Here is a 108,975-nt window from a genome sequence, read left to right on the forward strand (position 1 = left end):
TGAGCGCGGCCATGCGGTACCACAGGCCAAGATCGGACACCCCGTCTGCGAGGCAGACCTCTGTCGTCTCGCCCGGCTCTTCGCCCGCCGCCCTGTCGGCGACGCTCAGGCCTTCGGCGCGGAAGGCGCGGGCGAAGGCGGGGGCATCGCCCGGGTCTGCGGGCACGATGGCCAGCAGCAGCCGGTGGGTGGCGCGGGTGGCGCGGCGCTGCGCCTGCACCAGCGCCTGCAATTCGCCGAGCGGCGCCTCGGCGGCCAGCCAGGCGGGGCGGGGGCCGATGGCCTCTGACACTTCCTCCAGCTCGGCGCGGCTGCAGGGCAGGATGGGCGGGCTGGGCACCAGGGCGCCAACGGGATGCGCTTCTCTGGCGCCGGCGCGCAGCAGATCGGCAACCTGCCCGCGCTCTTCAGTGAGCACCATGTCGAACAGCGACAGGATGGCGCGTGACAGGCCCGGCAGCCAGCGCCGCCGCCCGCCGGCAAGCCTGGCCCCGGCAGGTACCAGCAGCGCCGGCACACCCGCCTGAGACACGGCGGACAAAAGGGCAGGGCGGCCGGGCGGGCCGAACCAGACCAGCGCGCCCGGGCGCCAGCTTTCCACCAGGGCTCGGCCCGCAGCGGCATTATCGGCGGGAGCGGGCCGCGAGATCCCGGCGGCGCTCGACGTCTCGCCCGTGATCAGCAGTGCCGGCGCGCCGGGCCGCTGCGCCAGATGCGCGGCAAAGGCGCCGAGCGCCTCGCCGGCCTCTGCCCCTTCGGCATGCAGCCAGACCAGAGGGCCCTCGGGCCGCTCCGCCGGCTCGGCGGCTGCTTCACCCGCCCGGTCGGGCCGGGCAGGGCGCAGGGCCAGATAGGCCCGCAGCGACAGAGGGGGTTTGGCCGGCAGGGCGGTCAGCCCAGCTCCTCGGTGGGCGAGACGGCGTTCTCTTCGTCGCGCAGGCGGTGGATATGGGCGATGTAGTAGCGCATGTGGGCGTTATCGACCGTGCGCTGAGCCTCGCCCTTCCAGGCGTTGTAGGCGCTGGCGTAGTCGGGGAACATGCCGACGAGATGGATGTTCTCGACATCGCGGAAGACGTTTTTCTGCGGGTCGACAAGCTCGCCGCCGAAAACCAGGTGAAGACGCTGGGTGGGCATGTGGGCTCCTGTTGTTGACGCGGCATTCCTAGGCGCGGGCGGGCGGGCCGGCAAGCGCCGGTGGGCCGCCCGGCCCTATGGCTCAGGCCCCGGCGATCGATAGCCGGTCGATCAGCAGCGAGGGGATCACCCGGCTCGTATGCTCGCGCCCGTCATTTGCGGGCACGATGCGGCGCAGCATCTCGGGCAGGCTGCCCGCGATGGTGCATTCCGAGACCGGATAGGCGATCTCGCCATTCTCCACCCAGAAGCCGCTGGCGCCGCGCGAGTAATCGCCGGTGTTCGGGTTGATCGTCGAGCCGATGAGCGAGGTCACGAGCAGGCCCGTGCCCATCTGCGCGATCAGTTCGTCGCGGCTGGCATTGCCCGGCGTCAGCCGCAGGTTGCCGGCGCTGGGCGAGGGGCCCGAGCGGGCGCCGCGCACGGCGCTGGCGGTGCTCTCCAGCCCCAGCTTGCGGGCATTGGCGAGGTCGAGCAGCCAGCCCTGCAGCACGCCCTTCTCCACCAGCGCACGCTCGGCCGTGGGCAGGCCCTCGGCATCGAAGCGGCGCGACGAGGCGATGCGGGGGCGGTGCGGCTCTTCCACGAGGTCGAGGCCATCGGGCAGCACAGCCTGCCCCATCAGCCCGCGCGCCCACGAGGCGCCGCGCGCAACGGCAGAGCCATTGATGGCCTGCAGCAGGTGGCCGATCAGACTTCCCGCGATGCGCTCATCGAACAGCACCGGTGCATGGCCGGTCGGCGGCTTGCGGGGTTTCAGCCGCTTCAGCGCACGGGCGGCGGCGCGGGCGCCGATCTCTTCCGGCCCGCGCAGATCGCCGGCATGGGTGCGGGCGTCGTAATCGTAGTCGCGCTCCATCCCCAGCCCTTCGCCGGCAATGGCGGTGCAGGAGATGGCCGACATGGTATTGGCCCAGCCGCCAGAAAATCCGTTGCTCGCCGCCAGATGCAGCGTGCTGCGGCCCCAATTGGCCGAAGCCTCGGCCTGCGAGATGCCGTTCGCGGCCATGGCCGCGCCCTCCATGGCGCGGGCCGCCTCTTCCAGCGCCGCCGGGTCCGGCTCTGCCGCCGGATCGAGAAGGTCGAGCCCCGCGGCATCGCGCGCCTCGGCCAGCTGGCCGGGGTCGGCGAGGCCGGCATAGGGGTCTTCCGGCGCCTCACGGGCCATGGCGACGGCGCGCTCGGCGAGGCCGGCAAAGCCATCGGGCCGCGAGTCGGAGGCCGAGGCGATGGCGCTGCGGCGCCCCATGAAGACGCGCAGCCCCAGCTGCATGCTCTCCGACCGGCCAGCCTCTTCCAGCTTGCCGGCCCGCACGTCGATGCCGGACGAGCGCTCTTCGATCACCAGCGCATCGGCGCTCTCGGCGCCGGCCTTACGGGCGGCGTCGAGCAGCGCTTCGGCGATTTCGCCCGGCGTCGGGACGGCGCCGCTCATCGGATTTGCTGACCGTTGGCCAGGATCGTGCCGTCAGGCTTCACCTCGATATGCGAGGTCAGCGCATCTTCGCCCGCAGCCTCGGCGAACATGCCGACGCTCATGCGCACGCCCATGATCGCCTCTGCCGGGATCATGCCCGAGGAGGAGAGCGTGTTCAGCGCCGCGTTCAGCCCCGTCAGGTTGAAATCGGCCGACCCTTCCAGCGAGGGCTCGCCGAAACCAGCGATCATCTGGCTGAGGTCCACCAGGAAGCTGCCAGAGCCGGTGAGCTGGGCGCCGAGCGCCTGCACGTCGAGATTGTCGAAGGCGACCGAATTGACGTCGACCGGTAGCTCGCCCGACTCGCTGTCTTCCATCAGCCCGTTGAAATCGAGCAGGTCCTGCTTGACCGTCAGCTCCGCCGTCGCCCCCATGCCGAACGAGATCGGCTCATGCGGCAGGCTGCCGGCCGGGTCGATCATCGCCCACAGGTCTTCGCTGCCGTTCAGCTCTTCGACGCGGAAGGCGTAGCGCGCGAGCTGCGGCTCCTCAGAGGCGTTGACCGGGATGGTCAGGCCCAGGGTGCCACCGGCGAACGACACGTCGACCGGGAAGCCAAGCTCGGGCGCGCTCATGCTGAAGCTGACATCCTCGGCCTCGACATCGGCGACCAGCCCGGCGGAATCGAAGGTGAGCGTGCTCGTCTGCTGGCCGACATTCTGCGACTGGCTGACCTCGCTGCCCGAGTATTCTTCGGTCGTGATGGTTTGCGATTGCGTGCCCGTCGCCCGCGAGGTCACCTCGATGGAGAGGCCGCGGCGCAGCGCGTCGGAAAGGTTCATAAGGTCGGGCGCGCCGCCCGGCAGCGCCATGGTCACCTGCGCCCCCGCCTCTTCGACAGTGCCGACGGAGTGAATGCTGACCTCACCCGGCACGCCGAAGCTCATATCCTGAACGAGGCCGGTCATCGTGGTGTCCGATGTCACATCGACGGCGCCGCCGGTGGACGAGATCGTCGAAGTGCCGACCAGCTCGTCGTAATCGAGATACATCTCGAAGGTCGGCATCACGTCCCCCGGCATGGTGGGGTAGCCGTCTTCCTCGGCCGAAAATTCGGTGAGCACCAGCGACAGGCCAGAGCCGGTCGTCGCATAGGTCACCTCATCGGGCGTACCGCTGGCCAGGGCGCTCTGCTTGAGCGTGACATCCAGCGCGGCATGAAGGCTCAGAGTGTTGTCACCCTCGGAATAGGGGTCAGCCATGGTGGCGACGCCATCGAGGATCATGGCGAAGCTTTCCGGATAGGTCACGGTCACCGTGCCGTCGCCTTCTTCCGTCAGCTCCGGACCCGCGCTGGTGATCTCCAGCTGGCCGGCGTCTTCGGGGAACGCGTAGGAATAGGTGACCTGCCCAACACTCAGCACGTCGCCGTCACGCTGCGGGGTGGCGCTGACCTCGATCCCCAAGGCCGTGACCGAGCGCGTCATGTTCAGCCAGACATCCTCTGCCGTGACATCGGCAAAGGCCGGCAGGGCAAGGATCGAGGCCAGGGCGGTGGCTGGAGCAAGGATGGAACGGGTCATGGCAGACCTCCCGAATGTGTAGCGTGTTCAAGCATATGGCGGGCGCTGACCGCTTGGCCGCGCCCGCGCCGGTCTGGCCGCCTTCTAGCGGAGCTGCTGCCCGTTCGCCAGAACCGAGCCGTCGCCGGTGACCGTGATCGTCGATTGCAGCGAATCGTCGCCGACGGATTCCGCGAACAGCCCCAGCATCATCCGCGCGCCCATCAGCTGGTCCTGCGGGACAAGCCCCATGTCGGCCAGCTTGCCCAGCAGCGCGTTGGCGCCGTCGATGCGGAAGGTCGCCTCGCCCTCGGGCCGCGGCATCCCGTCGAAGGTGGTCAGGTCGTTGTTGTCGAAGGTGAAGTTACCGCTGCCCGAGATGGCCGCGCCGATCAGGTTCAGTGTCAGCTCGTCGAGGTTCAGCTCGTAAAGCTCGCCCGGCAGGCCGTCCTGCCCCATGCCGCCCATCTGCTCGGCCAGATCTTGGTCTAGCATGCCCGAACCCGAGAGCTTGACGATCAGCGTCGCCGGCTCATGCGGCAGCGCGCCCGAGGGATCGGCCATCGACCACAGCTCTTCGTTGAGCGTCAGCTGGTCGATGGTCAGGCCGGCGCCGAGGTCGACAGGCTCTTCGGTGGCGGCGAGCGGCATGTCGATGTTCAGCCCCAGCTCTGCCAGCGTGACGTTGATGGGGAAGGGGAATTGCGCAGTCTGCACCTGCAGTGCGATGTCGGTGCCGCTTTCGCTCAGCACGAATTCGTCGGAATTCACCGTCAGGCCGAACGAAGAGCCTCCGGCGGAATAGGCGCCGCTCGCGCTGTCGGAGCCATCGTCATAGGCGAAGACCACGGCCGACTCGCCGGCCTCGACCGACATGTCGATGCTGCCGCCCGCGGTGAGGAACATCTCCGGGTCGTCGCTCTCCATGTCCATATCCGCCGGCGTGGTGGCGGTCTGCGTCATCGCGAGATCCTGGATCTTGCCGGAGAAATTGCTGACCATCTCGCCGGGCGCGTTGATGTCGAGCATGAAGTCGATGGCATCTGCGTTGATCTCGGCGGAGCTGGTGCGCAGCTCTTCGGCGCCGCTCATGCCGGCCGTGCCGGACAGGCCCTGGATTTCCACCATTGCCTCGGCGGGCTGCACCTCGCCCTCGTCCTGCAGCTCGGTCAGCTCGATGCCGTAGCTGTCGGCGCTGAAGGTGTAGGTGATGTCCTCGGGGCTGCCCGAGGCCTGCAGGTCGAGCCCGGAATTGCTGACCTGCAGCGTCGCCCTATTGGCGGCCTCGCTGTCCATCTGCGAGAAGACCACCTCGTAGCTCTCGGGCATGGTGATGCTGACGGTGCCGTCACCGTTCTCGGCGAAGGAGATCTCGCCAATGTCCGACGACATCGCCATCTCGTCATTCTCGACCGAGACGCTGACGTTCGAGACCACCAGCGTATCGCCGTCGCGGCTGGCATCGCCCGTCATGGTCATGCCCTCGCCGTAGCTCGAAGCGGCGTCCTGCCACTGGGCCCAGACGTCCTCGCCGGTCACATCGGCAAATGCGGCGCCGCCGGCAATCATGGCGGTGAGCGAGGCGGCGGTGAAAATAAAGCGGTTAGCGGGCATGACGGATCCCCTCCCTGATTAATTCAATGGCATCACCATGACGGCCCCCTCAGGTCAGTCAAGGTCGGGAAATCTGGACCATTCCCCCTTGCCGTGCCAGCATCCTGCCGGCGTTCAGGAAAGGATATGAGGCGATGGAGCTGACGGGCAAATGCGTTGTCATCACAGGTGCGAGCCGAGGCATCGGGGCCGAGGCGGCCCGGGTTTTCGCCGCGGCCGGCGCCCGCGTCGCCCTGCTGGCGCGCAGCGATACCGAAATCGCCGAGCTCGCCGGCGAGATCGGCAGCGACAATGCTCTGGCCGTGCCCTGCGACGTCTCTCGCTCGTGGGAGGTCGACTTCGCCGTGAAAGCGGCGATCGAGGCCTTCGGGCCGCCGGCGGTGGTCATCGGCAACGCCGCCGTCGTCAGCCCGATTGCCCCCATCGCCGAGGCCGATCCCGAAGCCTGGGGCCAGGCCATCGACATCAACGTCAAGGGCCTGTTCCACACCGCCCGGGCCGTGCTGCCGGCGATGCTGGGCGCCGGCGGCGGCACCTTCCTGACGCTCTCCTCCGGCGCCGCGCACCGGGCGCTCGACCATTGGTCGGCCTATTGCACCTCGAAGGCTGCCGCCGCGATGCTGAGCGAGGCGCTGCACGTCGAATACGGCGAGCGCGGCATCCGGGCGCTGGCCCTCTCGCCGGGGACGGTCGCGACCGACATGCAGCGTCAGATCAAGGACAGCGGCATCGGCCCCGTCGCTGCGCTCGACTGGTCCGAGCACATCCCCGCCGACTGGCCGGCCCGGGCGCTGCTTTGGATGTGCAGCTCCGAGGCAGACGCCCATCTCGGCGGCGAAGTGAGCCTGCGCGACGAGAGCATCCGCTCAGCTATCGGGCTGGTCTAAGTCCGGCATCGCGGCGCAAGCTGCAGAGTGCGGGACCGGGGGCCAGCCCCCGGACCCCCGGGATTTTCGGGAGCAAAGACAGGCTCAAGAGCAAATACTGCCGCCGTTCACCGCCCCGCCTGCCCTTCATCTGGCCCAAAATACCTCGGGGGTTCGGGGGCTGGCCCCCGGCCCGCCCCCCCACGCTCGTGACGCCGCGTTGAACGTGACGCCCTCCCCGCCACGCGCCACTCTACTGCCCGGAGGAGCCCCATGACCTATCCCCATCTCTTCGCCCCGCTCGACCTCGGCCATGTCACCCTGCCGAACCGGGTGCTCATGGGCTCGATGCACACAAATCTCGAGGAAACGGGCGACTGGTCCCGCATCGCCGCCTTCTACGCGGCCCGCGCCAAGGGCGGCGCCGGGCTCATCGTCACCGGCGGCATGGCGCCCAACGACGAGGGCGGCGTCTTCAAGGGCGCCGCCGGCCTCTACAGGCCCGAGGACATCGCCAACCACCGCATCGTCACCGACGCCGTCCACGCCGAGGGCGGGCGCATCGCCATGCAGATCCTCCATGCCGGCCGCTACGCCTACAACCCGGCCTGCGTTGCCCCCTCCGCCATCAAGTCGCCGATCTCTCCCTTCCCGCCGGCCGAGCTCAACGAGGCCGGCATCGAGAAGCAGATTGCCGATATCGCCACCGCCGCCGCCCGCGCCCGCGAGGCCGGCTATGACGGCGTCGAGGTGATGGGGTCGGAGGGCTACTTCCTCAACCAGTTCCTCGCCGAGCGCACCAACCAGCGCACCGATCGCTGGGGCGGGCCCTACGAGAACCGCATGCGCCTGCCGGTCGAGGTGGTGCGCCGGGTTCGCGAGGCCGTCGGCCCCGATTTCATCCTCATCTACCGCATCTCCCTCCTCGATCTCGTCCCGGGCGGGCAGAGCTGGGAGGAGGTGCTGCGCCTCGCGAAGGCCATCGAGGCCGCCGGCGCCAGCATCCTCAACACCGGCATCGGCTGGCACGAGGCGCGGGTGCCCACCATCGCCACCTCCGTCCCCCGGGCCGCCTTCGCCTGGGTGACGAAGAAGCTGATGGGCGAGGTGGCAATTCCCCTGATCACCTCGAACCGGATCAACACGCCCGAGGTGGCGGAGCAGGTGCTGGCCGAGGGCTGCGCCGACATGGTCTCCATGGCGCGCCCCTTCCTCGCCGACGAGAACTTCGTCGCCAAGGCCAGGTCCGGCGCACCCATCGCGCCCTGCATCGCCTGCAACCAGGCCTGTCTCGACCATACCTTCATGGGCAAGACCTCCACCTGCCTCGTGAACCCCCGCGCCTGCCACGAGACCGAGCTGGTCATCGCGCCCACGAGCGCCCCCAAGACGATCGCCGTCGTCGGCGCTGGCCCTGCCGGCCTCGCCGCGGCGATCACCGCCGCCGAGCGGGGTCACCGCGTCACCCTCTGGGACAAGGCCGCCCAGATCGGCGGCCAGCTCAACCTCGCCCGTCGCATCCCCGGCAAGGAGGAGTTCCACGGCCTCGTCCACTATTACGAGGCGCGGCTCAAAGAGCTGCCCATCACTCTCCGCCTGAACGCCGCGCCCTCCGAGGCGGACCTGCGAGGGTCCGACGAGGTGATCCTCGCCACCGGCGTCCGCCCCCGCGACCCCGCCATCCCGGGCCAGGACGCGCCCCATGTCCTCTCCTACATCGACGTCCTTCACGGCGCCCCCGTCGGCCCGCGGGTGGTGGTCATCGGCGCCGGCGGCATCGGCTTCGACGTCTCCGAGTTCCTCGTGACCTCCGAGAGCCCCACCCTGCACCCTCAGGACTGGCTCGCCGAATGGGGCATCACCGACCCGGCGCTCCACCCCGGCGGCCTCTCTCCCGCCGGCCCTCAGCCGCCCAAGCCCGCGCACCAGGTCACCCTGCTCCAGCGGAAGGCCGAAAAGCCCGGCAAGCGGCTCGGCAAGACCACCGGCTGGATCCATCGCGCCGGCCTCGCCATGCGCGGCGTCACCATGCTCGGCGGCGTCACCTACGAGCGCATCACGCCCGAGGGCCTGCACATCACCACCTCCGACGGCCCCCGCCTCATCGAGGCCGACACCATCGTCCTCTGCGCCGGGCAGGAGCCCGAACGCTCTCTCGCCGAGGCCCACCCCCGCGCCCACCTCATCGGCGGCGCCGATGTGGCGGCGGAGCTCGATGCCAAGCGCGCCATCGACCAGGGCACCCGGCTCGCCGCGCGGCTGTAACCAAGCCACACCGTTGCCCTCAATCCACGGCGCCGGGAACAACTTTCCCGCCGCCGGCGTCGTTTCTGCACATGGGCCGATCCCGGACATTCCCCGATATTGTCCGGCATCCGCCGCGTTTGTGCCGTGATTGCCCCTGATGACCGGTCAGACGAGAAGGGAAGGATCGTTATGGACCGGCTGACAGAGATGGAGGCCTTCGCCACCGTGGTGGATCAGGGTGGCTTCACGGATGCGGCGAAAAAGCTCGGCATCTCGAAGTCGGCTGTCTCCAAGCACGTCTCGGCCCTCGAGGCGCGCCTCGGCGCGCGGCTTCTCAACCGCACGACCCGCCGTGTCTCGCCCACCGAGATCGGCCTGGCCTATTACGACCGTGCCCGCCGCGTGCTCAACGATGCCGGCGAGGCCGATGCGCTCGTCTCGGCCATGCAATCGGCGCCCTCGGGCCTCCTGCGCATTTCCGTGGCCACCGATTTCGGCGTAAACCACCTCTCGCCCATCCTCGGCGAGTTCCTGGCTGAGTTCCCCGACATCACCGTCAACATGGTGCTCAACAACCGCTTCGTTGAGCTGATCTCGGAAGGCTTCGACCTCGCCATTCGCATCGGCGAGCTGGAGGATTCGACCCTCCGCGCCCGCAAGCTCACCGAGACGACGAAGCGCATGATCGCCAGCCCCAGCTACTTCCAGCAATACGGTCGACCGCAGCGCATCGACGATCTCAACGAGCACAAGCTCTTGCATTATTCCAACCAATCCAACGGTGCGGTGTGGAAGATCACCGCCCCCTCCGGCGAGAAGCGCCAGGTGCGCACCGCTGGCTGGCTGACGGTGAATGACGGCCAGTCGTTGCTGAACGCCTGCGTCAGCGGCCTCGGCATCGCCTATCTGCCGAGCTTCCTCTACGCCGAGGCGATGGAGCAGGGGCTGGTGGAAGAGGCGATCCCCGATCTGCCGGTCGAGGTGCAGGGCATCTATGCCGTCTACCCGCCGGGGCGCTTCACGCAGCCCAAGGTGCGGGCCTTCATCGACTTCCTCGTCAACGCCTTCGCCGAGAAGGGCCCCGACATCTGGTGACGGGGAGCGGAAACCATATGGATTCCGCCTTCGATTTCCATATGGAAATCGACGCCGCTCAGAGCGCCAGCACCATCACCAGAACTTCTCCATAGCCGAACAGCCGCCCACCGATGCCCGGGCGCTGCCGATGGATCACGCGAAAGCCGCAGCGCTCGTAGAGAGCCTGTGCACGCGTGTTGCTGGCGATGACATCCAGCCGCAGCTCGCGATAGCCGCGCCGCCCGGCCTCTGCCGCGAGCCCCTCGATCAGCATCGTACCCGCCCCGGCGCCGCGGGCGCGGGCATCCACGAAGATGCCGTCCACCAGGAAGCGCTCGTTGTCCTGATCGCGCTCCATCAGCGCCAGAAGCGCCAGCCGCCGCAGGCCGCCGAGCCAGCCATAGGCGCGGGCCATGTCGCGCAGCCCCCCCTCGGCCAGCGCGCCCTGCGGTGTCTTGAAGCCGGCGACGCCGATCACCCGGCCCGCCAGCGGCCCTGTCGCCGCCCGCACCACGAGCGCATGATCGGGGCGCAGCACCGCGCCGATGAAGGCGAGCGCCTGCGCTTCAGGGTTGAGCGCGCGGCCGAGCTTGTCGCCGAAGGCCTGCCAGTAGAGCCGGGCGACATCGGCGCGCTCGCCCTCGCGAAAGCCATATTCCAGCCTCACCGCCCGCCCCTCATGCCGCCAGCCGTGCCTCGGCCCCGGCCAGATCCTCGGGCGTGTTGATGTTGAAGAATGGGTCTGCCTCGCCGCCCGGCCAGACGGCCTCGCCGGGGCTCAGCGCGGCCGCAAACGCCATCACCCGCCGCTCGCCCCGCGCCAGCGCCGCCTCCAGCGCCGGACCGGCGCTGACCGGCCAGATCCCGCAGGCACCGTGCTGGCGCCCGCCCGAGCTGGCGATAGCGGCGCCCGTCGCCTCGGCGGCGAGGTAGAGCTGGGGGACGAAATCACCGGGCAGGAAGGGCAGGTCGACGGGGCAGGTGATCACATGGCTGCCCCCCCGCTCCTCCGCCCAGCGCATCCCCGCGAGGATGCCGGCAAGCGGGCCCTGACCGGGCGCACCTGCATCGGGCAGCACGGCGCCGCCGAAGCCGGCAAAGCGGTCGCCCCCGCCGCCTGCAGCGATGGCAAGCGAGGCGACCTGCGGGGCCAGCCGCGCCTCGACATGGCGCCAGAGCGGGCCGCCGGCCAGCGGCAGCAGCGCCTTGTCGGCGCCGCACATGCGGCGGCCTGCCCCGCCGGCGAGGATCAGCCCCAGCGGGATCATGCGGCGGCTCGTGTCGTGACAGCACTCATCGGCATGAGACATCGCATGCAGACCTGAAGCGGGCCAGAGATTCCTTGGCCCGCTACCGCGACGGTTCAGCTCGCCGGCGCGCCCAGCCGGGCGAGGTAGTCGTTCAGCAGCGGCACGCGGCGGGGGCGAAAGCTCTCGCCCGTGCGCGCGGCGGCCTGGATCTGGCTGAGATTGAACCGGCGGAAGTCGGTGCGCAGGCAGCACCAGGCGAGCAGCTGGTGCCGGTCCTCCGTGAACACGAGCCCGAGCGGATAGACATCGCGCGCGCTCGCCGCGCCAGAGCGGTCGACATAGTCGAGCCGCACGGCGGCCTCGTCCCAGGCGGCCTCGCGCAGCAGGCCCATCCAGGGCGGCGCCTCGGGCCGGGTGAAGTAGCGGTAGGCGTGGAGCACGTTGTGCATCGCCTGGCGTTGCACCCTCTCCGGCAGCGTGGCGACGATTTTGGCCATAGCGCGCTCTGCCGCCTCGGCCAGATCGGCATCGCCCCAGGCGCGGATCTCGGCGAGGCCCAGCCCGAGCGCCTCTACCTCCAGCCGGTCGAACATCTGCGGCGGCAGGGCCGGGTCTTCCGTCAGCGTATAGCCATAGCCCGCCGCGCCCTCGATGCGTGCCCCGGCGGCCCGCAAGGCGGCGATATCGCGGTAAATCGAGCGCTCGGACAGGCCCAGCTCCTCCGCCAGTCGCGCGGCGGTGATGGGCGGGCGCAGGCGGCGCATCAGATCGAGCAGGCGGAGCAGGCGGTCGGCGCGGGGCATCTCTCACTCCTGTCAGGTTCTGTCAGGGTGGCGGGAGCATAGTCGCCGCAGTTCATCCCGCAACGGAGATTGCCATGCTCACCCTCTACCATTCCCCCCAATCCCGCGCGACGCGCGTGGTGGCCCTCGTTCATGCCCTCGGCGCGGCCGACAAGATCGAGCTGAAACATGTCGAGATCCGCCGGCAGGACGGCTCGGGCCGGCATGACCCGGCCAATCCGCATCCCGACGGCAAGGTGCCGCTGCTCGTCGAGGATGGCATTGCCTGCTGGGAGAGTGGCGCCATCATGCTGCGGCTGACCGAGCTCTTCCCCGAGGCTGGCCTTGGCGTCGAGAGCGGGCCGCTTCGGGGCCGCTTTCTGAGCTGGATGCACTGGTACGGCTCGGTCTTCGAGCCGGTCTACCTGGCTCAGGTCGATGGTGTGAAGGGCGACGGCGCCGTGCATGCCGCCATCCGCGGTGTACCCGAGGCGGTCGAGCGGCTTCGCGCGGCACTGGCCAAGGGCCCCTGGCTGATGGGCGCGCAGATGACGGCCGCCGATTTCCTCGTCGCCTCGACCTATCACTGGTTCCCGCAGGCCACGCCCGACTTCGCGCAGGACTGGGTGGATCGAGTCGGCGCCCACCCCTCGTGGCGCTGGGCGATCGAGCGGGATGCTGCGATGATGGCCGCGGCCTAGGAGGCGCCCGCCGCCGCCAGGGCGGTGTCGAGCAGCGCCCTGATCTCGGATTCGGCCGTGCCGGCGACGATGCGGCCGAGTTCGTCATTCCCCTTCAGCACCACCAAAGTGGAGCGCCGCGGGATCGACAGGCCGCGGGCCAGATCGCTGCGACCGTAGGTGTCCCAATCGACCTGCACGAAGGTGATGGCCTGCTCATAGGCCGGGTTCTCGGCCGTCAGCTTGTCGAGCACCCGGTGCTGCGCGGCACAGGTGACGCACCAATCGGCGTAGAAATCCACGAATAGCGTCTCGCCGGCGGCCAGGCGCTCCTGCACCACGCCGGGTTCGTAGATGACCGGCTCGGCCCGGGCGGCGAGGGGGAGTAGCGTGGCGGCGGCAGAGAGGGCGAGGAAGGTGCGGCGGAGCATGGGGCGATCCTTTCAGAAGCGGACGGAGAGATCCTGCAGCCAGATTGGCATATGCGAGAGCAGCCAGCCCTCGGCATAGAGATGCAGGTTGAAGAACAGCGCGAGGCCGAGGGCGAGGAAGATCGCCCCCATGATCGGCCGGGCGCGGGTGGCGATGGCCTGCAGCCGCGCCTTGCGGGCCCGGATGGCGCTTTGGGCGCCATAGGCCAGCAGCACGATGATGGTGGAGACGCCGAGCGCGAAGAAGGCCATCGTCACGCCCGCCTGCCAGAGGCTGCCGCCGGTGGAGGCCAGAGCGATGGCGGCGCCGAGCGTCGGCCCGATGCAGGGCACCCAGACGGCGCCGAGCAGCGCGCCGCCGAGGGCCTGGCCGAGCGGCCCGGCAGGGCGAGCGTCATAGGCGGCGTCGGCGCGGGTGGCGAGCCCGGCGGTGGCGGTGGCAAACCCGGCGGAGAGGCGGGGGATCAGCAGCATCGCCCCGAAGGCCGCCATCACCAGCGCTGCGGCGCGGGCTACCAGCTCTGGCGTGATCCCCAGCGCCGGCCCGAAGCGCGATAGCACCAGCCCCAGCGCGACGAAGGAAACGGACATGCCCGCCGCCAGCCAGACGGGGCCCAGCCGCGTGGGCGCCTCCCCCTGCTGCGCCGCGCTGGCCAGCACGATGGGCAGCACCGGCAGGATGCAGGGATTGATCAGCGTCAGCAGGCCGGCGAGATAGGCGAGGATCGGGTCCATACGCTCAGTTGACGCAAGGGGAGGGCCGCTGTCAGCCCCGCCCGGCCCTACGCCCGGTCACGTGTGCGTGCCACGGGCGCGCCGGTGGCGGCCTCTGCCGCCGCAATCGCCGGGGGCGCCTTGGCGAGCTGCACGGCGAGGATGCCGGCGGCGATGATGGCGACGCCGAGCGCGTCGAGCCAGGTTAGCCGCTCGCCCAGCAGCACGGCGGCGACGGCGACGCCGATGAACGGGTTGAGGAAGTGGAAGGCCGCGGCCTTCACCGTGCCGATGCGCCGCACCAGCAGGAACCAGATCCACGTTGCCACGAGGCCGGGGAACACGGTGGTGTAGGCAAAGCTCAGCACCAGCGGCCAGCTCCACGCCACGCTCGCGCCCCGCTCCAGTGCCAGGGCCGGCAGGGCGACGGTGGCGGCCCCCACCAGCATCTGCAGGCCGACGACCATCAGCAGGTTGCCCCGGCCAGATGCGCTCTTCACCGAGAGCGTGGCGATGGCCAGCGCCAGCGCCCCGATGACGCAAAGCAGGATGCCCCAGCCTACGGCGCCGCCCGTCACCCGTGTCGCCATGATCACGGCCACACCGGCCATGCCGGCGATGAGCCCCGCCAGCGCCATCGGGGCCGGCCGGTCGCGCAGCACCACCCAGCCGAGCAGGGCAACGATGAGCGGCATCGACGAGGCGATGATGGCGGCGACGGAGGCCTCGACCCATTGCATGGCGACGAAGTTGAGCCCGAGATAGAGCCCGTTCTGGCAGACGCCGAACACGAGGATGCCCCGCCAGGCCGGCCAGCCGCGCGGCATCTGCTGCTTCAGCGCCTTCGCGATGGCGAGGGCGAGCAGCCCCGCGATGATGTAGCGGAAGGTCAGCGCCGTCAGCGGCGGCGCGGCCATCACGATGATCCGCGCCGAGGTGAAGGCCGAAGACCAGAGGAAGGCGAAGGCCAGCCCCATGCCGAGCGCGCGAATATCCATGGGGCCTCCTTTCGTCGGGCGGACAACACCTGCTCAGGCCGTGAATGTCCATGCCTCCTTCGGCGGCAGTTTGCGGCCGGACCCCCGGGAAATTGCCGCAGAGACCGGGGCGGCAGTTTCGCTGCGCCCGCATCCGCGCTACCGGGGCGCGGGAACCGGGCAAAGGGGCAAAAGGTGGCGCAACCTTCCACGCGGCAGCGGCGGCGCGCTCGCCCATGGGTCGCCGTGCCCCTGATCTTCGTGGCGGCGCTGGCGGTGCTGATCGGCCTCTTCGCCCAGCTCGTGCCCGATGCCACGCCCCTGATTGGCCGCCTCTCCCGCATCGTCGACAGCCTGCGCCTGCATCTGCTGCTGCTGACCCTGATCCTCGCCGCCTTCGCCTGGCTGCTGCGCTGGCGCCGGGCCGGCGGGGCGGTCGCGGTGGCGGCGCTTGTCGGGCTGGCGATCCTCGGCGGCGATTATGCCCGCCGGGTGGCGCCGGTGGGCGCGCAGACCGATCTGACGGTGCTTTGGTTCAACGTGCTGGGGGGCAACCACATCGCCCCCGAGACCCTTGCCGCAGCCGTCATGGAAAGCGGGGCCGATATCGTGGCCTTCGCAGAGGCTGCGCCGGCGCGCGATCTGCCGGAGATCCTGTCCGAGACCTATCCCTACAGCCTCGGCTGCACGCCAGACATGCGGGGCGCCTGCGGCCTGCTCATCCTGTCTCGGCTGCCGTTGGAGGATGCCGACCTCGCCGACATCTCTCCCTACAGCCGCAAGCGCCGGGCGGCGTTCACGGTGACGCTGCCGGACCGTAGCCAGATCGCCGTGATGCCCGTGCACATGATCAAGCCCTGGTTCTTCCGCTACACCGCAGACGAGGAGGCTGCAGTGAGCGACCTTCTGTCTGACTGGCCGGGGGACCTTCCCCTCGTCGTTATGGGTGACTTCAACGCAGCCCCGTGGAGCCGGCGGATGCTGGGCTTCGAGCGGCGCAACGGCCTGTTGCACGCCCGCCTGCCCGTTGCCAGCTGGCCTGTGCCCGCCGGCCGGGCGGGCATCCCCATCGACCATATCATGGTCAGCGAGGGGCTGGCCTTCACCTCGCTGGAGGAATGGGGCGCCGGCCTCGGCTCGAACCACATCGGGCTGCTGGCGCAGATCGACGTTCTGGGGGAGTGAGCCTCACGCCACCCGGTAGCGCGACTGCACGATGCCCGAGGGGAAGGTCTCTGTGCCCAGATGCGTCATCGCGACGTCGTCGACGAGCGCACCAAACAGGGGCCGTCCGCCGCCGAGCAGGAGGGGCAGGCGGCTGATCGTCAGCTCTTTGATGAACCCGGCGCGCATGAAGCTCTGGATGAGTTGCCCGCCATCGACATAGGCGCGCGCCCAGCCCTCTTCGGTCAGCCGCTCCATCGCCTCGTCGGGCGCCGAGGACCACAGGCGCACCTTGTCCTTAAGCTCCGGCGGAATCTCGTCGTCGGACATGGAGCGCGAGAGCACCACGACCGGCTTGCTGTATGGCCAGGGGATGCCGAAGCCGAGGACGGTCTTGAAGGTGAGCCGGCCCATCACCAGCCCGTCCATACGGGCCATGAAGGCGTCGTAGCCGTGGTCTTCGCCAGCTGCATCCGGCCGGTCGAGCCAGTCTATGCCGCCATCCACACGGGCAATGTAGCCGTCTAAGCTGGTGGCGATGAAAACATGGCCTTCCGTCATGGCGGCGCTCCTTCCTGGGCAAAACACAAAAAGGGGCCGCCCGGAGGCAGCCCCTTTTGGTCACGGGTCAGTCGCCTCAGGCGTTGACGCTGTCTTTCAGAGCCTTGGCGATGGTGACTTTCACCGCCTTGTCGGCCTCTTTCTTCATCTGCTCGCCGGTCGCCGGGTTGCGAACCATGCGCTCAGGGCGCTCGCGGCAGTAGATCTTGCCGATGCCGGGGATCGTGACGGCGCCACCGGCCGAAACTTCCTTGGTGATGATGTCGGCCAGAGCGTCGAGCGCGGTGCCGGCGGACTTCTTGTCGAGTTCGGTCGCCTCGGACAGAGCGGTCACGAGTTGCGCCTTGGTCATGGGTTTTGCTGCCATTGGTAGGTCTCCTTCCATCGGGCCCGAGGACTTGTGGATAACTGCCACAAGTCGCTGGTCATGCGGCTATCCACACAATGATTTGTGTGACGTTGCAAGCCCTTTCCACCCTTATATGCCTTCTTTTATTGGTTTTCCGAGGCCCTGTGCGGCCTTTGGCACAAACCCGCCTACAGGAACGCAGTCTCTTCGAAGCTGCGCAGCTTGCGCGAATGCAGCCGTTCGAGCGGCATGTCGCGCAGCTTCTCCATCGCGCGGATGCCGATCATCAGGTGGCGGGCGACCTGCGTCTTGTAAAAGTCGCTCGCCATGCCGGGCAGCTTCAGCTCGCCATGCAGCGGCTTGTCAGAGACGCAGAGCAGCGTGCCGTAGGGAACGCGAAAGCGGAAGCCGTTGGCCGCGATAGTGGCGCTTTCCATATCCAGCGCGACGGCACGGCTCTGGCTGAGGCGCCGCACCGGGCCTTCATGCTCGCGCAGCTCCCAGTTGCGGTTGTCTAGGCTGGCGACGGTGCCGGTGCGCATGATGCGCTTCAGCTCGTAGCCTTCGAGCTCGGTCACCTCTTCCACCGCGGTCTCCAGTGCGGTCTGGATTTCCGCCAGCGGCGGGATGGGCACCCAGACGGGGAGGTCGTCATCCAGCACCTTGTCTTCGCGCAGATAGGCATGGGCGAGCACGAAATCGCCCAGGCGCTGCGAATTGCGCAGGCCGGCGCAATGGCCGACCATCAGCCAGGCGTGGGGCCGGAGCACGGCGATATGGTCCGTCGCCGTCTTGGCGTTGGAGGGGCCGACGCCGATGTTGACCAGCGTGATGCCCTGCCCGTCGGCCCGGGTGAGGTGATAGCTCGGCATCTGCGGCAGCTTTGCCGGCATCCGCATCGGCGCCTCGGCGTCGGTGATCTCCTGATAGCCGGGGCCGACGAAGCTCTCGTAGCCGCTGTCGGGGTCGGCCAGGGCGGCGCGGGCGAAGGCTTCGAACTCTTCCACGTAGAATTGGTAGTTCGTGAAGAGCACGTGGTTCTGGAAATGCTCAGGGCTGGTCGCGGTGTAATGCGACAGGCGGGCGAGGGAGTAATCGATGCGCTGGGCCGTGAAAGGCGCGAGCGGATGCGCGCCGTCGGGGTACAGAAAGCCCTCGCCGTTGACGATGTCGTCGTGGGTCGTCGTCAGGTCCGGCACATCGAAGAAATCGCGCAGCGTGAACTGGGCGGCGCCCTCCTGCGGCACGGTGACGGCGCTATCCATGGCGAAATGCACGGGGATCGGCGTTTCGGACGGCCCGATGGAGACGGGCAATCCGTGGTTCTGGATGAGCAGGCCGATCTGCTGGCGCAGGTAATTGGCGAAGAGCTCGGGCCGCGTCACCGTGGTGGCATAGGTGCCGGGCTGGGCGACATGGCCGAAGGAGAGGCGGCTGTCCGTCTGCTCGAAGCTGGCGCAGGTGAAGCGGATCTCCGGGTAGAAGGCGCGGGCGCGGGCCTGCGGCCGGCCAGAGGTAAGCGCGTCCTTGAAGCGGTCCTGCAGGAAGCCCGTGGCCTCCTCGTAGAGCGCGATCAGCCGCGCGACGGCAGCGCCGGCATCATCGAACGATTCATGCGAAGCCGGCGGCGGGGTGAGAATGGGCAGTGTGCTGCCGGTGTGGGTATTCATGTCTGGTCCTCGAAAAGCGGAACGAGCTCGAATGTGCGAACATCGACGAGCCCGAGATCTGAAATGCGCAGCTCGGGGATGACCACGAGCGCGAGCAGCGAATGCTGCATGTAGGCGTTGTTGAGCGTGCAGCCGGCCTCGGCCATCGCCCGGCCGAGCGCCTGCGCCTGTTCGGCGACCTCGGCGGCGGGGCTGTCGGACATGAGGCCCGCGATGGGGAGCGGCACGGTGGCTTGCTCGGCCCCGTCGCGCCAAAGCGTGACGCCGCCGCCGATCTCACCCAGATGGTTCGCGGCCGCGGCCATGATGGCGCGGTCGGTGCCCACCACGATCATATGGTGGCTGTCATGCGCAACGGTAGAGGCCATGGCCATGGGGCCCTTGTAGCCGAAGCCGGAGACGAAGGCGTTGGTGACGCCGCCGGTGCCCCGGTGCCTCTCGACAAGGGCGATCTGCGCCACCTCGCCCTCGGCCTCGACCAGCCCGTCGACAACGGGGAGGTCGGCGGTGAGCGCCTTCGTCGGCGCCTGGTTTTCGACTACGCCGATCACCTTGGCGCGCACGGCGTTGCGGCCTTCGGGGGCGGCAATCTCGAAGTTGGTCTCGGTGAGCGGGGCGCCGAGCTTGACGGTGGCGCGGGCACTTTCCGGCCAGTCCAGATGCGGGCACTCGGCGAGCAGCGTGCCGCCCTCGGCGACCTTGACGCCCCGCGCCCAGATCGCCTCGATCGGCAGCTCCTCCAGCGAGGAGGTCAGGATCATGTCCGCCCGCCGCCCCGGCGCAATGGAGCCGAGCTCCCGCTCCAGCCCGAAATGGGTGGCGGTGTTCACCGTGGCCATCTGCAGCGCGATTAGCGGGTCGCAGCCGCAGGCGATGGCGTGGCGCACGACACGGTCCATGTGGCCTTCGTTCACCAGCGTGCCGGAATGGCTGTCATCGGTGCAGAGGATGAAGTTGCGGGGGTCGAGCCCCTTCTCGGTGATCGCGGTGATCTGGCTTTCGACGTCGTACCACGCCGAGCCGAGCCGCAGCATCGAGCGCATCCCCTGCCGGGCGCGGGCGACGGCATCGCTCTCCGCCGTGCCCTCGTGATCGTCCGCCGCGCCGCCGGCGGCATAGGCGTGGAAGGGGATGCCCCGGTCGGGGGAGGCATAGTGCCCGCCGACGACCTTGCCGGCGCGCATGGTTGCGGCCATCTCCTCCAGCATCTGGGGGTCGCCGTTCACCACGCCGGGGAAGTTCATCATCTCCCCCAGCCCGACGATGCCGGGCCAGGCCATCGCCTCGGCGACATCCTCGGCGGTGATCTCGTAGCCGGTGGTTTCGAGGCCGGGGGCGGAGGGCGCGCAGGAGGGCATCTGCGTGAAGATGTTGAGAGGCTGCATCAGCGCCTCGTCATGCATCAGCCGCACGCCGGCGAGGCCGAGGACGTTGGCGATCTCATGCGGGTCGGTGAACATCGTCGTCGTGCCATGTGGCGCGACGGCGGCGGCGAATTCGGCGGGGATGAGCATCCCGCTCTCGATATGCATGTGCCCGTCGATGAGCCCCGGGATCAGGTAGCGCCCGCCGCCCTCGACAACCTCCGTCCCCTCGCCGATGCAATGGCTGGCGTCCGGGCCGACATAGGCGAAGCGTCCCTCGGCCACTGCGACCTGCCAGCCGGGCAGCACCTCGCGGGACTGGACGTTGACGAGGGTGATGTCGCGGATAACCAGATCGGCGGGCGCACGGCCCGAGGCGACCTCGACAAGGCGGGGGGCGGCGTCGGCCCAGGATTTGACGGTATGCTCCATTTCCAAATCTGACACCATCAGGGCGACAGGGGCAAGACACCCGAGGTGTGTCTACGTGGCGTTTCCGGGACGGCGCGGTGTGGTGGGCTGAAAACCCACCTTCGAAACGCCCCCCCGCTCCTTCCCCCGCCCGGCTCAGGTTGGCGCGAGTCCAACCGCCCCAAGCCCCCCGCCCCTCCCTTCGACTTACAAATATCCTCGGGGGGAGCCGCCCACGGGCGGCGGGGGGCAGACAGCCCCCCCGGCTCCGCTCGCCAAGCCGCGCGCCGCTTCTAACTCCGGTGCTGGTCGATCAGGATGGAATTGCCGTCGGGATCCACCAGCGCCACATGGCCCGGCCCGGTCCCCTCGGGGTCGGTCTGCGTCGTCAGCTCCAGCCCCGCGTCCTTCAGCCTCGCCTGGATGTCGCGGATATCGGTGAAGGGGTCGACCTCTTCGCCATCAGCCGTCCACCCTGGGTTGAAGGTCAGGATGTTGCCCTCGAACATTCCCTGGAACAGCCCGATCGTTGCCGCCCCGCTCCGCAGGATGAGGAAATGCTCCCCATCGCCATGCGCGGCGCGAAAGCCGAGCGCCTCGTAGAAGGCCCGGCTCTTCGCCAGGTCTTTCACTGCGAGGCTCACCGAAAATGCACCCAGCTCCATCTCGCTCTCCCTGATTGACCCAGCGGCAAGCATCGCACGCACCTATGCTCGCGGTCCATCACGGATTGGTTGCCCCCGCTTGCGACGCGGCCTTGCCGCTGTAGTCTCGCGCCATCGCTTCCAAAGGAGGATCGGATGCGGCCCAAGGTCATCGCCATGCTCACCTGTCTTGCCCTGCCCTCGATGGCGCTGGCGCAGACCGACGACGTGACAACCTACACGCTCGACAATGGCATGGATGTCGTGGTGATCGAGGATCACCGTGCCCCCGTCGTGGTGCATATGGTCTGGTATCGCGCCGGCTCGGCGGACGAGCCGATCGGTTATTCCGGCGTCGCGCATTTCCTTGAGCATCTGATGTTCAAGGCGACCGACACGATGGAATCCGGCGAGTTCTCCTCCGTCGTCGCCGCCAATGGCGGGTCAGACAACGCCTTCACCTCCTACGACTACACCGCCTATTTCCAGCGCGTCGCGGCCGACCGTCTGCCCCTGATGATGCAGATGGAAAGCGACCGCATGAACAACCTCCGCCTGACAGAGGACGAGATTGAGACCGAGCGGAACGTCATCCTCGAAGAGCGAAGCACGCGGGTCGACAACAATGCCAGTGCGCTGGCACGCGAGCAGATCATGGCCAGCCAGTATCTCAACCACCGCTACGGCGTGCCGGTCATCGGCTGGCGGCACGAGATGGAAGAGCTCACCCGGCAGGACGCGCTCGACTGGTACAACCTCTATTACTCGCCCAACAACGCCATCCTCGTGGTGGCGGGCGATGTGGTGCCCGAGGATGTGCTGGCCCTTGCCGAGCAATATTACGGCCCCATCCCTGCCGAGCCCGACCTGCCCGAGCGCCTGCGCACCGAAGAGCCGCCGCAACTGGCCGAGCGGCGCCTGATCTACGCCGACCCGCGCGTGGGGCAGGATTACCTCAACCGCAGCTACATCGCGCCCGAGCGCGATGCCGGCGCGCAAGAAGAGGCAGCGGCGCTCGTCTATCTCGCCGAGATCCTCGGCGGGTCGAGTTTCACCTCCGTCCTCGCCCGGGCGCTGACCTTCGACGACAACATCGCCCTCTATTCCGGCGCGGGCTACGGCGCGATGTCGCTGGACGACACCACCTTCTCGCTCACCGTCGCGCCCGCCGAGGGTGTGACGCTCTCTGAGGCCGAGGCGGCGATGGACGAAGTGCTCGCAGATTTCCTGGAAGAGGGCGTCGACCCCGAGCAGTTCGCCCGCATCAAGACAGAGCTGCAGGCCGGCGAGATCTACGCTCGCGACGATGTGCAGGGCCTAGCCCGCACTTATGGCGCCGGGCTGACCTCTGGCCTGACCGTCGAAGATATCGAGGCCTGGCCCGATATCCTGCAGGCCGTCACGCCCGAGGATGTGATGGCCGCCGCCGAGCGGCTGTTCGATATCCGCAAATCCGTCACCGCCTATGTCGTCGCCGATCGCCAGGAGGCGCTGCAATGATCCGTTCCCTGTTCACCGCTGCCATCCTTGCCCTCTCGGCCCCCGCCGCCTGGGCCGAGGTGGATATCCAGACGCTCACCACACCCGGCGGTATCGACTTGTGGCTGGTCGAAGAGCACGCGCTGCCCTTCGTCGCGCTGGAAATTCGCGCCCGTGGCGGCGCCTCGCTCGATCCCGAGGGCAAGCGCGGGGCGGCCAATCTGATGACCGGCCTCATCGAGGAAGGCTCAGGCGACATGGACGCCGCAGCCTTTCAGGAAGCGCGCGAAGGGCTGGCGGCGGATTTCCGGTTCAGCGTCTACGACGATTCGCTCTCGATCTCGGCCAAGATGCTCACAGAGAACCGCGATGAGGCGGTCGCCCTGCTGCATCAGGCGCTGACAGAGCCGCGCTTCGATGAGGATGCCATCGAGCGGGTGCGGGCCCAGGTGCTCGCCGGTATCGATTCCGGCTTGCGCCGCCCCGGCACGCTCGCCTCGCAGCGCTTCTTCGCCAATGCCTTCCCCGATGCCGCCTATGGCAGCGATTCCGACGGGACGGTCGAGAGCGTTTCGGCCCTCACCCGCGACGATCTGGTGCAGAGCTTCAACGATCTGCTGGTGACCGACCGCATCTATGTGGGCGCCGTCGGCGACATCACCGCCGAAGAGGCCACCGCGCTGGTCGACAGCCTGCTCGAGGGCGTGCCGGCAAGCGGCCCCGAGCTGGCGGATCACGTGGAGTTTGCCGCGCCCGGCGGGGTCGATCTCGTCGATTTCGCCACGCCGCAGAGCATCGCCATCTTCGGGCATCAGGGCATCAACTGGGACGACCCCGATTACTTCGCTGCCGCCGTGCTCAACCAGATTATCGGCGGCGACGGCTTCGACACCCGCCTGATGCAGGAGCTGCGCGAGAAGCGCGGGCTGACCTATGGCGTCGGCACGAGCCTCTATGTCTTCGACAATGCCGAGGCCATCGTGGGCTTCTTCTCGTCCGACAACGCCACGATGGGCGAGGCCGTGCAGGTGGTGAAGGATGTCTGGGCCGATGTGGCCGAGAACGGTGTGACGGCCGAAGAGCTGGAAGCCGCGAAGACCTACATGACCGGCGAGTACCCCCTGCGCTTCGACGGCAATGACGAGATCGCGCGCATCATGGTGGGCATGCAGATGATCGACCTGCCGCCCGATTACGTGGTGAACCGCAATACCTACATCGACGCCGTGACGCTGGAAGACATCAACCGCGTCGCCGCCCGGCTGCTGCAGCCTGACGACCTCTACTTCGTCGTCGCCGGCCAGCCGGAAGGGCTTGAGGATACTGTCACCGGCCCGGCGGAAACCGATGAGGAAGAAGAGCCGGCCGAGGTGGAATAGCCCCAGAATCGGGGTGCAGAACGGGCCCCGGCCATGCTAGATATGGAGGCATGGCCGAGCCCTCACGCAAGATAGACGAAAATCGCCCGCGAATCCGCCAGCTTGGCGAGACGGCGATCAACCGCATCGCCGCGGGCGAGGTGGTCGAACGCCCGGCCTCCGCCGTCAAGGAGCTGGTGGAGAACGCCCTCGATGCCGGCGCCACCCGCATCGAGGTGACCATCGCGGGCGGCGGTGCGGGGCTGATCCGGGTGACCGACGATGGCTCGGGCATCGCGGCGGAGGATCTGCCGCTGGCGCTGGCCCGGCATGCGACGTCGAAGATCGACGGCAGCAACCTCACCGACATCCACTCCTTCGGCTTCCGCGGCGAGGCGCTGGCCTCGCTTGCCGCCGTCGGCCGGCTGACCATCACCACCCGCAGCGAAGGCGAAGAGGCGGTGTGCATCGCCGCCGAGGGCGGGCGCGTCGGCCCGGTGAAGCCGGCGGCCCTGCGGCGTGGCACCATCGTTGAGCTACGCGACCTGTTCTACGCCACGCCGGCGCGGCTGAAGTTCCTGCGTTCCGAGCGGGCCGAGAGCCAGGCCGTCGGCGATGTGATCCGCCGGCTGGCCATGGCCGAGCCGAACGTCGGCTTTCGCCTCTGCGATGCCAGCGGTGGCGACGAGCGCGTCATCTTCCGCGTCGAGCCGGAGCAGGGCGATCTCTTCGATGCGATGCATGCCCGGCTCGCCGTCGTGATGGGCCGCGAGTTCGCCGAGAACGCGGTGCCGATCGAGGCCGAGCGCGACGGGCTGCGGCTGACTGGCCTCGCCGGCCTGCCCACCTATTCGCGCGGCTCGGCGGCGCAACAGCACCTCTTCGTCAACCACCGCCCGGTGCGTGACAAGCTGCTGCTTGGCGCCCTGCGCGGCGGATATGCCGACATGCTCGCCTCTGGCCGCTACCCCGCCGCGGCGCTCTATCTCGATTGCCCCGGCGAGCTGGTGGATGTGAACGTGCACCCCGCCAAGGCCGAGGTGCGCTTCCGCGAGCCGGGCGTGGCGCGCGGGCTGGTCGTCTCGGCCCTGCGCCATGCGATGGCCGGCGCCGGCCATCGCAGCGCCAGCACGCTGACGCGCGAGGCGCTGGGCGCGGCGCGGCCCGAGCCGCAGCACAGTGAGACCGGCGCGCGCATCTACCAGATGGACAGGCCTTCGCCCCGCCCGATGGCGCCCGCGCCCTCCTCCTACTCCGCCCCCGGCTTCTCCGATTTCGCCGAGCCCTCGGCGCGCTACGAGCCGCCAGCCGAGGCGGGCTCGCAAGAGGCCGACGAGGCGCCGCAGGACAGCCCGCTCGGCGCCGCCCGCGCCCAGGTGCACGAGAATTACATTATCGCCCAAACCTCGCGCGGCATGGTCATCGTCGATCAGCACGCCGCCCATGAGCGGCTGGTCTACGAGCGACTCAAGCGCCAGCGCGAGACGCATGGCATCGCCGCCCAGGCCCTGCTGATCCCCGATATCGTCGAGCTTGGCGCCGCCGCCGATGCCCTTCTGGCCGAGGCAGAGACCCTCGCCACCATCGGCCTGGTCATCGAGCCCTTCGGCCCCGGCACCATCGCCGTGCGCGAGGTGCCGGCCTTGCTCGGCGAGGTCGACTGTAAGGCTCTGCTCTCCGACCTTGCCGATCTGGTGGAGGAGGATGCGCCAGGCGCCGGCAATGCCCTCACCGCCCGCATCGACGCGGTGCTCAGCCGCGTCGCCTGCCACGGCTCCGTGCGCTCGGGCCGGCGGATGCGGGGCGAGGAGATGAATGCTCTCCTGCGCGAGATGGAGGCAACGCCCTTCTCCGGCACCTGCAACCATGGCCGCCCCACCTGGGTGGAGCTGAGCCTTAACGATATCGAAAAACTCTTCGGGCGCCGCTGATGGAGCTGTATCTGCAAACGCTGCGCGACTGGGCCGCCACCCATGGCGAGCTGCTCGGCCTCGCCGCCCTCGCGCTTCTGGCCCTGCTGCTGCTCACCCTCATCCTCGGCGCCCGAGGCACCTCTCGCCAGGCCGCGCTCCACCAGGCCGAGGCCGCCGAGCTGAAGCAGGAGGCCCGCGATCTCGCCGGGGTCATCGGCGAGCTGGAGGTCGCCAAGGCGGGGCTGGAAGCTCGCGCCGAGCGCCTGCCCGAGCTGGTTGAAGAGCTGCGCCGCGCAGGCGACTCGCTCGAAGGCGAGCGCCGCCAGCGCGCCCGGGTCGAGACAGAGCTGGAGACGCTGAAATCCAGCTTCGTCAGCCGCATGGAAGAGATCCGCGGCCTCAAGAAGGAGGTCGAGGATCGCTTCGCCTCTCTCGCCGGCGAGGTTCTCACCGCCAATTCCAAGCGCTTCCTCGATCTGGCGAGTGAGCGCTTCCAGCAGCACAAGGTCACCGCCGACGAAGACCTCACCAAGCGCCAGCGCGCCATCGAAGAGCTGGTCAAACCGCTCGGCGACAAGCTCGGCCAGTTCGACGTGAAGATCAGCGACATCGAGAAGGCCCGCAGCGAGGCCTACGGCGCCATCCGCGAGCAGGTCACCAAGCTGGCCGAGGGGCAGGCCAACCTCGGCCACGAGACGCACCGGCTGGTGCAGGCCCTGCGCGCGCCCAAAACGCGCGGTCGCTGGGGCGAGATGCAGCTGCGGCAGGTCTTCGAGATGGCCGGCATGAGCGAGCATGTTGACTTCCGCCTCGAACAGAGCATGGAGACAGATGACGGCCGCCAGCGCCCCGACGCCGTCGTCACCATCCCCGGCGGCAAGCACATCGTCATCGACGCCAAGACCCCGCTGGAAGGCTATCTCGACGCGCTGGAGGCCGGCACGCCCGAGCTGCAGACCGAGGGCATGGCCCGCCACGCCCGTCAGGTGCGCGCGCATGTGAAGGTGCTTGCCTCGCGCGACTACCAGTCCCGCCTCGCCTCGACGCCGGATTTCGTGGTGATGTTCATCCCCGGCGAGACCTTCGTCGCGGCGGCGGCCGAGGCCGACCCGGCGCTGATCGAATATGCCTTCCAGAATCGCGTGCTGATCGCGACGCCGACGACCTTGATGGCGCTGGTGAAGTCCATCGCCTACGGCTGGCAGCAGGAGAAGATGGCCGAGAATGCCGTCGAGGTGCAGAAGGTCGGGCAGGAGATCTACGAGCGGCTGGCGACCTTCGCCGAGCATCTCGACAAGCTCGGCCGCGCCCTGCGCAGCTCGGTCGACAGCTACAACAAGGCCGTCGGCTCGCTGGAAGGTCGCGTGCTGCCCTCTGCCCGCAAGTTCGAGAGCCTGGGCGTGGTGCCGCACGACAAGAGCCTCGATGCCGCCAAGGCGCTGGAGGTCGACCCCCGGGGCCTGACGGCGCCGGAGTTTCAGGGCTCCGACAGCTAGCGCCCTCCACCGCCGCCGCACCTCGCCACGCCCGGTGCGCGCCAGAGGCGCACTGGCTCCCCCGCGCCAAATCGCGCACCCCTCGCCGATTGCCAGCACCGGCCCGGAGGTCTAGCCTGCCCGCGACAGCACGGGGAGAGACACATGCGGTTCACCATCGGCGCAGCGCTTCTGGCCACCGGCATCCTGAGCGGCTGCGCGGGGTTCGATCCCGAAGCCGCCGGCGAAGCGGTGCCCACCTATGCCGAGGCAGAGCTGGCGACCTACCGTTTCGTGCAGGCCGGCCTCGAGATGCCATTCGCAGATGGTCAGGCCATCAGCGCGGTCGCGGCCAGCGATCTGGGGATGGACACCTTCCGCCTTGTGCCCTGCCGGGGCGGCGCGGCGATCTGCGCCGGTTCCGCCACCGGCCCCGTGGGCACCACCCGCACCACGCCGGATTATCTGGTCGTCTCCGGCCTTTACGGTGTCGAGCTCTGGCTCTCGCCGGGCGGTGACGGGGCGGTGCTCTACCCAAGCGGCACGGCCGTGCCGCTTGCCTGGGAATAACCCGCCACCTGAGCGGGATAGGATTTGCGTCGGGGCCAGGAGGTTACCATGCCCGAGATTGCCAGCAGCGTTGTCGCCGAGGTCATCATCCTCGCCCGCGAGCTCGACAGGGCCCGCCGGGAGTTCGACAGCTTCATCGAGAGCCTGAACGAGAACGAGCAGGCCTCGCTTGTCGCCATGCTGTGGATCGGCCGCGGCGCCTTCGAGCCCGAGGATTGGGACGAGGCCTACGAGACCGCGCTGAGCGAGCGCACCACGCCCACGGCCAGCTATCTGCGCGGCAGCCCGCATCTGGCCGATCACCTTGAGTCGGCGCTGGAGGCCCTGGGCATCTCGGCCACCGATGAGGAAGACCAGCTCTACCGCTCCGGCGAGACCTGAGCGGCCGGGCGCCCCAGCCCGCCGCTATCCGAAGACCTCCGACATTTCAGCCCTTTGCGCCGCAGCTCGCGCTGCGCGGATGCGCCTTGCGCGGAACCACCCTGCGCCTGCCGCTATTGAATAGCACGGGCGGGGCGATGACGTTCGGGCCAAAGAGGCAAGGAGCCACAATCATGCGACACCTCATCTATTCCACGGCGCTGGCCGCCCTTACGGCAGGCGCTGCCTCGGCCGACGACGCGGCCCTGCTGATCGGCATCGAACAATACGAAACCCTTGGCGTCATCGCCGGGGCCGATGATGTGACAAAGGCCTCGAGCGACCTGAACGACAGGGGCTTCACTGTCCTGTCGCTCACCAATGGGCGCGTCTCGTCGTCGTCGCAGGCCATCGCCGAGTGGATCGCCGAAGTGCCGGATTCCGACCGCCTGCTCGTGGCGCTCACCGGGCGCTTCGCCACCGATGGCACCCGTTCGTGGCTGATCGCCGCCGATGCCAATTCGCCGACGATCATGACGATCGGCCAGCAGGGCATCTCGATCGACGGTCTGCTTGAGATCCTTGCCGACCGGCCGCGCAATGCGGTGCTCTTCCTTGGTGCCGCCGGGCGGGGCGTGGATTACGACGATTGGCTGCGCGAAGAGCTCGGCCCCATCGACGTGCCGGACGGCGTGACCGTTGTGACCGGCCCGCCGAACGTCGTCGCCGCCGCGGTGAACGGCATCGCGGCTCAGAACGGCACCGAAATCATGAGCCAGCTGCGTGCCAACGACCGGCTGAACCTGTCGGGCTATGTGCCCCGGCGTTTCGAATTCCTGCCTGAGGGCGGCTTCGCCCCGGCTCCGCGCAGCAATGCCGCCGAAGAGGCGCTCTGGCAGGGCGCGCTCGCGCTCGACACCGTGCAGGCTTACCGCAACTACCTGTCGAACTACCCGGTCGGTCGCCATGCCTCGGATGCCGAGGCCGCCATCGAGGCCATCATTTCCGAGCCCAACCGCGCTGCGCGGCTGGTGGAAGAGGCAATGCGGCTCGACCGAGACGAGCGCCAGGATGTACAGCGCGACCTGACCATGCTCGGTTACAACACCCGCGGGATCGACGGCATCTTCGGGCCCGGCACGCGCGGTGCGGTGACGAACTGGCAGCAGGAAAACGGCTTCCCGCAAACCTCCTACCTCACGCCGGACCAGATCACCCGGATCGACGCGCAGGCCGCCCGCCGCGCCGCCGAGCTGGAAGCCGAAGCCGAGCGCCGCGCCGCCGCCGAGCGCCGGGCCGACAATTCCTTCTGGGAAGAGACGGGCCGGGAAGGCGATGAAGCGGGGCTGCGCGCCTATCTCGAGCGCTATCCCGACGGCATCCACGCCGAAGAGGCTCGCGACGACCTGCAGAGAATGGAAGAAGCCGCCCGCCAGAGGGCCCGCGCCGCCGAGCGCCGCGACTGGGATCTGGCCCGCGAGGCAGATTCGGACGACGCCTACTCGCTCTACCTGCAGCGCTATCCCAACGGCAACTTCGTCGAAGCTGCCCAGGCGCGCCGCGAAGAGCTGCGCCAGCAGGACAACCGTCGGGACGAGGTGATCGCCGCCGAGGCGCAGGAGAACGCGCTTGGGCTGACGGCCTTCACCCGCCGGCTGGTGGAGACGCGGCTGGATAACATCGGGCTTGAGCCCGGCGAAGTGGACGGCAACTTCACCGGCGAGACGCGCCGCGCCCTGCGGCGCTACCAGCGTGACCGGCAGCTGGAGCCGACGGGCTTCCTGAACGAAACCACGGTCGTTCGGTTGCTCGCCGATGCCATCGGCAGGTGAGACAGGCGGGCGGCGTATTCGCCCGCTCGTCGACTGCGTGACGGAAAGCCGGGCGATGGCAAAGGCCGCCGCCCGGCTGCTCGAAGACACTTGGCCTGACTGGTATGGCCCCACTGGCGCCGGAGACGCCGCAGCCGACGTGGCGGCGCGCAGCCGGGCCTGCGGCCTGCCCTATGGCATTGCGGCGGTGGATTGCGCGGGGCGGCTCGTGGGGCTTGCTACTCTGGCGGAGCATTCGCACGGGGCGAACCCGGGCGAGGCGCTGTGGCTGAACGGCCTGACCGTCTCGCCCGAGGCGCAGCGGCAGGGCATCGGCGAGGCGATGATCGCCCGGCTGGAGGCAGAGGCGCGGAAGCGGGGCGCGACGCAGCTCTTCTGCACCACGCAGGCTGCCTCTGGCCTGCTGCTCCGGCGGGGCTGGCGCATGCAGCGCGATCTCGATGACGGCTGGGCCGTCTACGCTGTGCGACTTCAGGCGGAATAAAAACGGCCGCCGGGCGGGTGCCCGGCGGCCGCCGATCTGTTCTGGCTTGCTTCAGCGTGCGGCGACGAAGCGCTCGATGAGCAGCCGGGTCAGCACCGGGGTGCTGTCATCGTACTGGCGCACGGCGACGAGATAGGTGCCGGGCTGCACCCGGGCGGCGACGAGCGGATCGTAATTGTCGCCGTAATCGTCGTTCATCTCGATGAGACGACCAAAGTCGTCGTAGAGCGTCAGCACGGGGTCGCCGATGCCATTGGTCACTGCCTCGATCAGCACGAGGCCGGCCTCGTTGACCTCGAAGGAATACCAGGCGGCGGTGCCGGCATTCTGCAGATCCTGCCGCAGGCGCGTCTCAAGCGTGCCGAGCTGCGTGACGGGGTAGGAGCCGTCGAGCGGCGGGGCAGCCTCGGCGTAATCGTACATGCTGAACTGCTCGGCCATCGGGTCGAACCCGGTGAGCGTCAGTGTGATCGGCGCCGATTCATCCGAGAGGGCCGAGACGGCAACGCAGTAATCGCCGGCGGCCAGCGGCATCTGCATGTCGATCTGCGAGTTCAGCCCGTCGTAATCGTCGTTCTCGGCCAGCCAGTTGCCTGCGGCGTCGTAGAGCGTGATCACCGGGTCGGCCATCTCATTGGCCGCCGTGATGGTCACCGGCTGCGAGCCCGAGAGCGAGAAGCCCCAATAGGCCACCTGGTTGACCGGCGCCTCAACGGTGACCCCGCCAGCCAGGCTGTCATCGACCGCGCCGCCATCGCCGAAGTAGTTCGTGACCTGCGCCATGTCGCAGATCCCGCCGGGCATCTGGCCGTTGCCCATGGGCATGCCGCCGTCACCCATCGTGCCGTCGCCGATGCCATCCCCCATGTCGATGGGCTGGTTCATCAGGCCGGGCGTCAGCGCCTCCTGCTCCAGCCGGCCGACGCGGACGAAGCCGGTCATCGGCGAGCCGTCGTAGGACGACATCGACAGGCAATAGGTGCCGGGTTCCAGAGTCGTCTCGGCGCGCGCGGCGGAATCGCCGCCCGAATCATCGTCGGACAGGATGATGGTGCCGGTCTCGTCACGCAGGTCGAACAGCGGGTCGCCGGGGCCGCGGCCCTGGGCTTCCATCCGCACCTCGGTGGGGGCGGAGACGTTGAAGAGGGCGACGTATTCGTTGCCCATCAGCACGAGCGCCATCTGCTCCATGTAGCTGTCGGCGGTGGCGACGTCAGAGGCATCCTCGCTGCCGCCGATCCACTGGCCGTTGGCTCCGGCGCCGCCGCACAGATCCTGCGCGAAAGCGGGGGCGGCCATGCCGCCGGCGATCAGCGCGGCAAGCGCGGTGGCTGGTTTCGAAAACTTCATCATCGAATTCATCCTCTCTTCTCCCTGCCAGAGGTTACTCGGAACGGCCCCGAGGCGGCTAGGGGGAAGGGGGGGCAGGAAATCCCGCCCCGGCAATAGGTCGCAGGCGGCCCGAACAGCAAAAGGGCCGCGCCCTTGCGGGTGCGGCCCTTTCACAAATCTCAGACGCAGGCTCAGCCCTGGCGGGCTTTAAACCGGCGATGCGTTTTGTTGATCACGTACACGCGGCCCTTACGGCGCACGACACGGCAATCGCGGTGGCGCGCCTTGAGCGAGCGCAGCGAATTGGCGACCTTCATCTGCCTCTCCTTCTCACGCGGCGCTCCGGCCGCTTTAGCGTTTGTGGCACCCCTCCTCCGGGGCGCCGGGAAACTCTCTGGTGGGCGGTACAAGGTTCGAACTTGTGACCCCTTCGATGTCAACGAAGTGCTCTACCGCTGAGCTAACCGCCCGATCCGACGCAAGTTCCCGCGTCCCAAAATAAAAGGGACGCGAAGGCACCTCCGCGTCGGGTGTCGGGTCTATAAAAGGACTTCGGGGGCGGATCAAGGGCTTTTGGCAGGCCATTTTCGCGCTATGCTCTGAGGTGAGCGGAGGAGCGATGGCACGAGCAGCGTTTCGAGTGAAGATGCCGGCCCGGCGGCAGAGCGCGGTGATCTTCGCCTCGCCCCATTCGGGCAATGATTATCCGCCGTCTTTTCTGGCCCAGGCCCGGCTCGACGAGCGCGCCATCCGCTCAAGCGAGGATGCCTTTGTCGACAGGCTTTTCGACACGGCGCCCGAGCTTGGCTCGCCCCTGATCGTCGCTCATGCGCCCCGCGCCTATGTCGATCTCAACCGCGCCGCCGAAGAGCTCGACCCGGCGCTGATCGAGGGGCTGCGCCGGGTCAATCCGAACCCGCGCATCGCTTCGGGGCTGGGCGTCATCCCCCGCGTCGTCGCGGGCGGGCGAGCGATCTATTCGGGCCGGCTGTCGCTGGCAGAGGCCGAGCACCGACTCGCCCGCGTCTGGCGGCCCTATCATGCCGAGCTGGGCCGGCTGGTGGACGATTCGCACCTCGCCTTCGGCCAGGCCATCCTGATCGACTGCCATTCCATGCCGCATGAGGCGCTCGACAGCCTCGGCCCGCGCGGCGCCCGCAAACCCGATGTCGTGATCGGCGACCGCTTCGGCGCGGCTGCCGCGCCGGCGTTGGTGGCCGAGATCGAGGCGGCCTTCCAGCGCGCCGGGCTGCGCACAGCGCGCAACATGCCCTTCGCCGGCGCCTATGTGACGCAGGCCTACGGTCGCCCCGCCCGCCGGCGCCATGCCGTGCAGATCGAGATCGACCGGGCGCTCTATATGGATGAGGCGCGGATCTGCCCGCTGCCGGATTTCGACGCCTTCCGCACCCTTCTGCGCGGTGTCATCGCCGATATCGCGGCGCTCGGGCGGGCCGACCCGTTGCCGATGGCGGCCGAGTAGGCCTCAGCCGTGCGGTGACTGGTTCACCGGCTTCAGCGAGATGCCCTCTTCGGAGGCCTTGGCGTAGACCGCATCTTCGGTGCGCCCCATCTTGAGGCCGATGACGCGGGTGGGCGTGTTCTCTTCGGCGAGCTGCTTGAGGGTGGCGACGTCTTCGGCGGTCCAGTCGTTGCCGGAATTGCGTTCCGTCTTGGCGGTCATGCCGTTCTCCAATCAATGTTGAAAAATCAACTCTCCCGGTCCCTTGAGGTTCCGGCTAGCGCAGGGCGCGGCCTTTGAGAATCGCATCCGTGCCGAACTTGGCGCGGATCGCATCTGCCGCCCGCTCGGCCCCGGCCCGGCGCCCGGCCAGCGGATCGAGCAGATCGGCCTCGCGGTCGGCCTCGGCTGCATCGCAAAGGTCGGTGAGGCCGACGCCCACCAGCCGGAAGGGCCCTTTGAGCCCAGAGGCATCGAAGAGCCCGCGCGCCGTGCGGTAGAGCGTGTCGGCCATTTGCGTGGGCTGGTGAAGTGAGACACGGCGGGTGTGCAGCTTGAAGCTGGCGCTCTTCAGCTTCAGTACCACCACGCGGCCCGCCAGCCCCTTGGCCTTGGCCCGGCTCGCCACCTTCTCGGCCATCCGCCAGATATGCCCGTCGAGCAGGCTGGCATCGGCGGTATCGGCGGAGAAGGTCGTCTCGTTCGAAATCGATCGCATCGGCTCATGCGCCGAGACGGGGCGGTGATCCTCACCCCGGGAGAGGTGCCAGAGCCGGTCGCCCATCTGGCCGAAGCGTTCCAGCAGGTCGCGCCGGTCCCACCGCGCCAGATCGGCAAAGGTGCGCACGCCGACCTTGTCGAGGCTGGCCTGCCCGGCGGGGCCGATGCCCCAGATCTTCGAAACGGGCAGGGGGGCGAGGAAGCGCACCGTCTCTTCCTTGCCGATGACGGAGAAGCCGCGCGGCTTGTCGAGATCGGAGGCCAGCTTGGCCAGAAACTTGTTGTGGCTGAGCCCGATGGAACCGGTAAGGCCGAGTTCGTCTTCCATGCGCTTGGTCAGCCGGGCCAGCAGCACGGCGGGCGGAGCACCGTGCAGGCGCTGGGTGCCAGTGAGGTCGAGGAAGGCCTCGTCGAGCGAGAGGGGCTGAATGACCGGAGTAAGATCGTCCATCATCGCGCGGATGGCGCGCGAGGCCTCGGAATAGGCCTCCATCCGGGGCTTCACGACGACGGCCTCGGGGCAAAGCTTGAGGGCCTGGAACATCGGCATGGCCGAGCGCACGCCTTTGATGCGGGCCAGATAGCAGGCGGTGGAGACCACGCCGCGCTGGCCGCCGCCGATGATGAGGGGCCGGTCGCGCAGCTCGGGATTGTCGCGCTTCTCGACCGAGGCGAAGAACGCGTCGCAATCCATATGCGCGATCGAGAGCGAGAAGAGCTCGGGATGCGAGGTGACGCGCGGACTCCGGCAGGCCGGGCAACGGGCCCCCGAATCGAAGGTATTCAGACAGGCGCGGCAAAGGGCGGGCATGGGGCCAAGATAGGCCCGCGGCTCGCTGGCGTCTATCGTGCCGCAGCGCCGGGCAGGCCTCCCGCCCACCCACCCTCGGCCCGCCCGGCGCTGCTCGCGGAGGGTGTGGGTGGAGAGGCGGGGGGCCAGCCCCCCGTGCCCCCCGAGGTATTTTTGGCCAGATGAAGGGGAGGGGGGTGGCAGGCCGCGCTCGGCTGGGGGCGGGCATGGCGTGTGAGGCTGGCGGAGTGACGGGGCGCTGGTGCTGCGGTGGGGCGGGTGTCAGTGTGAAGGGATGGATGAGGCCGGGTATGACGGGGCGCCTTTTGACGGGGCGAAGGGGGCGCTGTTCGTGGGCGGGCGGCTGCTGGTGCTGCTGCGCGACGCCAAGCCCTGGATCAATTCGCCCAACCTTTGGGATTTTCCGGGCGGCGGACGAGAGGCAGGGGAGACCCCGCTGCAGACCATCCGGCGGGAGACGCGGGAGGAGCTGGGGCTTGATCTGGGGCCGGCGGAGCGGCTTTGGGCGGAGGTGAGCGAGCGGCCGAACGGGCGGGTCTGGGTTTTTGTGCACCGGCTGCCGAAAGGGGCAGAGCGCGAGTTGCGCTTCGGAGACGAGGGGCAGGGCTGGGCGCTGGTGCCGCCGGGGGTGTTCTTCGCGATGCGGCATGTGCCGTTCCAGGCCGGGGCGCTGAGGCGGTTTCTGGAGATCCATCACGCCGCTTCATGATTATCATGCAGAACATTCGATAGGAGAATGCGGGGGCATGGCGTAATCTGCCTCCAACGACACGACCCCACCGGGAGAGAGCGGAGAAATCCGCCGCCGAAGGAGCAATCGCGCCCCGCGAACTCTCAGGCCCACGGACCGGCGGGGCCGCAACACTCCGAAGAGTGGCCCCCAGGCAATCGGGCGGGGGCCCGCCGAAGGAGCAAGCCGCGAGACGAGCCGCGGTGAAACTCTCAGGCCCGGCATACGGAGGGGGCGCATTGGCGGGCAGAGCCCGCAGCGGAGTAGCACAATGCGCCATATCGCCGTTCTCGGCGCCGGGATCACCGGTATCACCACCGCCTATTCGCTGATGAAACGTGGCTATGAGGTCACCGTCTACGACCGCAACCGCTATGCGGCGATGGAGACCTCCTTCGCCAATGGCGGCCAGCTCAGCGCCTCGAATGCCGAGGTGTGGAACCAGCCCTCAACGGTGCTGAAGGGGCTGAAATGGCTCTTCAAGCCCGATGCGCCGCTGTCGGTGAACCCGAAACCGAGCTGGCACAAGTTCAGCTGGATGGCCGAGTTCCTCGCCGCCATGCCCCGCTACGAGCGCAACACGGTGGAGACGGCGCGGCTGGCCATCGCCGCCCGCGCCGGGCTGGCCGAGATGGCGAGCGCGGCGGGGATGGATTTCGCCTTCGCCCGCGCAGGCATCCTGCATTTCTACGAGAGCGAGGCCGATCTGGCCCATGCGCGCCGCGTCACCAAGCTGCTGGCCGCCGGCGGCCTGGCCCGTGAAGAGCTGAGCCCTGCCGAAGTGGCCGCCCGCGCGCCCGAGCTGCAGGGCAATATCGTCGGCGGGTTCTGGACGGAGAGCGACTCGACCGGCGACATCCACCTGTTCACCAAGGGCCTGGCCGATTGGCTGGAAGCGCAGGGCGTGCATTTCCGCTACGGGGCCGAGATCACCGCGGCGCGTGCCGCCGAGGATGGCGTGCGCATCACCGCGGGCGATGTGGCGCGCTACGATGGCGTCGTCGTCTCCGCCGGGGTGGGCAGCCGGGCGCTGGCGCGTGCGCTGGGCGACCGGGTGAACGTGTACCCCGTGAAGGGCTATTCGATCACCGTGCAGCTGGAGGATGAGGCTAGCCAGGCCGCCGCGCCCCGCGTGTCGCTGCTCGACGACAAGGCCAAGATCGTGACCTCGCGGCTGGGCGACGGGCGGCTGCGCGTGGCCGGCACCGCCGAGTTCAACGGCGAGAACCGCGATATCCGGGCCGACCGCATTCGCCCGCTGACATCCTGGGTCGAGACGCATTTCCCCGGGGTCTGCACCGAGAGCTGCGTGCCCTGGGCCGGCCTGCGCCCGATGATGCCCGACATGATGCCGCGTGTCGGCGCCGGGCGGCATCCGCGCGTGTTCTACAACACCGGCCACGGCCATCTGGGCTGGACGCTGAGCGCCGCTACCGCCGAATTGGTGGCGCAGCGCATTCAAGCGACGGAAAGCGCGCGCTCGCGCGTTGAAGGCTTCGGGCTGGCACCGGCTTGACGCCTCGTACCCGGGCAACAGGCTCCACTCACGGAAGCGGTGTCAGCCCACCCGGGCGACCCTGAAAAAAGGCCCCGCGGCTTGAGACAAGCGCGCGGGGCAAGTGCGCGTCGGGGCGTGGACTCCCCGGCGCGGGCGGTAACTCGGGTGTTTAGGGGTCAGCCTTCGCGCATCTCCGCGCGGATCTGCTGGCGCAGCACGTCGATCGGCACCGTCTGCCCGTCGCGCTTGAAGTGCCAATATGTCCAGCCGTTGCAGGAGGGCGCGCCTTCGATGGCAGCACCGACCTGGTGGATGGAGCCTTTGGAATCGGGGCCGACCAGCGTGCCGTCGGCGCGAACCTTGGCCAGCGTGCCGCGCGGCGAGATGAGCTGCTCGCCGGGGCGCAGCAGGCCGCGCTCGACCAGCACGCCGAAGGCAACGCGCGGCTCGGCACGGCGGGAGGTGCTGACCTCCAGCGCCGACCGGTCGAACTTGCGCACCTTGGCGAGGCGCTTCTCGGCGGCGCGGCGGTATTTCTCCTCCCGCTCGATGCCGATGAAATCGCGGCCCAGCATCTTGGCGACGGCGCCGGTGGTGCCGGTGCCGAAGAACGGGTCGAGCACGACGTCGCCGGGGTTGGTGGTGCCAAGGAGCACGCGGTGCAGCAGCGCCTCGGGCTTCTGCGTCGGGTGGGCTTTGTCGCCCGCCTCGTCCTTGAGCCGCTCATGGCCAGTGCAGAGCGGGATCATCCAGTCGGAGCGCATCTGGATGCCCTCGTTCAGGGCCTTCAGCGCCTCGTAGTTGAAGGTGTATTTGGCGCCCTCGCCCTTCGACGCCCAGATCAGCGTCTCATGCGCGTTGGTGAAGCGCTTGCCGCGGAAGTTGGGCATGGGGTTCGACTTGCGCCAGACGACGTCGTTGAGGATCCAGTAGCCCTGGTTCTGCAGCTCGGCGCCGAGGCGGAAGACGTTGTGGTAGGAGCCGATGACCCAGATGGCGCCGTTCGGCTTCAGCAGCCGGCGGGCGGCGGCGAGCCAGTCGCGGGTGAAGGCGTCGTAGATCTTCAGGCTGTCGAACTGGTCCCAGGCGTCATCGACGGCGTCGACCTTGGAATTGTCCGGGCGGTGCAGATCGCCCCGCAGCTGCAGGTTGTAGGGCGGATCGGCGAAGATCAGATCGATCGAATTCGCGGGGAGCGCGTTCATTCGCTCCACACAGTCACCATCCAGAATCGCGTTTAGCGGGAGCGCCGCGGCGCCCTTCATCATTCCCATCACTCTGCCCCTGATCTGACGGCGGATTTTCCCGCTCGTTCTGCTCGGTGCAAAGATGAGTCAGAGGCGATTCGCTGTCAAAAGCTTTTTTGAATCAGGGAGTTACGGCTAGGGCTTGTCACTATATCTGGTAGTCGAGCCGGAAGGAGCGCCTATGATGTGGGGTGAGGCCCAGCTCACGGATCGCGGACTGATGCGCCTTTACCGCATAGCCGGAGTTGCGCTCCCAGCCGTAGCCGGGGTGCTGTTGCGCCAAATCCACCATCACCCGATCGCGGTGCACCTTGGCGAGGATCGAGGCCGCCGCGATGGAGAGCGAGCGGGCGTCGCCGCCGACCAGCGGCTCACCGGGGCAGCAGAGCTCCTTCGGCATCCGGTTGCCGTCGATGAGGGCATAGGCCGGGGCCATGGCGAGGGCGGCGAGGGCGCGGGACATGGCCAGCATCGAGGCCCAGAGGATGTTGAGGCGGTCGATCTCCTCCACGCTGGCCTCGGCGACGGCGAAGATGGCCGACTCGCGGATCTGCAGGTCGAGCTCTTCGCGCTTCGCTGCATTGAGCTTCTTGGAATCGTTGAGGCCGGGCGGGATCGCCTCTTCCCGCAGGATGACGGCGGCGGCAACGACGGGGCCGGCGAGGGGGCCGCGGCCGGCTTCGTCGACGCCGGCGACGGGGACATGGCCGCGAGAGATGATCGCGGTCTCGAAGGTGTAATCGGGGAAAGCCTGCATGCGGGCAAAATGCCGGGCCGGGAGTCGCGGTGCAAGCCTCGCGACGATCACGGATTGGCGGTGCGTAGGGTGGGTTTATAACCCACCGCTCACCTGCATCCCCGAGACTCCGGTTGCAGGCGCTCGCCCTGCGCCTTTGGCGCGTACCGGGCGGGGATAGCTCAGGTGGGCCCGGCCACTGCGATGTCGTGCTTGCCCCGCCAAAATAGATACGGGGCGGAGGCCCATGTTCCTCCGCCCCGTTCCGGGGTCCGGTCCGCGGGGACATGCGGTTTCCGGCCCCTCTGCTCGACCTGTAAACGCCTTAACGGGCCGAGAAGCCGTAGCCCTCCTCGCGCAGGCAGGGGATGTCGAACCCGCTGGCGAAGCCGCCGAAGGTCCGCACTGTCTTGGCGCAGGAGATCGGCAATCTGCGGAAATTGTCGTAGCGCAGGCTCAGGCAATCGCCGTCCATCATCCGGCCGACGCCCTGCGCGGTGTCGTAGGTGGCAATGCAGCTCGTCGGCAGCAGATAGGCCGCGCCGGGGTTGGCCTGCGGTGCTGGGCCGGGGTGGAACGGGCGGGGCGTCGGCTCATGGGCCTGCGGGGCGAAGCCGGGCGTTCTGTCGGCGAAATGCGGCATGCCCGGACGGTCGAGATTGACGCGCGGGCCGTCATCTTCGTCATCGCGGTCGGACTGCGAGAGCGCATGGGCCGCGATCCCGACAATGGCGACGCCGGCGAGGAACTTCACCACGGCTTCCGGGTCGGTCTCGGCGCTTGCCGGGGCGGGCACCGCCAGGGCGAGGGCGGCGGCAGCGGCGGCGAGATGGCGTTTGAGGGGTCTCATGGCAGTCTCCTTCCGGGTGGCAGCCTTGGAAGAGGCGATGGGCGGGGCGCTTTTTGTTTCGATGGGTCACACCTGGGGCCGCCCCGCCATGCCGGGCAATAACGCTGCGGCGCTATCCGATGACATCGCGGCGATTTGCCAGCAGATATTGACTATCCGCCCCCGTCGGCGCGAGGCTCCCCCCATGAAAGCCGCCCTCCCCTCCTTCGGTCTTGCCATCGCTCTTGCCGCCACATTGGCGGCTGCGCCGGCCTCGGCCGCCTGCTATGCCGATTACAAGGCGAAACAGGATAACCCCTTGCGCCTGCACTACGGTGTTGCGGAAATCCGCGGAGCCTGCACGATAGCAGCCGCCGAAGATGAGCTTGGTCCGCGCCTGCAGGCGGCTGGCTGGCAGTTGTTGACCGTCCTCGGCCTGTTTGACGATTCGGGGCTCGAGGAGAGACGAGACAATGCCGGGAGATTCTACCTCCGCTTCTGAGTCACGCATCACGGGAAATCGCTTCGTCATCGGCGGCATCGCCGCCATCGTCGCCCTGCTCGTCATCGCGGCGCTTCTGCTCTTCCTCAACCTGCCCGATGCCAATGCCTTCAATGCGCGGGTCGAGCGGCTGTTCATCGAGAATGCCGATCTCACGAGCCAGGCCGAGGTGAAGCTGCTGGAGATCCTCGCGCAGAGCGGCACGGCCTTCTCTGAGACGCTCGATTCCTACCGCTTCGTCATCTTCGTGCTGCTTGTCTTCGCGACGGCCATGCTGATCGCGGCCATCGCTTTCCTGCTCATGCTGGTGGCGCTGACCCGCCGGATGGCGCTGATCGAGCGCAAGGGGATCGAGGTGAATTCCCTGCTGATCGCCCGTGAGCAGAACACCGTTTATCTCAACAACCTCGAATTCAAGCTCACCGCCGCCGCCATCGAGACGCTGTCGGTGCTGGCCGAGGCCCGCATGGATGACGACGTGCTCTCGGGGGCCGAGATCGAGGGGATGATCTCTGGCCGCAATGCGGCCGATTGCGACGAGGCGGCTGGCGCGACGCGGATCAAGCGCCTGCGCGATACGCTGGGCAACCAGATCGTCACCGAGTTGTTGGTGAAGAACATCGCCCGGCGCGGCTACATGCTGGCCATCGAGAAAGACGTCATCAAGATGATGTAGGAACGTCGCGGGGGCCTGCGGCGTTGCGATCCGGTGCGGGCGGTGCGACGCTGGCCGCCAGACAAGTGTACAGGATCATCCGATGCGAGTGAATTTCTTCAGTCTTTGCCGCGTTCCGGCGCTGGCGCTCGGCACCAGCCTGCTGCTCAGCGGCTGCGCCATCATCGCCCCGCCGCCGCCGGCGCCTGAATTGCCGCCCGAGCCGGGCTCGCAGCTGCCCCCCGAGGTGCGCTCGATCGTCGCGCCTGGGCAGGATCTCGCCTCGGCCTACCTGCGGCCCGGCGACAATTGCTACTGGTATCGCTATTCGGGCCCGGTCGAGACGACCGAGCTGCCGCTGCGGTCGATCAGCGACAATCCGATCTGTCTCGATCCGGGCTCTGTCCCGGTCACTCCCGCGGCCTGAACCGCGGGAGACCGGCTTCAGCTGGTGGCGGTGATGCTGTCTTCCGCCGGGTAGAGCGTGGCCATCGAATCGACGGCCACGTTCGGATAGAGCTGGTTGATATGCGGCATGATCATGCGCACGCAGCCCGAGCTGGCGCGCGTGCCGATCGAGCGGGGGTGCGGCGTGCCGTGGATGCGCAGCATCGTGTCGCGGTCGCCCTCGTAGAGATAGAGCGCCCGGCTGCCGAGAGCGTTGTTCGGCCCCGGGTCCATCCCGTCTTCGTATTGCTCGTAGAGGTCGGGCTCGCGCTCGATCATGTTCTGCGTGGGCGTCCACGTCGGCCATTTCGTCTTGCGGCCAATGCGGTAGGTGCCCGGCTCGTACAGATCGCCGCGGCCGATGGCGACGCCGTAGCGCATGGCCGTGCCGCCCTCTTCGATATGGTAGAGATAGCGCGCGACGGCATCGACATGGATGTCGCCCGGCGTCAGCCCGGCATTGGCATACACGCGCTGCGGCAGCAGGCGCGGGTTCAGCCCCCACGGGTTCGACGTGGCGGGGTCGAAGCCGGGCGGCGTGACTTCGGCGTCCCACTCATCGGCTTGCGAGGCGGTGACGGCAAAGGCCGGCGCGGCGATGGCGGCCGAGAACAGGGCCGTCGAGGTCGAGATGAAATGTCGTCTGGTCAGCATGAGGCATCCCCCTTTCGTCTGAACAAGAATTTCGGGCGCAAGCAGTTCCTTCACGACCGCGGGAACGTGGCGGCGTTTGGAAGGGCGAGGGAATACGCTGTGCCTGGTGACCCCGGCAGGACTCGAACCTGCAACCTATCCCTTAGGAGGGGATTGCTCTATCCAGTTGAGCCACGGGGCCTCCTGCGGCCTTCCTGCCCGGCGCGGGGGGCAAGGTCAACTCGGGCAATGCTGGCCGAACGGGCGCCAGGATGCCGGGCTGATGCGACAGATCGGCCATGCGCCGTAATCCCTTGGACAAATCTGCCCCGCCTCGGTAATTCATTTGAACCGCTAGGGGGGCACCTGTGAACAAATCCCGGCCGCGGCCGCTGACGCTTCGCGATGTGAGCGAGGCGTCTGGGGTCAGTGAGATGACAGTGAGCCGCGTGTTGCGCGGCAAGGGCGACGTGAGCGAGACGACGCGGGCGCGCGTGCAGGCGGCGGCCAAGAAGATGGGCTATGTGCCCAACCGCATCGCCGGCGCGCTGGCCTCTAGCCGGGTCAATCTCGTCGGCGTCATCATCCCCAGTCTGAAGAACATGGTCTTCCCCGAGGTGCTCTCCGGCGTCTCCGACCGGCTGTCGGGCACCGGGCTGCAGCCCGTTGTCGGCGTCACCGATTACCGGCCCGAGCAGGAAGAGAAGGTGCTCTTCGAGATGCTCTCCTGGCGGCCCTCTGGTGTGATCATTGCGGGGCTGGAGCATTCCGAGGCGAGCCGCGCCATGCTGGCCCGTGCCGGCGTGCCGGTGGTGGAAATCATGGATACCGACGGCGAGCCCATCGACGCCGCCGTGGGCATCAGCCACCGCCGCGCCGGGCGCGAGATGGCCGAGGCGATCCTGAGCCAAGGCTACCGCAAGATCGGCTTTCTCGGCACCAAGATGCCGCTCGATTACCGGGCGCGGAAGCGCTTCGAGGGGTTCACCGGGCATCTGGCCAAGAAGGGCTACGAGATCGTCGATCAAGAATTCTACTCCGGCGGCTCGGCACTGAAGAAGGGCCGCGAGATGACCGAAGCGATCCTGACGCGCACCCCGGGCATCGACTTTCTCTACTACTCCAATGACATGATCGGCGCGGGCGGGCTTCTGTACCTGCTGGAGAAGGGCGTCGACATCCCCGGTCAGATCGGGCTGGCGGGCTTCAACGGGGTCGAGCTGCTCGACGGCCTGCCCAAGCGCCTCGCGACGATGGACGCCTGCCGCCGCGAGATCGGCGAGGCCGCGGCGGATATCCTGGCCAAGCGCTGCGCGCTCGGCGACCCGCTGCAGGAGGATGGCCCGGTCATCACCCTCGCGCCCACGCTCGACACCGGCGACACGCTGCTGCGCAGCTGATCCCGGTTCAAAACCGCTTGAAGGCTGGCTGGCCGCAGGGGCTAACCCCCCTGCTATGCTGCGTAAATCGTGGCCGGCGGCGGTGCGCCGGGGCGCGGAACACCTCCGCCCATGCTGAGTTGACCCTGCAACGCGGCCCGGAGCCGCAACCCAATGCAGGAACAGACCCATGGACAATTCGCTAGACACTGCCGTCGCCACCAAACCGGGCGTGCGCCTTCATATCAACGACAGCGGCGGCACCGGTCGCCCGGTCGTGCTCATCCACGGCTGGCCGCTCAACTCCGGCGCCTGGGCCAAACAGGTGCCCGCGCTGGAAGAGGCCGGCTATCGCGTCATCTCCTATGATCGCCGCGGCTTCGGCCAGTCGGAGAAGCCCGATGGTGGCTTCGACTACGACACGCTGGCCGCCGACCTCGCCGCCCTGCTGGAAGAGAAGGACCTGCGCGATGTCACGCTCGTCGGCTTCTCGATGGGCGGCGGAGAGGTGGCCCGCTACATCGGCAATCACGGCGAGGATCGTCTGCACAGCGTCGTGCTCGCCTCTGCCGTGACGCCCTTCATGATGCAGACGGCCGACAACCCAGCCGGCCCGCTCACCGAGGACGCCGCAGAGGAGATGGAGAAGAACCTCAAGGCCGGCCGCGAGGCGTTCTTCGACGGCTTCACCAAGAATTTCTTCACCGCCGACGAGTCGCTGCAGGTGTCGGAAGAGGATCGGCAGACCGCCATTCAGCAATGCCTGCAATCCGACCAGACGGCGGCGCTGGGCTGCATGGAGGCTTTCGGCACCACCGACTTCCGCGAGGATCTGGAGAAGTTCACCGTGCCCACCCTGGTGCTGCACGGCGATGCCGACGGGATTGTGCCCATCGAGGGCTCGGGCCTGCGCGCCCACAAAGCCATCTCGCAGAGCCGGCTCGTGGTGATTCAGGGCGGCCCGCATGGCTGCAACGTCAGCCATCCGCAGGCCTTCAACGACGCGCTGCTGGAATTCCTGGCGTAGGCGCGGGGGGCGCCGGGCTTCTGGCGCCCCTGTTCCCGTTGCGGCCGCCATGGCGGATCATGCCGGGCGCCCAACCCGGGCATTGCCCGTAGCCGTCGAACCGTCTGCTGATCGGAGGGTGTTGTGGTGAGCCGGTCGGGGCTCGAACCCGAGACCTACTGATTAAAAGTCAGTTGCTCTACCAACTGAGCTACCGGCCCACAACGCCGCGCTAGCTAGGAGATGCTGCAACCCCCGTCAACCCGCAAATCGCTGGAAATGCGCAATGGCTTCCGCTATGGCGCCGCCATGCGAGACAACCCGCCCTCCGGCCTGCCCTTCGCCAAGATGCATGGGGCCGGCAATGACTTCGTCGTCATCGACCGGCGCGCCCATCCGGGCGCCCGTCTGACGCCTGCGCTGGTGGCCGCTCTGGCCGACCGGCACAGGGGTGTCGGCTTCGATCAGCTCGCCGTCGTGGAGCCCGGCGAGGCCGGGGAGCTGGTGCTGACCTTCTACAATGCCGATGGCTCGCTCTCTGCCGCCTGCGGCAATGCAACGCGCTGTATTGCTGCGCGTGAGATGTCGCGGACGGGGGCAGAGAGCCTCGCCATCCGCACCGGCTTCGGCGCCCTGAAGGCGCGGGCGGTGGACGGCGGCGTGGCGGTGAACATGGGCGCGCCGCGGACGGAGTGGCAGGAGATCCCGCTGGCCGAAGCCTGCGACACTCTGGCGCTGCCGATCGAAGGGGCGCCGGTGGCGACCTCGATGGGCAATCCGCATTGCACATTCTTCGTGGAGGATGCCGAGGCAGTGGACATCGCCACGCTCGGCCCCGCCATCGAGCATCACCCGCTCTTCCCCGAGCGCACCAATGTGCAGGTCGTCAGCCACCTCGGCGAGAACCGCCTGCGCATGCGGGTGTGGGAGCGGGGTACGGGGCTGACCCTGGCCTCCGGCTCGTCCACCTGCGCCGTCGTCTCCGCCGCGCATCGGCGGGGCCTCACCGGCGCCAGGGCCGAGGTGGTGGCCGATGGCGGTGTGCTGGGCGCCGATTGGCGGGACGATGGCATCTGGCTCACCGGCCCGACGGCGCATGTCTTCGATGGTATGCTCACCCCGGCCTTTCTGGAGGCGCTCGTCTGATGGACAAACCGGCCCCCAAATTCTCGACCCTCGGCTGCCGGCTCAATGCCTACGAGACCGAGGCGATGAAGGATCTCGCCGCCCGCGCCGGCCTTGGCGGCGCCGTGGTGGTGAACACCTGCGCCGTGACCGCCGAGGCGGTGCGCAAGGCCAAGCAGGAGATTCGCCGCCTCGCCCGCGAGAACCCCGGCGCGCCGGTGATCGTGACCGGCTGCGCGGCGCAGATCGAGCCCGATACCTTCGCGGCGATGGACGAGGTGACCAGCGTCATCGGCAATGCCGAGAAGATGCGCCCCGAAACCTGGGTGGGCCTCGCGACCGGCGAGACAGAGCCGGTGGTGGTGGATGACATCATGTCGGTGCAGGAAACCGCCGGCCACCTGATCGACGGCTTCGGCAGCCGCTCCCGCGCCTATGTGCAGGTTCAGAACGGCTGCGATCATCGATGCACCTTCTGCATCATCCCCTACGGGCGCGGCAATTCGCGCTCTGTCCCCGCTGGCGTGGTGGTGGAGCAGATCCGCCGCCTCGTGGCGCAGGGCTACAACGAGGTGGTGCTGACCGGGGTGGACCTGACGAGCTGGGGCGCCGATCTGCCGGCGGCCCCCCGCTTCGGCGACCTCGTCATGCGCATCCTCAAGCTGGTGCCCGAGCTGCCGCGCCTGCGCATCTCCTCCATCGATTCGATCGAGGTGGACGAGAGCCTGATGCGCGCGATTGCCGAGGAAGAGCGGCTGATGCCGCATCTGCATCTCAGCTTGCAGGCGGGGGACAACATGATCCTCAAGCGCATGAAGCGCCGCCATTCGCGCGAGGATGCGATCAGTTTCGTGCAGGAGGCGCGGCGGCTGCGCCCCGGCATGACCTTCGGCGCCGATATCATCGCCGGCTTCCCCACAGAGACCGAGGCGATGTTCGAGAACTCGCTGCGGCTGGTGGAGGAGTGCGACCTGACGTGGCTGCATGTCTTCCCCTATTCCCCCCGCCCCGGCACCCCGGCGGCGCGGATGCCGCAGGTGGATGGCCGGGCGATCAAGGACCGGGCCCGGCGCCTGCGCGCGGCGGGCGAAGCGGCGGTGCAAAAGCATCTGGCCGCGCAGGTGGGGCAGGTGCGGCAGGTGCTGATGGAAAGCCCGCGCATGGGGCGCACCGAGCATTTCGCCGAAGTCGCGCTGGGGGCCGATGCGCCGGTGGGGCAGGTGGTGCCGCTGCTGCTGACGGGCGTGCAGGGTATGCGGCTGACGGCCTGATGCATCCGAACCCCGTTTTTCACACGCGCAGCCCCGAGGCCAATCTCGCTTTCGCGCGGCAGCGGGGCTTTGGCACGCTGGCGGTTGCGGTGGCGGGAGAGCCGCTGCTGGCGCACGTGCCGTTCGTGGTGACGGAAGGAGAGGTCGAGGCGCATTTGCTGCGCTCGAATCCCATCGCACGGGCGCTGCTCGCCGCTCCCTTGCGGGCGCGTCTCGCGGTGACGGGGCCTGAGGGCTATGTCTCACCAGACTGGTACGGGCTGGAGGATCAGGTGCCGACCTGGAACTACGTCGCTGTCCACCTCACCGGTGAGCTCGAATTGCGCCCCGCCGACGAGCTGCGCGCCCATCTCGACCGCCTATCGGCCGAGTTCGAGGCGCGGCTGGCGCCGAAGCCGCCGTGGCTGACCGCCAAGATGCCGCCCGATCTGCTGGCGCGCATGATGCGCAGCATCGTTCCCGTGAGGCTGCGGGTGGCAGAGGTGGACGGCACCTGGAAGCTCGGGCAGAACAAACCCGAACCGGCGCGGTTGTCCGCGGCCGACCAGATCGGTGGCGCGCTGGGCGCCCTGATGCGCGACCCACCGGAGGGATGACATGCTGCAACTCGTGATGAGCCCCAATTCGCCTTATGTCCGCAAGGTGCGGCTGATGATCCGCGAGGCGGGCCGCGAGGCTGAGGTGGAGGAGATCGAGGTCGCCACCACTGCCTATGACACCCATCCCACCGTCGCCGCCGCCAACCCGCTTGGCCGCATCCCGGCGTTGCTGCGCCCCGAGGGGCCGGCGCTCTACGACAGCCGGGTGATTACCCGCTATCTTGATACGACGTGGAGCCTTGGCTACTACCCCGCGCCGCGCCTTTGGGAGGTGCTGACGCTGGAGGCGACGGCGGAGGGCATCATGGATAGCGCCGTGACCATGGCCTACGAGAAGCGCCTGAAGGAGCAGCCCTCGGACAAGTGGATGGATGCGCAGTGGGAGAAGATCGCCCGCGCGCTCGATGCGCTGGAGAGCTTCTGGATGAGTCATCTCGCCGGGCCGCTGCAGATGGGGCAGATCGCCACAGCGGCGGCGCTGGGCTATCTCGACTTCCGCCACGATGCGCGCGGCTGGCGCGATGGCCGGCCCGAGCTGGCCGCCTGGGCGGCGCGGTTCGGCGAGCGGGAGGCGATGAAGGCGACGCTGCCGCCGGGCTGACCGGCGCGCCGGACTGGCTGAGAAGTTTGGGGCTCTGCTGAGAGGCCGTTTGCTGGCAGGTCTGCCCGCAAACAGGCCATGTCGATGGTGTCTGCGAGTCGCCCCGCGTCAAGGAGCTTCGCCCGCCTTTGGCGGCGCCTGCGGCGTCCTTGACCCGGGCCGACTCGCGGGTGCCCCGACCTGGGCGGAATTCAGAAGTTGAAGCTGACGCCGAAGTTGACGGCGCTGGTGGTCACATCCGCTTCCAGCGTGCCGCCGGTCTGCAGCTCGGCCTCGTTCTGCGACCAGGTGCCCTTGTACTCGCCGAAGAGATCGATGCGCGAGGTCAGGGGATAGCTGGCGCCGGCGATCCAAGTCGCGGCGGGGCCGGTCACCTGGTATTCGAAGGTTTCGCTGGCGCCATCGGTCAGCTCGACATGCGGAAACGCCAGGCCGACGCCGCCGCCGACGTAAGGCGTGAGCGGGCCGAGCGCGCCATCCCAGCGGTAATAGGCGTTGAGGGTGACGATGTTGAGCCCGTCGGAGAATTCGAGCCGGTCATAGCCCGTGGCCGCCAGCGTGGCATCGTCTGCATAGACCTTGGCGTGGTTCACATCGAGCCCGAAGCCCAGACCGCGCTGGCCCCACCAGGTGGCGCGGGCGCCCCAGTAGAAGGGCGCCTCGAACGAGCGGCCCTCCCACGTTGCGGTGAAGGCGGTATCGGCCACGACCGAATCGTCGCTGACGACGACATCGGAGGGCGACGCCTCCTGCATGCCCCCATAGGCGCTGAACTGAAGTTCGGCCCAGGCGGCGTGCGGTGCGGCGAGCAATGCGCCAAGCATGATGGATCGGCAGACGTGCATTCGCTTCCTCATTCCCCCGCTCGCGGTTCTAGAAGCCCGGTGCGTGGCGCACAAGGTAACGATACCGACTTTCCTAAATGTTAGTGCGCCGGTTGTAGCCCTGCATCAGCGGCCTTGTCCGGCCCGGGGCGAAGCCCTTTTCCGGCCTGCTGAAATCGCCTCTGGGCCGGGGCAGGGCGGGGGTGCGACAAAGGCCCGGGGCCGGGGTGGCCATTGTCCGCTGGACGCCCCATGCCATCAGGGCTAAGAAGCCCCCCAAAATCGGGCGGAAATCCGCCGCGGGACAAGTGCGCCGGGCCGATGGGGCCCCGACTCAAGGAGAAAAACCTCGTGTCACATGCAGAGACGGCCCCAGAGGGGACGCGCCGCGATTTCATCTATTACGCGACCGCCGGTATGGCGACGGTGATGACAGGTGCGGCGGTCTGGCCGCTGGTCAACCAGATGAACCCTTCGGCCGACGTTCAGGCCCTGTCTTCGATCCGTGTCGATATCTCGGGTGTTCAGATCGGCACGCAGCTGACCGTTCTTTGGCAGGGCAAGCCGGTTTTCATCCGCGCCCGCCGCGAGGATGAGATCGAGGCCGCCCGCGCCGTTGAGATGTCTGAGCTGGTCGATCCCAACGCCGAGAACGCCAACCTGCCCGACGGCGCCCCCGCCACCGACGAGAACCGCGCGCTCAGCGAAGACGGGATCTGGCTGGTGCAGATGGGCGTGTGCACGCACCTCGGCTGTGTGCCGCTCGGTGAGCAGGGCGATTTCGGTGGGTGGTTCTGCCCTTGCCACGGCTCGCATTACGATACGGCCGGCCGCATCCGCAAAGGCCCCGCCCCGCGCAACCTGCCCGTGCCGCTCGCGTCGTTCGTCGACGAGTCCACGCTGCAGCTCGGTTAAGGAGTTCCCTCGATGGCTGGTATTCCCCACGACCACTACGAGCCGAAGACCGGCTTCGAGAAATGGCTTCACGGCCGCCTGCCTGTCGTCAGCCTGCTGTACGACACGCTCATGCTCCCCACCCCCAAGAACCTGAACTGGTGGTGGATCTGGGGCATCGTGCTGATGTTCGCCCTCGTCCTGCAGATCGCCACGGGCGTGGTGCTGGTGATGCACTACACCCCGCAGGTCGATATGGCCTTCGCCTCGGTCGAGCACATCATGCGCGACGTGAACGGCGGCTACATGATCCGCTACTTCCACTCGAACGGCGCCTCGCTGTTCTTCCTCGCTGTCTATGTCCACATCTTCCGCGGCCTGTTCTACGGCTCCTACAAGGCGCCCCGCGAAGTGACTTGGATCATCGGCATGCTGATCTACCTGCTGATGATGGCGACCGGCTTCATGGGCTACGTGCTGCCCTGGGGGCAGATGTCCTTCCACGGCACGGCGGTGATCACCGGCCTGTTCGGCGCGATCCCCTTCATCGGCGAGAGCCTGCAAACCTGGCTGCTCGGCGCCTCGGCCGTGGGCCAGCCCGCGCTCAACCGCTTCTTCTCGCTCCACTATCTGCTGCCGTTCATCATTGCCGGCCTCGTGATCGTGCATGTCTGGGCCTTCCACTCCACCGGCAACAACAACCCCACGGGTGTTGAAGTGCGCCGCACCAGCAAGGAAGAGGCCGCCAAGGATACGCTGCCCTTCTGGCCCTATTTCGTGATGAAGGATCTCTTCGCTCTCGCGGTGATCCTCGTGGTGTTCATGGCGGTTGTCGGCTTCATGCCGAACTACCTCGGCCACCCCGACAACTACATCCCGGCCAACCCGCTCGCGACGCCGAGCCACATCGTGCCCGAATGGTACTTCCTGCCCTTCTACGCCATCCTGCGGGCCTTCACCGCGGATGTCTGGGTGGTGATGTTCGCCAACTGGATCTCCTTCGGCATCATCGATGCGAAGTTCTTCGGTGTGCTGGCGATGTTCGGCGCCATCCTCGTCATGGCCCTGGTGCCCTGGCTGGATACGTCGAACGTGCGCTCGGGCCGCTACCGGCCGATGTTCAAATGGTGGTTCCGCCTGCTCGTCGTCGACTTCATCGTGCTGATGTGGGTCGGCTCCCAGGCTGCCGAGCCGCCCTATTCGACGATCTCGCTGATCGGCGCGACCTACTGGTTCGCCTACTTCCTGGTGATCCTCCCGCTGCTCGGCGTGTTCGAAAAACCGACGACCCCGCCCGCGACCATCGAAGACGATTACCGCGAGCATTACGGCGATGCCGAAACACCGCCGCCCCACGTGGCGCCGAAACCGGCAGAGTGAGAAAGGACATTTCCATGCTCAAGAATCTCGCTCTCACAGCCGGGCTCGCCCTTGGTGCCGCCATCGCGCCGGTCGCGGCCTTCGCCGAGGCGGAAGCCCATGTGGAGAACTTCTCGTTCTCCTACGAGGGGCCCTTCGGCACCTTCGACCAGAACCAGCTGCAGCGCGGCCTGCAGATCTACACCGAGATCTGCGCCGCCTGTCACGGGCTGGAATACGTCACCTACCGCAACCTTGAGGAAGAGGGCGGCCCCGGCCTGCCTGAAGAGCAGATGCGGGCCTATGCCGAGCAGTTCGAGGTGTTCGACGAATCCCTCGCCGATGGTCAGGGCGACTACCGCGTCGCCAACCCGGCCGATCACTTCCCCGGCTCCTCGCTCAGCAACGCGCCCGACCTCAGCCTGATGGCCAAGGCCCGCGCCGGCTTCCACGGCCCCTATGGCACGGGTCTCAGCCAGCTCTTCAACGGCATGGGCGGCGGCGAATACATCGCCTCGCTGATGGCCGGCTATGAAGAGGCGCCGGAATGCGCCCCCGAGGATTTCGAAGGCTACTACAACGTCGCCTTCGCCAACGGCGGCTTCCCCGAAAGCTGCAAGGACGAACACGGCGAGCACATGGTGCCCGGCTCGTGGATCGCCATGCCGCAGCCGCTCTACGGGGAGGATATCGAGTTCAACGACGGCCATTCCAACGAGCTGCACCACGAGGCGCAGGATGTCGCCGCCTTCCTGATGTGGGCCGCCGAGCCGCACATGGCGGCGCGCAAGCAGGCCGGCCTCGCCGGCGTCATCGGCCTCACCCTTCTGGCCGTGCTGCTCTACCTGACCAACAAGCGGCTCTGGGCGCCCCATAAGCACCACGGCCGCAAGGACGACTGAAACGAGGCCATCCGTCAGGATGGATGAGCGGGCGCCTTCGGGCGCCCGTTTTCGTTTGCGCCTGATGGGAATGTCAGAGCGCGTTATCGCCGCGCGGTGATCTTTCCGGGGGCCGCCGGGTTATCCTCTCTGAAGGCGCGGCCATGAGGGCGGCGCCCTGTAACAAGTTACGAGGTAACCCATGACCATTCGCATTTTCGCTCCCGCCATCGCCGCAGCCGCCCTACTCGGCACCTCCGTCGCGGCCCAGGACATGACCCCCTCGGTCGAGGCGATGGACCAGGATGTCTCCAACGGCGTCGTCAGCGCCGAGATGATCACCGCCAATGAGAACGGCTGGCTGGTCGTGCACCGCACCGATGCCGAAATGGCGCCCGGCCCGGTCGTCGGCCACGCCCCCATCCGCGCCGGCGAGACGAGCGACGTCGCCGCGATCCTCACCGAAGAGGTCGCCCCGGGTGACATGTTGATGCTTATGGTCCACAGCGAGGCCGGCGGCATGGAGACGGGCATCTTCGAATACACGCTCGGCGCGGAGGAAGATGGCCCCATCCGCGTCGACGGCGACCTGGTGATGACGATCATCACGGCGCAGTAAGCGAGCGGTTGAAGGAAGGAAGGGCGGCGCCAGAGATGGCGCCGCCCTTTTCGTCTGGCCCGCTTAGAGCGCGCCCAGCGTCTTCGCGTCACGCTCCCCGGCATACAGCTCGTCCAGCACCCGGGCGAAGACCGGCGGGGCGCCCGGCACCTCTGAGAAGAGTGTCATGGATGAGCGCAGCTTCAGCGCATCCACTGGCCCCATCAGCCGCTCGGGATTCGTCTCGCCGGAGCCGAGGGCCAGCTCCGCCGCCTCCCGCAGCCTTGGGCCAAGCACCGGGTGGCCGAGATAGGCCTCGGCCTCGTCCAGACCCGACAGGCCGAAATGCTGCGCCATCGGCGAGCGGCCCAGCCGAGCGAGTTGCGGGAAAACGAACCACATCCAGTGGCTCTGCTTGCGCCCGGCAGCCAGCTCGGCCTGTACGGCCGGCCAGACCTTGTCTTGCGCGGTGACGAATTCGGATAGGTCGGCCATATGCTCCTCCGCCCCCGGCGTAGCGCAGGGGGCGGGGGGCGGGAAAGGCTCAGCCGCGCTGGTTGCGCTTGGCGAGCAATTTCAGGCGCAGGGCGTTCAGGCGGATGAAGCCTTCGGCGTCCTTCTGGTCATAGGCGCCGGCATCGTCCTCGAACGTCACATGGGCCTCGGAATAGAGCGAGTTGTCCGACCAGCGCGCCACGGTACGCGCCGAGCCCTTGTAGAGCTTCAGCCGCACGGTGCCCAAGACGAACTCCTGGCTCTTGTCGATCGCCGCCTGCAGCATCTCGCGCTCGGGGCTGAACCAGAAGCCATTGTAGATCAGCTCGGCATAGCGGGGCATCAGGCTGTCTTTCAGGTGCCCCGAGCCGCTGTCGAGCGTGATCTGCTCGATCCCGCGATGCGCCTCCAGCAGGATCGTGCCGCCGGGCGTCTCGTAGATGCCGCGGCTCTTCATGCCGACGAAGCGGTTCTCGACGAGGTCGAGAATGCCCACGCCATGCTTGCCGCCCAGCTCGTTGAGTTTGGTCAGGATCGTCGCGGGGCTCATCGCCTCGCCGTTGATCGCCACGGCGTCGCCCTTCTCGAAGGTGATCTCCACCATCTCGGGCTCGTTCGGCGCGTCTTCGGGCCGGGTGATGCGCTGCAGCACGTAATCGGGCGCTTCCTCCGCCGGGTCCTCCAGCACGCGGCCCTCCGAGGAGGTGTGCAGGAGGTTCGCATCGACGGAAAAGGGCGCCTCGCCGCGCTTGTTCTTCGCGATGGGAATCTGGTGCGCCTCGGCAAACTCGATCAGCTTGGTGCGGCTCTGCAGGTCCCATTCGCGCCAGGGCGCGATCACCCGGATGTCGGGGTTCAGCGCATAGGCCGACAGCTCGAAGCGCACCTGATCGTTGCCCTTGCCGGTGGCGCCATGGGCCACGGCGTCAGCGCCGGTTTCGGCGGCGATCTCCACCAGCCGCTTCGAGATCAGCGGCCGCGCGATGGAGGTGCCGAGCAGGTAGAGCCCCTCGTAGAGCGCGTTGGCCCGGAACATCGGGAAGACGAAGTCGCGCACGAATTCCTCGCGCACGTCCTCGATATAGATGTTCTCGGGCTTGATGCCGAGCAGCTCGGCCTTTTGTCGCGCCGGCTCGAGTTCCTCGCCCTGGCCGAGATCGGCGGTGAAGGTGACGACCTCGCAGCCGTACTCGGTTTGCAGCCATTTGAGGATGATCGAGGTGTCGAGCCCGCCGGAATAGGCGAGCACCACTTTCTTGGGCGCGGACATGAAGCCTCCTGGATCGCGTTCCGGCAGCGGCGTAAGGGGTTTTGGGGGTTTGGGCAAGCGTGGGCGGGGATGTAGCCGGCTCAGTGGCGCCTCCCGCCCGGAATCAAGCCGCAGGCGCCGGGCGCCCTCACCCCAGCAGCTGCGCCACGGCCAGCCTGTCCACCGGCGAGCCCAGCATCTCGGCTGCGAGCTCGGTCTCCATCCAAACCGCCTCGTGCTGCGGCTCTGTCGGCGGGCCGAGCGGCAGGACGGGGCGGGCGAGGTAGATGTGGCAGATCTTCTCGGCCCACCAGCCGTAATCAGGCATGAAGACGAAGCGGCGGAAGGCGCCGACCTTCTTCGGGGCCGCGATGCGCCAGCCCGTCTCCTCTCGCACCTCGCGGTGCAGGGCCTGCAGCGGCGATTCCCCGGGGTCGATGCCGCCGCCCGGCAGCAGGAAGGCGTTCTCGCTGCCGCCCTGCCAGGTGAGCAGCAGCGAATTGCCCCGCGGCAGCACGGCATAGGCGCCGGGGCGGGCGCGGTAGCGCACGCCGGGTTTGACAGGCTCGCCGCAGCGTCGGATCATATCGTCACTCCTCGGGTCATCGCCAGGCGGGTATGACCGCCGATCCCGGCAAAGCAAAGCGCCGCCAAACTCGCCCGGCCCGGCACGCAGGGCGGCCATGCAGGGCTCACAGACGGTTGGTATTCACCGGGGGATGCCTATATGGGGCCGAACATGCCCACCCTAAAGGCCAAGGAAACCCCATGACTCTCGGCGCCCGTATCGCCTGGGACGACTCGATCCTGCCGTTCCAGCTCGACATTTCCGACATCCGCGGCCGCGTTGCGCGGCTCGATGGCGTGCTCGACGAGCTGCTGTCGCAGCACGATTACCCGCCGCTGGTGGAAAGCCTCGTGGCCGAGGTCGCCCTGATCACTGCGCTGATCGGGCAGAGCATCAAGCTGCGCTGGAAGCTCTCTGTCCAGGTCCGGGGCGACGGCCCGGTACGCATCATCGCCGCCGATTACTACGGTCCCGAGGAAGAGGGCGGCCAGGCCCGCATCCGCGCCTGGGCCAGCTACGATACCGAGCGGCTGAACACCGTGGCAGACGCCTTCGGGCAGATCGGCAAGGGCTATTTCGCCGTGCTGATCGACCAGGGCGAGGGCACGACGCCCTATCAGGGCATCACACCGCTTGCGGGCGGATCGCTCGCCGCCTGCGCCAGCACCTATTTCGCCCAGTCGGAGCAATTGCCGACCCGCTTTTCGCTGGCCTGGGGCCGCGAGGAGGCCGAGGACGACTGGCGCGCCGGCGGCGTGATGCTGCAGCACATGCCCGAGGCCTCTCCCTTCGCCAAGGGCGACGCCACCAGCAAGGATGGCCTGCTCTCGGCCGACGATCTGCTCGCTCCGTCCGAGAAGGCGGCGGAGGATTGGCGGCGCGTGAACATCCTGCTCGATTCGGTCGAGGTGCCCGAGCTGATCGGGCCCGAGGTGGCGCCGCCGGACCTGCTGGTGCGGCTCTTTCATGAAGAGGACCCACGAGTCTTCGATCCGCAGCCGGTGCGCTTTGGCTGCTCCTGCTCGGCTGACAAGGTGCGCCAGTCGCTGTCGATCTATTCGGCGAAAGACATCGGCCACATGACGACCGACGAGGGCATCGTCACCGCCGATTGCCAGTTCTGCGGAGCGCATTACGAATTCGCGCCCGAAACGCTGGGCTTCGAGGCGACAGATCCGCCCGGCGATGACGGCTGAGCTGCGCGACAGGCTCAAGACCGCGCTGGAGCGCGCCGGGGGCGGCTCCTCCGATTTCGATCTCAATCCGCAGGTGCGGCCGGCGGGCGAGCGCAAGCTCCGCCCCGCCGGCGTGCTGATCGGCATCGAAGCGGGGGAGGTGCCGCAGGTCATCCTCACCAAGCGGGCTTCTCATCTGCGCCACCACCCGGGGCAGATCGCCTTTCCCGGCGGCAAGCTCGAACCGGTGGATGCCGGCCCCGTCGATGCCGCCTTGCGAGAGGCGGGGGAGGAGATCGGCCTGCCGAGCGACCATGTCGACGTGCTCGGCCCCTTCCCGGCGCATGAGACGGTTACTGCCTTCGCCGTGACGCCTGTCCTCGCGCTGATCCGCCCCGGCTTTGCCGAGCGGCCCGAGGCGGGCGAGGTGGAGGAGATCTTCCGCGTGCCGCTCGCCCATGTGCTCGACATCGGCAATTACCGCATCGAGGGCCGGCGCTGGCAGGGCGTGCGGCGGCGCTATTATACCGTGCCCTGGGGCCCCTATTACATCTGGGGCGCCACGGCGCGGATGCTGCGGGGGCTGGCGGAATGGATGGCGTGACGCTGCATGCGGACTGGTTGGAGAGCCCGGCCGCCCGCGCTGTCACCGGCCTGCTTGCAGCGGGCGGGCACCAGGCGCTGTTCGTGGGCGGCTGCGTGCGCAACGCGCTGATGGGTCTGGCGCCCGGCGATCTGGACCTGGCGACGGATGCGACCCCCACCCGCGTGATCGAGCTGGCCAAGGCCGCCGGCGTGAAGGCGGTGCCCACAGGCATCTCGCATGGCACCGTGACGCTGGTGGCGGAGGGTGAGGCACTGGAGGTCACCACCTTCCGCGCCGATGTCGAAACCGACGGGCGCCATGCCGTCGTGCGCTTCTCCACCGATATCGCCGAGGATGCCGCGCGGCGCGACTTCACCATGAACGCGCTCTATGCGCGCGCCGACGGCACATTGCTCGACCCGCTGGGCGGCCTGCCCGACCTGCGCGCCCGGCGCGTGCGCTTCATCGGCGATCCTGCCCGGCGGATCGAAGAAGACGGCCTGCGCATCTTGCGCTTCTTCCGCTTCACCGCCTGGTATGGCGCGCCGGAGGAGGGGGTCGACGCCGAGGGCCTCGCCGCCTGCGCCGAAGCGGGCGAGGCGCTGAAGCATCTGTCGCGCGAACGCATCGGCCACGAGATGATGCGCCTGCTGGCGGCGCCAGACCCGGCCCCGGCGCTGGCGTCGATGGAGATGGCCGGCCTGCTCGCCCGTGTGCTGCCGGGCGCCAGCGCCCAGGGCATCGCGCCGGTGGTGCATGCCGAGGCCGAGCTGGGCCTGGCGTCCGATGCCCCGCGCCGGCTGGCGGCGCTGGGGGGCGAGGGGGCCTTCGAGCGGCTGCGACTCTCCAAGGCGCTGGCCGGCCAGACGGCCCGGCTGGCGGAGGCCGCCGCCTCGCCAATGCCGCCCGCCGAGCTGGGCTACCGGATGGGCGCGGAGGAGGGGGCCAGCGTGCTGGCCCTGCGCGGCGCATCGCCGCAGTCGCTGCCAGAGCTGCAGCGCGGGGCTGAAGCGCGCTTCCCCATCTCCGCCAGCGATTTGCGGCCGAAGTACGAGGGCGCCGAGCTGGGCGCACGGCTCCGGGAGCTGGAGAAACGCTGGGTCGGCTCGGGCTTCACCCTCACCCGCGAGGAGCTGCTGGATTTGGAGGGGTGACAATCCCTTTTTCGTGGGGTACAGGAATGCCACCTAGCCAGGAGGGTACGATGAGAAACGGGATTTTCGCAGACCAGGTTTAACCGGTCCGATCCCGTTTGGGCGGCCCGGTTTTCCCGCCGCTCCTCTTCGTCTCATCGCTGCTTTTGCTTCAGGCCCTCCGCTATGTACTCGCGCTTTTTCCGCTTTTTCGAAAACCTCGTAGACCCCTACACGCCCTACGAGGAAACCGACCACCCGCCCAAAAAACTGTGGCCGTTCCTGAACCAGTACGCCCGGCCGTTCCGCAAGGTCTTCGCGGCCACGGTGGTCTTTTCGGTTACCGCGGCCATCATCGAGCTTTGGCTGATCGGCTACATGGGCCGGCTGGTGAACTTCCTCGATGCCGGCGTCTCAGGCTTCTGGCAGGCCTATGGGTGGGAGCTGATCTTCGTCGCCATCTTCCTGCTGACGATCCGGCCCGCCGTGCAGATCGTCGGCATGGCGCTGCTGCACAACACGATCATGGTGAACTTCGGCACGCTGATCCGCTGGCGGAGCCACCGGCATGTGCTGCGCCAGTCGGTTGGCTGGTTCGAGAATGATTTCGCCGGCCGCATCGCCGGGCGCATCATGCAAACGCCGCCGGCCGCGAACGAGGTGGTCTTCCAGCTGTTCGACGCCATCGCCTATGCCATTGCCTATCTCATCGGCTCTGCCGTGCTGCTCGGCGATGCCGACCCGCGGCTGATCCTGCCGCTGCTCGTCTGGGTCGTGCTCTATGGCGCGCTGATGCGCTGGGTGATCAAGAGGATCGAGCCGGCCTCGAAGGCCTCTTCGGATGCGCGCTCGGCCCTGACGGGCCGTGTGGTGGACAGCTACACCAACATCCATTCGGTGAAGATGTTCGCGCATAATGCCCGCGAGATCGACTATGCCCGCGAGGCCATCGAAGACACGCGCGAGACCGTCCGCAAGGAGATGCGGCTCTACACGCTGATGGAACTCGGCCTCGTGGTGCTGAACGGCTACCTGATCGTCGGCGTTGCCGGCTGGGCCATCGCGCTGTGGCTGCAGGGCGCGGCCTCGCCCGGTGTTGTGGCGGCCGCCGTGGCGCTGGTGCTGCGGCTCAACGCCATGTCGGGCTGGATCATGTGGGCCGTGTCGAACTTCTTCCAGAACCTCGGCATCGTCTCGGAGGGGATGGAGACCATCGCCCAGCCGGTGACGCTGATCGACAAGCCGAAGGCGGGCGATCTTCAGCTCGGCGAGGGGCGGATCGAGATCGAGGGGCTGACGCATCACTACGGCCGCCAGGCCGGCGGGCTCGACAAGGTCAGCCTGTCGATCAATCCCGGCGAGAAGGTCGGCCTGGTCGGCCGCTCGGGCGCCGGCAAGTCGACGCTCGTGAAACTGCTGCTGCGCTTCTACGATGCCGAGGGCGGGCGCATCCTGATCGACGGGCAGGACATCGCCCATCTGACGCAGGACAGCCTGCGCCGCGCTATCGGCGTGGTGCAGCAGGAAAGCTCGCTGCTGCATCGTTCGGTGCGCGACAACATCCTCTATGGCAACCCCGACGCCAGCGAAGAGCAGATGCTACAGGCTGCCCGCCGCGCCGAGGCGCATGATTTCATCGTGGGGCTTGAGGACAACAAGGGCCATCACGGCTACGATGCGCTCGTCGGCGAGCGGGGCGTCAAATTGTCGGGCGGTCAAAGGCAACGGATCACCCTTGCCCGCGTTATGCTGAAAGACGCGCCTATCCTGATCCTCGACGAGGCGACATCTGCCCTCGATTCCGAGGTGGAAGCCGCCATTCAGGACACGCTCTACGGGATGATGGAAGGCAAGACCGTGATCGCCATCGCGCACCGGCTTTCCACCATCGCGCAGATGGACCGGATCGTCGTGATGGATCACGGGCGGGTCATCGAAGATGGCAGCCATGCCGAGCTGCTGGAGCTGGGCGGTGTCTATGCCAGCCTCTGGTCGCGGCAATCGGGCGGGTTCCTCGGCGAAGACGAAGAGGTCGCCGCGGCGGAGTGAGAAGGACGGCAGGATGAGCGAGGCGAGCGGGCGGGAGCTGGGGCGGCGGGTTGATTTCGCTGCCCTGAAAGCAAAGATAGAGCACCCGTTCGACTTCGAGGCCGACGCCGGCTCGCCCCCGCCCCGCACCACCATGCCCTTCATGCGCTGGGCCCTGAAGGGCTCAGGCGGGGTGCTCTGGTTCGCCTCGATCCTGTCGTTCATCGCCGGCACAACAGAGGTGCTGGCCGCCTACCTGCTGGGTTCGATCATCGATTCGACAGACAATGCCGGCCCGGCGGAGTTCTTTGCCGACAACGGCTGGATGCTGCTGGGCGTCGCCGTCTTCTTCATCATCGCGCGGCCAATCGCCTTGGGGATCAACTCCCTCAGTCAGACGGTGATGATGGCGCCGAACATCTTCAACCTCGTGCTCAGCCGGCTGTTTCGCTACACGCTCGGCCACGCTGTGAACTTCTTCGACAATGACTTCGCCGGCCGCATCGCCCAGAAGGAGATGCAGGCCGCGCGGGCTGTCTCCGACCTCGCCAACGACTTCGTCAACACGGTGATCTTCGCGCTGTCGTCTTTCATCGGTGCTCTGGCGATGCTGGGGTTGATCGACGGCTGGACGGTGCTGGCGCTTCTGGTCTGGCTCGCCGGCTATCTCGGCCTGCTCGTCTACTACATCCCCCGCATCCGAAGCACCGCGAAGGCCCGCGCCGAAAGCCGCGCCCGGGTGACGGGCCAGGTGGTGGACACGATCACCAACATCAAGACGGTCAAGCTTTTCGCCCATAGCGATTTCGAGGATCGCGCCGCGCTCGGCGCCCTGCGCCGCTTCCGGATGGATCAGCTCAGCTTCGGCCGCGTCTCTACCGCGTTCCGCTTCTGGCTGATGACGCTGGCGGGCACGCTGCCCGTGCTGCTGGTGGGCATCCCGCTCTATCTGTGGAGCCAGGGCCAGGCGAGCACCGGGCAGATCGTTGCCGCCGGTGCCATCGCCCTGCGGCTGGCGCAGATGACCGGCTGGGTGAGCTTCACGCTGATGCAGATGTATTCCAACCTCGGCGAGGTCGAGGATGCCATCGACACCCTCACGCCCGAATGGCGCCTGCAGGACGCGCCCGATGCCGAGGTGCTGCAGCCGGCGCGCGACATCTTCTTCGACAACGTCACCTACACCTATGGCGGCGGCAACGGCGGTATCCGCGACCTTACCCTGCGCATCGCGCCGGGCGAGAAGGTGGGCGTTGTGGGTGCCTCCGGCGCCGGCAAGTCGACCCTCGTGGCACTGCTCCTGCGGCTTTACGATGCCGAGGAGGGGGCGATCCGCGTGGGCGGGCAGGATGTGAGCCAGGTCACTCAGGAAAGCCTGCGCCGGCAGATCGGCATGGTCACGCAGGAGACGGCCATGTTCAACCGCACGGCCCGCGACAACATCCGCTACGGCAAGCCCGATGCCAGCCAGGCCGAGGTCGAGGATGCCGCCGCCCGGGCCGAGGCGCATGATTTCATCGGCGAGCTCCGCGATTTTCGCGGCAGGGCGGGCTATGACGCCTTCCTCGGCGAGCGCGGCGTGAAGCTCTCTGGCGGGCAGCGGCAGCGGATTTCGCTGGCCCGGGCGCTGCTGAAGGACGCGCCGATCCTGGTGCTCGACGAGGCGACCTCGGCACTCGACAGCGAGGTCGAGGCGCAGATCCTCGAAGCGCTGGAGGATGCGATGCGCGGCAAGACGGTGCTGGCCATCGCGCACCGGCTGTCGACGCTCTCCTCGATGGACCGGATCGTGGTGATGCACGAGGGCCGGATCGTCGAAGAGGGCACGCACCACGACTTGCTGGAGATTGACGGCCTCTACGCCCGCTACTGGAAGCGTCAGTCCGGCGGTTTCATCGGCACCGACGGGGCGGCAGAAGCGGCGGAGTAGGGGGCGTAGAGCCCTTGTAGGGTGGGTTTTCAACCCACCAAGCCGACCCCCACCACTCACACCACGGATGCAGGCGCAGGGCGAGCGCTGGCACGTGGGGTGGCGCTCCTCCGGCCCCGCGAGGGTGCTTTATGCCTGCCAGGCCCCTCCCCGCGGCGAGCTCTGCGCCAACGTCACCAGAGCGCCAGCCCGCGGGACGGGCCGGCGCTCGCCCTGCGCCTTTGGCGCGCACCGGGCTGGGATTGAGCGGCGCCCTCGGTACCCCAGCCGACCTCCAACCGACCCGCCGAGCTTGACTTCCCCGCCCCGCTGCCCGACAGGCCGGCGCCATGGCGCTGCGCATCGAAACTCTCACGCTCACCGGGATGGGCCGGGCCGAGGATGGCTCGCTGCTGCCGCGCGTGCTGCCCGGCGAGCTGGTCGAGCCGACCGAGGGCACCCCGCGCATCGTCGAGCCCTCGGTCGACCGCGTCTCGCCGCCCTGCCGTCATTTCAAGACCTGCGGCGGCTGCGCCATGCAGCATGCCTCCGACCCCTTCGTGGCGGGGTGGAAGCTTGGCATCGTCGAGCGGGCGCTGGCCGCCCAGGGGCTGGAGGCCGAGCTGCGCGGCCCCGTCACCTCGCCGCCCCGCTCGCGCCGCCGCGCCCGCTTTTCGGGCCGCAAGACGAAGGGTGGCGCGCTCGTGGGCTTCCATGCCCGCGCCTCCGATCAGATCACCGCGGTGCCCGAGTGCCAGCTCGTTACCGACCGGCTGCGCGCCACCCTGCCGGCGCTGGAGGCGCTCACCCGCCTCGCCGCCAGCCGCAAGAGCGAGGTGTCGCTGACGGTGACAGACAGCCCCGCCGGCCCCGATGTGCTGGTCGAGGGCGGTCGCCCGCTCGATGCCGCCCTGCGCATGGAGCTGCCGGCCCTCGCCGCCGCCCATGGCCTGTCGCGTATCGCATGGGAGGGCGAGGTGGTGGCCGAGCTGCATGCGCCCGACCAGCCCATGGGCCGCGCCCGCGTGGCGCCGCCGCCCGGCGCCTTCCTCCAGGCCACCCGCGAGGGCGAGGCAGCGCTGCTCACCGAGGTGCTGGCGGCGACGGAAGGCGCGAAGCGCATCGTCGACCTCTTCGCCGGCTGCGGCACCTTCAGCCTGCCGCTGGCCGAGCGGGCCGAGGTCCATGCCGTCGAGGGAGAGGCTGCCATGCTCCGCGCGCTCGATGCCGGCTGGCGCGCCGCGCCGGGGCTGCACCGGGTCACCACCGAGGCGCGCGATCTCTTCCGCCGCCCGCTGCTGCCCGACGAGCTGAGCCGCTACGACGCCGCCGTCATCGACCCGCCGCGTGCTGGGGCGGAGGCGCAGATGGCCGAGATCGCGGCCTCCTCGCTCTCCACCGTTGCGCTGGTCTCATGCAACCCGGTGACCTTCGCCCGCGATGCGGCCCGGCTGGCCGAGGCCGGCTTCTCGCTTGGCCCGGTTACGGTGGTCGATCAGTTCCGCTGGAGCCCGCATGTTGAATTGGCGACACGCGCCAGCCGCTGATCTGCGCCGCTCACGCATCCGGCATTTGGCCGACTCACGAAGGCGCGATACACACCGCCGCGAGCAGTAGACCGGAAAACCGGCATCAAAGGCAGTATATGTTGAACCGACGCACCTTTCTGGCCGCGTCAGCCGCGGCGGGCGCCACCAGCCTCGCCGGCTGCGCGAGCAAATTCCGCGCTTACACGGGGCCTGAAGTCACCCAGCTTCTGGTCTCGAAGACCGACCGCCGGCTGTTTCTTCTCAGCGGCAACTCTGCGGTGCGCACCTACAACTTCCAGCTTGGCTTCTCGCCCGAGGGCCACAAGCAGTTCGAGGGCGACGGCAAGACGCCCGAGGGCGTGTACTGGATCGACCGGCACAACCCCGACAGCCGCTATCACCTCTCGGTCGGCATCTCCTACCCCGACGCGCAAGACAGGGCCTTCGCCGCCTCGATGGGGCGCAGCCCCGGAGGCGACATCTTCATCCACGGCACGCCTAAGGAGTTCGTCGGCCAGCGCGACTGGACAGCCGGCTGCATCGCCGTCTCGGATGAGGAGATCGAGGAGATCTACGCCGCCGTGCAGCCCGGTACGCAGATCACGCTGCTGCCCTGATCAAACGGCTCAGCCGAAACGACATCGGGCCCCCAAGGGGGCCCGTTTGCGCATCTAGCGGAGGGGCCGGGCGCTCAGGCGCCCAGCACCATCGTCCACCACAGCTTGCCTGACGGCTCCTGGAACCAGGCGAGCCCCACGCGGGTGGCGCGCCGGTCGAGCAGCACTTCGCGCGTCTCGGGCGCCTCGGCCCAGGCGGCGAGCGTTTCCAGCTCGGTCTCGTAGCTCTCCGAGATGGTCTCGCCAATGAGCGAGCCGACGTAGCCCACCCGGTTCAGCCGGTCGAGCGGCGACGAGCCGTCAGAGCCGAAATGCCAGGGCCGGTTCTGCAGCGCCATGTCGCGCGAATGCGTGGCGGCGGCGGCGTTGAGCTGCGCGTCGAGCTGCACCGGCGGCGCGCCCGCGGCGCCGCGCAGCGTGTTCAGCCCGTCGAGAAAGCGAAACGGGATGCCGGCCTCGACCTCGGGCGTGATGTCGTAGATCTGCGGCGGCGGCAGGCCATCGGCGCCGACATTCGGGCGGGCACAGGCCGCGAGGGCCAGGGCGGGCAGGGCGAGCACGAAGGATCGGCGCTGCATGAGCTGTCTCCAAGATTTGTCCCGGCTCCTTACCTCGCGGCGCGGGCCGGTTCAAATGCCCTCTCGGCGGCACTTGGCCGAGCGGTGCCTCACTTTGCGGTGAAAGCGGTGCCGAGCGTTTACCTGCAAGGCGCCCGCGCGGTATGAGGGCCTCAAGAGTCGCCACAAGACCTCAAGGAGCAGCCCATGGGCAAGTCGCCCTCCACCGCATTGTCGCGCCGTCGTTTCATGGCCTCCGCCGCCGGGGCCGCCGCCACCGCTGCAGGCAGCGCCGCCTTCGGCCAGAGCACCGCTATGTCGAACTCGACCGTCATCGAGGGCGAGATCAGCCAGAGCGTCGTGCGCAACGTCTCCAGCTTCCGTACGCTGAACTGGCAGGATTACTTCAGCAACACCGCGCCGGCAGCCATCCTCGTGGATATCCGCAGCCGCGCCCTGCATTTCTGGAACGCCGATCAGAGCATCTACCGGCTCTACCCCACCTCGGTGCCCGCGTCGGAAGAACTGACGCGCCGCGGTGAGTGCTCGGTCACACAAAAGGTCGTTGCCCCCACCTGGCGGCCGACGCCCTCGATGCTCGAGCGTAACCCCGAGTGGCCCTCGGTGGTGGAAGGCGGCGACCCGACCAACCCGCTGGGGCCCTTCGCGCTTTACCTGTCGTGGCAGTATTACCGCATCCACGGCACGCATGACACGCGCAAGATTGGGCGCCCCAGCTCGAACGGCTGCATCGGGCTCTACAACGAGCACATCGCCGAGCTCTTCGAGCTGACGCCCGTGGGCACCCAGGTCATGTTGATCTGAGGCGGCAAAGGGCGCAGATTGGTCCCGAACCCTCGGGCCCAAGCCCAACCGAAAGGTCGCCCATGTCTCGCCTGATCTCCGCCACTCTCGCCCTCACTCTCGCCGCCGGCGCTGCTGCGCCCGCGCTGGCCGATGAGGTGCCCGCCGCCCCGCCGCAGGTGGTGGAAGAGACCGCTGGCTTCGACCATCAGGCCCGCCCGCTGATGCTGGCGCTCGCGGGCGTCGTGCTCTTCATTCTGGCAAATGGCGGCGACGACGATAGCGCCGGCGAGGCTGGCGGCCCCGCCGGCTGAGGCAGTCTAGCTCAAAGTCCAGCCGGCCAGATTCGTCTCGATCAGGCGGGTCAGCACGCTGATGTGCTCGTCGCCCGCATTGAGGCAGGGGATATAGGTGAAGCTCTCGCCGCCCGCGTGCTCGAAGCTCTCGGCGATCTCGCCCTGGATCTCTTCCAGCGTTTCGATGCAATCGGCGCTGAAGGCAGGGGCGACGATGGCGACACGCTTGTTGCCGGCCTTTGCCTGCTTGGCGACCTCTTCCACCGTATAGGGCTGGAGCCATTCCTCGGGCCCGAATTTCGACTGGAAGGTCGTCATGATCTTCTCGGGCGCCCAGCCCAGCTCTTCGCGCAGCAGGCGCGTCGTTTTCTGGCACTGGCAATGGTAGGGGTCGCCCTCGCGCAGGTAGCGCTCCGGCAGGCCGTGGTATGAGCAGAGCAGGATGTCGATCTCCTTGCCCTCCAGCCCGGCCCGCACGGAATTGGCCAGCGCGGCGATGTAATCGGCCTCGTCGAAATAGGGCGGCACGATACGCAGGGTCGGCTGCCACTTCTCCTTCATCATGCTGCGGAACAGCTCGTCATTGGCCGTCGCCACAGTGGCACCGGCGTAATGCGGATAGAGCGGGAAGAAGAGCAGCCGCGAGCACCCGGCCCCGATCATCTTGCGCACGACCGAGCGGGTCGAGGGGTTGCCGTAGCGCATGGCGAAATCGACCATCACCTTGTCGCCGTAGCGATGCTCGGCCCAGTCGGCGATGGCCGCCGTCTGCGCCTTTGTGATCGTCATCAGCGGGCTCTCGTTGGCCTCTTTGTTCCAGATCATCTTGTAATTGGCGCCGCTCTTCGACGGGCGGCGAGCCAGGATCGGCCCCTGCAGGATCGGCTGCCATAGCCAGGCCGGGTAATCGACGACGCGCTTGTCGGAGAGGAATTCCGAAAGGTACCGGCGCATCGACCAGTAATCGGTCGCATCCGGCGTGCCGAGATTGGCGAGGAGAATGCCGGTCTTCGCCGAAGGTATCTTCGGGTGATCGGGGGGGAGCTGACGCATGGGATGGGCCTCCTGTCGGGCCTCAATACGCGGCAAGCGGCGCCGGGATCAATCTTTGCCCCCCTCTTCCCGCGCGGCACGAAGCGCATCCTCCAGCCGGGTGGTGGCCGAGCCGGGGCGCATGGGCTGCTGCTGGCCGGGGCCGGGCGACCAGGCGGTGAGGGTGATCATCTCGAACCGGGCGGTGATGCGGCCCTCGTCATCGGCATCCTGCTGCATGAGCGCGGCGGCGCGGGCGATCACCTCGCGCCTTGTGGGCTGGCGCAGGCGCTGGGCCAGGGCATTGCCCTCACCCATGGCGCGCAGGTCGCGCATCAGGGCCAGCGGGTCGGAATAGCTGACAGTGAAGGGCGTGAGATCGGCCACCGGCAGGGCGAGCCCGGCCCGCTGCAGCAGCGCCCCGGCCTGCCGCACCTCTGCCATCGGCAGCACGCGGGGGCTGGCGCCGCCGGTCACCGCCGCCTCCGCCTCGGCCAGCGCGGCGCGAAGCGGGGCGAGCGTCTCGCCGCCGAAGAAGCTTGCGATGAACAGGCCGTCGGGCTTGAGCGCCCGGGCGCACTGGATGATCTGGCCGAGCGGGTCGTCGGCCCAGTGCAGGCTGAGCGCATGGATAACGAGGTCGTGCGAGCCTTCGGTCAGGTCCAGCGTCTCACCATCGGGGATGAGCTTGGCGCCGGGCATGCGCGCCGCCCAGAGCTCCGGCCAGGGCGTCACGACGGCGGGCGACGTAAACGCCCTGTTAACCTCGGCGACCCTCTCCTGAACGTCGTTGGCCGCCTCCTCCTGCAGGAAGAGGGCAGGCGCGCGGGCGGCGCGGGAACGCTGGCGGGCGAGGGCGGTGCGGTCGGTTAGGCTCATGTGATGGGAGATGCGGCGGCGATGGGGCGGATGCAAGCCTTGGCCGATCTGATCTACCCGCCGGCCTGCGTGGCCTGCGGCGGCCTGACGGCCGAGGGCTTCGGCCTGTGCGCCGCCTGCTGGAGCGAGGCGCATCTGATCTCGGGCCTCGTCTGCGACGCCTGCGGCCTGCCCCTGCCGGGGGAAGAGCCGGAGGGTCTGGCGGTGCTCTGCGATGCCTGCCTCGCCGACCGCCCGCCCTGGGCGCGTGGGCGCTCCGTGCTGCTCTACCGCGATACCGGCGCCCGGCTGGTGCTGGCCTTCAAGGCGCATGACCGGGCCGAGCTGGCCCGCCCCTTCGGCGCCTGGCTGGCGCGCGTGGCGCCGCCACTCTCGCCCGAGGGCGCGCTCGTGGTGCCCGTGCCGCTGCACTGGCGCCGCCTCTGGGCGCGGCGCTACAATCAGGCGGCGCTGCTGGCGCAGGCGCTGGGCCGCGAGCTGGGCCTGCAGGTCTTGCCCGACGCGCTGATCCGCCCCGCGCCCACGCCCAAGCTGGAGGGGCTGAGCCGACCGGCCCGCGAAGCCGCGCTCGCCGGCGCCATCGCCGCGCATCCGCGCCGGGCCGCACCGGTGAAGGGCCGGCGGGTGCTGCTGGTCGACGATGTGCTCACCACGGGCGCGACGCTTTCGGCGGCGACACGTGCCCTTCTTGCTGCGGGTGCAAAAGAGGTTTGCACGCTCACGCTGGCCCGGACGGCAAAGGATGCCTAGATTGAGGCTATCCCCCCTCAGGAGGCCCCAATGAAAAACGTTGAAATCTACACCAAGCCCACCTGCGGCTTCTGCCATGCCGCGAAACGGCTGCTCACCCAGAAGGGCGCCAGCTTTGCCGAGGTCGACATCGCCGCCCATCCCGACCGGCGCGCCGAGATGATCCAGCGCTCAGGCGGCGGCATGACCGTGCCGCAGATCTTCATCGACGGCACGCCCATCGGCGGCTGCGACGATCTCTTCGCGCTCGACCGCTCCGGCAAGCTCGACGGGCTGCTGGCCGCGTGAAGGCCGCCCTCCTGCAGATGTGCTCCTCCGACCAGCCGGCGGAGAACCTCGCCGCCGCCCGCGCCATGATCGCCGAGGCGAAGGCGGGCGGGGCGGAGCTTGTCTGCACGCCGGAGGTGACCAATTGCGTCTCGGCCTCGCGCACGCACCAGCAGGAGGTGCTGGCGCTGGAGGAGGACGACGCGACCCTCGCCGGCCTGCGCGAGGCGGCGGCGGAGCATGGGCTGTGGCTGACCATCGGCTCGCTGGCGCTCAAGACGCGCGACGAGGATGGCCGCTTCGCCAACCGCGCGTTCCTGATCTCGCCCGAGGGTGAGATCGCGGCGCGCTACGACAAGATCCACATGTTCGACGTGCAGGTCTCGGAAACCGAGACCTATCGCGAGAGCGCTGGCTACCGGCCCGGCGACCGGGCAGTGGTGGCCGAGACGCCGCTCGCCAAGCTCGGCCTGACCATCTGCTACGACGTGCGCTTCCCGCATCTGCATCGCGCGCTGGTGCAAGCCGGGGCCGAGGTGCTGCTGGTGCCCGCCGCCTTCTCGCCCGGCACCGGGCCGGGCCATTGGGAGGTACTGCTGCGCGCCCGCGCCATCGAATGCGGCGCCTTCGTGCTGGCCGCGGCGCAGACCGGCGCGCACGAAGGTTCGCGCGGGCGGCCCCGCCGCTCCTACGGCCATTCGCTGGCCGTGGCGCCTTGGGGCGAGGTGTTGCTGGATGCCGGGGAGGAACCCGGCGTGCATATCGTCGATCTCGACCTCGCCAAGGTCGCCGAGGCGCGCGGCAAGCTGCCGGCGCTGACGCATGATCGCGCCTTCGAAGGGCCGGCCGGGTGAGCGAGGTGACGGAGAATCTCGCGATTGCGCTGATCAGCGAGATCCTGACGGTCGACCAGCTCAGCCGCGCCCAGCTGACCAAGGTGCTGCCGCGCGGCATGGAGCTATCGCAATTCTCGGTGCTCAACCATCTCGCCACCCATGGCGGCGAGCGCACTCCGGCGCAGCTGGCGCGGACGTTCCACCTCACCCGCGGCGCGATGACCAACACGCTGTCGAAGCTGGAATGGAACGGCTGGGTGCATGTGCGCCCCGATTGGGACGATGCCCGCCGCAAGCTTGTCTCGCTCTCGCCCGCCGGCCGGACGGCGCGGGACAACGCGGTGACCGCCATCGTGCCGCTGATGAGCGACATCACGCGGCGCGTCGGCGAGGACAAGGTGCGCCAGCTTCTGCCGGTGCTGCGCGAGCTGCGAGTGAAGCTGTCGGAGAGTTGATAGCTGCGCCTCGGGCATGGGCCCCGTAGGGCTGGGTTCACCCCGCCACCCTCGCCGCTCCTCCCTCGCCCTGCGCGGGTATGCTGAGCCTCACCGTTTCAAGGCTCAACGACTCCGAAAGGTTCTATCCCTTCAGCATCCGCAGCCCCTGCGTCACGTCTGCCCGGATCGCCAGCCGCAGCCCCGGCTCGTCGCCGGCCTGCAGCGCGGCGAGGATCAGCCGGTGGTGCTGCGGCGGCTCGGTGCGGCGCAGGCGCGCGTAGAGGGCGCGCATCGTCGGGCCCAGCTGCAGCCAGACCGTTTCGGCCATCGCCAGAATCGCGGGGGCCTGGGCGCGCAGATAGAGCGTGCGGTGAAATTCCAGATTGGTGCGCAAATAACCCGAGGCATCGTGGCGCCCCACCATCTGGCTGACCGAGGCGTTGATCGCCTCCAGCCGGTCGATCAGCGCGAAATGGGCGCGGGGCAGGGCGCGGCTGGCGAGCTCCGGCTCCAACAGCGCGCGCAGCGTCGCCAGCTCCTCGATCCGTTCGTTTGACAATGCGGGCGTCGAGACGCGGCCCGACGCCGAGAGCGACAGCGCCCCTTCCGCCACCAACCGCCGCACCGCCTCTCGCGCCGGGGTCATCGAGACGTCGAAGCTCTTGCCGATGCCGCGCAGGGTGAGCGACTGGCCGGGGGCGATCTCGCCATGCATGATCTGGCTGCGCAGCGCCCGGTACACGCGGTCATGCGCCGCGCCGGTGATCTCCGGCGGGCGGGGCGTCTCTGTCAGACGCGGCGGTTGCGGGCGGGCTGTGAGAGCCATGCGGTACTGTGATCACAGCCGGCGGGCCGGTCAATGCGTCACTCTGGCGGCTATAGCCGCAGTCGGTGCAGATCGGCGCCATGGCGCTTCAGCCAGTCGCGCTGCGCCGCCTCTCCCGGGCAGATCTGCGCCACCAGCGACCAGAAGGCCGGCGAGTGGTTCATCTCGCGCAGATGCGCCACCTCGTGGGCGGCGACGTAATCCAGCACCGCCGGTGGCGCGAGGATCAACCGCCACGAGTACATCAGGTCGCCCTTCGCCGTGCACGAGCCCCAGCGCGAGCGCGTGTCGCGCAAGGTGACCCGCCCGAAGCGCACCCCCAGCGCGGCGGCATAGCGCTCTGAGGCCTCCACCAGCGCCGCCCGCGCCTCCTCCTTCAGGAAGGCGGCAAGGAGCGGCGCCAGCAGAGCCGGGTCCTGCGGTACCAGCAGGGCGCCCTCGGCCTCGGTCACCCGCCGCACCTTCGTCGGCTGCAGCTGCACCTCGCGGCCCTTGAACGGGATCGCCCCGCCCGGCACGGGCCGCAGCTCGGGCGCGCAATCGGCGAGCTGGCGGCGCAGCCAGCTCTCGCGCTCGGCCACGAAGGCCAGCCCGTCGGCCTCCCTCGCCCGCGTTGGCAGCGTCAGCACGGCCTCGCCCGTGGTGCGGCTGACGCGCAGCGTGTAGCGCCGCGCGCGGGCCGAGCGCTTCAGCGCCACCTTCACCGGCGGGTCGCCGGGCAAAACGTGATGACTCATGAGGGACCCGCCTTTGGCCAAAGGTTTTGACACCATGTCATGCATATGGCAGAGGCGCTGAATCCGTCGCAAGACCCGGCGCCACCTGAGTCGCCGCTGGTTGCCAGCCGCAGAATTATGAGGATCACCATGCCCAAGGAAGAATGGGGAACCAAGCGCGTCTGCCCGACCACGGGCAAGCGCTTCTACGACATGAACCGCAACCCGATCGTCAGCCCCTACACGGGCCAGACCGTCACCGTCGATGCCGCCAAGAGCCGCACCATGGTGGCCGATGCCGAGGATGCGCAGACGAAGAAGGCCGCCGCCAAGGATAAGGACGGCGACGACCTGCTGATCGAGGACGACGAGGAAGAAGATGTCGATCTCGGCGATGACGTGCTCGAGGAAGATGACGACGACGACGATTCGGTCTCGTTCGAAGATCTCGGCGACGTTGCCAGCAAGGACGATGAAGACTGATCTGGCGGTCCGGCGCGCGCAAGCGCCGGGCCTTTCCGGCGGCCCGTTCGGGGCCGCCGTACGAGGGCGGGATTTTCTACTTGATCTCGCCTTGGCCGTCTCTTAGAGAGCGGCACGCGCTCGCAAGGGCGCACGGAACGGGGCCTTAGCTCAGCTGGGAGAGCGCTTGCATGGCATGCAAGAGGTCAGGGGTTCGATCCCCCTAGGCTCCACCAACCCCCTACTGAAAAGCACCAGGTAGGTCTGCCTTTCTCGTCAGAGGTTTTGCCTCTGTCACGCAGCCGTGTGCTGTTTACCCTGCGAATTTCCAGGCTGCCGCGATCCGCGCTTTTCGGCGTGTTGGCCGCTGCGCAGCCCTTCCCCCTTGCACAACCGAGGATGGCCGATGAGCGAGCATTTCTTCGTCGTGACGGGCGGCCCAAGTGCGGGGAAGACCAGCCTGATCACCGAGCTCGCCCGCCGCGGCTTTCACACGATCCCCGAATCCGGCCGCGCGATCATTCGTGAGGAGGTGGCGAGTGACGGAGATGCCCTCCCCTGGGCGGATCGCACAGCCTACGCCGAGCGGATGCTGGAGCGTGACCTGCGTGCCCACCGCGCCGCAGAAGCACTCTCGGGCCCCGTGATCTTCGACCGCGGCATTCCCGACATCCTGGGCTATCTGACGCTCTGCGAGCTCCCGGTACCGCCCGGCGTCAGTGCTGCCGCCCGGGCCAGCAGCTATAACCGACGCGTCTTTCTGGCCCCCTATTGGGAAGAGATCTTCACGAAGGACGATGAGCGCAAGCAAAGCCGCGCCGAGGCACAATCCACCTGTGCCGTTATGCGCGAGACCTATGTTGCGCTTGGCTATGAACTGATCGAGCTACCACGTACTGACATTGCAACGCGCGCTCACTTCGTTGCCGCGCGGCTGGTGCCGTAAAACGCCACACCTGAGGGATGGCTCCACGGACTCTCCCGACTTCCATTCGCCGACCGAAGATTGTGTCGACCGTGCCAATCCGAGCTATGGTCCCCGAACCAATGCCCAATCGGATTCTCCAATGACCGACCCTCTGACCTCTGCGCCAGTCCTCGAAACGGAACGCCTCGTTCTTCGCGGCCCGCTGCGCAGCGATCTGCCCGAGTTTACCCGGTTCATGACCTCGTCTCCGAGGATGCAGGCTCAGGGGGAAACGATCAGCGAGGACCAAGCCTGGTTCGGCTTCATGACCGGGATCGGTCACTGGCAGTGGCACGGCTTTGGGTTCTTTACGCTGGCTGAACACGGGCAAACCGCACCGCTAGGCCGGGTGGGGCTACTCAAGCACTCGAATTGGCCTCGGGTTGAGCTGGCCTGGCACCTCTTCGACGGCGCCGAAGGCAATGGCTACGCAACCGAAGCCGGGCGGGCGGTTCGTCGCTGGGCGTACGAGGCGCATGGGATCAGCCAGTTGGTCAGCTACATCGATTGCGGGAACCACCGGTCGCAAGCAGTTGCGACGCGTCTGGGAGCAACCACCGATGGCACCCGGGCCGAACACGAACCGGATGCCGAGGTCTGGGTGCACCTCTCCGAACCCAGGTGAGCGCCAAGCGTCGCCCCTAAGCCCGCCGGAACGCCGCCGTCGCCACACCCATCGCCACGAGGGCCCCGCCGCCGATTCGCGTCAGCACGGGTAACACGGAGGGGCGTGCGATCCGGGCGCGCAGCCGGTCGGCGAGCAGGGCATAGGCGAGGGCGTTGATGGCCGCGAGGCCCACGAAGGTCGCGACCAGAAGGCCGAATTGCGGGGCCAGGCGCGCGCCCGGGTTGATGAACTGCGGCACGAAAGCGATGAAGAAGACGATCGACTTGGGGTTCAGCGCCGTCACCGCCGCCGCATGGGCGAAGACCTTGCGGGGCGTCGCGGTGGGCGTGCCCTCCAGCTGGCCCAGCGACGCTTCGGGCGCGCTGCGAAACAGCCGGATGCCGAGGTAGACGAGATAGGCCGCGCCAACCCATTTCAGCAGCGTGAAGAGCTCGGCCGAAGCGAGCACGAGCGCGCCCAGCCCTGCCAGCGAGGCCGACATCGCCACCAGATCGCCCAGCGCCACCCCCGCTACGGTCGCCAGCGCCACGCGCCGGCCCTGGCTGATGGCGTAGCTGAGGACGAGCAGCACCGTCGGCCCGGGGATCAGCAGAAGCGCGATGGATGCCGACGCGAACGCCAGCCAGACGTGAAATTCCATGAGCTATCCTCCTCGCAGGGTGTTGCCCACGAGCCAGCTATGGATCGGCGCGCCTGTAAAGCCCTTTCCGCCCCGCTAACTCGCCAGCACGAGGCCCCCATCGTCGGGCCAGCTCACCGTGACAGGCGTGCCGAGCGGGTGGATGAGGCTGCTGTCGTTGGGGGCGACGGCGCGGAGGGGCTTTTCGAGCCCTGGCACACCGATCAGGTAGTGGATGCGGTCGCCGAGATAGACCGCCTCCTCCACCTTGCCTGCCAGCGCATTGGCCCCGCCCGCCTGCTGGCCGGCGGCCAGCGTCATGCGCTCGGGGCGGAGCGCCAGCAGCACCTCCGAGCCGGCCGGCGCCGCGGCATCGGCGGGGTTTGTGCCTGTCAGCGCGCCCAGCGCGCCGCCGTCGAGATCGGCCAGCCCGTCGGCGCTCTCGCGCACCATACGGGCGGGGAGGAGGTTCATCGAGCCAAGGAACTCCGCCACCTCGCGGCTGGCGGGGCGCTCATAGAGTTCCTGCGGCGATCCGATCTGCAGGACTTGGCCGGCGGAGACGATGGCGATCCGGTCGGACAGCGTCATCGCCTCTTCCTGGTCGTGGGTCACGAAGACGAAGGTGATGCCGAGGCTGCGCTGCATGGCGCGCAGCTCCAGCTGCATCTCTTCGCGCAGTTTCTTGTCGAGCGCCGAGAGCGGCTCGTCGAGCAGCAGCACCTTGGGCCGCATCACCAGCGCCCGCGCCAGCGCCACCCGCTGCCGCTGCCCGCCTGAGAGGGCGTGGGAGTTGCGCTTGGCGTAGCCGTCGAGCTTCACTAGCGCGAGCGCCTCGGTGATGCGGCGCTCTGTCTCTTCGCGGCCGAGCTTCAGGTTTTTCAGCCCGTAGCCGATGTTCTCTTCCACGTTCAGGTGCGGGAAGATGGCGTAGCTCTGGAACACCATGTTGGTGGGCCGCCGGTTGGCCGGCACGCCCGCCATGTCCTGATCGTCGATCAGCAGGCGCCCGGTGGTGGGCTGCTCAATGCCGGCGAGGATGCGCAGAAGCGTGGTCTTGCCGCAGCCAGAGGCCCCGAGCAGCGAGAAGAACTCGCCGCGTCCGATATCGAAGTCGATGCCGCGCAGCGCCGTGAAGGTGCCGAAGCTTTTGGTGATGCGGTCGATGCGGATCAGCGGGTTGGCTGCCGCCTGGGTGCCGTCCATGTCAGAGATCTCCGGGGTTGTCCGAGGCCACGCCCCGGCGGCGGATCACCTCTGCCAGAACGACCAGAATGGTCGAGGCGACGAGGATCAACGATCCCAGCGCGAGCGTGCCCGGCAGGGAATTGGGGAAGCGCAGTTGCGAGTAGAGGTAGACGGGCAGCGTGCTTTGCGTCCCCGTCAGGAAGAACGCCACCACGAATTCATCGAACGAGATGATGAAGGCGAGCAGAAGCGAGGAGATCACCCCCGGCAGTGCCAGCGGGAAGGTCACGCGCCAGAAGGTTTGCATCGGCGAGCAGCCAAGGTCGCGGCTCGCCTCTTCCAGCGCCGCGTCGAAGCCTTCGAGCCGCGAGATCAGCACCGACATGCAGAAGGGCATGCAGATGACGATATGCCCGGCCGCCACCGTCCATAGCGAGAGCGGGATGCCGAGAAAGCGCAGCACGATCACCAGCAGCGCCACCGCCAGCACGATGGAGGGGATCACCAGCGGCAGCATCATGAACGACATCACCGCCGGCTTGCCGGGAAAGCGGAAGCGGGTCACGGCGATGGCCGCGGGCAGGGCGAGCACCGTCGCGAGGATCGACACCCCCAGCCCGATGCGCAGCGAGTTGAGCAGCGCCGCGATCAGCGGCTTCTGGCCCCAGAGGCTGGCGTAATGCTCCAGCGTGAAGCCGGCCATCGGGAAGGTGGCGAAGTTGCTGGCGTTCACGCTGAACAGCGGCAGGATCAGCACCGGCCCGTAGATGAAGGCGATGAAGAACATCGCATAGATGCGAAAGCCCCAGCCGCCGATCATGTCGCCCTCCGCGCGCGCATGCGCCAATAGCCGATGAGGGTGAGGAAGATCAGCACCAGCGCCCCGATGATCAGCATCATCACCAGGCTCACGGCGGCGCCCATCGGCGCGTCGTTCTGATTGGTGAAGAGCTTCTGCACCAGGCTGCCGATCATGGTGCCGCCCGGGCCGCCCACGAGTTGCGGCGTCACGTAATCGCCCACCGTCGGGATGAAGACGAGCAGCGCCGCCGAGATGGTGCCGGGCATCGACAGCGGCAGGGTGATACGGCGGAAGCGCTTCCACTTGCTGTCGCCAAGGTCGCTCGCCGCTTCCAGCATCGAGCGGTCGATCTTCTCGAGGCTCACGTAGATGGGCAGCACGATGAAGCTCACCCAGCTATGGGCCAGCGTGATCATCACCGCGCCGGGGTTGTAGAGCAGAAAGTCGAGCGGCTGGTCGATGATGCCCAGCGAGATGAGCCCGGAGTTGATCGCCCCGTTGAAGCCCAGCACGACCTTCCACGAGAAGACGCGCAAGAGGTAGCTCGTCCAGAACGGCACGGTGAGCAGGATGATCCAGACCGCCTTGTTGCGCACCACGCGGAAGGCCAGGAAATAGGCCATCGGATAGGCGAGCAGGATCACCGCCACAGTCGCCGTCAGCGACATCACCAGCGACTTGATCATCAGGATCGCCGGCACCGGATAGGCGAGGTGGAAGGTCATGCCCATCCACTCGACCCCGCGCTCGGAGGGTTCGATGAGCCGGCGGTAATTGGCCAGCGTGGGCGTGGTGTCGATCGAGAAGCCCGATTGTGTCCAGAAGCTGAGAAGCACCAGCGCTGCCACCGGCAGCGCAAGCATGGCGATCATGAGCACCAGCGCGGGCGAGAGCAGGCCAAGGCCAGTCAGCGCCTCGCGGGTGCGGCCCGGGTCTGAGCGGCGGCGCGAGCCGGGAAACCCGGCCCGCGACGCGGTATCTGCAACGTCGACCATGTCAGATCAGAACTGCAGCGCCTTCAGATCTTCCCAGATGCGCACCTGCTCTTCCTGCACCGCGTCGGGCGGGGTGAGGAAGACGAGCGAGGTTTCCATCATCGCCACCGGGTCGGTCAGGCCCATATTCGCCACGGCCTCGGGATCGGCCACGTCGAAGCTCTTCATGTTGGCATGCCCGTAGCCCGATTCCTCGATAAGCAGCTTGCCGGTCTCGGGCGAGAGCCAGGCGTCGAGGAAGTCATAGGCCGCGGCCTCGTCGGCATTGCCCGAATTCAGCAGCGTCAGACCGCAGAACCAGGTGAACATGCCTTCCTTCGGGTTGGCATAGGCAATGGGCACGCCCTCGTTACGCAGGTTACCGACGAGGTCGTTCCAGGCATAGGCCGCAACGATCTCGCCAGAGGCCATGGCCTGCTGCAGCGTGGTCGCATCCGTCCAGAGGAAGCGGGCGGTATCGAGCCCGCGCTTGCCCCATTCCTGGGCGGCGGCTTCGAACTCCGGCCCGGTCATGTCGTAGACGTCCTGGTATTTCTGCCCGGCGACCATCAGGCCGATCTGGATGACCAGCTCGTTGTCGAGGGTGGAGACACGGCCCGCATAGGCCGGGTCGTAGAGGATCTCCCAGCTCTCGTTCTCGATGAACGACGGATCGACCAGGTCGGGCCGGTAGGCGATGGAGGAATTGCCCCAGTCGGCCGGCACCATGACGACATCGCCATCCATGACCACGCCATCGGCGGCTTTCAGGACGGGGAAGATGTCGTTCCAATGGGTCAGGCGCCCGGTATCGATCGGCACGGTGAGGCCGGCCGAGACGAAACGCCCGACGGAGTAGTTGCAGGGGTGCATGATGTCGGCGGCGAAACCGGCGAGCACTTTGGCCAGCGCCTCTTCCTCGCCCGCGAAGATCGAGAAGTTCGGCTCTTCGCCGTATTTTTCCATGAAGGGCCGGAAGTAGGCGGGGTCGTCATAGCCGCCCCATTCCAGGCAGGTCAGGATCTCGGCGGCATTGGCGACGCGCGGCAGCAGCGTGGCCCCCACCCCGAAGGCGCCCGCGGCTTTCATCATGTCGCGTCGGCTGACCTTGCCCTGATGCATCCGGTCGATGAATTTGTGTCGTTGCATTGCTGAAGACTCCCCAAAGGCGGCGCAGCGCCGATGGAATGATCCCCTCGAAATCTGTTGCGCCTGCCACGAAAGCGACATCGGCGACGATAAAGGTCGCAAATGACCGTGCTTGTCTCGTTTCCTGGCCGGAGCATCGGCTTTGGCCCCGCACAGGAGAGCAACGTGACCGCCGCAGGAATCACCGCCGATACAATTCTCATCAATGCCGATATCCGCACGATGGACCCGCTCACCCCGCGGGCCGAATCGCTGGCCATCGCCAGGGGGCGGGTGCTGGCGGTGGGCGATGAAGCCGACATGCGGGCATTGGCCGGCGAGGGCGCGAAGGTGCTCGACGCGGGCGGGCGGCTGGTGCTGCCGGGCTTTCACGACACGCATATTCACCTGCAGGACGGCGGCCATCACAACGTGGAATCCGCCGATCTGACGGCGGCGAACACGCCCGAGGTTCTGGCAGAGAAGATGACTGCCTTCGCCGCCACGCATAATCACCCTTGGGTGTTCGGGGCCTTCTACAATTCGGCGATCCTAACGGAGAAGAACCTCTCTGCCGCCGTGCTCGACAAGGCGATCCCCGACCGGCCGGCGATGGTGACGGCGGCGGATGCGCATAACGCCTGCATCAACACGGCGGCGATGGAAGCGCTGGGCATCACCTCCGAAACGCCCGACCCGCCGGAAGGGCAGTTCGTGCGCGATGCCGATGGCAACCCCACCGGCATGCTCTACGAGCGGGCCGTCACTTACGTGAACGACCGGCGCCCGCAGCCGAACGACGCAGAATACCGCGAGGGCGTGCTCTGGGCGCAGCGCCATGCCAACGAGCATGGCATCACCGGCGTGCTTGATGCGCTCGTGGAGGAGCGGCACCGCCGCATCTACGCTGGCATGGCCGAGGCTGGCGAGCTGACGGTGCGGGTGCGGGCCACGGCGCTGGTGAAGCCCGGCGAGCCGGCGGATCAGGCGGTGGCGCGGGTGAGTGAGCTGCGCGCCAAGGCGCAATACGAGATGTTCCGCATCCATTCGGCGAAGTTCTTCTTCGATGGCGTGGTCGAGAACCGCACCGCCGCGATGATCGAGGATTATTCCGACGAGATCGGTGGCAACTTCCCGGTGATGTTCCCAAAGGAGCAGATCGACGCGCTGTTCCCGGCCTTCGATGCGGCGCGCTTCCAGATCCATGTGCATTGCATCGGCGACGCTGCGGTGCGCGCCGCGCTCGACGGGATGGAGCTGGCGCGCCAGCAGAACGGCCCCTGGCCGAGCCGACACCAGATCGCCCATATCCAGTTCATTGACCCCGCCGACATCCCGCGTTTCGCCGAACTTGGCGTGGTGGCGAACGTGCAGCCCCTCTGGGCGCGGATGGAGGAGCCGATCACCGAGGCCTCCATCCCCGTCGTCGGCCCGGAGCGGAGCAAGTACATCTACGCCTTCGGCGCGCTGGCCCGGGCGAGGGCCGAGATAGTGCTCTCGTCGGACTGGACGGTGAGCACGCTGAATCCCTTCGCGATCATCGAGACGGCCATCACCCGCCAGCCGGGCAAGGACGAGGAAGATGTCGAGCCGCTCCTGCCGGAGGAGGCGCTGACCATCGAGCAATGCGTCGCCGGCTATACCACCCTCGCCGCGCTGACCGGCTGGCGCGAGGCTGACACGGGCAGCCTGGCGCCCGGCAAATACGCCGACCTCATCGTGCTTGATCAGGACATCTTCACCTGCGATCCGCATGACATCGGCGAGACCAAGGTGGTGATGACGATGCTGGGCGGGGAAGCGGTGCACGGCGGGCTGTAGGGGGCGGTGCGCCATTATGGCGGACCTAAACTCGGCCCGATTGTAATTGATGAGACACACCCAGGGCGGGTGAAACCATCAAGGATGCACTGACCGTGCACGCCGGCCCGTGGGGTGGCGCTGCAGCGGCCCCGCTACCGCGCTTTATGCCTGCAACGCCCCTCCTCGCGGCGAGCTAGGCGCTGCCTTCACCAGAGCGCGGGGACGGGCCGGCGCTCGCGCGGCGGCCTGCGGCCTTGATCCCGCGCGGGGCAAGCAGCGGCGAGGGTGCGCAGTTGCAGCGGCCGCTCGCCCCCTCACCCCAGCCACACATCCAGGAACAGCATCAGCACCAGACCTACGGCCAGCCCCAGCGTCGCCTTGTTCTGATGCCCCGAGCGGTGCGTCTCGGGGATGATCTCGTGGCTGATCACATAGAGCATCGCCCCCGCCGCGAAGGCGAGGCCCCAGGGCAGCAGCGGCTCAGCCACCGTGATTACGCCGGCGCCGATCAGCCCGCCAAGCGGCTCGACCATGCCGGTCAGTGCCGCGATGCCGAAGGCCCGCAGCCTCGGGTAGCCTTCGCCCAGCAGCGCCACGGCCACGGCCAGCCCCTCCGGCGCGTTCTGCAGCCCGATGCCGGTCGCGAGCGGCAGTCCGCCCTCCAGCCCTCCGGCGCCGAAGCCCACGCCCACGGCCAACCCTTCGGGAAAGTTGTGGATGGTGATGGCGAAGATGAAGAGCCAGATGCGCCGCAGCGAGGCCGATTGCGGCCCCTCCTTCCCGCCACCGAAATGCTCGTGCGGCAGCTTCTCGTTCATCAGCGCCACAGCGCCCATGCCCAGAAGGATGCCGCCCACCACGATCGCCGCCGGGATCGCGCCGTCGCCGTAGCGCTCGGCCCCGGAATCGAGGGCGGGGATGATCAGTGAGAAGAACGAGGCAGAGAGCATAACCCCCGCCGCAAAGCCCAGCAGCATGTCGCGCGTCGCCTGGCCCGGCACACGCCCTGCGAGAACGGGCAGGGCTCCCACGGCGGTCATCAGGCCGGCGACGAGGCTGCCGAGCGTTCCGAGCAGGATTGGGGACATGCTGTCCAAGGCGGCAACCTCCATCGTCGAACGCGCGAGCGTTGGTCGCAGGCGCGGGGCGGCGGGGCGCGTAAGGCCCGACAGGCTCTCAGATAGATCCCGGCCCCGGCGCTGTCCCGCCCAGGCCGGTGCATCGCCCCGATTTACCGCGCCCTGTGGGGCGGCTGACACATGGCAGGGCCCTCCCCGAGAGGGTTGCTTCATAAGCATTTGAGACCTGCGCGCCCGTCGTAAGGGGGGCGGATGTCACATCTCGCGCCACATTCTGCGACATATAACATCTTTCAGATGTACTGCGCCGCGCCATGCGCTACGGCATGTCATCCGCCATATGAACGGGCGGGCCGTTGGCCGTGCCGGCCGCTCTAGAACCAGAAGAGGTGCCGTGGCCGCGTTGACAGATCGGGGCATCCTGCATGCCGTGTACAAGCCTGCATTCCGCCTTGGGCTGACCGCCGGGTCAGATGAGGTGCGCCGCCGCTGGCACGAGCACCTCATCCCCATGGCGCTGGACACGTTCGAGCAGGTCGCGGCAGAGCGGCAGCCGGGGCCCGGCGTGACCTTCACCCTCGATTCGTCGCTCATCGCCGATCACCTCGCCACCCAGCCCGCCGCGGCTGTGCAGCGGCTTGAGGCGGCGATCGAGGCGGGTGGCATCACCTGGCACGCCCTGCCGATGACGCTTCATGCCGAGCTGCTGACGCCCGAGCTTTTCGCCGAAGGCCTCGGCATCGCCCGGCAGCTCGATGAGCGCTTCGGCCGGCACACGCGCTGCGCCGCGATGACCGGAATTCAGGGCGTGACCGTGGGCGTGGTCAAGGCGCTTGCAGCTGCAAGGGTGGAGCTGCTGCTCATCAGCCTCGACCCCGCGGTTGTGCGGCCCGACCTGCCAACCGCCTTTCGATGGCGCAGCCCGGCGGGGACAGAGATCGTCGTGCTGATGCCCGAGGCCGACGGCACGATCCTGAAGCCGGGCGACGAGGAGATCGGCCTCGCGATCCTGACGGGCGGGATCAACGCCGCCCCGCCCGATGTCGCCGGGGTGCTCGCCGCCCGCCGCGCCCTCTCGCAGGTGCAGCCCGACCTCACGCCCCAGTTCTCCACCCTCGACGCCTTCTGGGAGGCGCTGGCGCCGGCGCGGGACAGGTTGCCGCTGGTGCGCACCGAGATCGGCGACACGCTGATCCACGGCACCTCATCGGCGCCGCAACGGCTCGCGGGGCTGATGGCGGCGATGCGGGTTCATGCCCAGATGGCCGAGGGGCCGGAGCGCGAGGCCTTCGGGCGGTCGCTGCTGGAGCTGGCCGAGCCGAGCTGGGGCCGCGATTCCCGTGTCTTCCTGCCCCGTGAGACCGCCTGGGAGCCGGCCGAATTCACGGCGGCGCGCCGCAGCGATGGCCGCTTCGCCAATCTCGAGGCCAGCTGGGCCGAGAAGGACGCCGTGCTGTCCCGGGCCATCCGCGCGCTGCCCCCTGCCGACCTCGCCCGCATCTCGCCGCCCCCCGCCGCGCCCGCCCTCGGGCCGGGCCGGGCGCTGCGCGAGGTCGAGACGCTGGGCGACATGGAGCTGACCTTCTCGCCCGGCGACGGCGTGCTGCGCGGCATCGCCATCGGCGGTGCGCCTGTCTTCGAGGCGCGGCCCGACGGGCCGGGCCTGTTTGCCTACAGCCACCGCTCCTGGTCGGGCGCCGATTACGCCGCGGCCCTGCAATCCTTCATGTCGGGCGCGGCGCCGAACGAGCTGCCCCGAAAGCCCGGCATCGCCGAGGCCGGCGGGCTCTCGGCCAATGTGACGCTCGGCTCCGCCCAGGTGGTGGAGCAGGGCGAGACGCTGTGGATCAGCACAACCCTGTCGCAGGAAGCGCCGGGCGCGCCGCCGCGCGCGCTGGCCGGCTTCCGCCGTGTGGCGGATGGGCTGGAGCTGGAGCTACATCTGCTCGGCAAACCCGCCAACCGCCTGCCCGAGGCGGGGTTCCTCGCGCTCACGCCAGCGCATGGGCTGGAGCCGAAGCAGATCGTGAAGATGGGTGTCGAGCTGGAGCCGCGCGACGTGGTGCGCGGCGGCAACCGGCAGCTGCATGCGATCTCTGCGGTTCTCGGCCTTGCCTCATCCGGCTGGGGCTACCGCGTGACGCCGCTCGACTCGCCGCTTTATGCGCCGGGCAGCCACCCGTTTCTGCCGCACGGGCCGGGCTTGCCTGCCTCGGGCGCGGGCGGGCGGTTCGTGCTGTACAACAACAAGGCCTCCTACGGCTATGCGCAATGGTGCGAGGGCGATCTGAGCTTCCGCTTCCACCTGGCGCTCACGCCGCCGGCCGCCGCCCCCGTGCGGCACCGCTAAGCGGCCCTCGCCCCCTCCCTCGCGGCCTCATCTTTCGAAGTCTTTCTTTCGGCGCCGGCCTGGCACCGGAACAAACGCCTTCAAAGACTCGTTAAGCCACGAAACCAAGATACGGAGGGACGCGTCCCATGCATTCCATCATCTATGTTATCGGGCTGGTCGTTGTCGTCCTGTTCGTCGTCAATCTTATCGCCTGAAGGAGGATCAGATGACTGACAATTCCACCAATCCAGAGCACAAATCCGAAGCCTACGAATCCGTTCGTGAGACCGGTAAATCCCTGAAGGACGATGCGGTTCATGCCGCTGAAGGCGTTCGTGACCGGGTGACCGAAGAGGCTCAGGCCCGCGCCGATGGCGCCAAAGACTACGTCGCCGACGAGGTCTCGTCGGTTGGCAAAGCGCTGCGCGACGCCTCGAGCGAGCTGCGCGGCGGCTCCCCGCAGGAGCAGTTGTTCAGCGTGATGGCCGATGGCCTTGCCGATTTCGCCGATTCCGTGCGCGGCAAGTCCGTAGGCGATCTGGTCACCGATGTCGGCGATTTCGGCCGCCGCAACCCCGTCGCCTTCCTCGGCGGCGCGGCGCTGCTCGGCTTTGCCGGCGCGCGCCTTGCCAAGGCGTCGGCCCGCGGCACGCCCAAGGCTGCTGTCGGCCCGGCCGTCGATCCGGCACGCGAGCCGGTCGGTGAGCGCCCCGGTGCCACCCGCACCGCCCCCGCGGCCCCGGGCACCACGCCGGTTCACCCGCAGGTCGGGGAGGGTGTGTGATGTCGGATAAATCCACCGAAAGCACCGGCGGACTGATCTCTGAGGTTCTGCGCCATGTCAGCTCTCTCGTGCGCAACGAGGTTGATCTGGCGCGGGCCGAGATGAACGAGAACCTCCGCAAGGCCGCGGTTGGCATCGGCATGATCATCGCCGCCGTCGCCCTGGCCCTGACCGCCCTCAACGTTCTGGCCGCCGCCATTTCGGCTGGCCTGACCCAGCTGGGCCTCGAGGCGGGCTGGTCCGCGCTCATCGTCGGCGTTGCCTTTGCTCTTCTTGCCTGGGCCTTCATGGCCCGCGGCCTGAATTCGCTGAAACTCAACTCTCTCGCGCCGACCCGCACCGCGGAAAACGTCAAGCGCGACACCCAAGCTGTCACAGGAGCTTATCATGCCAAGGGATGAAGAACTCTCCTCCCCTCATGAAATCGAGCGCCGCATCGAGCGCGAACGCTCTGAACTTTCGGCCACGCTGGACGAGATCCAGAACCGCTTCACTCCGGATGCGATGATCGGTGAGGTTACCCGCGCCATCCGCGCCAACGGCGAAGACGTGGGCCGCGCCATCGGGCGCTCCGTCAAGGAAAACCCGGTCGCTCTGGCTGTCACCGGCATCGGCCTTGCCTGGCTGATCTTCGGCAACAACAGCAAGACCGTGACGAAGACAAAGACGGTGACCCGCGTGGAGGAAGAAGACTACGCGCTTCCCGCCCGCCCGGCGCGCCCCGCTTCTGAGCGGTATCGCGCGGCCGCCTACTCGCCTGCGGCCACCCCGGCGAGCGCCGCCGGTCGCCCGACCGACGATCGTGCGGCGCACTACCCGTCGTGGTACTCGGCAGATGAAGAGCTCGATGATTTCGACGAGCTCGACGAGTACGATGCCACCGGCGAATTCTCTGAATTTCGCCACGCGCATCAGGCTGTCGTCGCAGAAGATGAAGCCAGCCACAGCGGCGGCGTGAAAGATGCCGCGCATCGCGCTGGCGGTGCCGCAAGCGATGCCGCCCACCGTGCCGGGGGCGCCGCTTCTGGCGCTGCCCATCGCGCGGGTGCTGCCGCCTCCGGTGCCGCGCACCGGGTTGGCGATGCAGCGCATGATGCGGGCGAGTCCGTCCGTGATGGCGCGCACGGCTTGCGCAACCGCCTGCGTGCTGGCGCCGCGGATGCCCGCAATTCGGCGCGCCGGGCGCGCTGGCGGGTGTCGGATGCCCTGCATTCCGGCAGCGACAGCGCCAAGCGCCTGCGGGCCCGTCTGGCCGAAGGCACCGACGATCTGTCTCACGAGGCGCGCGAGCGCATCATTGCGGCCCGGGCGCGTGCGCTCGATGTCCGCCGCCAGGCCGAAGTCTCGGCCCGGCATGGTCTTGAACGCGGCCGTGAGGCCGCCATTCGCGGAAAGGACGCTGCCGTGGATTTCTTTGAAGAACAGCCGCTGGTTGCCGGCGCGCTCGCCGTTGCCGTTGGCGCCGCCATTGCCGGCGCTCTGCCCCGCAGCCGCAAGGAAGACGAGTGGTTCGGCGATACCTCCGACCATCTGCGCGACGAGGCCGAGCGCATCTTCCGCGAAGAGCGGGCCAAGGCCGAGCGGGTTGCCCGCGCTGCTATGGATGAGGCCAACGATGTGCTGCACGAGGAAGGTCGCAAGGCCGACCATGCCGCCAAGGAGGCCTTCGAATCCGCCAAGGACGAAGCCAAGAGCGCCGCTCAGCGCGTGGAAGACCGCGTGAAGACGGAAGCCGAGAAAGAGAAGCTCGGTCAACCGGATGTCTGAGACGAAGAAGACGGGGGGCCTCGGTCACGAGGCCTCCCGACCCCGAGATATCCCCCTCGCCGGATGGAAGGCGATTGCCCTTCGCACCATCGGCGAATTCAAGACAGACCACGTCACGCTCATCGCAGCGGGCGTGGCTTTTTATGGCCTGCTGGCCATCTTTCCCGCCATCACCGCCTTGCTCGCCATCGGTGGGCTCGTGCTGTCGCCTTCGCAGGTGACGGACCAGCTGGCCAATGTCTCCTCGATGCTGCCGCCCCGCGCCGCCGAGATCATCCTCGGCCAGGCAACGGAAGTGGCCGGCTCGGAGAATGCTGGCCTGGGCTTCGCCGCCCTGCTCGGCCTCGCACTGGCGCTCTACTCTGCATCGAAAGGGGTCGCGAGCCTCATCGAGGGGCTCAACATTGCCTATGACGAGCAGGAAACGCGCGGTTTCATCAAGCTGAAGGCGATCACGCTGGGGCTGACGGTGATGCTGGTCATCGGCATGGTGGCAGGGCTGGCCGCGACGGTCGTTCTGCCGAGCCTCTTCAGCCTTCTGAACCTGCCGCCCTCGCTGGAGCAGATCTTCGGGCTGCTGCGTTGGGCAATCCTCTTCGTGCTGACCGTTCTGGGCCTGGCCACGATCTACCACTTCGGCCCTGACAGAAGCCCGCCGAAATGGCGCTGGCTGATCCCCGGCGCCGCGCTGGCCTGCATCCTGTGGATCGCGGCGTCGATGGGCTTCTCTATCTATTCGCAGAATTTCAGCAGCTATAACGAGAGCTTCGGCGCGCTCGCCGGTGTCGTCGTGCTGCTGATGTGGCTTTGGATCAGTGCTCTGGTGCTGCTGCTCGGTGCCGAGATCAATTCAGAGGCCGAACAGCAGACCTATTTCGACACGACCACAGGCCCCGACATGCCCATGGGGATGCGCGGGGCGGTGAAGGCGGACACGCCCCCACCGCCGCCGGCGGAATAGGCGGCGGCTACTCGGGCCGCCGCCCCTCCCACGCCGCCTGAAGCAGTGTGCGGATGTCGCCCTCGTCGAAGGGGCGGGGGTTGTAATAGGCGTTCTGCACCGCGATGCCGGCCGCCTTGTCGAGATCTGCCTCGCTCATGCCAAGATCGGCCAGCTTGAGCGGGGCGCCAGTTTCCTTGGCGAAATCCCAAAGTCCGCCGCCGGCTCTGCCGCCGAAGATCTCGGCCACGCCGTCGAGCTTGTCGGTGCCCTTCGCGTTGAAGGCAGCGGTGTGCGGGATGAGGATGGCATGCGTCTCGGCATGCGGCGTGCCGAACGAGCCGCCCAGCACATGCGCCAGCTTATGGTGCAGCGCCATGGTGATGTAGCCGAGCGCGGTGGAGCAATACCAAGCGCCTTCCAGCACCTTGGCCCGCGCATCGAGGTTTTCGGGGTCGCGCGTCACCACCGGCAGGCCGGCCTTGAAGCGGCGCATTGCCTCCAGCGACATCATCGACAGCACCGGGTTGGCGTCGGGCGCATAGAGCGCCTCTACCCCATGCGCGATGGCGTTGAAGGCCGAGGTGACCGTCAGCTCGGGCGGCAGCGTCACCGTGAGATCGACATCGTAGATCACCACCTCGGGCCTGATGGAGGCGTCGCGCCGCGTGGTCTTCGCGCCGTCCTTCGTCTCGCCGAGGATGTCGGTCATCTCCGAGCCGGCATAGGTGGTGGGCACGGCGATATGGTCGGCCCCCGTGCGGGTGGCGATGGCCTTGCCGAGCCCGATGGTCGAGCCGCCGCCGATAGAGACGACGCAATCGGCCCCCGCATCGGCATAGGCGGCGAGGGCGCGCTCCGTCACATCGGTTGGCGTGTGCATCGCCGCCTCGGTGTAGGCGCCGGCGGCCTTGTCGCCCAGCTGGGCGGCCAGCTCGCCGGCCTGATCGGCCTGGTTGGGGGTGGAAAGAACGAGGGCCCGGGCGTGCCCGAGCGTCTCGATCTCTTCCCCGACCTTGGCGAGGGTGCCGCTGCCGAACACCACGCGGCTGCGGATGCCGGGGAAGATGAACCCCCCGGTCACGCCGTGCCTCCGAACGGCTCTTTGCCCGCCATCACGTCGCGCAGCATCTTCGACATCTCCGCGATCTCGCAATCGGCAACGCCGTGTTCGCGCCCGGGCACAAGATCCATGCGAATACGCGCGCCGGCTTTCGAGAAATCGTGCACCGATTTCTGGAAAGCCCAAAGCGGAATCCAGGGGTCGTTGTCGCTGTCGGTGGCGTAGATCGGCAGGCCGGAAAGATCGGCCTGGGGCAGATCGTCCTGCACCGCGCCCACGCGGCAACCCGTCAGCGCAATGGCCGCATCCGCCTTGCCGCCGCGAAGCAGGTATTCCGTCGTCATGCAGGCGCCCTGGCTGAAACCGCCGATCAGCACCGGGCGGCCCGCGGCCATCTCCTTGGCCTCGGCCATGAGCTTGCGCACGAGCTCCAGCCCCTCTTCGAGCTGCGCCTTCGTTTGCTCTTCGAGCGGGTCGACGGCCTTGGCATCGTACCAGGCCGGGCGCGGGCTCTTGGGCAGAATGAAGTGCACGCCCGGCGCATCGAGCCGGCCGCACACCATGTCGACCATTGCGGCCGGGTCTTGGCCCCGTCCGTGGAGGAAGACGCAGATGATCTGCGCCTCCCCCACCGGGGTGCCGTAGGTTTGAACGTCTGGCACCGTCAGCCTCAGGCGTTCTGGAACGCGGCGGGCTCGAGCCCTTCCATCAGCTCCTCGCGGCGGTCTTCGAACCACGGCGGGAACACGAGCGTCTGGCCGATGGCATCGGCCGGCTCGTCCTTGGCCCAGCCTTCCGGCGTCGTCCAAGCCAGCTCGAACAGGGCACCGCCCGGGGAGCGCACGTAGCAGGACTTGAAGTAGTTCCGGTCTTTCTGCTCGGAGATATCGGTGAAGCCGAGGCCCTCGATATGCGCGCGCAGTTTCAGCTGGCTGTCTTCGTCGCCGGTGTTGAGCGCGAAGTGGTGGATGGTGCCGCCCGACAGCGTCCAGGTGCCCTGCGGCTGGTCCTTGATCTCGGTGATCTCGACGACCGAGGACATGCCGTTGTTGGTCGGCACCTTGTAGGCCATGCCGTTTTCGTCATCGGCCATCTTGGTGAGCGGCAGAGCGACGGTCATGAAATCGTCCATCGCGTTGCGGTCGGTCACGGCGACGACGCCGCCGTAGATGCCCTTGATGGCATGCTCTTTGCCGAGGCCCATCTCTTCGTTAACGATGGGGTCACGCGGGTCTTCGGGGTTCTCGACCAGCTGCATGTTGATCCCGGAGGGATGATCGAACTCGACGCGGTCGATACCGAAGCGGTTGGTCTTCACCGCCTTGTGGCCGCGCTCGTTGAGGCGGTTCACCCAGAAATCGGCGGCGCCGACGGGGATGGCCTGCTGAACGACCTTGGACTGGTTGGTGCCGCGGCGGCCGTAGACACCCGGCTTGCGGAACGGGAAGGTGGTGATGATCGTCGATTCATCGCCGTTCTTCGAGCCGTAGTAGAGGTGGTAGACGGGCAGAACGCCGTCGAACAGCACCGTGCGCTTCACCGAGTAGAGGCCGAGATCCTTCGTGAAGAAATCGTAGTCCTCCTGGGCACCGTCGGTGCTCATCGTCAGGTGATGGTAGCCAGAAACTTTCATTATTTATCTCCTCCTTGGGGTTGGTCCTGCCCTGCAGCCGGCGCTTGCCGGTTGAGGACGAAACGGAACGAGGCAGCAAAGCCGCCCTCCGAATGCGGGGTCAGTTCGGCCATCAGCGCCGGATGCACGGCGAAGAGCGGGTCGGCATCGATGGCCGGGTCGCTCGGGTCGAACAGATGTGTCGTCAGCGTCTCGTAGCCCTTGGCCGAGATGCGAAAATGCAGATGTGCCGGGCGGTCGGGGCTCATCCCCAGACGGCCGAGCAGCCAGCCGACAGGGCCATCGTCGGGGATGGCGTAGCCGCCGGGGCGAACGGTGTGAATGCGCACGCGTCCCTCCGGCCCGGTGCGGTAGGAGCCGCGCAGATTGTGCTCTGGCTGCAGATCCGGCGACTGATTCTCGTAAAGACCATCGCCATTCGCATGCCAGATCTCAACCAGCGCACCCGGCACCGGCTCTCCCCTCAGCCCCACCACCTCGGCCTCGAAGCGCAGCGGCTCGCCGGCGCCGTCGATCGAGATGCTCTCGCCATCTTGGCGCAGGGGCGCGCCCTTGCGGTAGAAGGGGCCGATCAGCGTGTTGGGCGTGGCGCCATCGGGGCGCGGCGTGGCCAGCCGCTCGACGGTGCTCGTCAGCCCCAGCGCATCGGCCAGCAGCACCCATTCCTGCCGCTGGTCGGAGCAGGCATCGCCCACCTCCGACAGAAAGCCGATGATGCGGCGCATCTCGTCGCGGCTGATTTGGTGCTCTTCGGCCAGGCGCGACAGCTCGCCGACCAGCGCGGCGACCAGGCGGGCGAGCCGCTGGTCTGGCGCGGATGCCGCGCGCGCCGCGAAGGCGGCGGCTGGCATCATGTCTGATATGTCGACCTGGCGTTGGTCCATGACTCTCCCCCCGACGCCTGACACAGCATATCGTTCTCAGCCCGCTACGACATGATTTCGTGCGCTCTCAACATATCATTTCCGTATGAAACAACGGGCATCCCGTTGACGAAACGTCACTTTCGGCGGTGCGCAGCCGGTGCGACCATCGCGCGCGGGCCAGAGGATGGACCGCCTTTACATAGTGCAATAAAAAGAAGGCGGAGGCTTTCATAGACATACGATATGAAGTTCGACGAACGTCAACTGGTGCAGATCGCGGCCATCGTGAAGCATGGCTCGGCGACGGAAGCGGCGAAGGCGCTGGGCGTTTCGCAGCCCTCGATCTCGCGCACTGTGGCGCAGCTCGAACAGCGCCTCGGTGAGCCGCTTTTCGTCAAGGGCCGCCGCCCGCTGACGCCCACCCCGCTGGGCGAGATCGTGGCGCAGCACGGGCTGTCGATTCTCACCGCCAGCCGCAAGGTTTCTGACGCGGTGACGAGCTACCGCCAGGGCAATGCCGGCGTCGTGCGGATGGGCGGGGTGCCCTTCTTCCTCGACGCGATCATCTCGCGCACCATTGCCACCTACAACACCCGCCACCCCGACGTGCGGGTCGATCAGAGCTACGGCAATCTCGGCGAGCTGACCGGCCAGCTCGAGGCCGATTTCCTCGACCTCGCCATCACACCGCTCGGCCAGTCGACACCGCCCGAGGGCTTCGAATTCATCCCGCTGCTGCGGGCCCGCAATGTCATCGCCGCCCGCAAGCATCACCCGCTGGTGCAGAGAAGCGTGCTCTCGGCCAGCGATGTGACGCGCTACCCCTGGGTGGCGCCGCTGCCCGGCTCGCCGCTGCTGCTGGACCTGCACTGGATTTTGCTGACGCTCGGCTCGAACGAGCTGGCGATCCGCTATTCCGGCGGCTCGCTGATGAGCGTGGTCAATTACCTCTCCGAGACGGATGCGCTGGCGATCCTGCCGCACAGCGTGGTCTTCGCCATGCGGCAAGAGAACAAGGTGGCCGTCGTGCCGCTCGACGTGCCGCAGCCGAAGCGCGTGATCGGCATCCTCACCGCGGCTGGCGCCCCGATGGCGCCGGCGGTGAAGCGGATGGCCGATCACATCCAGGACGAATTCGCCTCGCTGGCCGAAGCGGTGGAGCGCCACGAACGCACCATCGTCTGGGGGTAGCGCCACCGCCACTCCGCAGCCCGCCCGGAATCAAGCCGCAGGCGCCGGGCGAGCGCCTGCCCGGCGTGCAGGCGTGGTGAGGGGATGAGATCGGGCGGGGGTGCCGCCGACGGGCCAAGGGCCACATCACGTCTCGAATGTAGGGGAAGGGCGCCCATGCCCGGGCGCGGGGGAGTGGGCCGGCCCCCGGAAGGGCCGGCCCGAGTACTTTTACTGGTTGGCGAAGTCCGCCGCGGCGTCGATCAGCACCTGAACGGTCTCGCCGTTGTTGGTTTCGGCGGTGAAGAAGTGGCCCACGCCGGGGAAGTCATCCGCCAGCAGGATCTTGTCCACCGACACACCGGCCTGCTCCCAGACGCTCGCGAAGCAGTCGAGCTGCGCGGAGGTGTGGAAGATGCCCGACGCGATCATGGTGATCGGGATGTCGGTCAGACCCGGCAGGGTGCTGGCTTCGCCTTCGGCCTGCATCGGGCAATCGCCCTCGGGCACGGTCACGTCTTCGGCCAGCGCAGGCTCCCAGGTGAGGTTGGTGCGCATCACTTCGTCGGCGAACGGGTTCGAGCCCGCCGCCTCGATCGCGACGATGCCCACGACGTTCTCGGGGTTCATCTGCGCGGCGAGGAAGGCGGAGCGGCCGCCGGCCGAGTGCGGCATCAGGATCGCCGGGCCGATCTCGTCGAGCAGCTCGGAGATCTTCTCGGCAGACAGAACGTCGCCGCCGTAGGGCGTGGTGGCCGAGAGCTTCAGCCAGTTGATGACGTTCTCGTTGTCCGGCGTCGGCTCACCGCCCGGCCAGTTCTCCGAGGTGGCGAGCCACGAGATGATCCCCGAGTTGGCCTGGCCGAGCTGGCCATTGCCGTAGTTCGGGCTGGCCGGCGAGCGGCCGTGGCCGGGGCGGTCGACGGCGTAGACGTCGAAGCCCGCAGCGATCAGGTAGTCGCGCACACCGTCGCGCCCGTCGGGCGTGCCGTACCAGTCAGACGACTGGCCGCCGCCGCCGTGCACGAGCACGATCGGCACATCGTATTGCGGATCTTCGTTGAGGTAGAATTCAACGAACATCTGGTTCTCGACGGTCACGGCGCCGTTCTCGTCGGGCTCCGACGTGTCGCCGCCCATGACCATGAAGCCGATGTCGCGCAGGTGCATCGGGCCGGCTTCGCCGCCGGGGCCGTCTTGCATATCGTCCTGAGCAAAAGCCGGCAGCGCAATCAGCGCGGCGCCAGCCATCAGCGATGTGAGTAGTTTGGTTTTCATGGATTTTTCTCCTCCCATGGATTTTCAAATTCAGGCCGGTGCGGGCTGCGCACCGGGGCCTCAGTCGAACCCGAAGAGCGCCTCAGCCTCTGGCTGAGTCATGCCCTCTTCGTGGTATTCCTCCCAAACCTGCGCCCAGGGCCGGCCAAAGGCGTCGGGCACCTGGTACTCGAACGTCGTTCCCGGCTGCACGTTCTGCTGGTAGCCGTCGACCGGGAAGATCGTGGGAATGCACTCGATATAGACGTAGGGCTCCACCTCGTTGAGCGGGGCCTGCCAGTCGAGCTCGCGCACCATGCGCACCGGCTCTACCAGCGCCTCGGGATCGTAGAAGATCGCCTCGTGCACCAGGCCGTTGAACTCGCCGGCCTCGTCCGTGCGCGGCGTGAAGATCTCCACCGTCTGCAGCTCGTTCGAGAACTCGTAGGCCGAGTGCACGGTGTAGCCCTGGATGTTCGACGTCCAGCTGATCAGCGCGTCACCGTCCCAGAAGGCGACGCTCTCGCCGTACCAACGCGGCACCGGGGCGCCGAGGCGCGGCACGCTGCCCTCCTCGACGATCATCTCGGCGCCGATCTGGAACTGGCGCAGGAAGTTGTCCGCCGTGCCGCCGAGGATCTGCACCTGCGTCGGCGTCATCATCACGTCGACGGTGAACATCGCCGGCCAGTGGAAGAAGCGCATGAAGCCTTCGGGGTAGCAGTAGCTCGCCGGCCATTGATGCGCGTTGGTGACGCCCGTGTGGTAGGCCTGCTGGACGAAGCGGGTCTGGTACTCCTCCGTCAGAAGCGACAGGATCGTCGGCACCTGGTTCATGTGCATGTAGTACCACTGGCCGCGCCCGCCGATGGACTGACCGTTCTGGAACAGGTTTTCGCCTGTGATGCCGTAGCGCCCGTCCCAGTAGGGCAGGGACATGCGGTCATGCTGCGTCGGGCCGCCGGCCTCTTCCGTCTCCGCCAGCAGGGCCTCGTAATGCTCCTGCGCGGTGGCGAAGGGATAGGGGGAGACGATGGCCTCGCGCGGGTAATCCACGTCGCAGCGGCCCCACGGGGCCTCGGCCGGGTCTTCGTTGTTCTTGGGAGAGGAGCCGGGGTAGGCGCCCCAGTGATCCTCGATGGCGACCGAGGAATTGCAGCGCCAGTAGAGCGGGTCGCTCCACAGCTCGCGGTCGGCGTAGAAATCATCGGTGGTGAAGAGATCCACTTCGAGCGGCTCCACCCCCTCGGGCGTCTCGCCCGCCGGTGCGCCGGCAACTTCGGCGCCGCCGTAGATCGAATAGGCGCCCACCACCTCGCCGGCCATCGGCTCGACGGGCCAGCCGCGGCCAACGCTTTCGTGCTCCTGCGCCAGGGCGGGCAGAGCGCCGGCTGCAATGAGGGCCGCGAGGGCGAGGGTGGGGCGAAGTGTGATCAAGGTCGTCTCTTTCTTTCCGGGTTGCCGGGCCCCGCTCACAGGGCCCGGCGTATCTTGGGTCAGTCGAAGCCGAAGAGGCCTTCAGCCTCTGGCGGCTCCATGCCTTCTTCGTTGTATTTCTCCCAGTAATAGGCCCAGGGGCGCCCGAAGATGTCCGGCACGTCGTATTCGAAGCTCGTGCCGGGCTGGACGTTCTGCTGGTAGCCATCGACCGGGAAGATCGTCGCCACGCATTCGATGAAGACGTAGGGATCGACCTCGTTGAGCTCGCCCATCTTCTTGATCGCGCGGACGAGGCGCACCGGCTCGACGAAGGCTTCCTCGTCGTAGAGGATCGTCTCCTGCATCAGGCCCATGAACTCGCCGTCTTCCTCCCAAGGGGAGTAGATGTTGATGATCTGCAGGCTGTTGGAATATTCCGGCGCGCTGTGCACCGAATAGCCCTGGATGTTGGACGTCCACGAGATGAGCGCGTCGTCATCCCAGAAGCCGATCGTCTCGCCATACCAGCGCGGCACGTTGGCGCCGAGCCGCGGCGGGCCCTGATCGTCGATGGTGAACTCGCGGTCCATCTGCACCTGGAACAGGAAGTTGTCGGCCACGCCGCCCAGCACCGTCACTTGCTCGGGCGAGACCATGAAGTCATGCGCGGTCATTGCCGGCCAGTGCCACATCCGCATGAGGCCCTCGGGCCAGCAATAGGCGGCCGGCCACTGATGCGCGTTGCTGACACCGATGTGGTAGAGCTGCTGGACGTAGCGGGTCTGATACTCTTCGGTCAGGAGCGACAGGATCGTCGGCACCTGATTGACGTGCATATTGTACCACAGCACCCGCTCGTCATAGCCCTCGCCGGTCTGGAAGAGCGTACCGTAATCGTTGAGCGAATAGCGCCCGTTCCAGTCAGGCGGCAGGTTCTCGCGGCTGTATTCGGTCGGGCCGCCATGCGCCTCGGCCTCGGCCATCAGCGCCTCGTAATGGGCCTGGGCCGTGTCAAAGCCGTAGGGGCTGACGATTTCCTCGCGCGGATAATCCGCCTCGCAATCGCCCCAGGGCGTGTCGGGCGGGTTCTGATTGTTGACGGGCGAGGTGTTGGGATAGGCGCCCCAAAGGTTCTCGATGACCAGCGGCGGGTTGCAGCGCCAGTAGCGCGGGTCGCTCCAGCTGTCGCGGTCCTGGTAGAAGTCTTCCGTTGTGAAGAGATCAACCTCCAGCGGCTCCACCCCTTCGGGTGTCTCGCCGGGTGAGCCCGGTTCCTGGTGGCCGAGCCGGTTGCCGGCGCCGAATGCCGGGCTCGACTTCTGCACCGGCCAGCCGCGAGCTTGGCTCTCGGGTTCGTCCTGAGCGAACGAAGGCATTGCGGCGCAGGCAAGCGCGGTGGCTGCCACGGTTAGTGCAATCTGTCTTCTGAACGTCATTTGGGTTTCCTCCTCCCAGGTATGTGACGGACGACCCGGTGGCCCCTTGTGAGGTGCCACCGCCTCCTCGGTCGTCCGTCTCAGCCCCTGCGTCGGGCGTGATTGCCCCCCGCCGGGGCGACACGCCACGGGGCGGATGACTCCGCCCCGTGGAAGCTCATGACCTGCGATCAATCGAAGCCGAACAGCCCTTCCTGAGCCGGGGGCTCGATGCCCATGCTGCGCTCGACGTCATCCCAGGTTTGCGCCCAGGGCCGGCCGTACATGTCCGGCACGGTGTACTCGATCGTGGTGCCCGGCGAGACGGGCGACGCGGCGCCGCGCTCATCGGGGAAGAGCGTCTGGATGCATTCGACGAAGATGTAGGGGTCGATCTCGGGGCCCACTTCGCTGAACTCGCCGATCTTCTCGAGATTGCGGACGATGCGCACCGGCTCCAGCAGGGCATCTTCGTCGTAGAAGATCGCCTCGTGGTCGATGCCTTCGAAATTGCCCTCGTCATCGTAGCGCGACGAGTAGATCTCGATGGTCTGCATCTTGTTCGAGAATTCGAAGGCGTTGTGCACCTTCCAGCCCTGGATGTTCGACGTCCAGGTGATGAGCGTGTCGCCATCCCAGAAGCCGACCGTCTCACCGTACCAGCGCGGCACGTCTTGCCCAAGGCGCGGCACCACGCCTTCCATCTTGAACTCGGCGCCGACGTTCACCTGCGTCAGGAAGTTGTCGGCCACACCGGTGAGCACCTGCATCACGTCGGGCGCGACGATGACCTGATGGCCGCGCACCGAATACTGGTGGAAGCGGCGCATAAAGCCTTCCGGCCAGCAGAACTGCGACTGCCACTGGGGCACGTTCGTGTTCGCCTGGTGGAATTGCTCGCGGACCATGCGGGTTTTGTACTCGTCGGTCAGCAGCGACAGGATCGTCGGGATCTGGTTGACGCGCATCCAGAACCAGCTGTCGGTGTTTTCCTGGCCGAGGGGCGACTGGTAGTAGCCCGTCCACTCGCCGGGGACCGTCTCGTAGGTCTGCTCGGTCGGGCCGCCACGCTCCTGCGTTTCGGCCATGAGGGCTTCGTAATGCTCCTGAGCGGTCGTGAACTCGTAGGGGCTCACGATGCCTTCACGCGGGAAGTCACGGTCGCAATAGCCCCAGGCGGCGGTCGACGGATCGTCGTCGATCATCATCGGGTTGCCGTAAGCACCGCGCGAGGCTTCCAGCATCAGGGCGGCGTTGCAGCGATAGTAGCGCGGATCGTCCCAGAGCTCTTCGTCGTCGTAGAAGTTGTCGGTGGTGAAGACATCCGTCTCCAGCGGCTCGACACCTTCGGGCGCGCCTTCACCGGGGGCAGAGGCCATGATCTCGAGCGTTTCGCCTTCGACATTGCGGCGGGTCACCCCACCGGCGCCCGGGCCGATGATCTGGTAGTCGCGAATGTCGACGGTCACCGGGGCACCGCGCCCGACGCTTTCGAAGTCGATCTGCGGACTGTCCTGGGCCTGAGCCTGGCTCAGCGTCAGCGCGCTGGCCACGGCCAGAACGGATGACGCAATCCGGGTTTTGAAATGTCGCATGTTTCCTCCCTCACAATGCAACGGCCGCCCGACCTTCGGCGCGGCGCAGACAAAGTTCGGCAGCACCCGCGCTCTTCATCGCGAGACCCCCTCCCAAGGGTCTCTCAGCGCCGCGAATCCGCCCGCCGGACGAAGAACACCAGGTGCTGCTCCTCCCATCCGAAAGGATGCATGGCGGAGATAGGGGGGAGTATAATCATCGGCTCACTCATTATAACGAATGTTGATGCAGAACCCCGCGCTGCCCGCATTTAATTCCTTAACACACTGAAATAATGCCAAATTTTCGCGCTGCGAAATTTAGCGGGCGGTTGAGTCGGGCGCAGCTCTCCGCGATCGGGGCTGACAAATGAGAGGGTCGGCCTCCGGAACCGCGCGCACCGCCCCGCCGTTAGTGGGCACCATGACACCGCAAGACCTGCCCCCGGATCTCGTCTATTACCCTGACCACCAGCCGGGCATCCGGCGGCAGCGCCGGGGCAAGGGCTTTTCCTATATCGCCGCCGACGGCACCCGGATCGACCGGGGCGAAGAGCGGCGCCGCCTGCAGGCTCTCGCCGTGCCGCCGGCCTATGAGAACGTCTGGATCAGCCCGCTCCATAACGGTCACCTTCAGGCCACCGGCTACGACACCCGCGAGCGCAAGCAGTATCGCTACTATCCCGACTGGTCCGCTGCCCGGTCCGAAACCAAATTCGCCGGCCTTGCCGAGTTCGGCCGGGCGCTGCCCGCAATCCGCCGCCGCATCACCCGCGACCTCGGCGCCGAGGCGGGCGACAAGGCCTTCGCCCTCGCCGCCGCTGCGCTGCTGATCGACAGGCTGGCGCTGCGCGTCGGCAACGACGCCTATCTCAAGGCCAATGGCTCGCGCGGGGCGCTCACGCTGACCCGTCGGCATGTGCGGCTGGATGGCGACACGCTGCACCTGTCGTTCACCGCGAAGGGCGGCAAGAAGGTGAAGCGCAAGATCAACGACAAGAAGCTGCAGAAAGTGCTGCACCGAGCGCGCGACCTGCCGGGCGCAGAGCTGCTGCTGTGGGTGGATGAGCAAGGCGAGCGGCATCGCGTCGGCTCGTCCGATCTCAATCACTACCTCGCGGATGCCTCGGGCGGCCTTGAGGGCGCCACGGCCAAGACCTTCCGCACCTGGGCTGGCACCCGCGCCGCCTATGAGGTCGCCGAGCACGCCGAGCGGCTGAGCATCAAGGCCATGGCGGAGGCCGCGGCGGAAGAGCTGGGCAACACCCCGACCATCGCGCGCAACAGCTATATCCACCCGCTCGTTCTGTCGCTGGCTGACGAGCCAGTGGAGCTGCCGCCCCCGGTAGAGCTGAGCGGCCTGCATGCGGCAGAGCGGCGTCTGCTGGCCCTGCTCGAACGGGAATGAGCCGCACGCGCCCCACGGACATGTCCTGGATTAAACCCGGCTCACGAATTTCGTGAAAATTCTGCGCGGAACTCCGCCGGTTCCCTGCCCGTTGCGGTTTTACAGCCCAAAGCAGGAGATTCCTTGGACATGTCACGAAGCATAGCGATTGTGCTCATGGCCGGGGGTGCGCTCGTCGCCCTAGGCATCTGCATCTACGTTTATTTTACCCCACTGACCGGCTCGACGGGCACGATTGCGCCTATCATCACCGGCTTCGGCGCCCTCTGCATCCTCATCGGCACTGCCCTGATCGCCCCGCTTCATCGCGGAGCCTGGCGTGTCGTACTGATCATTTTGATCGCGCTCGCCATGATTGGAACCGCCGTTGCGGGCGTGTTCATTCTGCATCCCGAAATTGCCGTCGCCATAGCGGTCTCTGCCGCCGGTTTCATCTGGCTGATGGCCGATCAGCAAATGCATCGCCAGGAGGCCCGCGCATGAGCAGCCCAATCTCGCATCTCACGCTCTCGCTGGCGCTGGTCGCCGGCACCATGGCCGCCCCGGCCTTCGCCCAGGACACTGACTGGGACACCTTCAACGGCGACCTCGCCGCGCGGCATTTCTCGCCCGCCACGCAGATCACACCCGAGAACGTTGGCGATCTCGAGCTGGCCTGGGATTACAACACCGGCGACGTCTCTGACGGCTCGGGCGATCTGCCGGCTTCTGTCTGGTCGGCCACGCCGATCTTCGCCAATGACACGCTCTATATCGGCACGCCCTTCTACCGCATCATCGCGCTCGACCCCGGCACGGGCGAGGAGCGCTGGTCCTACGACACAGGCTCGACGCTTGAAGCGCTGACCCAACCGGCGCTGAAGAGCCGCGGCGTGACCTATTGGGAGGCCGAGAACCCCGTCGAGGGCGAGCCCTGCCAGAAGCGCGTCTACATGGGCACGATGGATGCCAAGCTGCATGCCGTCGATGCCGATACCGGCGAGCTCTGCCAGGATTTCGGCGATGGCGGCATCGTCACGGTCAACCAGTGGAACGACGTGAACGAGGAATGGCCGCTGTCTGTGCTGCAGCCGCCGACAGCCTTCGACGGCCAGCTCTTCGTCGGTTGGGCCGGCAAGGATTGGGAATATTCCGTCGCCTCCCCCGGCACCGTCTTCTCGCTCGATGCCGTCACCGGCGAGCTGAACTGGGAGGTGGATTTCATCCCCCGCGAGATCCGCGACACCACGGGCACGGCGAACGTCTGGGCCTCGATGAGTGTCGATGAAGAGCGGCGCATCCTGTACCTGCCCGTCTCCTCCCCCAGCCCGAACTATTACGGCGGCGCTAGGACAGAGCCGATCGAGCTGGCCACCTCTGTGACCGCCGTCGATATCGACACGGGCGAGATCATCTGGTCGCGCCAGCTCGTCCATCACGACATCTGGGACTACGACACCAACGCCGCGCCGACCCTCGTCGATCTTGAGATCGACGGTGAAACGGTGCCCGCCCTGGTGCAATCAACCAAGCAGTCCATGCTTTACGTCCTCAACCGCGAGACGGGCGAGCCGATCTTCGATTACGAAGAGCGCCCCGTTCCCGCCAGCGATGTCGAGGGCGAAGAGGCTTCGCCGACGCAGCCCTTCTTCCTGACGCCGCCGCCCAGCCATGACTTCGAGAGCTATCCCGAGATGTCGACGCTGGCGAACCTCGTCTCGTTCGGCCAGTGCGCCGACATGATCGAGGGGATGCGGTACGATGGCCTGTTCACCCCGCCCTCCGAGGAAGGCACCATCGTCTACCCCGGCACTGCCGGCGGCATGCAATGGGGTGGCGGCGCGCTCGATCCCACGACGAACCGCTATTACATCAACGTCTCGAAGGTCGTCCAAACGCTCAAACTCATCCCGCGGGAAGAGTACAACAATATGGAAGGCGGCTCGGGCAACGAGCAGGGGCTCTATCCCCAGATCGGCTCGCCCTACGGCTTTCAGCTGGTGAACTGGGTTACGGACAGCGGCCTGCCGTGCTGGGTGCCGCCCTATGGCACCATGCTGGCCTATGACCTCGATACCGGCGAGCTGCTCTGGCAGGTGCCGTTCGGCCGCTCCAAGAAATGGGGCTTCTTCGGCCCGGAAAGCTGGGGTTCGCCCAACATCGGCGCCCCGGTCGTCACCGCAGGCGGTGTGATCTTCATCGGCGCCTCGATGGATGCGCAGGTGCGCGCCATCGACCCGGCGGATGGCTCGGTCCTCTGGTCCGATGTCGTGGATGCGCCGGCGGTGTCGAACCCGGCCGTCTATGTCTACCAGGGCCGCGAATATGTGGCCTTCACGGCCGGCGGTAACTCGATCCTCTCGCCGGAGGTGGGCGACCAGCTCGCCGTCTACGCGCTGCCCGAAGACGACGACTAAGCGCCTAAGTCGCCTGCATTTTCTGGCCCCCGGCGGCACGTCCGCCGGGGGCCATGTGCGACTTCCTGCCGCACCAGCTTTCCCAACGTTCGTTATTGTGTTTCTATTAACGTCTCAGAGCGGACAGACAGCCCGCCCTGCATTGCCAATGGGAGGATTGGCCATGCACCACCCCAGGTTGCAACGGATCGGCGTTGCGGCGGATGCCGCGACTGATCGCTCTTTGGCCAGAAAGGCCGCTTCAGCTCTGCGCCATGCTGCGCACCGCTGACACCAGACATTCGACAACCCCGCCCCGCGGGACAGATCGCCCCGGTATTGTGCCGGCGCGCCGGCCTGCCCTGCCCGGCGGATCATGTGACGGACGAGTATCATGACGAACCTGACAGGCGGATTGCGCACATCGCCGGCGAGCGAAGTGGACATCAAGTTCCGCCAGCTCGAAATCTTCTACGCCGTGGTGGTGGCGGGCACGATCACCCGCGCCTCGCGCCGCATCGGCCTCAGCCAGCCCTCGATCAGCCAGCAGCTCGCCAAGCTGGAAGAAACGTTGGGCGCCAGGCTGATCGAGCGCAACCGCACCGGCACCGTGGCGCTGACGCCGGCTGGGGAGTTCTGGTTCCGCCATGCCGAGGAGATGCTGCGCGAGATGCAATCGGTGCTGCGCGAGCATGAGCAGCGCTTCCGCAACGGTTCTGTCGTGCTGCGCATGGGCATCACGCCCGCGATGCGCGGCACCTTCGTGATGGCCGCCGCCAAGATAGCCATGCGCGAAAGCGATTTTGCCAAGTTCGAGGTGGTCTACGACCTCAATTCCATGGCGCTGTTCGAGCAGCTGCGGATGCACAAGGTGAACGTCGCGGTGCTCGCTTCCGAGGTGCTGGGAGCCGAAGCGTCGTCTTTCGCCGTCGATCAGCTCTATGAGGAGAAGATGGCGCTGGCCGTGCCCGCCTCTGTCTCGGAAGACGAGATGCGCTATGCCTTCTCGCCGGGCGCCGACGCCGAGCGCATTCGCCCCGAGCTGCTCCGCTATGTCGAGATCGACGCGGCCGTGCCCACGCGCTCGCCCTCTGACGAATGGTACCGCGCCAACATGCCGATGGCCCGTTCGTCCTTCGGCGCGCCGAGCTTCACCGTGGCCTCCAGCTTCGTGGCCGAGGGGCTGGCAACGACCCATGTGCCGCTCTCCACCGCCTCGCATCTGCCGGCGGCGATGCGCGACAAGATGCGATTCTATGTGCTGCCGGGCATGTCGCGCAAAGTCGTCATCGCCATGCGCAAGCACCTGCTGACCCATGGTGCCTATGCGCGGATCTTCCGTGGCATCGTCGATTTCTGCCAGACAGAGCTGACGCGCACGATGTCAGAGCTCGACATCCAGCCGATCTGCCCGCTGATCGACGGGCCGGCGCCGCAAGCCGCCTCGCACGCCGCGGAATAGCGGCGGCGTTGCCAGGTCAGCGATGAGAATGTGGGTCATTTGGCCCCTCAATGCTGAACATTGGTAAAACAAGAAGCTGACAATGCCAGTTTCCTCCCACGCGCCAGCTGCCGCCGTGCAGCGCGCCGTTTCATGTTTGGGAGGACAGTAATGAAGCTCAGATCTTTGCTCGTGGGCTCGAGCGCCGCCATTCTGGCGCTCGCCCCTGCGCTTCTGCAGGCCGAGCCGGTTACGCCGGATCGCCTGCTCAACGCCGGTTCCGAAGAGGAAGCCGCCAACTGGTTGATGGTGCACCGCACCTATGACGGTAACCGCTTCTCGCCGCTCGACGGCATCACGGTCGACAACGTCGGCAATCTCGAGCTGGCGTATGCCATGCCCATCGGCGGCACCGAGCCGGCCGGCTTTGGTGTTGGCTCGATGGAAACGACGCCGCTCGTCAACGACGGCTTCCTTTATCTGAGCGACCCCTGGGGCACACCCTACAAGATCGACGTCTCCTCTGGCGACAAGGGCGAATACGCCTGGATCTGCGACACCGGCATCGACAAAGACCCGAGCCGCGGCATCCTGCTGGCCAACCGGGGCCTCGCGCTCTGGGGCAACCTCGTCATCTCCGCCCTGAACGACGGCCGCGTCATCGCCTGTGACGATGAGTATGGCGACATCCTGTGGGAGACGCAGGTCACCCAGAACCCGGGCGAAGGCTTCACCGCCGCGCCGCTGGTCATCGGCGACAAGATCCTCGTCGGCCAGTCCTATGGTGACTGGGCCACCCGCGGCTACATCGCGGCCCTCGACGCCGAGACCGGCGAAGAAGTCTGGCGCTTCTACACAGTGCCGGAGCCGGGCCAGCCGGGCTCTGAAACCTGGCTCTGCGATGAGACGGGCAACCCCGATTGCTGGAAGACGGGCGGCGGCGCTGCCTGGGTGACGGGCTCCTACGACCCCGAATCGAACCTGACGATCTGGGGTACGGGCAACCCGGTGCCGATGTACGACCCCGAATTCCGCCCGGGTTCGAACCTCTACACCAACTCCTCGGTCGCGCTGAACGTCGATACTGGCGAGATGGAATGGTTCTTCCAGTACACGCCTGGCGATTACATGGACTATGACGAAGTCGGCGTTCAGCTGCTTGTCGACACCCAGATCGATGGCGAAGACCGCAAGGTTCTGGCCCACTTCGGCCGCAACGGCATCTTCTACACGCTCGACCGGACCAACGGCTCCTACATCAACTCGGGCCAATACGTGAACGAGCTGACCTGGACCGAAGGGATCGACCCCAAGACCGGCAAACCGGTCGAGTATGATCCCGATGCGTCGCTGCAGACCTATGCGATGGGTTCCATCAGCCGCGCCGGTGACGAAGCCACCACCTGCCCGAACATCCAGGGCGGCGTGAACTTCTTCCCGACGGCCTACAACCCGAACACGGGCGTGGCCTATGGTGTCGGCCTCGAAGGCTGCTCCGATCTGTCGGTGAACGAAGTGGCGGTCGAAGACGTGACCCCCGGCCAGATCTTCACCGGCGGCGCCGGTGTGGCCTCGGGCGAGCAGAACGGCTCGATCACCGCGATCGACGTGGCCACGGCCACCGAAGCGGCCAAGGTTCAGACCCCCTACCCGATGTATTCCGGCGTCCTCGTGACCCCGGGCCTCGTGTGGACGGGTCAGACCGACGGCACCTTCGCCGCCTATGACGGCGAGTCGCTGGACGAGCTGTGGTCGATCAACATCGGCAACTCGATCCAGGCCCCGCCGATCACCTTCGAGGTGGATGGCACGCAATATGTCGCCATCACCGGCGGCGGCATTGGCCTGGCGGGCTTCGGCTACTCCGAGCTGGAGATGATGCCCGCGGCCAACATGCTCTACGTCTTCAAGCTCGGCGAGTAATCGCGGGCGCCTGAAGGCCGGGGCCGGGCAGCCGCGCGCTGCCCGGCCCTTTTCCCCCCGGGGGTGGCCCCCGGACGAGACAGCCATACCGAGACAAGAACAGCACAACGAGGCATCCCTAGATGATACGTTCCCCGCTTCGACTCCTGCCCGCCCTGGGCCTCGCCCTGATGGCTGGCACCGGCGCCTTCGCGCAGGACACCGCCGCCGACGAGCCGCTGGTCGGCGATCCCGAGCGCGGCAAGGTCGTCTACCAGAGCATCGGCTATTGCGTCGATTGTCACGGCTGGGCGGGCGACGGGAAGACGGGCCGCAACCCGCGCTCTCCCGATGCCGGCGCCAACCTGCGCGAGACCTATATGTATGCGGAAGACCTCGTGACCGTGGTGCGCTGCGGCCGCCCGGCGACCGAGATGCCCTTCCACGAAAGCCCGGCCTATCGCGACGACCGCTGCTACGGGCTGACCGAGGAAGACCTCGGCCCCGATACGCCGCCGCGCGGCCATACCTTCCGCCCTGTCGATGCTGAAAACGTGGTGGCCTACATGCAGGAGCACATGATCGGCCTGGGCGAGCCGACCTTTGACGAGTGCATCGATTATTACGGCGAAGGCGCCAGCGCCTGCGATTACCTCGCCGACAAATGACAGAGCGCGGCCCGGCATATCGGCTGTTGGCCCGCCTCACGCACTTCCGGCGCTCCCCCGCGCCGGTTCGGGGAGGGGTGCGCCGCATGGCCGCCCCCGCCCCGCGCGCGAGCGGCGCGCTGGATGCCCGCCGCCGCGCGCCTGTTTTGGCCATGGCCACCGCAGGCGCTGTCGCGCTGACGGCGGCGCTCGTGGCCCTCAGCCCCGGCGCCATGGCGCAGAACGTGCCGGGCGCGCCGCCGGGCATCACGCCCGTCTTCTCGATCTGGGATGTGCACCTCGGCGAGCCGGTCAGCCAGATCGACCCGCGCGACGTGGCCGAGATCGCCTGCGGAACCAACGGCGGCCCGCCCTCGCTGCCGCTCGACAGCTTCGGCGATTGGCAGACCTGCCCGGTCGAGGAAGAGACCGGCCTGCGCGAGGTCTATTTCACCTATGACGACGAGGAAGATTACATCGCCCGCGCGCTGGAGCTCGAATACCAGGTGCTGCGCGGCGGCACGTCTGTCTTCGCAAACCCGGTGATGGTCTCGATCCTCGTCGATGACGAGGGGCTCGCCCAGGGCATCCGCATCATCACCGACGACCGGGTGAGTGACATGGACCGGCGCAATGCCGTGGCCCTCGCCCGCAATTTCGAGGCGCGCTATTCCGGCTGGAACCTCGATTGCGAGGATATTCCGCCCCGCGAGGGCGAGATGCCCGTGGGCAACCAGTTCACCCATTACATCTGCACGGGCACCGACCCCGAGGGGAGCGGCGCCACGCTGAAGATCGAGGCGAGCTACCTGCGCAAGCGCGGGCAGGTCGCCATCAACCGCGAGACCCAATCCGTCAATTCCGGCTATTTCGAAAGCCGCACCGCCTTCCAGCTCCTCACCGCGGCGGCGTCGTGAGAGCTGGAGAGGCGAGCCGCGGGCTATTCTGCCTGGATACGCCCGTTGGGCATGAAATTGCCCGTCATCTCGGCGACGTCGGCAAAGACCTCGCTGCCGGTGCGCGACCGGGTGAACCGGTTACCGGTGAGCGTGGCGCCGGTGAAGGTGGCGCGGCGCAGGTCGGAATCCATGAAATCGCTGAGCGAGATATCGGCGCCGGTGAAGTCCGCCCGGCTCGCCTCGCTGCCGACGAAGCCGGTGTAGCTGGCGGTAATGCCGGCAAAGGTGCTGCCGCCGAGGCGCGCCTCGTTGAGATTGGTCTGCAGCATATGCGCACCGGTGAAATCGACGTTGTTCGCCACCGCGGCGCGGCCCACAGCCCTGTCGAGAGTCACGCCGGTCAGATCGGCCGAGGTGAGGCGGGCGTGCTGCAGGCGCGTCTCGGTAAGATCGGCCTCGGCGAAATTGCTGCCGGAGAGCTGCGCCTCGTAGAACATCGCCCGGGTCAGATCGGCCCCGGCGAAGCTGGCCTGGGTGGCATCCGCCAGGTTGAAATTGGTGCCCCGCGCCGTGACGCCATCGAGGATGGCGCCGCGCAGATTGGCCCGGTGCAGCGTGGCGCCGCTCAGGTCGGCCCCCGTGAGGTCGACACCCTCGAGGTTGGCCTTCTTGAAATCGGCATCCGTCAGGTCGCAGCCCCGGCATTCGGTGAGCAGACCCGCCGCCAGATCGGCGGCGTCGTCGGCAATGAGCGGGGCTGGCAGCAGAGCCAGGGCGAGAGCGGGTCGGGCAAGGATAGCGAGGCGCATGATGTCTCCTGGGAGAATGGCATGATCACCGTGCAACGTAGCGCATGGGCGGGCCTGAGGGCCGGCCTAACCTCATTGGCTTTGGCAATGTTTCCCATTGCCGCGGCGGCCCAATCGGGTGACGAGCCGGCGCCGCCCGAGGTGAGCGGCGAGGTGACGGGGGCGGCCGAGGTGATTGACGCCGACATCCTCGTCGTCGGTGGCCAGCAGCGGGTGATCCTCTGGGGCATCGACGCGCCCGAACGCAGCCAGACCTGCCGGCTCGATAGCCGCGAATGGGGCTGCTACGACGCCGCCCGCCGCGCGCTGCAATCGATGGCCGAGCGCGGCGAGGTGACCTGCACGCTCTATGGCGAGCCCGATCCCTTCAACCGCTACTACGGCCAGTGCCTGTCGAACGGCGAGGATCTGGGCGAGGCCATGGTGAAGGCCGGGCTGGCCATGGCCTATCTCGAGCAGACTGACGATTACGAGCTGGCACAGATCGATGCCATCACCGCCGGTGTCGGGCTTTGGCAGCCGGGGGCCGAATTCGTCGAACCATGGGAATTCCGGCGCACCAACACGCCGGGCGGCTATCGCTGAAGGGGCAAGTCATGAGTGTACAGAGTGAGGGCGGCGCCGCAGGGCGTCTGCAGACAGCTATGCGCGGCGGCGCCTATGATGCGGTGCTGCGCTGGGTGATCCTGGTCGCGCTGATCTGCCTCGGCGCCGCTGTTCTGTGGGATTACGGCTTCCTGTCGTACATGTTCGCCGTCGATCAAAGCCGGATCGCGGCGCTGATCATCATCGTCTTTGCCGGCTATTCGATCTACTGCCTCGCCACCATCGTGCGCCTCGGCGGCGAATACCGCGAGCTGCTGAATGTGGAAGAGCGGCTGGCCGGCCCCGGCGCCGCCGGCACGGCCCGCGCGCTCGCCCCCCGCCCCGGCGCGCCGCTGGTCACCAGCTTTCTCGCCGACGTGGCCCTGAAATACGGGCGAGACCCGGATGGCGACCGCGGCATCCTCGCCACCTCCTTCGCCGCCTCTCTGCGCAAGCCAGCGCGGGCCGGGCTCTATGCCTCCGACCTCCTGTACAAGCTGGGGATGCTCGGCACGGTCATCGGCTTCGTCATCATGCTTGGCTCGATGGACGATCTGACCAGCTTCGAGGTGGACAATCTGCGCGACGCGCTGACCCAGATGACCGGCGGCATGGCCATCGCGCTGCTCACCACCATCGCCGGCCTCGTCTGCGGCATCCTGCTACGCGTGCAGTTCAACATCGCCGACAGCCTGGCCTCGCGCATTCAGGCGCGGGCCGTGCGGGCCAGCGAAGTGGCGCTGGTGCCGGCGCTGGCCGAGGCCGAGCGCGAAGCGCTGGTGGCGGAACGGGCAGGGCGCGCCGATGTATGATCCCGAGCCGGAGACAGAGTTCGACGTCTTCACCGACCTGCTGTTCAACTCGCTCGTCGCGATCACCTTCATGTTCTTCCTCGCCTTCGCGATGATCAATCCCATCGCCGAGACGGGCAAGATCGACCCGAAGGCCGAGTTCCTGATCACGGTAACCTGGCCCGACAATAGCGAGGACGATGTCGACACCTATGTCGAAGACCCGGCGGGCAACATCGTGTGGTACACGCGGCGCGAGGCGGGGTTGATGCATCTCGATAGGGATGACCGCGGCATGTACCGCGACGTGATCCTCGTGAACGGCGAAGAGATCGCCAACCCGCTCAACCAGGAAAGCGTGTCGATCCGCGGCAAGGCCGACGGCGAATACGTGGTGAACGTCGTGCACTTCATCTCGAATGGCGGGCCGATCCCCGTGTCGGTGAAGGTCGAGAAGCTCAATCCCGAGGTGCAGGTGATCTATTACGAAACGCTGACGCTCGATCACACCGGCCAGGAGGAGACGGCGGTGCGCTTCACCATGCAGGGCGACGAGGTGGTCGATGTGAACAACCGCCCCCGCAGCCTAGTGGAGCTGACCCGCCAGGGCGGCAACACGCCCGAGGCGGCCCCGGTGATCGACAGCGGCTCGGGCGCGCTGAACGGCGCCAGCTCGGGCGGCGGCACAGGCAGTGGTGACGCGAACAAATGACGACGCTTATTCTTGGCCTCTCCGCCTCCTACGCCCTGCTCGCCGGCCTTCTCGCCTGGCTGGTGATCGCCAGCCGCGCGCATCTGCTCATCAAGCTCGCGGTCACCATCGCCGTCGTCATCGCGGCGCCGCTCACCTATCGCGGCATCGGCGAGCTGCGCGGTCTGCCCAGCGATGCCGAACCGCCGCCCTCCTTCCAGCTCTTCTGGGCGAAGGTGGATGAGCCGAACCCGCTGACGGACGATCCGGGCAGCGTGTTCCTGTGGATTCAGAAGCTCGACGAAGACAACTTCCCCACCGGCCTGCCGCGTGCTTACCAG

General features: G+C 67.7%; 111 protein-coding genes, 4 tRNA genes and 1 riboswitch (2 of these 116 cut by a window edge). Of the genes, 64 read left to right on the top strand and 51 right to left on the bottom strand.

Annotated features, from left to right (window positions below; all coding sequences use genetic code 11):
* The 5 genes from ACXN5S_RS02030 to ACXN5S_RS02050 all read right to left on the bottom strand — a co-directional run.
* On the bottom strand, positions 1-895 hold the 5' portion of the coding sequence (locus ACXN5S_RS02030) for a 3-deoxy-D-manno-octulosonic acid transferase (RefSeq protein WP_458604070.1). The gene continues 314 nt to the left of window position 1, outside the view; 895 of the gene's 1,209 nt are visible here — the first part of the coding sequence; it begins with the start codon at positions 893-895; its stop codon lies off the left edge, out of view.
* Positions 892-1,137, bottom strand: coding sequence for a DUF4170 domain-containing protein (locus ACXN5S_RS02035; protein ID WP_458603716.1), 246 nt, complete (start codon positions 1,135-1,137; stop codon positions 892-894). The genes ACXN5S_RS02030 and ACXN5S_RS02035 overlap by 4 nt, the downstream gene beginning before the upstream one ends.
* Before the next feature lie 82 nt (positions 1,138-1,219).
* Positions 1,220-2,572 (bottom strand): TldD/PmbA family protein, encoded by a 1,353-nt coding sequence (locus tag ACXN5S_RS02040; RefSeq protein WP_458603717.1) that lies wholly within the window; start codon positions 2,570-2,572, stop codon positions 1,220-1,222.
* Positions 2,569-4,137 carry a DUF2125 domain-containing protein gene (locus ACXN5S_RS02045; protein ID WP_458603718.1) on the bottom strand — a complete coding sequence of 523 codons (1,569 nt, stop codon included), beginning with the start codon at positions 4,135-4,137 and terminating at the stop codon, positions 2,569-2,571. The genes ACXN5S_RS02040 and ACXN5S_RS02045 overlap by 4 nt, the downstream gene beginning before the upstream one ends.
* Before the next feature lie 84 nt (positions 4,138-4,221).
* Complete coding sequence (locus tag ACXN5S_RS02050; RefSeq protein WP_458603719.1) at positions 4,222-5,730, bottom strand: DUF2125 domain-containing protein; 1,509 nt, start codon at positions 5,728-5,730, stop codon at positions 4,222-4,224.
* 134 nt (positions 5,731-5,864) lie between these two features.
* Here ACXN5S_RS02050 and ACXN5S_RS02055 point away from each other — a divergent pair, with 134 nt between their 5' ends.
* From ACXN5S_RS02055 to ACXN5S_RS02065, 3 genes are all read left to right on the top strand, one after another.
* Complete coding sequence (locus ACXN5S_RS02055) at positions 5,865-6,617, top strand: SDR family oxidoreductase (protein WP_458603720.1); 753 nt, start codon at positions 5,865-5,867, stop codon at positions 6,615-6,617.
* 252 nt (positions 6,618-6,869) lie between these two features.
* On the top strand, positions 6,870-8,861 hold the full coding sequence (locus ACXN5S_RS02060; RefSeq protein ID WP_458603721.1) for an oxidoreductase: 1,992 nt from the start codon (positions 6,870-6,872) through the stop codon (positions 8,859-8,861).
* A gap of 171 nt (positions 8,862-9,032) precedes the next feature.
* Positions 9,033-9,938: a LysR family transcriptional regulator gene (locus tag ACXN5S_RS02065; protein ID WP_458603722.1), complete on the top strand. Its 906-nt coding sequence runs from the start codon at positions 9,033-9,035 to the stop codon at positions 9,936-9,938.
* 58 nt (positions 9,939-9,996) lie between these two features.
* Here ACXN5S_RS02065 and ACXN5S_RS02070 read toward each other — a convergent pair whose 3' ends face one another.
* The 3 genes from ACXN5S_RS02070 to ACXN5S_RS02080 are packed head-to-tail and all read right to left on the bottom strand — an operon-like array spanning position 9,997 to position 11,973.
* Positions 9,997-10,587: a GNAT family N-acetyltransferase gene (locus ACXN5S_RS02070; RefSeq protein ID WP_458603723.1), complete on the bottom strand. Its 591-nt coding sequence runs from the start codon at positions 10,585-10,587 to the stop codon at positions 9,997-9,999.
* Between the two features lie 10 nt (positions 10,588-10,597).
* Positions 10,598-11,230, bottom strand: coding sequence for a molybdenum cofactor guanylyltransferase MobA (gene mobA / locus ACXN5S_RS02075; RefSeq protein WP_458603724.1), 633 nt, complete (start codon positions 11,228-11,230; stop codon positions 10,598-10,600).
* A gap of 53 nt (positions 11,231-11,283) precedes the next feature.
* Positions 11,284-11,973 carry a helix-turn-helix transcriptional regulator gene (locus ACXN5S_RS02080; protein ID WP_458603725.1) on the bottom strand — a complete coding sequence of 230 codons (690 nt, stop codon included), beginning with the start codon at positions 11,971-11,973 and terminating at the stop codon, positions 11,284-11,286.
* 74 nt (positions 11,974-12,047) lie between these two features.
* Between ACXN5S_RS02080 and ACXN5S_RS02085 the strand changes: the two genes are divergently transcribed.
* The gene (locus ACXN5S_RS02085; protein ID WP_458603726.1) at positions 12,048-12,653 is read left to right on the top strand and encodes a glutathione S-transferase family protein; all 606 of its coding nucleotides are present in this window, start codon (positions 12,048-12,050) and stop codon (positions 12,651-12,653) included.
* On the opposite strand, the gene ACXN5S_RS02090 is transcribed toward ACXN5S_RS02085, so the two are convergent.
* Genes ACXN5S_RS02090 through ACXN5S_RS02100 form a run of 3 tightly spaced genes read right to left on the bottom strand, consistent with a single transcriptional unit; the run spans position 12,650 to position 14,775 of the window.
* Positions 12,650-13,063 (bottom strand): thioredoxin family protein, encoded by a 414-nt coding sequence (locus ACXN5S_RS02090; RefSeq protein ID WP_458603727.1) that lies wholly within the window; start codon positions 13,061-13,063, stop codon positions 12,650-12,652. The two genes, ACXN5S_RS02085 and ACXN5S_RS02090, sit on opposite strands and share 4 nt — an antisense overlap.
* Positions 13,064-13,075: 12 nt before the next feature.
* Complete coding sequence (locus ACXN5S_RS02095; RefSeq protein WP_458603728.1) at positions 13,076-13,798, bottom strand: cytochrome c biogenesis CcdA family protein; 723 nt, start codon at positions 13,796-13,798, stop codon at positions 13,076-13,078.
* A 47-nt stretch (positions 13,799-13,845) separates the two neighbouring features.
* Positions 13,846-14,775: a DMT family transporter gene (locus ACXN5S_RS02100; RefSeq protein ID WP_458603729.1), complete on the bottom strand. Its 930-nt coding sequence runs from the start codon at positions 14,773-14,775 to the stop codon at positions 13,846-13,848.
* A gap of 174 nt (positions 14,776-14,949) precedes the next feature.
* On the opposite strand from ACXN5S_RS02100, the gene ACXN5S_RS02105 reads away from it, so the two are divergent.
* Positions 14,950-15,939, top strand: coding sequence for an endonuclease/exonuclease/phosphatase family protein (locus ACXN5S_RS02105; RefSeq protein WP_458603730.1), 990 nt, complete (start codon positions 14,950-14,952; stop codon positions 15,937-15,939).
* 3 nt (positions 15,940-15,942) lie between these two features.
* Here ACXN5S_RS02105 and ACXN5S_RS02110 read toward each other — a convergent pair whose 3' ends face one another.
* From ACXN5S_RS02110 to ACXN5S_RS02130, 5 genes are all read right to left on the bottom strand, one after another.
* A complete protein-coding gene (locus ACXN5S_RS02110) occupies positions 15,943-16,479 on the bottom strand; it encodes a dihydrofolate reductase family protein (RefSeq protein WP_458603731.1) in 537 nt (178 codons plus the stop codon).
* 76 nt (positions 16,480-16,555) lie between these two features.
* A complete protein-coding gene (locus ACXN5S_RS02115; protein ID WP_458603732.1) occupies positions 16,556-16,846 on the bottom strand; it encodes an HU family DNA-binding protein in 291 nt (96 codons plus the stop codon).
* A gap of 170 nt (positions 16,847-17,016) precedes the next feature.
* Positions 17,017-18,498, bottom strand: a complete 1,482-nt coding sequence (locus ACXN5S_RS02120; protein WP_458603733.1) for an AMP nucleosidase — start codon at positions 18,496-18,498, stop codon at positions 17,017-17,019.
* The gene (gene ade, locus ACXN5S_RS02125) at positions 18,495-20,294 is read right to left on the bottom strand and encodes an adenine deaminase (protein ID WP_458603734.1); all 1,800 of its coding nucleotides are present in this window, start codon (positions 20,292-20,294) and stop codon (positions 18,495-18,497) included. The genes ACXN5S_RS02120 and ade overlap by 4 nt, the downstream gene beginning before the upstream one ends.
* A gap of 272 nt (positions 20,295-20,566) precedes the next feature.
* Complete coding sequence (locus ACXN5S_RS02130) at positions 20,567-20,938, bottom strand: VOC family protein (RefSeq protein WP_458603735.1); 372 nt, start codon at positions 20,936-20,938, stop codon at positions 20,567-20,569.
* A gap of 135 nt (positions 20,939-21,073) precedes the next feature.
* On the opposite strand from ACXN5S_RS02130, the gene ACXN5S_RS02135 reads away from it, so the two are divergent.
* From ACXN5S_RS02135 to ACXN5S_RS02170, 8 genes are all read left to right on the top strand, one after another.
* Positions 21,074-22,417 (top strand): M16 family metallopeptidase, encoded by a 1,344-nt coding sequence (locus ACXN5S_RS02135; RefSeq protein ID WP_458603736.1) that lies wholly within the window; start codon positions 21,074-21,076, stop codon positions 22,415-22,417.
* Complete coding sequence (locus tag ACXN5S_RS02140; RefSeq protein WP_458603737.1) at positions 22,414-23,775, top strand: M16 family metallopeptidase; 1,362 nt, start codon at positions 22,414-22,416, stop codon at positions 23,773-23,775. Before ACXN5S_RS02135 ends, ACXN5S_RS02140 begins: the two co-directional genes overlap by 4 nt.
* A gap of 50 nt (positions 23,776-23,825) precedes the next feature.
* Positions 23,826-25,685, top strand: coding sequence for a DNA mismatch repair endonuclease MutL (gene mutL, locus ACXN5S_RS02145; RefSeq protein ID WP_458603738.1), 1,860 nt, complete (start codon positions 23,826-23,828; stop codon positions 25,683-25,685).
* Positions 25,685-27,163, top strand: a complete 1,479-nt coding sequence (locus ACXN5S_RS02150; protein ID WP_458603739.1) for a DNA recombination protein RmuC — start codon at positions 25,685-25,687, stop codon at positions 27,161-27,163. The genes mutL and ACXN5S_RS02150 overlap by 1 nt, the downstream gene beginning before the upstream one ends.
* Before the next feature lie 144 nt (positions 27,164-27,307).
* Positions 27,308-27,712 carry a hypothetical protein gene (locus ACXN5S_RS02155; protein WP_458603740.1) on the top strand — a complete coding sequence of 135 codons (405 nt, stop codon included), beginning with the start codon at positions 27,308-27,310 and terminating at the stop codon, positions 27,710-27,712.
* 48 nt (positions 27,713-27,760) lie between these two features.
* Positions 27,761-28,093, top strand: coding sequence for a DUF3775 domain-containing protein (locus ACXN5S_RS02160; protein WP_458603741.1), 333 nt, complete (start codon positions 27,761-27,763; stop codon positions 28,091-28,093).
* 173 nt (positions 28,094-28,266) lie between these two features.
* Positions 28,267-29,904: a peptidoglycan-binding protein gene (locus ACXN5S_RS02165; RefSeq protein WP_458603742.1), complete on the top strand. Its 1,638-nt coding sequence runs from the start codon at positions 28,267-28,269 to the stop codon at positions 29,902-29,904.
* Positions 29,888-30,388, top strand: a complete 501-nt coding sequence (locus ACXN5S_RS02170) for a GNAT family N-acetyltransferase (RefSeq protein ID WP_458603743.1) — start codon at positions 29,888-29,890, stop codon at positions 30,386-30,388. The genes ACXN5S_RS02165 and ACXN5S_RS02170 overlap by 17 nt, the downstream gene beginning before the upstream one ends.
* Before the next feature lie 51 nt (positions 30,389-30,439).
* On the opposite strand, the gene ACXN5S_RS02175 is transcribed toward ACXN5S_RS02170, so the two are convergent.
* The 3 genes from ACXN5S_RS02175 to ACXN5S_RS02185 form a co-directional block, all read right to left on the bottom strand.
* Positions 30,440-31,741, bottom strand: a complete 1,302-nt coding sequence (locus tag ACXN5S_RS02175; protein WP_458603744.1) for a DVUA0089 family protein — start codon at positions 31,739-31,741, stop codon at positions 30,440-30,442.
* Positions 31,742-31,911: 170 nt separating this feature from the next.
* On the bottom strand, positions 31,912-32,037 hold the full coding sequence (ykgO, locus tag ACXN5S_RS02180) for a type B 50S ribosomal protein L36 (RefSeq protein WP_458603745.1): 126 nt from the start codon (positions 32,035-32,037) through the stop codon (positions 31,912-31,914).
* A 78-nt stretch (positions 32,038-32,115) separates the two neighbouring features.
* Positions 32,116-32,190 (bottom strand) — tRNA-Val (locus tag ACXN5S_RS02185).
* A 149-nt stretch (positions 32,191-32,339) separates the two neighbouring features.
* Here ACXN5S_RS02185 and ACXN5S_RS02190 point away from each other — a divergent pair.
* On the top strand, positions 32,340-33,203 hold the full coding sequence (locus ACXN5S_RS02190; RefSeq protein ID WP_458603746.1) for an N-formylglutamate amidohydrolase: 864 nt from the start codon (positions 32,340-32,342) through the stop codon (positions 33,201-33,203).
* Positions 33,204-33,206: 3 nt separating this feature from the next.
* Here ACXN5S_RS02190 and ACXN5S_RS02195 read toward each other — a convergent pair whose 3' ends face one another.
* Positions 33,207-33,404, bottom strand: a complete 198-nt coding sequence (locus ACXN5S_RS02195) for a hypothetical protein (protein ID WP_458603747.1) — start codon at positions 33,402-33,404, stop codon at positions 33,207-33,209.
* 55 nt (positions 33,405-33,459) lie between these two features.
* Positions 33,460-34,713 carry a DNA polymerase IV gene (locus ACXN5S_RS02200; RefSeq protein WP_458603748.1) on the bottom strand — a complete coding sequence of 418 codons (1,254 nt, stop codon included), beginning with the start codon at positions 34,711-34,713 and terminating at the stop codon, positions 33,460-33,462.
* A gap of 274 nt (positions 34,714-34,987) precedes the next feature.
* On the opposite strand from ACXN5S_RS02200, the gene ACXN5S_RS02205 reads away from it, so the two are divergent.
* Together ACXN5S_RS02205 and ACXN5S_RS02210 are read left to right on the top strand one after the other, a co-directional pair.
* Positions 34,988-35,422, top strand: coding sequence for an NUDIX domain-containing protein (locus ACXN5S_RS02205; protein ID WP_458603749.1), 435 nt, complete (start codon positions 34,988-34,990; stop codon positions 35,420-35,422).
* 61 nt (positions 35,423-35,483) lie between these two features.
* Positions 35,484-35,573: riboswitch (glycine riboswitch) on the top strand.
* A 141-nt stretch (positions 35,574-35,714) separates the two neighbouring features.
* Positions 35,715-36,959 (top strand): D-amino acid dehydrogenase, encoded by a 1,245-nt coding sequence (locus tag ACXN5S_RS02210; protein WP_458603750.1) that lies wholly within the window; start codon positions 35,715-35,717, stop codon positions 36,957-36,959.
* A 158-nt stretch (positions 36,960-37,117) separates the two neighbouring features.
* Here ACXN5S_RS02210 and ACXN5S_RS02215 read toward each other — a convergent pair whose 3' ends face one another.
* The 3 genes from ACXN5S_RS02215 to ACXN5S_RS02225 all read right to left on the bottom strand — a co-directional run bounded on the left by ACXN5S_RS02215 (position 37,118) and on the right by ACXN5S_RS02225 (position 39,774).
* Positions 37,118-38,215, bottom strand: coding sequence for a DNA methyltransferase (locus tag ACXN5S_RS02215; RefSeq protein WP_458603751.1), 1,098 nt, complete (start codon positions 38,213-38,215; stop codon positions 37,118-37,120).
* Between the two features lie 121 nt (positions 38,216-38,336).
* Positions 38,337-38,945 (bottom strand): ribonuclease HII, encoded by a 609-nt coding sequence (locus tag ACXN5S_RS02220; protein WP_458603752.1) that lies wholly within the window; start codon positions 38,943-38,945, stop codon positions 38,337-38,339.
* A gap of 304 nt (positions 38,946-39,249) precedes the next feature.
* Positions 39,250-39,774 (bottom strand): hypothetical protein, encoded by a 525-nt coding sequence (locus ACXN5S_RS02225; RefSeq protein ID WP_458603753.1) that lies wholly within the window; start codon positions 39,772-39,774, stop codon positions 39,250-39,252.
* Here ACXN5S_RS02225 and ACXN5S_RS02230 point away from each other — a divergent pair.
* The 3 genes from ACXN5S_RS02230 (at position 39,773) to ACXN5S_RS02240 (ending at position 41,337) form a co-directional block, all read left to right on the top strand.
* Positions 39,773-40,255, top strand: a complete 483-nt coding sequence (locus ACXN5S_RS02230; RefSeq protein WP_458603754.1) for a hypothetical protein — start codon at positions 39,773-39,775, stop codon at positions 40,253-40,255. The two genes, ACXN5S_RS02225 and ACXN5S_RS02230, sit on opposite strands and share 2 nt — an antisense overlap.
* Positions 40,227-40,931 carry a winged helix-turn-helix domain-containing protein gene (locus ACXN5S_RS02235; protein ID WP_458603755.1) on the top strand — a complete coding sequence of 235 codons (705 nt, stop codon included), beginning with the start codon at positions 40,227-40,229 and terminating at the stop codon, positions 40,929-40,931. The genes ACXN5S_RS02230 and ACXN5S_RS02235 overlap by 29 nt, the downstream gene beginning before the upstream one ends.
* Before the next feature lie 82 nt (positions 40,932-41,013).
* Positions 41,014-41,337 (top strand): hypothetical protein, encoded by a 324-nt coding sequence (locus ACXN5S_RS02240; protein ID WP_458603756.1) that lies wholly within the window; start codon positions 41,014-41,016, stop codon positions 41,335-41,337.
* Positions 41,338-41,354: 17 nt separating this feature from the next.
* Here the strand turns inward: ACXN5S_RS02240 and ACXN5S_RS02245 are convergent, their stop codons facing one another.
* Both ACXN5S_RS02245 and ACXN5S_RS02250 read right to left on the bottom strand, forming a co-directional pair.
* Positions 41,355-42,011 carry a L,D-transpeptidase gene (locus ACXN5S_RS02245; RefSeq protein ID WP_458603757.1) on the bottom strand — a complete coding sequence of 219 codons (657 nt, stop codon included), beginning with the start codon at positions 42,009-42,011 and terminating at the stop codon, positions 41,355-41,357.
* 104 nt (positions 42,012-42,115) lie between these two features.
* Positions 42,116-42,192, bottom strand: a tRNA-Arg gene (locus ACXN5S_RS02250).
* Positions 42,193-42,358: 166 nt separating this feature from the next.
* Here ACXN5S_RS02250 and ACXN5S_RS02255 point away from each other — a divergent pair.
* Together ACXN5S_RS02255 and ACXN5S_RS02260 are read left to right on the top strand one after the other, a co-directional pair.
* The gene (locus ACXN5S_RS02255; RefSeq protein WP_458603758.1) at positions 42,359-43,390 is read left to right on the top strand and encodes a LacI family DNA-binding transcriptional regulator; all 1,032 of its coding nucleotides are present in this window, start codon (positions 42,359-42,361) and stop codon (positions 43,388-43,390) included.
* 169 nt (positions 43,391-43,559) lie between these two features.
* The gene (locus tag ACXN5S_RS02260) at positions 43,560-44,396 is read left to right on the top strand and encodes an alpha/beta fold hydrolase (RefSeq protein WP_458603759.1); all 837 of its coding nucleotides are present in this window, start codon (positions 43,560-43,562) and stop codon (positions 44,394-44,396) included.
* Between the two features lie 124 nt (positions 44,397-44,520).
* On the opposite strand, the gene ACXN5S_RS02265 is transcribed toward ACXN5S_RS02260, so the two are convergent.
* A tRNA-Lys gene (locus tag ACXN5S_RS02265) sits at positions 44,521-44,596 on the bottom strand.
* A gap of 88 nt (positions 44,597-44,684) precedes the next feature.
* On the opposite strand from ACXN5S_RS02265, the gene dapF reads away from it, so the two are divergent.
* Genes dapF through ACXN5S_RS02285 form a run of 4 tightly spaced genes read left to right on the top strand, consistent with a single transcriptional unit; the run spans position 44,685 to position 47,971 of the window.
* The gene (dapF, locus tag ACXN5S_RS02270; RefSeq protein WP_458604071.1) at positions 44,685-45,521 is read left to right on the top strand and encodes a diaminopimelate epimerase; all 837 of its coding nucleotides are present in this window, start codon (positions 44,685-44,687) and stop codon (positions 45,519-45,521) included.
* Positions 45,521-46,771, top strand: coding sequence for a tRNA (N(6)-L-threonylcarbamoyladenosine(37)-C(2))-methylthiotransferase MtaB (gene mtaB / locus ACXN5S_RS02275; RefSeq protein ID WP_458603760.1), 1,251 nt, complete (start codon positions 45,521-45,523; stop codon positions 46,769-46,771). Before dapF ends, mtaB begins: the two co-directional genes overlap by 1 nt.
* The gene (locus ACXN5S_RS02280; RefSeq protein ID WP_458603761.1) at positions 46,771-47,367 is read left to right on the top strand and encodes an FMN-binding negative transcriptional regulator; all 597 of its coding nucleotides are present in this window, start codon (positions 46,771-46,773) and stop codon (positions 47,365-47,367) included. The genes mtaB and ACXN5S_RS02280 overlap by 1 nt, the downstream gene beginning before the upstream one ends.
* 4 nt (positions 47,368-47,371) lie before the next feature.
* Positions 47,372-47,971 carry a glutathione S-transferase family protein gene (locus tag ACXN5S_RS02285; RefSeq protein ID WP_458604072.1) on the top strand — a complete coding sequence of 200 codons (600 nt, stop codon included), beginning with the start codon at positions 47,372-47,374 and terminating at the stop codon, positions 47,969-47,971.
* A gap of 191 nt (positions 47,972-48,162) precedes the next feature.
* Here the strand turns inward: ACXN5S_RS02285 and ACXN5S_RS02290 are convergent, their stop codons facing one another.
* Positions 48,163-48,795 (bottom strand): outer membrane protein, encoded by a 633-nt coding sequence (locus ACXN5S_RS02290; RefSeq protein ID WP_458603762.1) that lies wholly within the window; start codon positions 48,793-48,795, stop codon positions 48,163-48,165.
* A 351-nt stretch (positions 48,796-49,146) separates the two neighbouring features.
* Between ACXN5S_RS02290 and petA the strand changes: the two genes are divergently transcribed.
* The 4 genes from petA to ACXN5S_RS02310 all read left to right on the top strand — a co-directional run bounded on the left by petA (position 49,147) and on the right by ACXN5S_RS02310 (position 52,548).
* Positions 49,147-49,710, top strand: coding sequence for a ubiquinol-cytochrome c reductase iron-sulfur subunit (gene petA, locus ACXN5S_RS02295; protein WP_458603763.1), 564 nt, complete (start codon positions 49,147-49,149; stop codon positions 49,708-49,710).
* Between the two features lie 12 nt (positions 49,711-49,722).
* Positions 49,723-51,069 (top strand): cytochrome b, encoded by a 1,347-nt coding sequence (locus tag ACXN5S_RS02300; protein ID WP_458603764.1) that lies wholly within the window; start codon positions 49,723-49,725, stop codon positions 51,067-51,069.
* A 14-nt stretch (positions 51,070-51,083) separates the two neighbouring features.
* Positions 51,084-51,950 carry a cytochrome c1 gene (locus tag ACXN5S_RS02305; RefSeq protein WP_458603765.1) on the top strand — a complete coding sequence of 289 codons (867 nt, stop codon included), beginning with the start codon at positions 51,084-51,086 and terminating at the stop codon, positions 51,948-51,950.
* A 181-nt stretch (positions 51,951-52,131) separates the two neighbouring features.
* Positions 52,132-52,548: a DUF7282 domain-containing protein gene (locus ACXN5S_RS02310; protein ID WP_458603766.1), complete on the top strand. Its 417-nt coding sequence runs from the start codon at positions 52,132-52,134 to the stop codon at positions 52,546-52,548.
* A gap of 63 nt (positions 52,549-52,611) precedes the next feature.
* On the opposite strand, the gene ACXN5S_RS02315 is transcribed toward ACXN5S_RS02310, so the two are convergent.
* The 3 genes from ACXN5S_RS02315 to ACXN5S_RS02325 all read right to left on the bottom strand — a co-directional run bounded on the left by ACXN5S_RS02315 (position 52,612) and on the right by ACXN5S_RS02325 (position 54,857).
* Positions 52,612-53,022: a DUF1810 domain-containing protein gene (locus ACXN5S_RS02315; protein ID WP_458603767.1), complete on the bottom strand. Its 411-nt coding sequence runs from the start codon at positions 53,020-53,022 to the stop codon at positions 52,612-52,614.
* A 49-nt stretch (positions 53,023-53,071) separates the two neighbouring features.
* Positions 53,072-54,292, bottom strand: coding sequence for an argininosuccinate synthase (locus ACXN5S_RS02320; RefSeq protein WP_458603768.1), 1,221 nt, complete (start codon positions 54,290-54,292; stop codon positions 53,072-53,074).
* A gap of 127 nt (positions 54,293-54,419) precedes the next feature.
* Positions 54,420-54,857, bottom strand: a complete 438-nt coding sequence (locus ACXN5S_RS02325) for an NUDIX hydrolase (protein ID WP_458603769.1) — start codon at positions 54,855-54,857, stop codon at positions 54,420-54,422.
* 182 nt (positions 54,858-55,039) lie between these two features.
* On the opposite strand from ACXN5S_RS02325, the gene hslO reads away from it, so the two are divergent.
* The 7 genes from hslO to ACXN5S_RS02360 all read left to right on the top strand — a co-directional run bounded on the left by hslO (position 55,040) and on the right by ACXN5S_RS02360 (position 63,816).
* Positions 55,040-56,035, top strand: coding sequence for an Hsp33 family molecular chaperone HslO (gene hslO / locus ACXN5S_RS02330; protein WP_458603770.1), 996 nt, complete (start codon positions 55,040-55,042; stop codon positions 56,033-56,035).
* Positions 56,025-56,618, top strand: a complete 594-nt coding sequence (locus tag ACXN5S_RS02335; RefSeq protein ID WP_458603771.1) for a CoA pyrophosphatase — start codon at positions 56,025-56,027, stop codon at positions 56,616-56,618. The genes hslO and ACXN5S_RS02335 overlap by 11 nt, the downstream gene beginning before the upstream one ends.
* Positions 56,615-57,754, top strand: a complete 1,140-nt coding sequence (locus tag ACXN5S_RS02340) for a CCA tRNA nucleotidyltransferase (RefSeq protein ID WP_458603772.1) — start codon at positions 56,615-56,617, stop codon at positions 57,752-57,754. The genes ACXN5S_RS02335 and ACXN5S_RS02340 overlap by 4 nt, the downstream gene beginning before the upstream one ends.
* A 165-nt stretch (positions 57,755-57,919) precedes the next feature.
* Positions 57,920-59,782 carry an ABC transporter ATP-binding protein gene (locus tag ACXN5S_RS02345; protein WP_458603773.1) on the top strand — a complete coding sequence of 621 codons (1,863 nt, stop codon included), beginning with the start codon at positions 57,920-57,922 and terminating at the stop codon, positions 59,780-59,782.
* A 13-nt stretch (positions 59,783-59,795) separates the two neighbouring features.
* Positions 59,796-61,691, top strand: a complete 1,896-nt coding sequence (locus ACXN5S_RS02350; protein WP_458603774.1) for an ABC transporter ATP-binding protein — start codon at positions 59,796-59,798, stop codon at positions 61,689-61,691.
* A 329-nt stretch (positions 61,692-62,020) separates the two neighbouring features.
* Positions 62,021-63,217: a class I SAM-dependent RNA methyltransferase gene (locus ACXN5S_RS02355; protein ID WP_458603775.1), complete on the top strand. Its 1,197-nt coding sequence runs from the start codon at positions 62,021-62,023 to the stop codon at positions 63,215-63,217.
* A 98-nt stretch (positions 63,218-63,315) separates the two neighbouring features.
* Positions 63,316-63,816, top strand: a complete 501-nt coding sequence (locus ACXN5S_RS02360) for a L,D-transpeptidase family protein (protein ID WP_458603776.1) — start codon at positions 63,316-63,318, stop codon at positions 63,814-63,816.
* A 74-nt stretch (positions 63,817-63,890) separates the two neighbouring features.
* On the opposite strand, the gene dalA is transcribed toward ACXN5S_RS02360, so the two are convergent.
* The gene (gene dalA / locus ACXN5S_RS02365; RefSeq protein WP_458603777.1) at positions 63,891-64,394 is read right to left on the bottom strand and encodes a divisome-associated lipoprotein DalA; all 504 of its coding nucleotides are present in this window, start codon (positions 64,392-64,394) and stop codon (positions 63,891-63,893) included.
* Positions 64,395-64,580: 186 nt separating this feature from the next.
* Here dalA and ACXN5S_RS02370 point away from each other — a divergent pair, with 186 nt between their 5' ends.
* Both ACXN5S_RS02370 and ACXN5S_RS02375 read left to right on the top strand, forming a co-directional pair.
* Positions 64,581-65,198 carry a L,D-transpeptidase gene (locus ACXN5S_RS02370; RefSeq protein ID WP_458603778.1) on the top strand — a complete coding sequence of 206 codons (618 nt, stop codon included), beginning with the start codon at positions 64,581-64,583 and terminating at the stop codon, positions 65,196-65,198.
* A 62-nt stretch (positions 65,199-65,260) separates the two neighbouring features.
* Positions 65,261-65,491: a hypothetical protein gene (locus tag ACXN5S_RS02375; protein ID WP_458603779.1), complete on the top strand. Its 231-nt coding sequence runs from the start codon at positions 65,261-65,263 to the stop codon at positions 65,489-65,491.
* 6 nt (positions 65,492-65,497) lie between these two features.
* Here ACXN5S_RS02375 and hemH read toward each other — a convergent pair whose 3' ends face one another.
* Complete coding sequence (hemH, locus tag ACXN5S_RS02380; RefSeq protein WP_458603780.1) at positions 65,498-66,526, bottom strand: ferrochelatase; 1,029 nt, start codon at positions 66,524-66,526, stop codon at positions 65,498-65,500.
* Between the two features lie 48 nt (positions 66,527-66,574).
* The gene (locus ACXN5S_RS02385) at positions 66,575-67,384 is read right to left on the bottom strand and encodes a methyltransferase domain-containing protein (RefSeq protein ID WP_458603781.1); all 810 of its coding nucleotides are present in this window, start codon (positions 67,382-67,384) and stop codon (positions 66,575-66,577) included.
* 30 nt (positions 67,385-67,414) lie between these two features.
* Between ACXN5S_RS02385 and ACXN5S_RS02390 the strand changes: the two genes are divergently transcribed.
* From ACXN5S_RS02390 to ACXN5S_RS02405, 4 genes are read left to right on the top strand one after another with little or no spacing between them, the layout of a single operon-like run.
* Entirely contained in the window at positions 67,415-68,134 is a 720-nt protein-coding gene (locus ACXN5S_RS02390; protein ID WP_458604073.1) for a ComF family protein, read from the top strand.
* 30 nt (positions 68,135-68,164) lie between these two features.
* Complete coding sequence (gene grxC / locus ACXN5S_RS02395) at positions 68,165-68,422, top strand: glutaredoxin 3 (RefSeq protein WP_458603782.1); 258 nt, start codon at positions 68,165-68,167, stop codon at positions 68,420-68,422.
* Complete coding sequence (locus ACXN5S_RS02400) at positions 68,419-69,255, top strand: carbon-nitrogen hydrolase family protein (protein ID WP_458603783.1); 837 nt, start codon at positions 68,419-68,421, stop codon at positions 69,253-69,255. The genes grxC and ACXN5S_RS02400 overlap by 4 nt, the downstream gene beginning before the upstream one ends.
* Positions 69,252-69,692, top strand: a complete 441-nt coding sequence (locus tag ACXN5S_RS02405) for a MarR family winged helix-turn-helix transcriptional regulator (protein WP_458603784.1) — start codon at positions 69,252-69,254, stop codon at positions 69,690-69,692. Before ACXN5S_RS02400 ends, ACXN5S_RS02405 begins: the two co-directional genes overlap by 4 nt.
* 124 nt (positions 69,693-69,816) lie before the next feature.
* Here ACXN5S_RS02405 and ACXN5S_RS02410 read toward each other — a convergent pair whose 3' ends face one another.
* Both ACXN5S_RS02410 and ACXN5S_RS02415 read right to left on the bottom strand, forming a co-directional pair.
* Positions 69,817-70,500: a GntR family transcriptional regulator gene (locus ACXN5S_RS02410; RefSeq protein ID WP_458603785.1), complete on the bottom strand. Its 684-nt coding sequence runs from the start codon at positions 70,498-70,500 to the stop codon at positions 69,817-69,819.
* Positions 70,501-70,550: 50 nt separating this feature from the next.
* A complete protein-coding gene (locus ACXN5S_RS02415) occupies positions 70,551-71,237 on the bottom strand; it encodes a M48 family metallopeptidase (protein ID WP_458603786.1) in 687 nt (228 codons plus the stop codon).
* 129 nt (positions 71,238-71,366) lie between these two features.
* Here ACXN5S_RS02415 and ACXN5S_RS02420 point away from each other — a divergent pair, with 129 nt between their 5' ends.
* The 4 genes from ACXN5S_RS02420 to ACXN5S_RS02435 all read left to right on the top strand — a co-directional run bounded on the left by ACXN5S_RS02420 (position 71,367) and on the right by ACXN5S_RS02435 (position 73,270).
* Positions 71,367-71,699, top strand: coding sequence for a TIGR02300 family protein (locus ACXN5S_RS02420; RefSeq protein ID WP_458603787.1), 333 nt, complete (start codon positions 71,367-71,369; stop codon positions 71,697-71,699).
* A 139-nt stretch (positions 71,700-71,838) separates the two neighbouring features.
* A tRNA-Ala gene (locus tag ACXN5S_RS02425) sits at positions 71,839-71,914 on the top strand.
* Positions 71,915-72,084: 170 nt separating this feature from the next.
* Complete coding sequence (locus ACXN5S_RS02430; RefSeq protein ID WP_458603788.1) at positions 72,085-72,624, top strand: AAA family ATPase; 540 nt, start codon at positions 72,085-72,087, stop codon at positions 72,622-72,624.
* 121 nt (positions 72,625-72,745) lie between these two features.
* On the top strand, positions 72,746-73,270 hold the full coding sequence (locus ACXN5S_RS02435) for a GNAT family N-acetyltransferase (protein WP_458603789.1): 525 nt from the start codon (positions 72,746-72,748) through the stop codon (positions 73,268-73,270).
* A 16-nt stretch (positions 73,271-73,286) separates the two neighbouring features.
* Here ACXN5S_RS02435 and ACXN5S_RS02440 read toward each other — a convergent pair whose 3' ends face one another.
* The 5 genes from ACXN5S_RS02440 to ACXN5S_RS02460 all read right to left on the bottom strand — a co-directional run bounded on the left by ACXN5S_RS02440 (position 73,287) and on the right by ACXN5S_RS02460 (position 78,005).
* The gene (locus tag ACXN5S_RS02440; RefSeq protein WP_458603790.1) at positions 73,287-73,913 is read right to left on the bottom strand and encodes a LysE family translocator; all 627 of its coding nucleotides are present in this window, start codon (positions 73,911-73,913) and stop codon (positions 73,287-73,289) included.
* A gap of 75 nt (positions 73,914-73,988) precedes the next feature.
* The gene (locus ACXN5S_RS02445) at positions 73,989-75,098 is read right to left on the bottom strand and encodes an ABC transporter ATP-binding protein (protein WP_458603791.1); all 1,110 of its coding nucleotides are present in this window, start codon (positions 75,096-75,098) and stop codon (positions 73,989-73,991) included.
* A gap of 1 nt (position 75,099) precedes the next feature.
* The gene (locus ACXN5S_RS02450) at positions 75,100-75,900 is read right to left on the bottom strand and encodes an ABC transporter permease (protein WP_458603792.1); all 801 of its coding nucleotides are present in this window, start codon (positions 75,898-75,900) and stop codon (positions 75,100-75,102) included.
* Positions 75,897-76,877: an ABC transporter permease gene (locus tag ACXN5S_RS02455; protein ID WP_458603793.1), complete on the bottom strand. Its 981-nt coding sequence runs from the start codon at positions 76,875-76,877 to the stop codon at positions 75,897-75,899. Before ACXN5S_RS02455 ends, ACXN5S_RS02450 begins: the two co-directional genes overlap by 4 nt.
* A gap of 6 nt (positions 76,878-76,883) precedes the next feature.
* Positions 76,884-78,005 (bottom strand): ABC transporter substrate-binding protein, encoded by a 1,122-nt coding sequence (locus ACXN5S_RS02460; protein WP_458603794.1) that lies wholly within the window; start codon positions 78,003-78,005, stop codon positions 76,884-76,886.
* Positions 78,006-78,170: 165 nt separating this feature from the next.
* Here ACXN5S_RS02460 and ACXN5S_RS02465 point away from each other — a divergent pair, with 165 nt between their 5' ends.
* Positions 78,171-79,805, top strand: coding sequence for an amidohydrolase (locus tag ACXN5S_RS02465; protein ID WP_458603795.1), 1,635 nt, complete (start codon positions 78,171-78,173; stop codon positions 79,803-79,805).
* Between the two features lie 296 nt (positions 79,806-80,101).
* Here the strand turns inward: ACXN5S_RS02465 and ACXN5S_RS02470 are convergent, their stop codons facing one another.
* On the bottom strand, positions 80,102-80,884 hold the full coding sequence (locus ACXN5S_RS02470) for a ZIP family metal transporter (RefSeq protein WP_458603796.1): 783 nt from the start codon (positions 80,882-80,884) through the stop codon (positions 80,102-80,104).
* Positions 80,885-81,260: 376 nt separating this feature from the next.
* Here ACXN5S_RS02470 and ACXN5S_RS02475 point away from each other — a divergent pair, with 376 nt between their 5' ends.
* The 5 genes from ACXN5S_RS02475 to ACXN5S_RS02495 all read left to right on the top strand — a co-directional run bounded on the left by ACXN5S_RS02475 (position 81,261) and on the right by ACXN5S_RS02495 (position 86,710).
* Entirely contained in the window at positions 81,261-83,216 is a 1,956-nt protein-coding gene (locus ACXN5S_RS02475; protein WP_458603797.1) for a hypothetical protein, read from the top strand.
* 208 nt (positions 83,217-83,424) lie between these two features.
* Positions 83,425-83,982: a hypothetical protein gene (locus ACXN5S_RS02480; protein ID WP_458603798.1), complete on the top strand. Its 558-nt coding sequence runs from the start codon at positions 83,425-83,427 to the stop codon at positions 83,980-83,982.
* Positions 83,982-84,383, top strand: a complete 402-nt coding sequence (locus tag ACXN5S_RS02485) for a phage holin family protein (protein WP_458603799.1) — start codon at positions 83,982-83,984, stop codon at positions 84,381-84,383. Before ACXN5S_RS02480 ends, ACXN5S_RS02485 begins: the two co-directional genes overlap by 1 nt.
* Positions 84,370-85,749 (top strand): DUF3619 family protein, encoded by a 1,380-nt coding sequence (locus tag ACXN5S_RS02490; RefSeq protein WP_458603800.1) that lies wholly within the window; start codon positions 84,370-84,372, stop codon positions 85,747-85,749. Before ACXN5S_RS02485 ends, ACXN5S_RS02490 begins: the two co-directional genes overlap by 14 nt.
* Entirely contained in the window at positions 85,742-86,710 is a 969-nt protein-coding gene (locus ACXN5S_RS02495; RefSeq protein ID WP_458603801.1) for a YihY/virulence factor BrkB family protein, read from the top strand. Before ACXN5S_RS02490 ends, ACXN5S_RS02495 begins: the two co-directional genes overlap by 8 nt.
* 7 nt (positions 86,711-86,717) lie before the next feature.
* Here ACXN5S_RS02495 and ACXN5S_RS02500 read toward each other — a convergent pair whose 3' ends face one another.
* Genes ACXN5S_RS02500 through ACXN5S_RS02515 form a run of 4 tightly spaced genes read right to left on the bottom strand, consistent with a single transcriptional unit; the run spans position 86,718 to position 90,269 of the window.
* A complete protein-coding gene (locus ACXN5S_RS02500; protein WP_458603802.1) occupies positions 86,718-87,773 on the bottom strand; it encodes a maleylacetate reductase in 1,056 nt (351 codons plus the stop codon).
* The gene (locus ACXN5S_RS02505) at positions 87,770-88,414 is read right to left on the bottom strand and encodes an alpha/beta hydrolase (RefSeq protein ID WP_458603803.1); all 645 of its coding nucleotides are present in this window, start codon (positions 88,412-88,414) and stop codon (positions 87,770-87,772) included. The genes ACXN5S_RS02500 and ACXN5S_RS02505 overlap by 4 nt, the downstream gene beginning before the upstream one ends.
* Positions 88,415-88,422: 8 nt before the next feature.
* Positions 88,423-89,385, bottom strand: a complete 963-nt coding sequence (locus ACXN5S_RS02510) for a VOC family protein (RefSeq protein ID WP_458603804.1) — start codon at positions 89,383-89,385, stop codon at positions 88,423-88,425.
* On the bottom strand, positions 89,385-90,269 hold the full coding sequence (locus ACXN5S_RS02515; RefSeq protein ID WP_458603805.1) for a dioxygenase family protein: 885 nt from the start codon (positions 90,267-90,269) through the stop codon (positions 89,385-89,387). The genes ACXN5S_RS02510 and ACXN5S_RS02515 overlap by 1 nt, the downstream gene beginning before the upstream one ends.
* Before the next feature lie 225 nt (positions 90,270-90,494).
* Here ACXN5S_RS02515 and ACXN5S_RS02520 point away from each other — a divergent pair, with 225 nt between their 5' ends.
* Positions 90,495-91,442: a LysR family transcriptional regulator gene (locus ACXN5S_RS02520; protein WP_458603806.1), complete on the top strand. Its 948-nt coding sequence runs from the start codon at positions 90,495-90,497 to the stop codon at positions 91,440-91,442.
* Positions 91,443-91,652: 210 nt separating this feature from the next.
* Here the strand turns inward: ACXN5S_RS02520 and ACXN5S_RS02525 are convergent, their stop codons facing one another.
* The 4 genes from ACXN5S_RS02525 to ACXN5S_RS02540 form a co-directional block, all read right to left on the bottom strand.
* On the bottom strand, positions 91,653-92,699 hold the full coding sequence (locus tag ACXN5S_RS02525) for an alpha/beta fold hydrolase (protein WP_458603807.1): 1,047 nt from the start codon (positions 92,697-92,699) through the stop codon (positions 91,653-91,655).
* A 60-nt stretch (positions 92,700-92,759) separates the two neighbouring features.
* The gene (locus ACXN5S_RS02530; RefSeq protein WP_458603808.1) at positions 92,760-94,115 is read right to left on the bottom strand and encodes a hypothetical protein; all 1,356 of its coding nucleotides are present in this window, start codon (positions 94,113-94,115) and stop codon (positions 92,760-92,762) included.
* A gap of 59 nt (positions 94,116-94,174) precedes the next feature.
* Positions 94,175-95,473: a hypothetical protein gene (locus ACXN5S_RS02535; protein ID WP_458603809.1), complete on the bottom strand. Its 1,299-nt coding sequence runs from the start codon at positions 95,471-95,473 to the stop codon at positions 94,175-94,177.
* Between the two features lie 230 nt (positions 95,474-95,703).
* Positions 95,704-97,107 (bottom strand): hypothetical protein, encoded by a 1,404-nt coding sequence (locus ACXN5S_RS02540; RefSeq protein WP_458603810.1) that lies wholly within the window; start codon positions 97,105-97,107, stop codon positions 95,704-95,706.
* 403 nt (positions 97,108-97,510) lie between these two features.
* Between ACXN5S_RS02540 and ACXN5S_RS02545 the strand changes: the two genes are divergently transcribed.
* The 7 genes from ACXN5S_RS02545 to ACXN5S_RS02575 all read left to right on the top strand — a co-directional run bounded on the left by ACXN5S_RS02545 (position 97,511) and on the right by ACXN5S_RS02575 (position 105,776).
* Entirely contained in the window at positions 97,511-98,494 is a 984-nt protein-coding gene (locus ACXN5S_RS02545) for a DNA topoisomerase IB (RefSeq protein ID WP_458603811.1), read from the top strand.
* 123 nt (positions 98,495-98,617) lie between these two features.
* Positions 98,618-98,977, top strand: coding sequence for a hypothetical protein (locus tag ACXN5S_RS02550; protein ID WP_458603812.1), 360 nt, complete (start codon positions 98,618-98,620; stop codon positions 98,975-98,977).
* Positions 98,974-100,890, top strand: a complete 1,917-nt coding sequence (locus ACXN5S_RS02555) for a pyrroloquinoline quinone-dependent dehydrogenase (protein WP_458603813.1) — start codon at positions 98,974-98,976, stop codon at positions 100,888-100,890. The genes ACXN5S_RS02550 and ACXN5S_RS02555 overlap by 4 nt, the downstream gene beginning before the upstream one ends.
* A gap of 373 nt (positions 100,891-101,263) precedes the next feature.
* Positions 101,264-102,331: a LysR family transcriptional regulator gene (locus ACXN5S_RS02560; RefSeq protein ID WP_458603814.1), complete on the top strand. Its 1,068-nt coding sequence runs from the start codon at positions 101,264-101,266 to the stop codon at positions 102,329-102,331.
* Between the two features lie 150 nt (positions 102,332-102,481).
* Complete coding sequence (locus ACXN5S_RS02565; RefSeq protein WP_458603815.1) at positions 102,482-104,233, top strand: outer membrane protein assembly factor BamB family protein; 1,752 nt, start codon at positions 102,482-102,484, stop codon at positions 104,231-104,233.
* A 122-nt stretch (positions 104,234-104,355) separates the two neighbouring features.
* On the top strand, positions 104,356-104,880 hold the full coding sequence (locus tag ACXN5S_RS02570; RefSeq protein ID WP_458603816.1) for a c-type cytochrome: 525 nt from the start codon (positions 104,356-104,358) through the stop codon (positions 104,878-104,880).
* 86 nt (positions 104,881-104,966) lie between these two features.
* Positions 104,967-105,776: a hypothetical protein gene (locus ACXN5S_RS02575; protein ID WP_458603817.1), complete on the top strand. Its 810-nt coding sequence runs from the start codon at positions 104,967-104,969 to the stop codon at positions 105,774-105,776.
* 23 nt (positions 105,777-105,799) lie between these two features.
* Here the strand turns inward: ACXN5S_RS02575 and ACXN5S_RS02580 are convergent, their stop codons facing one another.
* Complete coding sequence (locus tag ACXN5S_RS02580; protein WP_458603818.1) at positions 105,800-106,567, bottom strand: pentapeptide repeat-containing protein; 768 nt, start codon at positions 106,565-106,567, stop codon at positions 105,800-105,802.
* 87 nt (positions 106,568-106,654) lie between these two features.
* Between ACXN5S_RS02580 and ACXN5S_RS02585 the strand changes: the two genes are divergently transcribed.
* The 4 genes in view from ACXN5S_RS02585 to ACXN5S_RS02600 are tightly spaced (at most 11 nt apart) and all read left to right on the top strand, a layout consistent with a single transcriptional unit that may run on beyond the window.
* The gene (locus tag ACXN5S_RS02585) at positions 106,655-107,152 is read left to right on the top strand and encodes a thermonuclease family protein (protein ID WP_458603819.1); all 498 of its coding nucleotides are present in this window, start codon (positions 106,655-106,657) and stop codon (positions 107,150-107,152) included.
* A gap of 11 nt (positions 107,153-107,163) precedes the next feature.
* Positions 107,164-107,964, top strand: a complete 801-nt coding sequence (locus ACXN5S_RS02590; RefSeq protein ID WP_458603820.1) for a MotA/TolQ/ExbB proton channel family protein — start codon at positions 107,164-107,166, stop codon at positions 107,962-107,964.
* Complete coding sequence (locus ACXN5S_RS02595; RefSeq protein ID WP_458603821.1) at positions 107,957-108,655, top strand: hypothetical protein; 699 nt, start codon at positions 107,957-107,959, stop codon at positions 108,653-108,655. Before ACXN5S_RS02590 ends, ACXN5S_RS02595 begins: the two co-directional genes overlap by 8 nt.
* Positions 108,652-108,975, top strand: the 5' portion of a protein-coding gene (locus ACXN5S_RS02600; protein ID WP_458603822.1) for a hypothetical protein. 258 nt of this gene lie beyond the right edge of the window; 324 of the gene's 582 nt are visible here — the first part of the coding sequence; it begins with the start codon at positions 108,652-108,654; its stop codon lies off the right edge, out of view. The genes ACXN5S_RS02595 and ACXN5S_RS02600 overlap by 4 nt, the downstream gene beginning before the upstream one ends.

The organism is Pseudoroseicyclus sp. H15 (genome assembly GCF_054353345.1).

Bases quoted from the DNA above. Each gene is read 5' to 3' on its own strand.
- ACXN5S_RS02245 (WP_458603757.1), bottom strand. From the start codon at position 42,011: ATGCTGACCAGACGACATTTCATCTCGACCTCGACGGCCCTGTTCTCG.
- ACXN5S_RS02355 (WP_458603775.1), top strand. From the start codon at position 62,021: ATGGCGCTGCGCATCGAAACTCTCACGCTCACCGGGATGGGCCGGGCC.
- ACXN5S_RS02415 (WP_458603786.1), bottom strand. From the start codon at position 71,237: ATGAGTCATCACGTTTTGCCCGGCGACCCGCCGGTGAAGGTGGCGCTG.
- ACXN5S_RS02580 (WP_458603818.1), bottom strand. From the start codon at position 106,567: ATGCGCCTCGCTATCCTTGCCCGACCCGCTCTCGCCCTGGCTCTGCTG.
- ACXN5S_RS02060 (WP_458603721.1), top strand. From the start codon at position 6,870: ATGACCTATCCCCATCTCTTCGCCCCGCTCGACCTCGGCCATGTCACC.
- ACXN5S_RS02485 (WP_458603799.1), top strand. From the start codon at position 83,982: ATGTCGGATAAATCCACCGAAAGCACCGGCGGACTGATCTCTGAGGTT.
- ACXN5S_RS02575 (WP_458603817.1), top strand. From the start codon at position 104,967: ATGGCCGCCCCCGCCCCGCGCGCGAGCGGCGCGCTGGATGCCCGCCGC.
- ACXN5S_RS02110 (WP_458603731.1), bottom strand. From the start codon at position 16,479: ATGACGGAAGGCCATGTTTTCATCGCCACCAGCTTAGACGGCTACATT.
- ACXN5S_RS02310 (WP_458603766.1), top strand. From the start codon at position 52,132: ATGACCATTCGCATTTTCGCTCCCGCCATCGCCGCAGCCGCCCTACTC.
- ACXN5S_RS02510 (WP_458603804.1), bottom strand. From the start codon at position 89,385: ATGAAAGTTTCTGGCTACCATCACCTGACGATGAGCACCGACGGTGCC.
- ACXN5S_RS02535 (WP_458603809.1), bottom strand. From the start codon at position 95,473: ATGCCTTCGTTCGCTCAGGACGAACCCGAGAGCCAAGCTCGCGGCTGG.
- ACXN5S_RS02410 (WP_458603785.1), bottom strand. From the start codon at position 70,500: ATGGCTCTCACAGCCCGCCCGCAACCGCCGCGTCTGACAGAGACGCCC.
- dapF (WP_458604071.1), top strand. From the start codon at position 44,685: ATGCGAGACAACCCGCCCTCCGGCCTGCCCTTCGCCAAGATGCATGGG.
- ACXN5S_RS02570 (WP_458603816.1), top strand. From the start codon at position 104,356: ATGATACGTTCCCCGCTTCGACTCCTGCCCGCCCTGGGCCTCGCCCTG.
- hslO (WP_458603770.1), top strand. From the start codon at position 55,040: ATGACTCTCGGCGCCCGTATCGCCTGGGACGACTCGATCCTGCCGTTC.
- ACXN5S_RS02200 (WP_458603748.1), bottom strand. From the start codon at position 34,713: ATGCCCGCCCTTTGCCGCGCCTGTCTGAATACCTTCGATTCGGGGGCC.
- ACXN5S_RS02350 (WP_458603774.1), top strand. From the start codon at position 59,796: ATGAGCGAGGCGAGCGGGCGGGAGCTGGGGCGGCGGGTTGATTTCGCT.
- ACXN5S_RS02045 (WP_458603718.1), bottom strand. From the start codon at position 4,137: ATGACCCGTTCCATCCTTGCTCCAGCCACCGCCCTGGCCTCGATCCTT.
- ACXN5S_RS02540 (WP_458603810.1), bottom strand. From the start codon at position 97,107: ATGCGACATTTCAAAACCCGGATTGCGTCATCCGTTCTGGCCGTGGCC.
- ACXN5S_RS02545 (WP_458603811.1), top strand. From the start codon at position 97,511: ATGACACCGCAAGACCTGCCCCCGGATCTCGTCTATTACCCTGACCAC.
- ACXN5S_RS02565 (WP_458603815.1), top strand. From the start codon at position 102,482: ATGAAGCTCAGATCTTTGCTCGTGGGCTCGAGCGCCGCCATTCTGGCG.
- ACXN5S_RS02555 (WP_458603813.1), top strand. From the start codon at position 98,974: ATGAGCAGCCCAATCTCGCATCTCACGCTCTCGCTGGCGCTGGTCGCC.
- ACXN5S_RS02100 (WP_458603729.1), bottom strand. From the start codon at position 14,775: ATGGATATTCGCGCGCTCGGCATGGGGCTGGCCTTCGCCTTCCTCTGG.
- ACXN5S_RS02120 (WP_458603733.1), bottom strand. From the start codon at position 18,498: ATGAATACCCACACCGGCAGCACACTGCCCATTCTCACCCCGCCGCCG.
- grxC (WP_458603782.1), top strand. From the start codon at position 68,165: ATGAAAAACGTTGAAATCTACACCAAGCCCACCTGCGGCTTCTGCCAT.
- ACXN5S_RS02345 (WP_458603773.1), top strand. From the start codon at position 57,920: ATGTACTCGCGCTTTTTCCGCTTTTTCGAAAACCTCGTAGACCCCTAC.
- ACXN5S_RS02065 (WP_458603722.1), top strand. From the start codon at position 9,033: ATGGACCGGCTGACAGAGATGGAGGCCTTCGCCACCGTGGTGGATCAG.
- ACXN5S_RS02230 (WP_458603754.1), top strand. From the start codon at position 39,773: ATGGCAGTCTCCTTCCGGGTGGCAGCCTTGGAAGAGGCGATGGGCGGG.
- ACXN5S_RS02165 (WP_458603742.1), top strand. From the start codon at position 28,267: ATGCGACACCTCATCTATTCCACGGCGCTGGCCGCCCTTACGGCAGGC.
- ykgO (WP_458603745.1), bottom strand. From the start codon at position 32,037: ATGAAGGTCGCCAATTCGCTGCGCTCGCTCAAGGCGCGCCACCGCGAT.
- ACXN5S_RS02305 (WP_458603765.1), top strand. From the start codon at position 51,084: ATGCTCAAGAATCTCGCTCTCACAGCCGGGCTCGCCCTTGGTGCCGCC.
- ACXN5S_RS02260 (WP_458603759.1), top strand. From the start codon at position 43,560: ATGGACAATTCGCTAGACACTGCCGTCGCCACCAAACCGGGCGTGCGC.
- mutL (WP_458603738.1), top strand. From the start codon at position 23,826: ATGGCCGAGCCCTCACGCAAGATAGACGAAAATCGCCCGCGAATCCGC.
- ACXN5S_RS02090 (WP_458603727.1), bottom strand. From the start codon at position 13,063: ATGCTCCGCCGCACCTTCCTCGCCCTCTCTGCCGCCGCCACGCTACTC.
- ACXN5S_RS02085 (WP_458603726.1), top strand. From the start codon at position 12,048: ATGCTCACCCTCTACCATTCCCCCCAATCCCGCGCGACGCGCGTGGTG.
- ACXN5S_RS02450 (WP_458603792.1), bottom strand. From the start codon at position 75,900: ATGATCGGCGGCTGGGGCTTTCGCATCTATGCGATGTTCTTCATCGCC.
- ACXN5S_RS02290 (WP_458603762.1), bottom strand. From the start codon at position 48,795: ATGCTTGGCGCATTGCTCGCCGCACCGCACGCCGCCTGGGCCGAACTT.
- ACXN5S_RS02150 (WP_458603739.1), top strand. From the start codon at position 25,685: ATGGAGCTGTATCTGCAAACGCTGCGCGACTGGGCCGCCACCCATGGC.
- ACXN5S_RS02050 (WP_458603719.1), bottom strand. From the start codon at position 5,730: ATGCCCGCTAACCGCTTTATTTTCACCGCCGCCTCGCTCACCGCCATG.
- ACXN5S_RS02525 (WP_458603807.1), bottom strand. From the start codon at position 92,699: ATGAAAACCAAACTACTCACATCGCTGATGGCTGGCGCCGCGCTGATT.
- hemH (WP_458603780.1), bottom strand. From the start codon at position 66,526: ATGCGTCAGCTCCCCCCCGATCACCCGAAGATACCTTCGGCGAAGACC.
- ACXN5S_RS02490 (WP_458603800.1), top strand. From the start codon at position 84,370: ATGCCAAGGGATGAAGAACTCTCCTCCCCTCATGAAATCGAGCGCCGC.
- ACXN5S_RS02175 (WP_458603744.1), bottom strand. From the start codon at position 31,741: ATGATGAAGTTTTCGAAACCAGCCACCGCGCTTGCCGCGCTGATCGCC.
- ACXN5S_RS02160 (WP_458603741.1), top strand. From the start codon at position 27,761: ATGCCCGAGATTGCCAGCAGCGTTGTCGCCGAGGTCATCATCCTCGCC.
- ACXN5S_RS02195 (WP_458603747.1), bottom strand. From the start codon at position 33,404: ATGACCGCCAAGACGGAACGCAATTCCGGCAACGACTGGACCGCCGAA.
- ACXN5S_RS02140 (WP_458603737.1), top strand. From the start codon at position 22,414: ATGATCCGTTCCCTGTTCACCGCTGCCATCCTTGCCCTCTCGGCCCCC.
- ACXN5S_RS02080 (WP_458603725.1), bottom strand. From the start codon at position 11,973: ATGCCCCGCGCCGACCGCCTGCTCCGCCTGCTCGATCTGATGCGCCGC.
- ACXN5S_RS02220 (WP_458603752.1), bottom strand. From the start codon at position 38,945: ATGCAGGCTTTCCCCGATTACACCTTCGAGACCGCGATCATCTCTCGC.
- ACXN5S_RS02170 (WP_458603743.1), top strand. From the start codon at position 29,888: ATGCCATCGGCAGGTGAGACAGGCGGGCGGCGTATTCGCCCGCTCGTC.
- ACXN5S_RS02155 (WP_458603740.1), top strand. From the start codon at position 27,308: ATGCGGTTCACCATCGGCGCAGCGCTTCTGGCCACCGGCATCCTGAGC.
- ACXN5S_RS02445 (WP_458603791.1), bottom strand. From the start codon at position 75,098: ATGGACGGCACCCAGGCGGCAGCCAACCCGCTGATCCGCATCGACCGC.
- ACXN5S_RS02035 (WP_458603716.1), bottom strand. From the start codon at position 1,137: ATGCCCACCCAGCGTCTTCACCTGGTTTTCGGCGGCGAGCTTGTCGAC.
- ACXN5S_RS02595 (WP_458603821.1), top strand. From the start codon at position 107,957: ATGTATGATCCCGAGCCGGAGACAGAGTTCGACGTCTTCACCGACCTG.
- ACXN5S_RS02480 (WP_458603798.1), top strand. From the start codon at position 83,425: ATGACTGACAATTCCACCAATCCAGAGCACAAATCCGAAGCCTACGAA.
- ACXN5S_RS02360 (WP_458603776.1), top strand. From the start codon at position 63,316: ATGTTGAACCGACGCACCTTTCTGGCCGCGTCAGCCGCGGCGGGCGCC.
- ACXN5S_RS02370 (WP_458603778.1), top strand. From the start codon at position 64,581: ATGGGCAAGTCGCCCTCCACCGCATTGTCGCGCCGTCGTTTCATGGCC.
- ACXN5S_RS02590 (WP_458603820.1), top strand. From the start codon at position 107,164: ATGAGTGTACAGAGTGAGGGCGGCGCCGCAGGGCGTCTGCAGACAGCT.
- ACXN5S_RS02095 (WP_458603728.1), bottom strand. From the start codon at position 13,798: ATGGACCCGATCCTCGCCTATCTCGCCGGCCTGCTGACGCTGATCAAT.
- dalA (WP_458603777.1), bottom strand. From the start codon at position 64,394: ATGCAGCGCCGATCCTTCGTGCTCGCCCTGCCCGCCCTGGCCCTCGCG.
- ACXN5S_RS02440 (WP_458603790.1), bottom strand. From the start codon at position 73,913: ATGGAATTTCACGTCTGGCTGGCGTTCGCGTCGGCATCCATCGCGCTT.
- ACXN5S_RS02240 (WP_458603756.1), top strand. From the start codon at position 41,014: ATGCGAGTGAATTTCTTCAGTCTTTGCCGCGTTCCGGCGCTGGCGCTC.
- ACXN5S_RS02515 (WP_458603805.1), bottom strand. From the start codon at position 90,269: ATGGACCAACGCCAGGTCGACATATCAGACATGATGCCAGCCGCCGCC.
- ACXN5S_RS02335 (WP_458603771.1), top strand. From the start codon at position 56,025: ATGACGGCTGAGCTGCGCGACAGGCTCAAGACCGCGCTGGAGCGCGCC.
- ACXN5S_RS02225 (WP_458603753.1), bottom strand. From the start codon at position 39,774: ATGAGACCCCTCAAACGCCATCTCGCCGCCGCTGCCGCCGCCCTCGCC.
- ACXN5S_RS02130 (WP_458603735.1), bottom strand. From the start codon at position 20,938: ATGGAGCTGGGTGCATTTTCGGTGAGCCTCGCAGTGAAAGACCTGGCG.
- ACXN5S_RS02560 (WP_458603814.1), top strand. From the start codon at position 101,264: ATGACGAACCTGACAGGCGGATTGCGCACATCGCCGGCGAGCGAAGTG.
- ACXN5S_RS02375 (WP_458603779.1), top strand. From the start codon at position 65,261: ATGTCTCGCCTGATCTCCGCCACTCTCGCCCTCACTCTCGCCGCCGGC.
- ACXN5S_RS02385 (WP_458603781.1), bottom strand. From the start codon at position 67,384: ATGAGCCTAACCGACCGCACCGCCCTCGCCCGCCAGCGTTCCCGCGCC.
- ACXN5S_RS02520 (WP_458603806.1), top strand. From the start codon at position 90,495: ATGAAGTTCGACGAACGTCAACTGGTGCAGATCGCGGCCATCGTGAAG.
- ACXN5S_RS02280 (WP_458603761.1), top strand. From the start codon at position 46,771: ATGCATCCGAACCCCGTTTTTCACACGCGCAGCCCCGAGGCCAATCTC.
- ACXN5S_RS02455 (WP_458603793.1), bottom strand. From the start codon at position 76,877: ATGGTCGACGTTGCAGATACCGCGTCGCGGGCCGGGTTTCCCGGCTCG.
- ade (WP_458603734.1), bottom strand. From the start codon at position 20,294: ATGGAGCATACCGTCAAATCCTGGGCCGACGCCGCCCCCCGCCTTGTC.
- ACXN5S_RS02390 (WP_458604073.1), top strand. From the start codon at position 67,415: ATGCAAGCCTTGGCCGATCTGATCTACCCGCCGGCCTGCGTGGCCTGC.
- ACXN5S_RS02040 (WP_458603717.1), bottom strand. From the start codon at position 2,572: ATGAGCGGCGCCGTCCCGACGCCGGGCGAAATCGCCGAAGCGCTGCTC.
- ACXN5S_RS02435 (WP_458603789.1), top strand. From the start codon at position 72,746: ATGACCGACCCTCTGACCTCTGCGCCAGTCCTCGAAACGGAACGCCTC.
- ACXN5S_RS02215 (WP_458603751.1), bottom strand. From the start codon at position 38,215: ATGGGAATGATGAAGGGCGCCGCGGCGCTCCCGCTAAACGCGATTCTG.
- ACXN5S_RS02300 (WP_458603764.1), top strand. From the start codon at position 49,723: ATGGCTGGTATTCCCCACGACCACTACGAGCCGAAGACCGGCTTCGAG.
- ACXN5S_RS02495 (WP_458603801.1), top strand. From the start codon at position 85,742: ATGTCTGAGACGAAGAAGACGGGGGGCCTCGGTCACGAGGCCTCCCGA.
- ACXN5S_RS02190 (WP_458603746.1), top strand. From the start codon at position 32,340: ATGGCACGAGCAGCGTTTCGAGTGAAGATGCCGGCCCGGCGGCAGAGC.
- ACXN5S_RS02210 (WP_458603750.1), top strand. From the start codon at position 35,715: ATGCGCCATATCGCCGTTCTCGGCGCCGGGATCACCGGTATCACCACC.
- ACXN5S_RS02115 (WP_458603732.1), bottom strand. From the start codon at position 16,846: ATGGCAGCAAAACCCATGACCAAGGCGCAACTCGTGACCGCTCTGTCC.
- mobA (WP_458603724.1), bottom strand. From the start codon at position 11,230: ATGTCTCATGCCGATGAGTGCTGTCACGACACGAGCCGCCGCATGATC.
- ACXN5S_RS02460 (WP_458603794.1), bottom strand. From the start codon at position 78,005: ATGCAACGACACAAATTCATCGACCGGATGCATCAGGGCAAGGTCAGC.
- ACXN5S_RS02420 (WP_458603787.1), top strand. From the start codon at position 71,367: ATGCCCAAGGAAGAATGGGGAACCAAGCGCGTCTGCCCGACCACGGGC.
- ACXN5S_RS02315 (WP_458603767.1), bottom strand. From the start codon at position 53,022: ATGGCCGACCTATCCGAATTCGTCACCGCGCAAGACAAGGTCTGGCCG.
- ACXN5S_RS02585 (WP_458603819.1), top strand. From the start codon at position 106,655: ATGTTTCCCATTGCCGCGGCGGCCCAATCGGGTGACGAGCCGGCGCCG.
- ACXN5S_RS02320 (WP_458603768.1), bottom strand. From the start codon at position 54,292: ATGTCCGCGCCCAAGAAAGTGGTGCTCGCCTATTCCGGCGGGCTCGAC.
- ACXN5S_RS02055 (WP_458603720.1), top strand. From the start codon at position 5,865: ATGGAGCTGACGGGCAAATGCGTTGTCATCACAGGTGCGAGCCGAGGC.
- ACXN5S_RS02430 (WP_458603788.1), top strand. From the start codon at position 72,085: ATGAGCGAGCATTTCTTCGTCGTGACGGGCGGCCCAAGTGCGGGGAAG.
- ACXN5S_RS02325 (WP_458603769.1), bottom strand. From the start codon at position 54,857: ATGATCCGACGCTGCGGCGAGCCTGTCAAACCCGGCGTGCGCTACCGC.
- ACXN5S_RS02235 (WP_458603755.1), top strand. From the start codon at position 40,227: ATGCCGGGAGATTCTACCTCCGCTTCTGAGTCACGCATCACGGGAAAT.
- ACXN5S_RS02205 (WP_458603749.1), top strand. From the start codon at position 34,988: ATGGATGAGGCCGGGTATGACGGGGCGCCTTTTGACGGGGCGAAGGGG.
- ACXN5S_RS02135 (WP_458603736.1), top strand. From the start codon at position 21,074: ATGCGGCCCAAGGTCATCGCCATGCTCACCTGTCTTGCCCTGCCCTCG.
- mtaB (WP_458603760.1), top strand. From the start codon at position 45,521: ATGGACAAACCGGCCCCCAAATTCTCGACCCTCGGCTGCCGGCTCAAT.